The sequence below is a fragment of the Brevibacillus sp. NRRL NRS-603 genome (assembly GCF_003013445.1).
GTDB classification, from domain to species: Bacteria; Bacillota; Bacilli; order Brevibacillales; family Brevibacillaceae; genus Brevibacillus; species Brevibacillus formosus.
The window spans coordinates 288,358-403,700 of sequence record NZ_PXZN01000012.1 but is presented as its reverse complement, the minus strand read 5'-3'; the positions used below and the strand labels follow the sequence as shown (position 1 = coordinate 403,700).

48 protein-coding genes (1 of these 48 running past the window's edge) are annotated in these 115,343 nt (G+C 47.3%); 4 read left to right on the top strand and 44 right to left on the bottom strand.

Translation table 11 applies throughout. The features are described 5' to 3' along the window. The 9 genes in view from C7R94_RS09030 to C7R94_RS08990 are tightly spaced (at most 32 nt apart) and all read right to left on the bottom strand, a layout consistent with a single transcriptional unit that may run on beyond the window. Positions 1-349, bottom strand: partial view of a 2-keto-4-pentenoate hydratase gene (locus tag C7R94_RS09030; protein ID WP_106780196.1) — the 5' end (the start) only. Its footprint begins 440 nt before the window's first position; only the first 349 of its 789 coding nucleotides appear in the window; the start codon lies at positions 347-349; its stop codon lies off the left edge, out of view. Between the two features lie 13 nt (positions 350-362). Next, a complete protein-coding gene (gene dmpG / locus C7R94_RS09025) occupies positions 363-1,385 on the bottom strand; it encodes a 4-hydroxy-2-oxovalerate aldolase (RefSeq protein WP_106780193.1) in 1,023 nt (340 codons plus the stop codon). Between the two features lie 24 nt (positions 1,386-1,409). Next, entirely contained in the window at positions 1,410-2,297 is an 888-nt protein-coding gene (locus C7R94_RS09020) for an acetaldehyde dehydrogenase (acetylating) (protein ID WP_106780191.1), read from the bottom strand. A 13-nt stretch (positions 2,298-2,310) separates the two neighbouring features. Then, complete coding sequence (locus C7R94_RS09015) at positions 2,311-3,105, bottom strand: 2-keto-4-pentenoate hydratase (protein WP_106780189.1); 795 nt, start codon at positions 3,103-3,105, stop codon at positions 2,311-2,313. Positions 3,106-3,137: 32 nt separating this feature from the next. Then, positions 3,138-4,604 carry an aldehyde dehydrogenase gene (locus tag C7R94_RS09010; RefSeq protein WP_106780187.1) on the bottom strand — a complete coding sequence of 489 codons (1,467 nt, stop codon included), beginning with the start codon at positions 4,602-4,604 and terminating at the stop codon, positions 3,138-3,140. 10 nt (positions 4,605-4,614) lie between these two features. Then, positions 4,615-5,076, bottom strand: coding sequence for a RidA family protein (locus C7R94_RS09005; protein WP_106780185.1), 462 nt, complete (start codon positions 5,074-5,076; stop codon positions 4,615-4,617). Further along, a complete protein-coding gene (locus C7R94_RS09000) occupies positions 5,073-6,077 on the bottom strand; it encodes an amidohydrolase family protein (protein WP_106781248.1) in 1,005 nt (334 codons plus the stop codon). Before C7R94_RS09000 ends, C7R94_RS09005 begins: the two co-directional genes overlap by 4 nt. After that, positions 6,068-6,604 carry a 3-hydroxyanthranilate 3,4-dioxygenase gene (locus tag C7R94_RS08995; protein ID WP_047069429.1) on the bottom strand — a complete coding sequence of 179 codons (537 nt, stop codon included), beginning with the start codon at positions 6,602-6,604 and terminating at the stop codon, positions 6,068-6,070. The genes C7R94_RS09000 and C7R94_RS08995 overlap by 10 nt, the downstream gene beginning before the upstream one ends. A 28-nt stretch (positions 6,605-6,632) precedes the next feature. Then, a complete protein-coding gene (locus C7R94_RS08990; RefSeq protein WP_106780182.1) occupies positions 6,633-8,120 on the bottom strand; it encodes a 4-hydroxyphenylacetate 3-hydroxylase family protein in 1,488 nt (495 codons plus the stop codon). A 337-nt stretch (positions 8,121-8,457) separates the two neighbouring features. Between C7R94_RS08990 and C7R94_RS08985 the strand changes: the two genes are divergently transcribed. Further along, positions 8,458-9,105 carry a Crp/Fnr family transcriptional regulator gene (locus C7R94_RS08985; RefSeq protein WP_106781246.1) on the top strand — a complete coding sequence of 216 codons (648 nt, stop codon included), beginning with the start codon at positions 8,458-8,460 and terminating at the stop codon, positions 9,103-9,105. A gap of 26 nt (positions 9,106-9,131) precedes the next feature. Continuing rightward, a complete protein-coding gene (locus C7R94_RS08980; RefSeq protein ID WP_106780180.1) occupies positions 9,132-9,764 on the top strand; it encodes a Crp/Fnr family transcriptional regulator in 633 nt (210 codons plus the stop codon). A gap of 77 nt (positions 9,765-9,841) precedes the next feature. Here the strand turns inward: C7R94_RS08980 and C7R94_RS08975 are convergent, their stop codons facing one another. From C7R94_RS08975 to lgrA, 20 genes are all read right to left on the bottom strand, one after another. Continuing rightward, positions 9,842-11,797, bottom strand: coding sequence for a GTP-binding protein (locus C7R94_RS08975; protein WP_106780177.1), 1,956 nt, complete (start codon positions 11,795-11,797; stop codon positions 9,842-9,844). A gap of 555 nt (positions 11,798-12,352) precedes the next feature. Beyond that, entirely contained in the window at positions 12,353-12,826 is a 474-nt protein-coding gene (locus C7R94_RS08970; RefSeq protein ID WP_047069425.1) for a DUF4358 domain-containing protein, read from the bottom strand. 5 nt (positions 12,827-12,831) lie between these two features. Further along, on the bottom strand, positions 12,832-13,971 hold the full coding sequence (locus tag C7R94_RS08965) for a DHHW family protein (RefSeq protein WP_106780174.1): 1,140 nt from the start codon (positions 13,969-13,971) through the stop codon (positions 12,832-12,834). 15 nt (positions 13,972-13,986) lie between these two features. Beyond that, entirely contained in the window at positions 13,987-15,393 is a 1,407-nt protein-coding gene (locus tag C7R94_RS08960) for an MBOAT family O-acyltransferase (RefSeq protein ID WP_106780171.1), read from the bottom strand. Between the two features lie 21 nt (positions 15,394-15,414). Continuing rightward, positions 15,415-16,101, bottom strand: a complete 687-nt coding sequence (locus C7R94_RS08955; RefSeq protein ID WP_106780168.1) for a GDSL-type esterase/lipase family protein — start codon at positions 16,099-16,101, stop codon at positions 15,415-15,417. Positions 16,102-16,221: 120 nt separating this feature from the next. Next, complete coding sequence (locus C7R94_RS08950; protein WP_106780166.1) at positions 16,222-18,042, bottom strand: sensor histidine kinase; 1,821 nt, start codon at positions 18,040-18,042, stop codon at positions 16,222-16,224. Further along, on the bottom strand, positions 18,039-18,713 hold the full coding sequence (locus C7R94_RS08945) for a response regulator transcription factor (RefSeq protein ID WP_106780163.1): 675 nt from the start codon (positions 18,711-18,713) through the stop codon (positions 18,039-18,041). Before C7R94_RS08945 ends, C7R94_RS08950 begins: the two co-directional genes overlap by 4 nt. A gap of 129 nt (positions 18,714-18,842) precedes the next feature. After that, entirely contained in the window at positions 18,843-19,304 is a 462-nt protein-coding gene (locus tag C7R94_RS08940; RefSeq protein WP_106780161.1) for an SMI1/KNR4 family protein, read from the bottom strand. Positions 19,305-19,578: 274 nt separating this feature from the next. Then, complete coding sequence (locus tag C7R94_RS08935; RefSeq protein ID WP_106780159.1) at positions 19,579-20,517, bottom strand: hypothetical protein; 939 nt, start codon at positions 20,515-20,517, stop codon at positions 19,579-19,581. A gap of 353 nt (positions 20,518-20,870) precedes the next feature. Continuing rightward, positions 20,871-22,442 carry an LA2681 family HEPN domain-containing protein gene (locus C7R94_RS08930; protein ID WP_106780157.1) on the bottom strand — a complete coding sequence of 524 codons (1,572 nt, stop codon included), beginning with the start codon at positions 22,440-22,442 and terminating at the stop codon, positions 20,871-20,873. A gap of 1,308 nt (positions 22,443-23,750) precedes the next feature. After that, entirely contained in the window at positions 23,751-23,975 is a 225-nt protein-coding gene (locus C7R94_RS08925) for a hypothetical protein (RefSeq protein WP_047069419.1), read from the bottom strand. A gap of 3 nt (positions 23,976-23,978) precedes the next feature. Beyond that, positions 23,979-24,296 (bottom strand): heavy metal-binding domain-containing protein, encoded by a 318-nt coding sequence (locus C7R94_RS08920; protein ID WP_015891250.1) that lies wholly within the window; start codon positions 24,294-24,296, stop codon positions 23,979-23,981. 9 nt (positions 24,297-24,305) lie between these two features. Continuing rightward, positions 24,306-25,067 carry a CPBP family glutamic-type intramembrane protease gene (locus tag C7R94_RS08915; protein ID WP_106780154.1) on the bottom strand — a complete coding sequence of 254 codons (762 nt, stop codon included), beginning with the start codon at positions 25,065-25,067 and terminating at the stop codon, positions 24,306-24,308. 15 nt (positions 25,068-25,082) lie between these two features. Then, positions 25,083-25,868, bottom strand: a complete 786-nt coding sequence (locus C7R94_RS08910) for an ABC transporter permease (protein WP_047069418.1) — start codon at positions 25,866-25,868, stop codon at positions 25,083-25,085. After that, on the bottom strand, positions 25,868-26,785 hold the full coding sequence (locus C7R94_RS08905) for an ABC transporter ATP-binding protein (RefSeq protein WP_106780152.1): 918 nt from the start codon (positions 26,783-26,785) through the stop codon (positions 25,868-25,870). Before C7R94_RS08905 ends, C7R94_RS08910 begins: the two co-directional genes overlap by 1 nt. Before the next feature lie 32 nt (positions 26,786-26,817). Beyond that, complete coding sequence (locus C7R94_RS08900; RefSeq protein WP_007729128.1) at positions 26,818-27,012, bottom strand: PLD nuclease N-terminal domain-containing protein; 195 nt, start codon at positions 27,010-27,012, stop codon at positions 26,818-26,820. A 105-nt stretch (positions 27,013-27,117) separates the two neighbouring features. After that, the gene (lgrD, locus tag C7R94_RS30810) at positions 27,118-42,372 is read right to left on the bottom strand and encodes a linear gramicidin non-ribosomal peptide synthetase LgrD (RefSeq protein WP_106781244.1); all 15,255 of its coding nucleotides are present in this window, start codon (positions 42,370-42,372) and stop codon (positions 27,118-27,120) included. A gap of 74 nt (positions 42,373-42,446) precedes the next feature. Next, positions 42,447-65,660: a linear gramicidin non-ribosomal peptide synthetase LgrC gene (gene lgrC, locus C7R94_RS30805; protein ID WP_106780150.1), complete on the bottom strand. Its 23,214-nt coding sequence runs from the start codon at positions 65,658-65,660 to the stop codon at positions 42,447-42,449. A gap of 4 nt (positions 65,661-65,664) precedes the next feature. After that, positions 65,665-88,899: a non-ribosomal peptide synthetase gene (locus C7R94_RS08885; RefSeq protein WP_106780147.1), complete on the bottom strand. Its 23,235-nt coding sequence runs from the start codon at positions 88,897-88,899 to the stop codon at positions 65,665-65,667. Positions 88,900-88,903: 4 nt separating this feature from the next. After that, the gene (gene lgrA / locus C7R94_RS08880) at positions 88,904-95,734 is read right to left on the bottom strand and encodes a linear gramicidin non-ribosomal peptide synthetase LgrA (RefSeq protein WP_106780144.1); all 6,831 of its coding nucleotides are present in this window, start codon (positions 95,732-95,734) and stop codon (positions 88,904-88,906) included. A 496-nt stretch (positions 95,735-96,230) separates the two neighbouring features. Between lgrA and C7R94_RS08875 the strand changes: the two genes are divergently transcribed. Then, positions 96,231-97,166: an ABC transporter ATP-binding protein gene (locus C7R94_RS08875; protein WP_106780142.1), complete on the top strand. Its 936-nt coding sequence runs from the start codon at positions 96,231-96,233 to the stop codon at positions 97,164-97,166. Between the two features lies 1 nt (position 97,167). Next, a complete protein-coding gene (locus C7R94_RS08870) occupies positions 97,168-97,932 on the top strand; it encodes an ABC transporter permease (protein WP_106780139.1) in 765 nt (254 codons plus the stop codon). A gap of 84 nt (positions 97,933-98,016) precedes the next feature. Here C7R94_RS08870 and C7R94_RS08865 read toward each other — a convergent pair whose 3' ends face one another. From C7R94_RS08865 to C7R94_RS08795, 15 genes are all read right to left on the bottom strand, one after another. Continuing rightward, on the bottom strand, positions 98,017-99,561 hold the full coding sequence (locus tag C7R94_RS08865) for an aldo/keto reductase (protein ID WP_106780136.1): 1,545 nt from the start codon (positions 99,559-99,561) through the stop codon (positions 98,017-98,019). Then, on the bottom strand, positions 99,558-100,340 hold the full coding sequence (gene lgrE / locus C7R94_RS08860) for a linear gramicidin aldoreductase LgrE (RefSeq protein ID WP_106780134.1): 783 nt from the start codon (positions 100,338-100,340) through the stop codon (positions 99,558-99,560). Before lgrE ends, C7R94_RS08865 begins: the two co-directional genes overlap by 4 nt. 21 nt (positions 100,341-100,361) lie before the next feature. Then, on the bottom strand, positions 100,362-101,696 hold the full coding sequence (locus C7R94_RS08855) for an efflux RND transporter periplasmic adaptor subunit (protein ID WP_106780131.1): 1,335 nt from the start codon (positions 101,694-101,696) through the stop codon (positions 100,362-100,364). Between the two features lie 24 nt (positions 101,697-101,720). Next, complete coding sequence (locus tag C7R94_RS08850) at positions 101,721-104,840, bottom strand: efflux RND transporter permease subunit (protein WP_106780128.1); 3,120 nt, start codon at positions 104,838-104,840, stop codon at positions 101,721-101,723. A gap of 236 nt (positions 104,841-105,076) precedes the next feature. Beyond that, positions 105,077-105,832 (bottom strand): CPBP family intramembrane glutamic endopeptidase, encoded by a 756-nt coding sequence (locus C7R94_RS08845; RefSeq protein WP_106780126.1) that lies wholly within the window; start codon positions 105,830-105,832, stop codon positions 105,077-105,079. Position 105,833: 1 nt separating this feature from the next. Then, positions 105,834-106,457, bottom strand: coding sequence for an SdpI family protein (locus C7R94_RS08840; RefSeq protein ID WP_106780123.1), 624 nt, complete (start codon positions 106,455-106,457; stop codon positions 105,834-105,836). A 16-nt stretch (positions 106,458-106,473) separates the two neighbouring features. Further along, the gene (locus tag C7R94_RS08835; protein WP_007729097.1) at positions 106,474-106,731 is read right to left on the bottom strand and encodes an autorepressor SdpR family transcription factor; all 258 of its coding nucleotides are present in this window, start codon (positions 106,729-106,731) and stop codon (positions 106,474-106,476) included. A gap of 332 nt (positions 106,732-107,063) precedes the next feature. Further along, entirely contained in the window at positions 107,064-107,534 is a 471-nt protein-coding gene (locus C7R94_RS08830; protein ID WP_106780120.1) for a hypothetical protein, read from the bottom strand. A 169-nt stretch (positions 107,535-107,703) separates the two neighbouring features. Continuing rightward, positions 107,704-108,306, bottom strand: coding sequence for a DUF4304 domain-containing protein (locus C7R94_RS08825; RefSeq protein ID WP_106780119.1), 603 nt, complete (start codon positions 108,304-108,306; stop codon positions 107,704-107,706). A gap of 31 nt (positions 108,307-108,337) precedes the next feature. Then, a complete protein-coding gene (locus tag C7R94_RS08820) occupies positions 108,338-108,751 on the bottom strand; it encodes a ribosomal maturation YjgA family protein (RefSeq protein ID WP_106780117.1) in 414 nt (137 codons plus the stop codon). 89 nt (positions 108,752-108,840) lie between these two features. After that, entirely contained in the window at positions 108,841-110,277 is a 1,437-nt protein-coding gene (locus tag C7R94_RS08815) for a sensor histidine kinase (RefSeq protein WP_106780114.1), read from the bottom strand. Beyond that, positions 110,278-110,931, bottom strand: coding sequence for a response regulator transcription factor (locus tag C7R94_RS08810; RefSeq protein WP_106780112.1), 654 nt, complete (start codon positions 110,929-110,931; stop codon positions 110,278-110,280). It abuts the gene before it with no gap. A 98-nt stretch (positions 110,932-111,029) separates the two neighbouring features. Next, positions 111,030-111,806 carry a hypothetical protein gene (locus tag C7R94_RS08805; RefSeq protein WP_106780110.1) on the bottom strand — a complete coding sequence of 259 codons (777 nt, stop codon included), beginning with the start codon at positions 111,804-111,806 and terminating at the stop codon, positions 111,030-111,032. Positions 111,807-112,082: 276 nt separating this feature from the next. Next, the gene (gene katG / locus C7R94_RS08800) at positions 112,083-114,272 is read right to left on the bottom strand and encodes a catalase/peroxidase HPI (protein WP_106780107.1); all 2,190 of its coding nucleotides are present in this window, start codon (positions 114,270-114,272) and stop codon (positions 112,083-112,085) included. Positions 114,273-114,627: 355 nt separating this feature from the next. Then, on the bottom strand, positions 114,628-115,224 hold the full coding sequence (locus tag C7R94_RS08795) for a class I SAM-dependent methyltransferase (RefSeq protein ID WP_106780104.1): 597 nt from the start codon (positions 115,222-115,224) through the stop codon (positions 114,628-114,630). Positions 115,225-115,343: the final 119 nt, after the last annotated feature.

The window sequence follows — 115,343 nt, the reverse complement described above, 5'->3', positions numbered from 1 at the left end:
CCAAATCCTCATGCAAAACAAAGGCGATTTCCGCTTCCACCTTGGGATGAATCAATTCATTAATCGGCAGAATGCCGTCCTCGATATTCATATAGTCAAAAATGTAGCCCCGAATCGGTTCGTGAACATTCATCTGCTTCATTTTTGCCTGACTGGTCAAACCCATTTTAGAGGCAAAAATTCGATGTCCCTGCTCAAGCTTGAGGGAGACCAGCTCATTTTGAATACGATATCCATCTTCCACGGTCAGCTCGGGGTATTCAGCCGTTAGTTTCACGACCACCTCTCTATTCAACTCCGCATCCACCAGCTTCTGCGCCAACCGTTTGTACAATAGTTCCGATTGCACGCTAGTCACCCCCCTATCTAATTTTGGTAGTGCTGTTTAGTTGGGCGATTTCCGCTGCGACATCCACGATCATGTCTTCTTGTCCCCCCACGGCCTTTCGTCTTCCCAGCTCGATTAAAATATCCCGGGAGTCGATGCCGAATTTCCTGGCTGCACGCTCGGCATGAAGCCGGAAGCTCGAATAGACACCCGCGTATCCGAGAACCAGAGCGTCTCTGGTAATTTCCTGTGGTACTTGAAGAATCGGCGACACGATTTCCTCTGCCAGGTCCATCATTTTGTACAGATCGACGCCTGTCTGAATGCCCATACGATCCAGTACAGCAAGGAGAACCTCGGTTTGTGTATTGCCCGCACCTGCACCCAAGCACCGAACACTGCCGTCAATCCAGGTGGCCCCCTCTTGAATGGCGACGAGCGTATTGGCCATGGCTAAAGACAAATTGTTGTGTGCATGGAAGCCAATGGGAATATTCAGACATTGCTTCAACGCCCGGACTCGTTCTCCTGCTTGATCAGGTAGCAGAGCGCCAGCAGAATCAACGATATACACGACATCGGCCCCATAGCTTTGCATAAGTCCAGCTTGCTCCGCCAATTTTTCCGGAGTAGCCATATGCGACATCATCAAAAAGCCAACTGTTGTCAAGCCAAGCTCTTTCGCCTGATAAATATGCTGAGCGGAGACGTCCGCTTCGGTCGCATGTGTGGCGATTCGAGCCATGCCTACCCCCAACGCTGCAGCCGTCTTCATATCTTTGATCGTGCCAATTCCCGGTAGCAAAAGCACGCCCACTTTCGCTCGTTTACAAACAGAAACGGCAGCCTCGATCAGCTCCAGTTCAGGGGTCTTGGACAGCCCATACTGCAGGGACGATCCTGCCAAACCATCTCCATGGGAGACTTCGATATACGGTACGTTTGCTTCATCTAATGCGCGCGCCACTTCGACTACTTGCTCCACGGTAAACTGGTGATTGATCGCATGGCTCCCATCTCGAAGCGCTACCTCGGTGATCACAATATCACGAGTCATTTGCGGTTCCTCCTTTCATCGTTGCTATATACCCGTGCCGATGCCGACAGCATGCTTGGCATATTCCTCTGCTACCTTCACCGCTGTCGCCGTCATGATATCCAAATTGCCTGAATAAGTAGGGAGGTAGTCGCCCGCGCCTTCCACTTCTAAAAAAACGGTGATCTTGTTTTCATCAAAGATTGGTGCTGAGCGCAGGCGGTACCCAGGCACGTACGATTGAATATAAGCTACGGTCTGGTGAATAGCCTCCACGATCGCCTGTCGGTCAGCACCTTCCTCCACAACTACATAGATTGTATCTCTCATCAGGATCGGCGGCTCTGCCGGATTCAGGATGATGATCGCCTTGCCTTTCTTCGCTCCACCGATCGCTTCAATTCCATGTGCCGTCGTCTCCGTAAATTCGTCGATGTTGGAACGTGTGCCAGGTCCCGCGCTTTTACTAGAAATAGTGGCCACGATCTCTGCGTAGCTGACCGGACTCACACTCCCTATCGCATGAACGATTGGAATAGTAACCTGGCCGCCGCATGTGATCAGATTGATGTTCTTTTCATTCAAATGTGCACCGAGATTCACAGATGGTACTACATAGGGCCCCACAGCAGCAGGTGTGAGATCGATGGTGAACTTTCCTGCCTCCCGGAGCGCCTTGGCATGACGAATATGTGCTTTGGCTGAAGTAGCGTCAAAGACGATATCCGCAAGATCCGCACCGCTTTCTAAAAACGGTAGTAATCCGCCCTCGAATGCGTAGTGTCCAGCTGCCTTTGCTCTACGCAGACCATCCGAATCAGGATCGATACCAACCATGGACGTCAGTTCAAGAACTGGCGACCTTCCTAGCTTGATCATCAGGTCTGTCCCGATGTTACCCGACCCCAGTATGGCTACTTTTACTTTCTTCATACATGCACTCCTTTCATGTTTTTTTCTCGCCGAACCTGACTCCTACGGAACCAAGTCCAGCAAGCCGTGTGTGAAATACATCGCCAGGCTTAGCTTCAACCGCTGCCGATAACGCACCGGACAAGATGATTTCTCCTGCTTTGAGTGTCATTCCTAATTCGTACAGCTTGTTCGCTAACCACGCCACACAGGATGCGGGATTGCCCAATGCCGCGGCACCAACACCGGTATTGACCAGCTCCTGATTTTTATAAAGCGCCATTCCTACCAGAGGAAGATCCAAATCTTGCGGTTTCATGGGATGTCCACCCAGCACATAGAAGCCCGAGGATGCATTGTCGGCAACTGTGTCTTCTAGTTTGATTTGCCAGTTGGCGATACGGCTGTCCACGATTTCCAAAGCAGGCATTACATATTCCGTTGCCATCAAGACTTCATAGGTGGTTACATGTGGCCCTTCCAGATCGCGCTTCAGCAGGAAGGCAATTTCTGCTTCTACCTTTGGTTGAAGGACATGCTCAAAAGGCAGCTCTCCGTTGTTTTCCACAATCATGTCGTCCAATAGATGTCCATAGTCAGGCTGTTCCACGCCAAGCAGTGTCTGCATGGCCCGAGAGGTCAGGCCGATTTTCTTCCCTGTAATCCTCGCACCTTCTTTCACTTTTCGTTCAATCGTCTTCAATTGAACCTGGTATGCCTCTATCTCGCTGAATTGCGGGTCCAGTAAGGTGAGTGGCGTTACTCCCACCCCTTCACGACTCGCCGCCGCTAAATGATCGGCGAATCGCGTGATTTTTTCTATGTCCACACGACTCCCTCCCTGATTTGCTGTCCTTCTCGCTATAATTTCATGGTGACTGTCTTGACCTCGGTGTAGAATTCGAAGCTGTGACGCCCGCCTTCGCGGCCAATCCCGCTGTCCTTGGCACCGCCAAACGGAGTTCGCAAGTCACGCACATACCAGCAATTGATCCATAAAAGACCTGACTGTACTCGATCCGCCACGCGATGTCCGCGCCGCAGGTCGTTGGTCCAAACCACTCCTGCCAGGCCGTAAGCTGAATCATTGGCGATCCGAATAGCGTCCTCTTCTGTACGAAATGGAATGATCACGATGACCGGACCGAAAATCTCTTCCTGCGCCACCCTCATTTTGTTGTCTACATCATAAAGAACGGTTGGCTTCAGGAAATTGCCGTCACCAAGCCCGCTGATCCGTTTTCCCCCGTAACCGAGCTTGGCTCCTTCCTCCAATCCAATCTGTATGTAGTGTTCCACCGTCTCCAAGTGACTGCGAGACACCAACGCTCCCATATCTGTCTCTGATTCCAGAGGATTTCCCACCTTGATCTTTTGGACAGCCGCTACAAATTTGTCCAGAAAAAGATCGTATACGCTTTCTTGCACCAACAAACGCGATCCTGCCAGACAAATCTCACCCTGGTTGCGGAATATCGCCTCGATTGATCCTTTTACCGCTTCATCAAGATCAGCATCTTCAAACACGATATTGGCTGATTTGCCTCCCAATTCGAGCGATACCGGAATCAGATGCGAAGCGGCATTCTGCATGACCGTCCTGCCGGTGTTCGATTCTCCTACAAAAGATATCCGGCGCACATGGGGATGCGTCGTCATTGCCGTCCCGACAGTCCCGCCCGGACCAGTGATAATGTTGAGCACGCCAGGAGGCAGACCTGCTTCATTGGCAATCTCTCCGAGCATCACCGCCGAGAGAGGCGTGTACGAGGCTGGTTTTACAACAACGGTATTTCCCGCCGCTAAAGCAGCCGATGCTTTCCATGTCATCTGCATGAAGGGCAAATTCCATGGAATGATCAGACTTGTCACACCTGCTGGAGCATATTTGACGTAGGACATAAAATGGCGCATTTCATAATGCTCATGGACCATGTATTTAGCCATTTCGGCAAAGAAGCGCAAATTGGCTGCCGCTCTCGGAATGTCGAAGCCCCGGCTTTCTTTGATCGGTTTGCCGACATCGAGCGTTTCCACCAAAGCGAGTTCATCCACACGCTCCATCACCAGATCAGCCATTTTGCATAGAATCTTGGCACGCTCATCTACAGACATCTCACTCCAAACGCCTGACTCAAATGTACGCTGGGCCACGTCGATCGCCCTTTTTACATCCTGCTCACTTGCATTGGCCACAGACGCCAGCTTGAGATTTGTCGCTGGGTTGATCGTATCGAAGGTTTCACCAGAAACAGCGTCCACGTAAGCGCCGTCTATGAATAGCTTGGCGTCTTTTCGAACATGGTTTTCCTTGGCAGTCTGACTCATGGGAATCCTCCTAATTCTCGATTTCCAAGATCATCTCTATCTCTACGGCGTTGTTTAGCGAGAGCTGGGCCATCCCTACAGCGGATCGCCCATGCCTGCCTTTCTCGCCGAATAGCTCCACCAACAAGTCGGATGCCCCATTCATGACTGTAGGCTGATCGATGAAAGCTGGATCGCTGTTAACGAATCCGAGTATTTTGACTACTCGTTTGACTCTCCCCAGTTCCCCTAGCTCATGTTTGGCAACAGCCAGCAGATTGAGCATACACTGTCTGGCTGCGAGGTAGCCTTCCTCTATCGTGACATCCTGTCCCAGCTTCCCTCGATATTCGTTTGTCCCTTGGCCTGCCAGAAAGAGGAGATTGCCCGATTGGACACAACCGACATAATTACCGGCTGGCTGTCTACGTTCGGGCAGATTTAGGCCCATAGCCTGTAGACGTTGTTCCGGTGTTTCAGTCTGATGTCTCACAGTACTTTCATCTCCTTTATGTTCAGGAAGCGAAGCGCGTTTTCACCCAGCAACGCCCGCTTCTGCCCGTCAGTCAGTTCCAACGTATGATCGATGACTTCCCCGGGAGGTTTTTCACGAAGCAGAAAGGGATAATCCGAGCCCATCATGATTTTATCTTCGCCAAATCGCTTCATCATGTATGGGATGTTCAGTGAGTCGTACGTCAAGGAATCAAAGTAGAATTGTTTCGCGTACACACTAGGCGGTTGATCGATCAGACGCAGATGCGGCCATACCTTCCAGCCTTGATCCAGCCTGGGTAGAATATAAGGAAAAGAGCCGCCGCCATGGGCAAAGCAGATGTTCAGCCGCGGAAATTTCTCGATCACGCCACCCAAGATAAGACTTGCTGCGGCAAGCGCTGTCTCGCTTGGCATCCCGACGGTGTACATCAGGTTGTGCCGCGGCATCCGTTCTCTGCCCAATGTCTCCCATGGATGGACGAAGAGCGGCACATCCCATGCCTGACACATTTCAAAAAAAGGAATCAGTCCCGGGTCGTCCAGATTGTTGCCATTTACGTTGGTGCCGATTTCGATCCCTCTCAGGCCGAGCTCGTGCATGCAGCGATCCATTTCCCGAATAGCCGCCTCCGTGTCTTGCAAGGGAACGGTACCCAATCCAAGGAAATGATTCGGATGTTGGTTGACCGTCTCTGCGATAAAATCGTTTTGAATCCGCGCCATCACTTCCGCTTCGGCTGTCGGGGCCCAGTAGGAAAACGTGACCGGAATAGGTGATAATACCTGCATATCCACGCCTTCTAGCTGCATGTCATGGATCCGTTTTTGGGGATCCCACACTTGATTCGTCACTTCGCGAAAGACCTTTCCCCCGACCATGATAGTTGCCCCGCATGTGCAAGTGCGATGCAGAACTGGCCAACGCTCTCCATGAAATCGTTCAGCCAGGTTGGGAATATCCTCTGGAATAATGTGGGTATGGAAGTCTACTCGCATTTCCACTCACTCGCTTCCGGAGGCATGACGTGCCCGCATTTTTGGCATGTACGCAGCTCTAGATTGCTGTTGAAGCCTTCGATCGCCTCTTTTACCTGCACCTCTATGTTGGTCAGTTGAATCCGTACGCGATGCATTTCGTGGTCGCAGTTTTCACAGAACCAAGCAAAGTCCTCTAGTTCTCCCTCATTTCTGTTGCGCTCAATCACGATCCCGATGGTATCTGCGATCCGGTGTGGGGAATGTGGGACATTCGCAGGAAGACGGAACATTTCGCCTTCTTTTACCGTGATGATCTCACGCCTGCCATCCTCATTCATGATCTCTACGAAGCAATCACCCTTGAGCTGGTAAAAGACTTCCTCGGATGGATCTATGTGAAAATCTCGCCGCTTATTTGGCCCTCCCACTACCATGACCATCAGTTCTGCATCTTTCCAAATTACCTTGTTATTCACCGGTGGCTTGAGCTGATCGATGTGATCCTCGATAAACTTCCACAAATGGATAGGTGACAATGTCCGCATGCTCTATTCCCTCCCTGTTTTACCTTGTTTAAAGAACCTGCTCCGTCTGTGATGCCGATTTGGCAGAATAAACGCTGAGCGCATCATCCACCATCGTGCAGGCATGAGACTTCTTATAGTTGTTGTAAAAAATCGCTAATTTGCGCACCGGATCACCGGTATAGTATCGTTCGTATTGCAGCAAACGCTGTCCGAAAGCTTCCCCGCACAGGTCCCAAGCGAGCTTAAACAGGCGAACCCGATCTGTACCGGAGATACCCTTCCGCCCGGCATAAAACTTTTCCATATCCTCCACCAAATCGGGATGCTCCATATCACTGTCTGTCGGGGACATGAGCAATCCGCCTGCTCCAATAATTTGCATGACTTCGATCGCTCGCGGGTACAGCTTCGGAAGCAGTCCGCGAATGGTTTCGAGCTGTATGTAACCCGGCATGAGCTCGCCCGAAGGCAAGGTCTCGTATTCCAGCTCAGCTGTCTTCAGCAGCGCTCTAACCGATTCCAGCGATTGTGCTAGCTCCCCGAGATTGTTTTGGACATTCGGATAGATGTCTACCCCGATGGAGTCTGCCAGCCGCATGGCAACTTCTGTGGCAAATTGGAGCTTCACCAGACCTCTCACCCCTGACTGGTGCGCAGGCTGCTGTCCGATGCCTGTCTTTGGATAAAGCAGGTTGGCTGCTTCTACATTGTTGTACAGGAATAGGCGCTCCCAAGGCACGAGTACGTCATGAAAGACAAGAACAGCATCCATTTCTTCGAAGCGCGATGCCAACGGATGGTCATAAACGGAACGAATTCCATCCTGCATGGGCTCTCTACAAATGATGCGCAAGCCCGGCGTGTTAATCGGAATGGCGAATGCCAAGGCGTAACGCTCATCTCCTGGCTGGAACCCAGGGAACGAGTAAATGATGACTTCATCCGTGATCGGCGCCAGTGTCGCGAGCATTTTCGCACCTTTGACAATCAGCCCTTCTGGCGTCTTCTCTACTGTTCCCAAATGAGTGTACACATCGTTTTGTTCATGCGAGGACTTGCTGCGGTCATTTTGCGGATTGATAATCGCATGCGTTAAAAACAAGTCTTGGTCGCGCACATGCTTGTAATAAGTTTTCACGTTTTCCGCCCATTGCGGATTGTACCTTTCCAAAAAAGACGCATTGCTGTATAGCGACGTCAAGACGACATTGAGAAAATCCGGCGTTCTTCCCATCAAGCCAAAAGTGGCTTCCGCATAAGCTTCGTACACGGCTCGTTTCGCCCGCAATTCCTCAGGGGTCTTTGCAACGAGAAAGGCGTTGTTCACACGCTCACCGGTTTCCTGACAAATATGGGTAATCTTGTCCTGGTACTTCTCGTCATACTGCATGTCATACAGTTTGGCTATTTCCTGAATCGGCTGCCGAAAAACAGCTTCCTCACATACATTTGTCACCTTTCTTCCTTGCAGCCAAATCTCCGGTTGCCGTGATCTCAAGCCCTGAATGTATTGGTCACCTGTGCGGATTCCCACTACAATTCCTCCCTGTGGATTTTTGTTGGTTGAGCCGTTTTTGTTCTTAAACCGCATTATAATGTCTGTCTTTTCAGAGAAATGTAACCCACTTAACATCACGGCTGAAAAATAAAAAAATGCCGCTCACCTAATTGATAAGCAGCTGAGTTTTATGTAAACGATTTAACATCATTTCTGTTTTTCTTTCGAATGCACGTCATTTTCACGTTGAAATATTGGTAAGGAGCTTTTTATTTTCATATAATCAAGAGTATCGAGTTCAGAAAATTAAGACTTAATTTTCGTTGGGTGATTGGAAGAGGCAAGATCACGGATGAGGAAAGGAGCGGTGATGATGGTATCCCCTTTTGAAACTGATTTGAAATGGGAAACCCTTTTAGAATACGGCACCCGCCAATTTGTGAAAGGAAAAACAGCAATCTATAAGCAAAAGACGATGGGAGAAGGTTTTTATTATCTTCATAAGGGATTGGTGAAGATTGTGACCTCTACCTTCAAGGGGAAAGATCGCTTGGTGAACATCGTAGTCCCTGGTCAAATCATGGGACTGCAAACGATGGATCAACAACCTCATTTCACCACGGCAATTGCTGTAAAGAATGCAGTCGTCTACCATTTCTCCTGTTTGCAATTCCTCGAAATGCTGAAGGCACGCCCTGAACTCTTGTCTCTTTTCACCCAAACAATCAATCAAAAAATGCGGATTCTTCTAACCGCCATCAACATGAAGGCACTGACTTCAGAAGAGCAAATCGCTCGTCTCCTCCTCAACATTTGCGAAGACTTTAAAAACCACGAGGTTCCCCTCACTCAACAAGAGCTAGCTGAATGTGCTGGCCTCACCCGCATCACAGTCTACAAGATCCTGAAGGCTTGGAAGGAACAGGGCATCATTGAAATCAAAAACCGATCCTTTATCGTCAAACGCCCAGATATGCTGAAGCCTCCACAACTCACGGCACAGACTGCTCGCACAGTGTAAGCCTATCAATGTGAAAGGTGGTTACAATGGCCTGTCTCCGCTATCAGTGGACTCCGTACCTCCTATATGGCAAGAAGATCGAAATGGGAAAACATACAATGATCTACCATCAAGGCGAGGTGGGAACAGGATTTTATTATTTAGACAAAGGGAGTGTAAAGATCACTCTCTTATCGGAGAACGGGCATGAGCGGTCTATCGATTACATTCCCACAGGTGGATTGTTTGGGGAGCACGGCGCCTACAACGGCACATACCTCACATCAGCCATAACGACTTCGCCTTCCGTCATTCATTATTTCTCCGACGAGGTCCTATCCCGCATATGCCAAGATCACCCGCAGTCGGCAGTGATCTTCACCAATTCACAAATCTATAAGCTCCGTCTCCTGGCTGAAATCATCGCGTTCACTGACAGTCCAGTTGAGCTTGCGATGGCTAATTATCTGCTCAAACTAATAACTGTGCACGGGAGTAATCATATCCCTATCGATCAGTTGTCTCTAGCTCGCTATATTGATACGTCTCGCATGACGGTGAATAAAACTTTGCAGAAATGGCGACAGCAAGGCTTGATTGAGTTATCTGAGCGTAGTGCCATTCGAGTTGTGGATGTAGAGGGATTGCGTGGAATTTATTCTCGCTTCCAATGTAAATAGGGCGAAGCCTAATCAGCTCGCCCCTTTGTATTGAAAATAACCTTTGAAACTATTGATACAGCCCTGTGTGGTTCTGATTAGAGCAGATGCATCTTGGCTTCTGCCTCATCCCACGGCACTGAGTAGCCTGCCCCTTTGGCGCAAAAGATCGAGGAGGAGGTATAAACCGGATCTGCATCCTTTTCATAGCTTTTCCTTTTCATTACTTCCTCTGCGTTATGACAGCGATCGTATCCGCCAAAAACACAGCGGATGCTGCCTCGTCCATGGGTGAAAGAAGCGAATTCGGTGCTGTAATTCATGAATGTTGCTACGGGCACCCTTCCCGTAATGACCGCATGCGTATCCGACATTTGCGGTGGCTCGAATGAACCTGAGGCGCGCTGAATATCCGAAAGTACCCTCCCCATCTCGTTCATTCCCACCTTTATTTTGAAGTCATAATATGGTTCTAACAGCATATTCTCCGCTTTCTCCAGCCCTTGCCGCAAGGCGCGGAAGGTGGCCTCACGAAAGTCGCCCCCATGCGTATGTTCGTTATGCGCACGACCTCTTAGGAGTGTAATTTTCATGTCGGTGACCGGCATTCCTGTCAATAGCCCATGATGCTCCCGTTCGTAGAGATGAGACTGAACCAGATTCTGGTAGTTAAAACTCAACTCATCAGGATGACATACGCTAGTGAAGTGGATTCCGCTGCCTCGCTCTCCCGGTTCAAGCAGGAGGTGCACTTCCGCGTAATGCCTGAGCGGCTCGAAGTGTCCATACCCCGTCACAGCAGACTGTATCGTTTCTTTATACAAGATTTCCGGTTGGCCGAAAGAGACAACGAAACCGAAGCGTTCCTTCACCACCTGCTCCAGCACTTCTAATTGGATCATTCCCATGACGCGAATGTGAATCTCTTGCAAACTCTCTTCCCAAACCACATTGAGAGACGGGTCCTCCGCATTCAGAATGCGAAACGCACCGAGCACTTGCTGCACATGAAGTGATTCCTCAAACTGTACTTTGGACTGTAGTGTCGGCTCCGTCTCATAAGCGAACTTGTCTGAGTAGAGCCCCACCCCTTGTCCAGCTTCGGCCTCGGACAAGCCCACGACCGCGAACAAATCGCCAGCTTCTACTTGTTCCACTGAGTATGATTTCCTACCAGTAAACAATAAGATTTGGGTAATCTTCTCTTCGTATCGAAGTCCACCGCTCTCATAGCCAAGCAGCTCCCGTACCTTCAGCTTGCCGCTCAACGCTTTGACGAATGTTAGTCTCAACCCGTTTGCTGCGTGTTGAATTTTATAAATGCGCCCCCCGAACGGAGCCGTCTCGTCATAAGATGCAGTTGTCAACAAGGACAGTTGATTCAGGAACTCTACCACGCCATCATCCTGTAGTGCCGAGCCGTAGGTACAAGGGAAAAGACGACCTTCTCGTATCATCTCCTGCAAGGCACCTAGCCAGAATTCTTGATCGTCCCTTTCCTCTAAAAATGCTTCCAGCAGTGAGTCGTTCCGCTCTGTCATCATTTCTCGGAGCCCTTCACTGACCATACCGTTGGCGAAGTTGTCTTTGATGCAACAGACATCCCCAGTCAACTGACTGCGTATCTCCTCTTCCGTCCTGCTGGCATCCGCACCGATCCGATCTATTTTATTGATGAAGAAAAATGTCGGTATCCGATGTTTGCGCAACAACTGCCAGACTGTCTCGGTATGACCCTGAACACCTTCTACCGCACTGACAATCACGATCGCGTAATCCATGACCCCGATCGCCCGCTCCATCTCGGAAGAAAAATCGACGTGTCCAGGCGTGTCGATCAAATAATAAACGTCGCCCTTATGGTGCATAACCGCCTGATCGGCGAACACGGTAATGCCTCTTTTCTTCTCGATATCGTGGCTGTCCAAAAAGGCATCTTGATGATCCACCCGGCCCCGCGACCGGATGCTGTTCGTATGGTATAGCAACTGTTCGGCGAAAGTAGTCTTGCCCGCATCCACATGGGCAAACAAGCCGATCGTTAGACGCTTCATGTAATCCCTCTTCCATAGCTACTCGACTTCTTTTTCCATTAAAACATAAGAAGTGAGAAGAAGAATAGGCTTGCCAGGTTGAAACATGCGCCTGCAGTTTTTAACGTCCATTTTTTTACAAATCCAAGCACTCGTCCAATCAGGAGGTGAATTTTGTTAATAAGTTATCTTAGATCGTTATAAAGGAGGAAGTACCTCATGAAAAAGAAGAAATCTAAATCAAAGAAATTCAAGAAAGTAAAAGGTCAATTGGTGCGATATCAACCATATGAATCCCATGGGCAATATCAATCACGTGCTAGACGCTGTTTCCCTTGTTGCTGGGATGATGGCTGCGGTTATTGTTGCCCTAGCCACCCCCCAATAATGTGACCATCCTCTAAATAGAACGATCATTGTCTTCAAACAAATTGCGTAAGTATAGTCCCAACATCAATCTTGGACTTCATAGACACTCCTAAATTATTCGAGGAGTGTCTTTTTATTTTCCTATTTATCAAAACGTATTTCTGGGGCTCCTTCATACACAATTTCAGGACAGGTCCTTTCATGTTTTTACTTCAGAGCTCCATCAAACACAGATTCTATTTGATCAACCTCTTTCGACACCGCGAATAAAACAAACTGCCCTTTCGTTTTCAATACATGCTTTTCGATGAGAAAATACTCCTCTGGGCGATAGTCTTTAAATTTGATTGTTTGTGCCTCGATCCGTTGTTGTATTTTCTCTGTTATATTTTCAGTGTCGTTTGTATTTTTGACTTTGATAACAGCCAGTTCATCCGCTTTCACATTCGATGAGGCCGTGTACAGGATGAAATCTTCCACTTCTTCTGCCTCGATGTGATACAACTTTTGCAGTTTCTCCAGATCCCCTTGTTTCATATCCTGAAAACTTATTGTTTGTTGAATTTTTTCTCCCACTTTTGCAGCCGATAGTTCTTCGGTAGTCCCGCCGTCACTGGAGCATCCGGCCAACATTCCCATTCCGATAGCAAACATAAGCAGGACAGACAAAAATCGCTTCATTACATTCACTCCATGATGTTCAGTATAGAGGTGTCTTCAAAAAACGTTTTAACGTTGTAAAGGAATAGCATCTCATGAAACTGCCGATCTTGTATGAGCTTTGTTACAGATTCCTCATAATAGCGAAGGTCAACGACATCAATCTCTGCGAAGTGTTCGGCCAAAAAAGGAATCAGGCTATTGGCGTACGAATCTTTCACGACAAGCAGCTTCTTCCCGTCCGGATGGCCCGTTGTGATTCGGACCAGTGCATGGTTGCCATCCAGGAATACCGCATACTTATCCTTTTTGGACAGATTGGCCATCTGGTACAAGGAATCCGTGGTACGGCCTTCGTCCACGTACTCCACCTTCTTTTTGCTTTCCTCTTTCGGCAGATATAGATCGATACGATCTGGCTGCAGATGGCGAAAGCCGCTTTTCGAATAGAGTGATCCGTAGAATGCATCCGTTACCTGCCGAATGTTGAACGCAGCTTCGTCTTTTGGAACAATCCCCATCTGCTTGCACAACACCCGATATGCATCAAAAGCGCCTTTGCTCGTCCAATGGTGATCCGTTTTATAAAAAATGGCTTCTTCGCGTCCAGCATACAGCGCGGGATAGACATCAACGAAGCGAATGCCAGACGGAAGCAATTGACGAACTCGGTTCAGCGCAGCATATTCGTCGCCCATTGGTGCGTAGGCGGGCAGTTTATCCCGAAGCAACGCGGCGGCGGTCGGTACCAGCATGATATACTTGCGAAGGTCGGGCGTTGTCTGGTGAATCGACTGGATGGCCTGAACTCTGTCATTCACTTCCCTGTCCAACGGCGTTGAGAAAAGTTGAATTAGGTACCCATCCTTGCCCAGATAAACACCGTTGCTTTCACTTTTGCCCATAACACGATCGGCATCCGTTTTTAGCCCGATCCAAACGTCCCGGAAAGCAAATTGATCGGTGATATAAGTCTCGTAATCAGAAGTGAACTTCCCCGCCAGCAGTGATCGCAGCGAAAATGACGGCCTCTTTTCGAGCACCCTGTTTTCCGATTCCGAGAATGCCTGATCAGGGGTCAGCATGTTCAAAACGGCCACGATGAGGATAAACAGCATGAACAACAAGCCCGTCACGGCTTGTGTCCGTTTGTCATATCTGGTCAAGTCCGCTCTCTCCCCTCAAAACCGAAAATATAAGAATGGATTGTAATCCTCAAAGACCAAATAAGCTGATGACAAAACCAAACTGATGATAGAAAGCACCAAAGCAACGATCATGCCTACCGAATTCCATCGCACTTTTATCTGCTCCAATACTTTCCGAGGGAGCGGTGTCGCGCACAAGGCCAACAGAACGAGCAATCCCCCATACGTCGTCAGGTCGTAGAGCGCCTGGCCATCCACCCAATCGTGCTCACCGAAACCAAACATCGCACGGATGAACATCCACGCGGAAGGTAAATGTTCGAATTCAAAAAGAACCCACCCGACAACGACAATCAGCAGCGTGTAGAGATGACCTGCCCATTTCGGCCAGCGATTCAGCCGCTTCAGCAAAAATAGCTTCTCAACTGCAACGAAACAACCGAAATACAAGCCCCAGACGATAAAATTCCAGCTCGCGCCATGCCACAGACCAGTTAAGAACCATACGATCAAGAGGTTACGGAACTGCTTGCCCAAGCCCATCCGATTACCGCCGAGCGGAATATAGACATACTCCCGGAACCAGGAACCGAGGGAAATATGCCATCTGCGCCAAAATTCTGTAACGCTTCGTGAAGTATACGGATACTTGAAATTTTCTGAAAATTCGAAACCGAACATTTTGCCGAGTCCGCGCGCCATATCCGAATACCCGCTGAAATCGAAGTAAATTTGTAACGTAAACGCCAGAATGCCGAGCCACGCGGAAAGTACAGTCAACTCCTCCATCGGCGTCGATTTCACATTCGTCCATAAGAGTCCAATATTGTTGGCTAGCAGTACTTTTTTGGCCAATCCCCGGATGAACCATTCCGCTCCTTCTCCGAACCGCTCCAGCGTCACTTTACGAATGACCAGTTGCTCCGCGATATCCCCATATTTGACGATCGGACCTGCGACCAGTTGGGGAAACATCGTGACATAAGTGCCGAAAGCGACGAAATTTCGTTGTGCCGGCACCCTACGAAGGTAAACATCCACTACATAGGACATCGTTTGGAACGTATAAAAGGAAATACCGACGGGTAGTGGCAGATCAGCCACCTGGATTTGCAGACCGAATAGATCATTCACATTCGAGACGACAAACCCGGCATATTTGAAGAAACCGAGAATCGCCAAACTGCCGCAGATGGAGCCGAACAATACTGCTCTGGCGATCGGCTTGCGGTGACTGTACTTGTCAATCACGAGTCCGTTGAAATAATCAAAGACGGTTGTAAAAATCATGATGATGATATATACCGGTTCGCCCCATGCATAAAAGATGAGACTAGCTGCGAACAGAACAGCATTTCTCAGCTTTTTGGGCGACATATAATAAACGAGCAGCACGGCGGGCAAGAATTGAAACAGGAAAATCAGACTGCTGAATACCAACGTTCGTTTCCTCCCGTGCCGCTATTTTGCGGTCTTCTTACGACCCAGCTCATCTTTTATGTAATCGAGCAGGACCGGATAAAACTGGGCTTGGAAATGAATGCCGTCCGCATCGTACATTTCAGGATGATCGGCCACAATTGACGACACATCGATGTATCCGACTTGTACCTTGCTTGCCAGCTCCTTCAGTCCTTTATTGTAGTCACCGATATTTTGATAGCGGGGCTCCGCTTTTTCTGCCTTATCCGTAACCGGGGTAACGGAAAGAATCGTGATGGACGCCTCTGGAAGTCTTTCTTTGATGCGATTGATCAATTTGGCGTAGTACGACAACGAATATTCCTTAGGATGGTCGGTCGGCCATAAAATGTCGTCCGAGCCTAGCTGGATAAAAATATGCTCGGGCTTTCGCTTGACTAATTCGTCCACATCCTCCAGTGCGAATTCTGCTGTCTTCCCTGCACCTGCAAGCACATTCTTCTCTTTCAGCACATCATGGTAAGACAATCCCTCCGTAATCGAATCTCCGAGAAAAACGCTTGTTTGATACAGCGATGCATATGAGGTTTGCTCCGGAGCGGAGATGTCCCCGGCCTGTCTGGTAATCTCGGAAGCGGGTGGTTGTCCATTGGTGCCACATGCCGCAGCCGATAAGGCGACCATGGCGAGCAGTGTAATACCCATTATTTTCTTTTGCACTTTCATCTTTCATCTTTCCCCTTTCGTCTTGAACAAGGTAAAGAGTAACCGTCAAAGATCAAGATCAGATGCAGATCGTGTGCAGATTGGGTAGAAACGCAATAAAAAAAGTGCAGAACCGAAGTTCTACACTTTTGTTTTCTTCAATTCAAAATAGAACAGGACGCCTTCCTCCGTATTCGTTGCCCCATAGACCGCTCCATGCAGTTCTAGTATCTGCTTGGAGATCGCGAGACCCAATCCGGTTCCTCCGGTCGAACGGTTGCGGGAATGCTCGACGCGGTAGAAACGATCCCATATCTTCTCCAACTGCTCGGCCGGAATATGGACGCCTTTGTTTTCGATGCAAATCTTGACGGTATCCTCCCCTTCAACCGTCGAGATGACAATATCCTCTTGTTCCGGCGTGTAGCGTATGGCGTTTGTCAGGAAATTCACGATCACCTGCTCGATTCGATGCTGATTGGCGATGACTTCGACTGGGGCTAAACGGTAGTGCAACTGCAACTGCTTGCCCGCGAGGTCCGGTGCCAGCTTTACGCAGATTTGCTCTAGCAGCACATCAATCCGGAACGCATCCATCTGCATTCTATACGTACCAGATTCATATTTTGCCAATTCCAGCATATCCGTAACCAGCAGGTTCATCTTCCTCACTTCATCTTCCATCGCAGCAAAATAATAGTCCCGCTTCGGGCTGTCCGCCTTATCCTTCAGAATGTACAGGCAGCTTTCCATGATGCTGAGCGGAGTTCTCAGCTCATGCGATACGCCAGCGATAAATTCTTTACGCGTTTGCTCCAGCCGCTTTTCTTTCTCAATATCCTGCTCCAGCTGGACAATATGGGCATGCAGCATATCCGAAAGCCGATTAATATTCCGTGACAGGCTGCCGATCTCATCCTCTGTCTTGATCGGAATTTTTTCAGAGAAGTCCAGCTTGGCCATTTTTTGTGTCATGTCGTCCATGCGGAGCAAAGGAGCTGCTATTCTGCGGGAATAATAGAAGGAGGCGAGCAGAACGAGCAGCAAGGTACCCGCAATGATGTAGCCGTAATAACTTTTCATGACCTCCGCCGCTTCGTTTACGGGCTGCAGGGATGTCATGGCGAACAGATAGGCGGGTTTCCCTGTTTGATCGGTCACGCGCTCTACGAATATTTTGTACTCCATATCGTTCTCTTTGAAGTCCGTTATGGTGCTTGTTTGCTCCACAACATCTCCGTATAGAAGATCCGCTTGAAAAGCTTTCACCCGTTCAAGAAATAAGCGGTTCGTATAGCGGGATACATCTGCGCCTTGCGGTGTCCGGACCTGTGTGATGGTTCCGCGCACCAAAACACTGGGATAGCGCTCATGGTATTCGGTGCCACTCTTGAATCTCGGGACGACCTCATACTCTTTTTTGACGAGTTGCTGATTCTCCAGCTGATCTTCCTCTCTGAGATTGGAGACACTCCTCCCGATCCGCTGCGCAAACCATTGATTATCGATCATGATCCCTTCCATGGCTATCTGTTGTCCCACTTTCACATAAGTCTCGAGGAAGGGGTTATCGGCGGTTACATCCTCCACATCCATGACCGTGTACAGCGGAACGATAATCGATTTGCCAGAAAGAGCAGGGGTGTCTTCCGAGTACTCCAGACGGACCTCCATCTCGAAATCGTCCGAGTATTTCAAATGGCCTCTATCATCCAATCGAGCAAGCCAGGCATTCGTCTTTTGATAAAACTCCTGTTCCTTCCTGACTTCATCCTGGGAAGCCCCGGCATGAGTCATCTCGTTTTGCCGATAGGATTGAAGGGCTTCCTTCACCTTTTCTACCTTTTGATGCACATAATACTGCTCGAAAAATACGGTTTGTCCGATAAAAATGCTTGCGATCACAAACAAGCATAATCCCGTCGTGAGCAGAAACAGCTTGAGTACAATGCTTGTTCTCATGGCCGGTCCTCGAATTTATAACCGGAACGAACAACGGTGACAATATGCTTCGCATGCTCTCCCAGCTTGGAACGCAAATTCCGAATATGGCTGCTGAGCGTGCGATCCTCGCCGACAAAGTCGTAACCCCAGATTTTTGTAATGAGCTGTTCTCTGGTGAGGATAATGCCTTTGTTTTTCATCAAGTAAGCCAAAATTTCGAATTCCGTGTGCGTCAGGCTATAGTTTTTTCCCTCAATCGAAACAGTTCGGGACGGCAAGTGGATCGTAATCCCGCCGCCGGACAGCATATCCCCAGGTTCGTGCATTTGCCGGTTTTCCAGCAAACGTTTGGCGCGTGCCAGCAGGATGGGAGGAGTGCACGGTTTCACCACATAATCGTCCGCCCCGAGCTCGAATCCAAGCAACGTGTCATCTTCATCCGAACGAGCTGTCAACATTAGAATGGGGACGTTAGAAACTTTGCGAATGCGTCTGCATACTGACCACCCGTCCAATTCCGGCAGCATAACGTCCAGAATGATCAAATGAACTTCATGCTCTTGAAATAACGTCAGCCCCTGACTCCCGTCTCCCGCTTCCAGCACTTCGTATCCTTCGTCCATCAAGTATTCCTTCATAATCTCTCGCAAAACCTGCTGGTCTTCCACAATCAGTATCGTTTTCCTCATGCTAATGCCCTCTCGTCCTCTATCTCTCCAAGATATTTTTTAGAATGTTATCATGACTTTGGGATCGTCACAATATGGGCAGTATAGCCAAAGGTCGTAGAGGACGCCATTTTCTAATCAGGCATGTTTTCAGACCGTGTACAATCTCATCTGGCTATAAAAATTTTCCTCGATCAGCATCTCGGATGAATCCGCTAATAACTTGATCTCCCCGGTATCTTTATAACAGATGAAAACCTTTCCTACCGGATTGATGATAATCGGGTCGCCGGACCCATTCATCGTAATGACATAACTGGTTTGTAAAACCTCTGCAAAGGGAAGTTCCTTGAATTGCTCCCGAAATCTCAGTGTCAGATCAACAACCGTTTCATTTCCAAGACTAGAGCCATTAGAGAATGCATATACCGCAAGACCTACATATGCGCCCCAAAATGTCCAGATAAAATGCACATAATCCTCATGAAAGTTTACATTCAGCCGCTTCTGTGCCTTAGCAATTTCCTCTTGGCTCGCCGGAAAGCCTACTAGTTTGCTATTAACCTCCCGATGAAGGAAAATCTTTAATCTCTCCATCAACTCATCTTTCATAGGTTTGACCTTCTCCCTTGAGTGTTTTTATTTTAACAGGTTTGTATGTTGACTTGATGTAAACTGAACGAAGTCTAAATCACTGCTCCTTACTCCCAAATGATTCCAAAGCACTGAAAACTCAACCATCAATTCAATTTTCTGCTTAATCACTATTTGTGATATATTTCACCGTGGCGGAGGCTTCGGCAACGAAAAAAGCCGTACCTCTGCGATACGGCCTACATTATCTTTTTATGATTGGGAGCTTACGGTTTCCTCTAGAGCTTTATCATTATTTATACTTCTTGACAGGACCAAACAGTCTTTTCCACCAACTTTCTTGCTTTTTTTGTTCATGCTCTTGTTCAAGCTCTTTTATATTTCGTTTTGCACATTCTAGTTGAGTAAGTAAGTAGTTTTTGTCTTTTTCAATACTAGTTATTCTTTCAGTTAGTTTTCTGCATTTACTTTGAAGTAAACTGTTCTCTTCATTATATATCGATATTTTTTGTTTAATATCTGTAATCTCATTTAAAAGCATTTTATTTTGTTTTTTAAGCCTATAATATTCAGATTCAGGATCAGACAATAACTTCCCATATATTTTGTTTTCATACATCCTTTTAATATCACCTAACTTTTTATCTAGAAGTCTCTCGTTTTCATAAATCCCCGATAAATCAAAAGAGTCGGGGATCTTAACTTCAATAACTGGAATTCCATGCTTCTCAAGTGCGAGGCTTTTCTCTTCTCCTGTCTTGTGGGTATCATAAATTTCGATTGCAAGTACACCCAGCCACTTGTCTAAATAATCAATTGGATAAGATTTTTCAAATTCAACAAAAATGTCTACTTGAAATGTTCCATTATTAGTATCAAATCTATATTCTAATTTTGACTCTGTCGCATGAATTACTATTGGCTTATTATTTATCATAAAATTTAAAACTTTTAAATCCCCAATTATTTCTTTTACGTACTGATGTGTAATTCCCTCACCCCCATCATGATCTTCAGTAGCATTCTTATATTGAAAAAACGGATTTTGTTTATTGCCCCGACCATTAACATGTATCATTTCTCTAATGTCTTCTTGGTTATAGTGAGTACTGTAATATGTTCTACCCTTATATTCCTTTGGGTTCTTTTTCTTCAAGTTGTATATCTCCCATGCCGATACTAAGTCTGCACGATTTCTATTCTCTCTTTTGGTATAAGCTTTTACTTTCATAAAATCTCCTGTTTAACAATTTATATAGTATTTCGAATAATAAACTATTCGCAAATGCATCTGTTTTAACCCTGTATCCAATGTGATGACCTATTCATCATCATACCACATTTTAGGAGACGACGGTTGATCAGAAGCGCAAAAAACCCCGAAACTCAAGGTCTCGGAGGTTCTGGAATTCCTTTATATCGCCACTCACTAACATTCCCTGCCATGCCCGACATTCAATGTTTCGCCATGACTTATGGTACTACATTTCTCAACGAATACTCGAATTTAATAACGATTCCCATCCTCAAAGGTGTTACCGCCAATTGATCTCCCCACTAATTACCTCTTAATGAAAAGTTTATTCAAAAAAGTTGCTTCCAATTATCGTCGTATCGATCCATATGCAATGACATGTAAGAGTCTTCTTTTTTTCTCTTTTTCTGTTCTTCCAAATACACAGCCATAGTTAATAAGATAATCCCTTCTCTCACATAAGTAATGAGTTTCATTGCTGCATTTTTAAACTCATCAACTGTTATAGAAAAAGCTAACGGATCCTCTCTTTTGGGAAAAGAGTCATTGTTTATTGGATACAAAAGGCTATCATGAACCTTTAAGTATCGATGCTCTAAATGATGACGAATTTTGGAAATTTGTTCAATTGCTGGTTCTATATAATGGTGTTTTACCTTTTCTTTCCCAATATCTTTGCATAACCAATAAAGACCTACTAACGGAAGATTAAATGTCTCCCCATCTGTCATTTTGGATTTTAAATTCACTCTTAAGTTATACGAGTTTTTCCCTTTATTAATCGAGCCGAGCCATATAGAACGGTAAGATACATCTCTTTCTTTAATGCCTATTTCAAAATATTCATTTATGAAAAATGCAATGCGATCAAACAGAGAATATAAACTTCTATACGCATATTTCATTTTTTCTATCGAAATGCCGTAGGTAGGATAATCCAATGTATTGACAAGATGAACATCTTTATCTGAGAAATGTGCTCCTTCAAAAGATAAAGCATCATACACCATGAATCTAGCAGATACATATTCTTGCTTTATTTGGTTGAACAATCCATGATATTTAGACCCTTCATCAATTTTAGTAATGATGTCCGGTAAATGTAAGATATCATTTGCTGAAATGGAATGAGTAAAAGCATCATTTAACGTATTTAGGAACAAAATATTTTCAGCACACCATTTTCGGTAATTGATTTCTTCCTCAGAATCCCCAAATGAATACTCTTTAAGTGCATTACGTTCCTCTAGAAATTCAACTGGATACCATTGTTCTAATCTGTTTTTTAAGTACGTATAGTGCTCAGTAGCATACTCATCTAATTCTTCTAATTCCAGCACTTCTTTTAGAAGATGATAAGATTCATTTGCAAAAATGGCTTGATGACCAATATCATAATCATGTAAAGCATAATCCATTAAGAATCCTGCAAAGTTTCCTATTGCCATTGAAAAATTTCTTTTAACACCAATTTTCGAATATGAAAGAGCCTTAATAATCCTGCCACATGTATTCAGCAAGTTTGCATAGTTGGTATACGCCATTAATAAATAGTTAGTAACATAACGAAATTCTTCTGACTCTTCCTTTATATCCTCATTTGCTAGATAATAAGTTAAGTTTTCAATTGACAACCGAAACAACAATAAACACATCTCAAAATCTTGTTCGTTATTTATGTTCTCAGAATAACTCAAAGTTCCTTTGTATTTTATATAAATATAATTGCTATAGGAAGTAGCCCCATGATAAGCAAGGATACCTTTTTCAAGAAGGCTGTACTCTCCAGACTCGACCCAATTTAGACAATCCTCAGATATTTTATGAAGCGTGTCCATATCTCTTTCATCAAAAGCCTTATCTGCAAATATTCCAACAGTATGTACATCTTCTTTAATCATGATTTTCCTCCTTGAAATCTTACTTAAGAGCCGAAAAAAATGAACCCGAGAGGCATGAAAGCTGTTGTGTCCTCAGTAGGTGACTTAAGATGAGTGAAATATCAGAAGTATTACATATTTCGCACGCTTGAAGTTAATTAACTTTGCAAGCCATCAAAATTATTTTCTCAATTTCATCAGATAAAACGTATTGCACCGAAACAGTATACTGGTTATCACTTTTAATACCAATGGTTGCGTCGTAGAAATAAATGATATATGAAATACTATCGCAGATTTCTTCACGCCCGTATCCTTCTATTTTATGTTTGTTAATATACTATACGAGCGGACTATTTAAATAAAGTTTTGCATCTGCATAGGCAAGAAGTACTGTTCTATTGATTTAATAGTTTGGTTATTAAACAATTACTTAAAAGGAAGATCGTTATGTAACTTATTCTATTATAATTATTTTTCTAAACACCTTTAATATTTTATATTGGTAACATTCCCTAACAAACCCAATATTATATATTTTAGTTATGACTCTTTCGTGAAGCTGAAGTTAGCCCCACTTCTATCTATTTGTTGTCAAATTGTCGTTGTAAGATTAGCTTAGCTTAGCTCTTGGAAACTCTATGCTGCAATCGTAATTATTGGTTTGATAGCAGCTCTTGTTTACTATAAAGGATCTTGTCTATGGAGTTACTTTTGCTGATAGTCAGCTTTTCAAGCCAGTATTATTCCAGAAGGTTGATGACATTTCTGTCCCGAAAACCGTTGCCGCTACTTGTGATAATGTTCTCTGCGCTTAATCTTAAAGTAATTTGCCCGTTAGTTGAAAAGGTAGCCTCTAGTCTACAACTTTATTTTTATAGAACAAATCACTGTAATCCCTTCCACTCTTTATTCAACGCTATTGCTTCTTTAATTCGCATTAGTATAACGTAAATTACTCTAAATATGTAAGGAAGGCCCCCCGACCTTAATTAACCGATATCATAAAGCTGTTGTATTGATAATTCCATTTTAATGCGAATAATTCAATTCACTTTATTGTAGTAGCGAGGCTGCTGTTTGGCACGATGTATCTTTTCTCTCCTTTTAGAAACTCTTCTGCTTTTTACAGAGTGAAAGGGACATTTGGATATTCCTTTTTACTCGAGCAACACTGATAAAATGCATACATTGCAATCAACTGGAAAGGTTGGTGCAGCCAACTCCTGTTCAGAACTACACCTTAGAGCTATCGACCATGCTGGGCGTACAACAAAAGCCAAATCTTGTCATCTAACAAGATTTGGCTCGTTTCTACTCTTATATCACTTATTTTTCAACTTTGTAATAGCGATCTCCGGTCTTCGGATTGAAGTATACACGACGCTTTTCCTGACTTACCGGATCGATCGTCACTTCATTCGTCGGCTCAAATCCGGGCGGGACGACTTCTCCGTGGTCTTGGTGCAGTCGCTTGTCCTTGAATTTCGAAATGATGAGCAAGGCGATGAAAAGCAATATCTGAAAAACAATGTAGTAAATGAGATAAATCATTCATTACACCTTTTCAATGACAACTGCTGTACCGTATGCAACAACCTCACCCATATTTCCCATATTTCCAGAGTCGTAACGACACATGACCACAGCGTTAGCTCCCATGGCAGTTGCGTTTTTTATCATGCGGTCGAGCGCCTGCTTGCGCGCGTCCTCCAGAAGCACCGTGTATTCCTTGATTTCTCCGCCTACTACTGAGCGAAGGCCTGCCATGATGTCTCCGCCAATTCCGCGTGCTCGAACGATTAAGCCGAATGTCGTTCCTTTCACTTCAACGACACGATATCCTGGAATGTTTTCTGTTGTTACAACGATCATTTGCTTCTCCTACTTTCTACTTTTATTTTTGAAGATCACATGCAGCACGATGTCAGCGCTAAAATGACTAATGATCGCAGCTTCTAAACCGTATCGCCAATATAGGAAGCCAAACAAGATGCCCAAGATACCATTTAGTAACAACGTCCATACAGTGACCACGTAACCTTTTCCGTATGTCATGTAATTGGTTGGGAGATGGGAAATCGCGAAAACAATGGCGGCGACACAGATGCCCAGCCAATAGGAAATTCCCATCCCTCCCATCTTCTGTGCCAAAAATACGACAACAGTCATAACCCCAAGACGCATGAGTACTTCTTCGCAAACTCCTCCGTAAAAAGACGAGAGAAAGCCGAAGAACCGTGATGAAATCGGTTCATTACCCATTCTTTTGGTCATGTGTTGTTGAAAGAAAGAACCGTCCATCCATTTTACCAAGAGGCCTACCGTGATACCTGAACCAATCGATACGGCCCAAAACGACCAGATGGAAAAAGGCAGCTCCGTTCTAGACACCCAGTGATCGAGTACCCAGAGCCGAAGACCAGTGGAAGGCATGAGCCATAAGCCTATAGCTGTCGCCAGAGCCAGAAAGACACAGCTCTGAATGATCATAATCGTAACCATGACGGAAATAGGCGGGACTTTTTTAGTAGGATAGATAGCGGATTGCAGCTGTACATGTTGGCGAATCGTGTTGGATTGAATAGGTATAGCGCATAGAGCGCACAGTACACTAACCAACCAGATCAGCCAAAAATGTTCCATTTCTACGCCTCCTCCTTAGATTTCTGATCGTTCTAAAAAGTACCAGCCCATAAAGAAAAACACGATGTTGAGTGTAAAAACACCTGCAAGACCCGGCAAACCTGTGATGAATGCTTGCGACAGTGTTGAGTTTTCTTGAATCATCATCATTGCCGCATTTGACAATCCACCTGGAGATACCATATCCAAAAATTTACCGAGAAATTGTGGAACCGTGAAGATCAGGATATTGAATACCAGCGAGGCTCCACCCGCACCAACAGCATTGTTAAAATAGCTGGAGGCGCAAAGCGTTGTTGTGACCACAAGGAATAGATTCGGTATGTACATCAACGTACCGATCCATACATGGGTCCAATCTAGTTTTCCGAAAAGGATCTCTGTATAGTAGGCAGTTATCCCCATCCCAATTAGCATGCTTGCAATTGTTAACGTGTAGTAGGTAATGGCTTTGGCGAGATAGTATTTTGCTCGACTGATGGGCTTGACGAATACCATGGAAGCTACCCCAGAAGCTTTCTCTCCGGCAATGGACCCCATGACGATAAGGATTAGCACAAACGTGCCGAGTGAGCTAAATTTGCTAATCGCCGTCGAGAGTACTTCTGGAGCAGACGGGGTTGGAATTTTGATGACTGCCCCTTCTGGCAGTCCAGTGGAATTGGCCAAAATATCAGGGAGCATTTTCATCGTAATCGGCTGTGTAATCATTAAAGCAATAAACACAATCGGAATAATGAGAATCTTGTAGGTTCTGACCAATTCATTAAATTCTTTTCTGATCATTGGGTGGGAAGTCATCAGTTATTCACAACCTTTAGGAAAATATCTTCAAGGGTCGATGCGGACAAGCGATAATACGCCAGTGTCCCGCCAGTTTCCAAAAGAATGTGCGGCAGGAGTGCCTTGGCTTTTTCCATGTCATTGATAAGAACTTTGTAAATACCGCCGTCTTGGTTCCATTCTTTGATCCAGGTTAGCCCATTCAATACATCGGTTAAATCGATGTCCTGTTGATCAAGCTTGAACTCAATCAATGGCTCCACATGGTTTGCTCGCAGCTGATCCAAACTCGACGACAGCACCACCGTACCGTCCTTGATGATGACGATGTGGTCAGCGATCCTTTCGATGTCATCCAAAATGTGAGTCGACATGAAGACAGTCATATGTTGCTTCAACTTTTCTATTAGCAATAAAACGTCATATCTGCCCATGGGGTCGAGCGCGGAAACGGGCTCGTCCAAAACGAGTAGCTTTGGGTTGTGGATGAGCGCCTGGGCAATACCCAGACGCTGTTTCATCCCTCCGCTGTAACCGCTTATTGGGCGGTTCCTCGCTTCATTGATGCCGCATAACTCCAAGAGTTCATCTGTCCGCTGTGCTATTGTGCGCTTGTCCAATCCATAAAGTCTACCCACCCAATGCATCCACTCTGTCGCTGTCATGTAGTTATAAAAGGCTGGGATTTGTGGACAATACCCGACTTCACTTGTGACTTTATTGCGGTCAGTCACGACGTCGTAGCCTACTACTCTCACTTTTCCTCCGGTCGGTGCAGCCAACCCGGTAAGGATGCGGATGGTCGTCGTTTTCCCGGCACCATTCCCCCCAAGAAAACCGACACAACCGATGCCATCGACGGAAAAGGTTACGTTCTTTAACGCTTTATGGTCTTTATATTCCTTTGTGAGGCCTTCACATTCAATAACTCGCAAAGAATGTCAACCCTTTCCTCGGTTCTCTTGAGCTAGTCTTTTCTGCCTACAAAGAAATACACGATCGGACCCAAGGTGTTGATAAAGATAATGCCAAGAGCCCACGGCCATTTTTTTCCACCTGCAACTCGATACGCTTCACGTCTAGCCAAGTCAATTAAAGCAATAACTGCCAGGATCAATTGAATAGCAATGATAGGTGCAAGTAGCTGAATGTCAAATGGCATGGATAAAACCTCCAATTTTTATAGTTATTTTAAAGTTTATCACTATTTTGGATATTTTCCCACCCGCCACCATGATAATGAGGTGACGGATGGGTATTTATTTTTTTATTGCAGGGCTTGTTCCGGTAATTTTAGTTGGCCGCTTCTGATAAAGTAATCAAGGACTTTACCGAAAACTTCCTCGTCGATATCCGGGCAATCAATGTCGTTTTGACGCAGCAAACGAGTCGTTTTATTGCCTACATAGACGACACTTCCTCTGCTTGTGTGGCCGTCTGTGAACAGATTGCCAAGCGGAGCGGCTGAGTTGGCCTCAGTGCCTTTTTCTTTCGTATCCTCTTGCACCGCCTCAATCCACTCATCCATGGTGACTCGTTCCAATACAAATCCTCTGTTTTCAATCGCTGAAATCAGGTCTTCGTAATCGGTTGCGTTCGGGTTGAGCAAGTGGAAGTTTTCGCTCAAGCTCTGCTCAGTCATGGAGAGATGAACGATTCCCTTACTTGCAAAATCAACTGGCATCATGTCCAGATCGCCACTCATGTCAGGAGCTTTGCCCAAATCTATAATCCCTGCTGCAATTCTCCACATCAGGTCATCCTTCTGGCATGCTCCTGTTTCGCTGTCCCCAGTCATCCGTCCGCAACGGTATATCGCCGCTGGAATGCCTCGTTCGCGTGCGAGATTGACGAGATGCTCGGCTACCCACTTGCTCTGTGTATAACCGGAAGTGAGGACGCGACTGTTCTCTGGCATGTCCTCTTCGCGGAAGGCCATAGATTCTTCTGTTTCTTCGGACGCAAACGTGAAAATCGTGGAGACGAAATGCACAGGCTTGGTCTTTTTGGCTACAGCAAGGCGGAGAATTTCCTCCGTACCTTTTACGTTTGCTTTCTTCAAGGCTGCGTACGGATACACAAAGTTAACGAGAGCACCGTTGTGGTAGAGCACATCGACCTTTTCGGCCAGCTCGGAGAACTGATCTTCGGACAGATTCAGTCGTGGCTTTGCCAAATCACCGATTACAGGGATGATCCGATGCGCCTGCTCTTCATTCCATAACTCATATAGCTCTAATGTTTGGCGTAGTCGCGCCATTCCTTCCTCTTCGTCAGCAGCTCGAACGAGGCAGTAAATGTCAGCGTCTGTCATCTGTAACAGGTCACGCAACAAGAAAGCACCAAGGAAACCAGTGGCTCCTGTCAATAATGCCGCTTGGAACTGACTTGGATCACCCACGTACGGATGTTCAGCCTGAATCGCAGGATCGAGTACGACTTCATCCTTGAGATCCTTTGCGTCGATGTCATGGGAAACAGCAGAAAGACCGTGTTTGAGAATTTCCTCGATGGTCTTGGCCATACCCGCAATGGTCGGGGTCTCGAACAGGATTCGCAGCGGTACCTCAAGCTGTAGCTCTTCGCGAATTTTGAAGATAAGCTGGGTAGCGAGCAATGAGTGACCGCCAATCTCGAAGAAGTTGTCGTGCACTCCGATTTTGTCCATTTCCAGTACGGCGGCCCAGTGCGTATGCAACATGATCTCGACTGGCGTTTGCGGCGCTTGGTATTCGACGCCTGACTCCGAGCGGTCGTATTCCGGCTTCGGTAGCGCTTTGCGATCCAGTTTACCATTTGGTGTTTTCGGTAAGCTCTCCATGATCATAAAGTGTTGCGGGATCATGTAGGCTGGAAGCTTGTCGGTCAGGAAGTGGTTCAGGTCATTAGACGTACTTGTGTGATTCTCTTCAAACACGATGTACGCGACTAGACGTTTGTCCCCTTCTCTGTCTTCACGAGCGACTAGCACGACTTCCTTGACTTCAGGGTGGCGTCTTAAAACAGATTCGATTTCGCCCAACTCGATGCGGTAGCCACGGATTTTGACCTGGTAATCAACACGTCCCATAAACTGAAGATTCCCATCTGGCAAGTAGCGTACGAGATCTCCAGTCCGGTACATCCTCTCTCCTGGCCCACGGAAAGGATTTTGCACAAAGCGTTCCATGGTCAGATCGGGGCGGTGGAGATAGCCACGTGCTAAGCCTGAACCACTGAGGTACAATTCTCCCGGCACCCCTACTGGAACTGGTTTGCGATGATTGTCTAATACAAATACTTGCGTATTGAACTGCGGTCGTCCGATCAGTGGTTCGCTGATGGCTCCTTTTTTCACGATGGAGTGCGTAGAGTAAACCGTGTCCTCTGTCGGTCCGTAGAGATTAAAGACTTTATCTACGTGTTCAAAGGTGTACAATTCCTGTGCCAGCTTGTTAGAAAGTGGCTCACCGCAAAGGTTAATAACACGAACCGACGCTGGAATACCTTTCATGCGCACCAGCTCCATCGCTGCTGAAGGTACGGTATTGATCAGTGTCACCTGATTGGCTGCTGGCAAGGCTGGCAATTGTAATGCATTTTCCGCCATGATAACTTTGCCACCCATGGTCAGTGTCGCGAACATTTCGTAGACAGACAAGTCAAAGCAGATTGACGTAGAGAACAGTACGCCGCTCATCTCCTCTGGAGTGAATGTGTCGTGTGCCCACGATAGGAAGTAGCTTACACTGCGATGTTCGAGTGCTACACCCTTTGGATTGCCTGTAGAACCTGACGTGTAGATGACATAGATCAAATTGTCGGAAGTACCAAGCTTGGTCGGGTTCACCGCGCTTTCGTCGGCAACTGCTCCCCAATCACTGTCTAGGCAGATCACTTTGGCCTGGTGCTCAGGCAGAGTTGGCAGCAGATTTTCTTGCGTTAAAAGGACTGGAACCTGTGAGTGTTCGATGATGTAGGCGATGCGGTCGGCTGGATAGCTTGGGTCGATTGGCACATAGGCTCCGCCGGCTTTCATAATGGCCAAAAGTCCAATCATCATCTCGGTTGTCCGCTGTGCGCAAACACCGACTAGCACTTCGGGTCCTACTCCTTGCTTGCGTAAATAATGAGCCAGCTTGTTCGCTTGAGTGTTCAACTCTCTGTAGGTAGTCGTTTGAGCTCCTACGATGAGAGCGATGTTGTCCGGTGCTTTCGCAACCATGTCCTCAATCATTTCATAAACGCATTTTTCTTTCGGGTATGGCGCTTCTGTACGGTTCCATTCAGTAATGAGTCGTTGTTCCTCTTCCTCACGCATGAGCGGTAGCAAGGTGATTGACTGATCCGGGTTGGCAACGATTTCTTCCAGAAGCTTGTGGAAATGATCAACCATTCGAACGATCGTACTGTGATCAAACAACGCCTTGTTGTACTCCAAGGTAGCAATGAGACCGTCTGATGTCTCCAGCATGGTCACCGTCAAATCAAACTTCGAGGTGACGGCCTCAGCACCGACATCAAAGCTGCTTATCTGAATATCATCCACAGGATCTACCTGCATCGGGATATTTTGCAGAATAAACATCACCTGGAATAGTGGCGAGTAGCTCATGCTACGCTCCAGCTGCAGCTCATCTAATAATTTTTCAAACGGAACATCTTGGTTTGCATATGCCCCCAGAGCTGTTTCACGAACGCGTGCAAGCAATTCGCGGAAGCTTGGTTGACCTGACATATCAGTGCGTAAAACGAGTGTATTGATGAAGTAACCGATCAACTGCTCCGTCTCTTGTTTGTTACGTCCCGCAATCGGCGTTCCGACGAGAATATCTTCTTGATTCGTATAGCGGTACAACAGCGTTTGGAAGGCGGCAACCAATGTCATGAAGAGTGTGGTCGTTTCTTTTCCGCTCAGATTACGCAATTCTTCCAGGAGGTCGGCTCCAAACTGAACGGAGAGCTTTTCTCCTTCGTATGTCTGTACTGGTGGGCGCGGTCGATCCGTTGGCAGTTGCAGTAATGGTTCGCTGCCCTTGAGTTTTTCTCTCCAGTACTCGAGCTGTCCATCAAGAACCTCTCCACTTAACCATTCACGCTGCCAGACGGCAAAATCTGCGTATTGGATCGGCAATTCCATAAATGGCGATGCCTCTCCTTGACTAAATGCTTTGTAATTGGTCATTAATTCGCTCATCAAAATTCCCATCGACCAACCGTCTGCTGCAATGTGGTGCATCACGAACAGGAACACAAAGTCTTTTTCGTCGAGCTGAACCAGATTGGCACGGAGCAACGGACCTTTCGTCAGGTCAAATGGCTCGAGTGTGGCCACTTCAGCAAGGCGTTTGATTTCTGCTTCCCGTTTCGCAGAATCCAAATCCCGCAGATCGGTTTGGTTCATGACCCAATCGTCCTCTGGGTGAATCACTTGAACAGGTCGTCCGTCACGAACCTCAAAGCCAGTACGCAAGCTCTCATGACGCTGTATGATGGCTTTCAAGCTTTCTTCCCAAGCGGATATGCTGAGGTCTCCCTGAATCCGTAGGAAGGATGGAATATTGTTGACTGAGCTTCCTTGCGTGAACTGCTCCAGGAACCACAAACGCTGCTGGGTAAATGACAATGGGAGCGGTTCTTTACGCGATACTTTGACAATCGGCGGAGCCATCTTAATGGATGTTTGCTTGGTGAGCATAACCAGCTGTTCACTAAGCCCTTCGACTGTTGGGTATTCAAACAACGTACGAATTTGCAACTCTACCCCAAAGATTTCCCGGAGGCGAGAAACGGTCTGCGTCGCGAGCAGGGAGTGTCCGCCTAATTCGAAAAAGTTGTCATGTACGCCCACCTTCTCTAAGGAGAGGATTTCACTAAAGACGTTGGCGACCATTTCTTCCACCGGGGTACGCGGAGCGACATATACGGCTGTTAGCTGGCCCCAATCTGGCGTAGGTAATGCTTTGCGGTCAATTTTTCCGTTGACTGTAAGTCGAATTTCCGGAAGCCACATGAAATGTGACGGAATCATGTACTCGGGAAGCTTCTCTTTGAGCCAGAGCTTGATTTCGTCTATGGACGTCTCCTGCTCCAAAGCATTGGTTAGATAGGCTACCAATCGTTTGTCACCAGGTCTAGCTTCTCGCGCAATAACGACTGCTTCTTTTATGGCGTCATGTTGTCTCAAGGCCTCTGCTATTTCCTCTAACTCGATACGGAACCCACGGATTTTTACCTGATCGTCGACACGACCGATGTAATCTATGTTGCCATCTGGCATATAACGAACGAGGTCGCCTGTTCGATAGAGTCGTTCTCCCGATTGACCGAATGGATTCGGAATAAAACGCTCTGCTGTAAGCTCTGGACGATTCCAATAACCACGCGAAAGACTCTCGCCACCAATGTACAGCTCTCCCGGAACACCGATAGGAACTGGCTGAAGATTTCGATCTAACACGTACAGCTTGGTATTCGGGAATGGACGACCAATCGTTGGGGCATTGTCAGCATCCGTTAATCGAGCGATGACCGTACCAACTGTTGCTTCCGTCGGTCCGTAGCAGTTATAAAAATTTCGTCCTTTTGCATAGTGGGCAACCAGTTCACGGCTGCATGCGTCTCCTCCGACCTCAAGGCAGATCAGATCCGGGTACTCTTCAACAGGTAGTGACGCGAGTACCGAAGATGCCATCGATACCTTGGTAATGCGACGTTCACGAAGGGTGCGAACGAGGTCTGGGCCTGGTAACAGAGACTCACGATCTTCGATGACTAACGTTCCTCCAGAGAGCAGCGCCTGTAAAATCTCAGAAACGGAAACGTCGAAGCCAAATGACGTAAATTGCAGGACACGGCTGGATTCGTTTATTTCGAAGTAATTCATGTAGGCCTGCACCATATTCATCACACTGCGATGCTCAACAGCTACCCCTTTCGGCAATCCCGTGGTACCGGATGTGTAGATGACATAGGCGAGATTGGTTGATACTACAGCGCTTTGTGCGTTTTCTGCGGACATCTGCTCGTAGAAAAGTTCTTCATCCAGGCAGATGACGTTCGCTTCCGTTTTTGTGAACGGCTCTGCGAGTCTCGTTTGTGTCAGTACGACAGCTGCTTGTGAATCTTCCAGAATGAAGGTCATTCTTTCTTCGGGATGAGCTGGATCAACCGGTACATAGGCTGCTCCCGCTTTTAACACACCAAGAATGCCAATGATCATTTCCATGGAGCGCTCTACGCAGATCGCAACAGTCGTATCAGGCTGCACGCCTTGAGCGAGAAGAACATGCGCTAATTGGTTGGCTTTTTGGTTCAACTCCGCATAAGTCATGGCTTGTTGTTTATACTCAAGTGCAATATTTTCAGGAGTTTTCGCGACTTGTTGTTCGAATGCCTGATGGATGCAAAGATCGCGTGGATACTCCTTCTCCGTACGATTCCATTCGATGAGAACCTGCTCGCGTTCGACATCGTCTATCAATGTCACGTCACTCAGCTGCATCTCCGGAGACTTGATCATAGTGAGCATGAGTTGGGTAATTTGGTTCAAGACCCGATCGATCATCACGTCATCAAAACGGTTATGTTCGTACTTGAGTTTGATGGCCACTTGCTTGCCTGGTGCTGCCACCAAGGTAAGTGGATAATTAGTTTGTTCGACAGCTGCTACGTCGTGAATTTCTAAAGAAACACTGGACGAAGCTGAATTGGATTCGTCTGTTTCTTGGCCTCCTGCTTGTACAGCCGGATAGTTCTCAAATACAAGTATTGATTCAAACAGGGCAGATCCACGCGGCAGTTCGCTCCATCCTTGGATGTCGAACAGCGGAGTGTATTCATATTGGCGTATCTCTAACTGCCTGTGCTGCAAGTCTCTCAGCCACTCTAGTACGGTCGCGTTCGTCTGCAAGGAAATCCGGACAGGTAAGGTGTTGATGAAGGAGCCTACGATCGTCTCAACATGGGAGAGGTCTGCAGGACGACCTGAACCTGTCGCACCAAATATGACTTCCTCTTCCCCGCTATAGCTTCCCAGAATCCAGCCCCAAGCCGCTTGTACCAAAGTATTGAGTGTTAACTGGTGTTCGCGTACGAACTTTTGCAAGTGCTCGCTCGTTTCTTCTGCCATGAGGATGCTCTTCTCTTTGTATTGCTTCGGTCCCGCAGTGACTACTGCTTTGCTCATTCCCAAGCTGGTTGGTTCGTGGAAGCCTTTTAGCTGGTTTACCCAGAAGAGCTTGGCCTCCTGCATATCCTGACGTTTCAACCAAGCAATGTACTGGGAAAACGGTTGCGGATGTCCAAGCTTAACTTCTTGTCCTTCGCTGATCGAGGCATAATAGGCAAACAGTTCATTCAGTACCAAAGGAACACTCCAACCATCAAGGAGAACGTGATGGAAGCTCCACACGAAGCGATAGCTTTCTTCTCCTGTTCGGAAGACAACCCAGCGTGACAAAGGTGCATGTGTAATATCGAAGCTTCGTCTGCGGTCTTCCTCCAGAAAAGCCGTAAACATCTCATCCTGTACATCCGTATGCAAATGGCGCCAATCTTCCTGGCGGAGGGATACGTTTACCTCTTTGCGGACAATTTGGTGTGCTTGATCCAAACCTTCCCAGACGAAGTACGTTCTTAGAATGGAATGGCGGTCCATCACTTTTTGCCATGCTTGCTCGAATACCGGTACATTCAGGTTCTTGAAATGTATGGCAAATTGGACGACGTAATCCCCGCTGTCGCTTGCATATAGGGAGTGGAACAGCATCCCCTGTTGGAGCGGAGAAAGTGTATAGATATCCTCGATATTTCGGTCAGAACCAATGTGTTTGTCGATGCTCTTCTGATCCAATACAGCCAGAGGAAAATCGGATGGTGAGTAACCGCCAGCTTCCTCTGTCGCACAATGGGCAATAATCTCACGAAGCGCATCCATAAAGTCCTTCGCGACTGCTGTAATCGTGCTCTCTAGATGAATCTTCTCACTGTATCGCCATGTCACATGCAGTTGATCCCCTGCGACGACACTGTTTACGTCTATCAAGTGGTGTCGCCCCGCGACCGGGCTAAGGTTGGAACCGCTGGACTCAGGTGCCCAGCCAAATAAGGAATCGCCATCGACAATCTGATCGATTTTGCCCATGTAGTTGAACAGCACTTGTGCTTGAATCCGGGAAATTTCATCGACAATATTCTGATCCGCATGGAGGTAACGAAGAACGCCATAACCAAGCCCTTTGTTCGGGATCGCACGCAGTTCTTCTTTGGTCGTCAAAAGTGCTTTTCCTACTGAGAATGTTTCGTCCCATTGAAGGTGCACCGGATACATGCTAGTGAACCAGCCGATGGTACGGGACAAATCGATTCTCTCTGACAATTCTTCACGGCCATGCCCTTCTACGTTTACGAATACAGATCGATTACCCGTCCATCGAGTAAGTGACTTCGCCAAAGCGGTTAGCAGGACGTCATTGATCTGGGTGCGGTAAGCCTGCGGGACGTTTTGCAGTAGTGCTTTGGTTTCTTCGCTAGTCAATGCAGCGCTGACGGACTTTGTCGTTGCTTCTGTATTTTCCCCAGCATCTGTTACGTCCACTGGTAGTTTTGCTGAATCGACAGAGGATTTGGTCAACCAGTATCTTTTTTCGTTTTCCAAAGCATCTGAATTCGCATAGCGCTCCAGTTCATCCGCCCATTCTTTGTAGGATGTCGTTTTCGCTGGTAGCTTCACCTCTTGTCCTGCGACAATTTGTTGGTAGGCGTTTTGTAAGTCCTCAAGAATGATGCGCCATGATACCCCGTCTATGACTAAGTGATGGGCGACGATCAACAGACGATTCGGTTGATTTTGACCCAAATCAAAATAAATGAACTGAACTACATGCCCTTCAAACAAATTCAGACTTGCCTGCGTCTCATCTGCAATCTTTTCGATGGCCTTGAATTGTTCATCTGGTGTAAAGTGTGACAAAACTTCAATCCGGAATGGAATCGTATCACTTGGCGCATCCATCTCTTGCTTCCAGCCGACCTCTGTCTGTGTATAGCGCATGCGTAAAGCATCGTGCTGATCGAGTAAATGCCCTACCGCTTGTTTCAGTACTTCCTGATCAATGCCTGCCTGGATGGAGAGCAGCACGGATTGATTCCAGTGATGTCTATTCTTCAACGGTAGCTGGAAGAACCACTTCTGAATCGGCAAGAGTGGCAATTCGCCGATAATAGGCCCCTGTTCAGCAAGGATCGCTTCTTTTTCCTCTACAACCTCTGCTAATTCAGCGATGGTTTGATACTCGAATAATTGCTTCGGTGTGAGCCTTAGACCTGATTGATTGGCACGTGACACAATCTGGATACTGAGAATCGAATCTCCGCCCAGCTCGAAGAAATTATCGTGTATGCCAATTTGGTCAATACCGAGAACCTCTTTCCATATCGCGGCAAGGTGTTGCTCTTTCTCCGTTGTTGGTGAGACAAATTTCCCCTCCAACTCAGGACGATTGAAATCAGGTGCAGGCAAATTTTTGCGATCTACCTTTCCGTTAGGTGTGAGCGGCAGATATGCTAACGGGATGAAAAACGCAGGAACCATGTAATCAGGCAGCACTTCCTTTAGCGCTTTGCGGATGTCACTTGTGGCAAGCTCCGTGTCCTCTTCTAAAACCAGGTAGGAAGCAAGACGCTTCGTTCCTTGATGATCCGTGCAGACAGTGACCACCGCTTCTTTTACCGCAGGGTGAGCGAGAATGGCTGTTTCTACTTCCCCCAGTTCGACGCGGAATCCGCGAATACTGGTCTGATCATCTGCGCGACCGATGAACTCAATATTGCTGTCCGCGTGGTAGCGCACCAAGTCCCCTGTACGGTAGAGACGCGCTCCTTCTATTTCGCTAAAAGGATGAGGGACAAAACGCTCTTGTGTCAGTTCGGGACGGTTCAGGTAGCCACGCGCCAAGGAACTTCCACCAATGTATAGCTCACCTGTGACTCCTACGGGAACAGGCTGCATATGTGCATCGAGAACATAGACTTGCACGTTGTCAATCGGACGTCCAATGGATGGTGCAAAGCTTTGTCCCGTCCCTATCGGAACGATCCCAGCTGTTGCAACGACTGCGTTTTCTGTTGGACCGTATTGGTTCACCAAGGTAAACGGCAGATTCGCACTTGGATAGTGATGGAGCTTGTCTCCTCCTGTCAGCATGTAACGAAGCTTGGTATGGCTTGGCCAATCCAGAGCCAGCATGCTCTCTGTTAAAGGCGTCGGCAAAAAGCTGATGGTGATCTCAGAATGGATGAGCCAATCACGAAGTTTTTCCGGTACGAGACGGATTTCCTCTTCTGGCAAATAAAGTGTGGCTCCTTTTGTTAAATAAGGCCAAATTTCCCATACAGATGCATCAAATGCCGTCCCGGAGATCTGTGATGCGCGATCTTCGGACGTGACATGATATACGCGTTGATGCCAAGAAATTAAATTGAGAAGAGCCGCGTGCTCGATCTCAACCCCTTTTGGCGTACCTGTCGAACCAGATGTGTAGATGACGTAAGCAAGTTGGTTTGTCGTAGTCAAGTTTATTGGAGTCGTCGTACTTTCTTGAGAGATCGACTCCCAGTCTGCGTCCAGGCAAATCAATTGGCTCGTGCCCGCAGGGAGTTTTTCTGTGAGTCTGGCTTGTGTAAGTACAATCGACATACCTGCATCCTGCATCATGAAGGCGAGACGATCCTTGGGATACGCTGGGTCCATTGGTACATAGGCACCGCCGGCTTTCATGATAGCCAGTTGACCGATTAGCATCTCGATAGAGCGCTCGACGCAGATACCTACCAAATTTTCCTGGCCGATTCCCTGTTTCTGCAGATAATGCGCCAGTTGATTCGCTTTGGCATTCAATTCCGCATAGGTAATGGATTCGTTGCCTGTGAGAACAGCCGGCTGGTTGGGCATTTCACGAGCGACCTGATCGACCAGTTCATGTACGCAATGATCATTGGAATAGGTAACTACGGTGTTGTTCCATTCAGATACGACCTGCTGCTGCTCCGCTTCTCCCATCAGTTGGAGAGCGGTAATGGCTTGATTTGCGTTGGCAGCAACGGCTTTTAGCAGCTGAGTAAAGTGTTCGATCATTCGTTCTACTGTATCTTGGTTAAAGAGAGAGGTGTTGTACTCGAATGTAGCGGAGAGACCGTCTGCCGTCTCTGCCATCGTCAAGGTAAGATCAAACTTGGTTGTCTCTACCTGTTGACTACCTTTTGGCGGCAAAATGCGAATCCCTTCAAGTGCTTCTACCTGAACCGGAATATTTTGCAGAACGAACATCACTTGGAACAATGGCGAGTAACTGAGACTGCGTTCTAATTGCAGCTCGTCTACTAGCTTTTCAAAGGGTAGATCTTGATGGGAATAAGCTCCCAAGGCTGTTTCCCGTACACGGCTAAGTACCTCCCTGAAGCTCGGATCACCTGACAAATCTGTTCGCATCGCCAATGTGTTGATGAAAAATCCAATTAATCCTTCTGTCTCTTGGTGACTGCGTCCTGCTACAGGAGTACCGACGAGAATGTCGTCTTGTCCTGTATATCGATAAAGAAATACTTGGAATGCGGCGAGCAACGTCATAAACAATGTCGTACCTTCGCGCTTGCTCAAGGAAAGCAGATTCGTCATCAATTCTTTGTCATACATCAGTGTGATGCTGCTTCCTTCATAGGACTGAACAGCAGGACGGGGACGATCTGTCGGCAAGGCGAGAAGCGGTTCTGCTCCACCCAGCTTTGCCCGCCAGTATGAAAGTTGTTTTTCCAATACATCTCCTGTAAGCCATTCGCGCTGCCATGCTGCATAATCGGCATATTGTATAGGCAGGTTGGTAAGTTGCGGTACTTCTGATTTGCTAAATGCCTGATAGCAGGTAAATAATTCGCTGAGTAAAACGCCCGCTGACCAGCCATCGGCGATGATATGGTGCACGTTCAGCAGGAAGATGAAATCCTGCTCTCCTGTTTGAATAATCGTCGCACGCATGAGCGGTCCTGTGACAAGGTCAAACGGCTTGTTCGCATCTTCTTTAGTCAAACGTTGTCCTTCGTCATCACGTCTATCATCTGGCAGAGACCGAATATCCATTTTGCGTAGTTTCCAATCAATCTCTGGATGAATCACCTGAACGGCTTCCCCGTTAATGTCGGAGAACGTTGTACGCAAGCTCTCATGACGGCAGATAATCGTTTGCAAACTCTGCTCGAGCGCTTCGATGTTTAGCTCCCCTTGCAAGCGAACGGCAGTTGGAATGTTGTAGAGCGAACTGTTTGGCATCAAGCGGTCAAAGAACCATAAGCGCTGCTGTGCAAACGAAAGCGGCAAATGTCGATCACGTGAAACAGGTACGAGCGGAATGCTGGAGAGTCCAGATTCGTCCTCGTTCATGGATACAATCAATTCGCTGAGTCGGTTGACTGTCGAATATTCAAATAGAGCACGGAGCGGTAAATCAACGCTAAACGCTTCTTTTATGCGGGAGATGGTTTGCGTAGCCAAAAGAGAATGGCCTCCAAGCTCAAAGAAATCGTCGTAGCTGCCAACTCGTTCTACCGAGAGAACCTGCGACCAGATGTTGGCTACCAGCTCCTCTGTTGGAGTACGAGGGGCAACATAATTACGCTGCGTGGAAAGTTGTCCCCAATCTGGTACTGGCAGTGCCCGTCGGTCTACTTTTCCATTAACCGTGAGCGGTATCGTCTCTAGCCAGACAAAGCCTGCTGGTATCATGTATTCAGGCAACGATTCTTTCAGGAAAAGAGCGAGCTCCTCCGTGGTTGGCGTGTCTCCCGTTGCTACCAGATAAGCGGCCAAGCGTTTGCCTCCCGCCTTTTCTTCACGAACGATGACCACAGCTTCATGGACGGCAGGATGCTGTCTGAGCGAATTCTCAATCTCACCCAATTCAATGCGGTACCCGCGAATCTTGACTTGATCATCCATGCGTCCAAGGAATTCGAGATTGCCGTCTTCCAGATAGCGAACCAAGTCGCCCGTCCGATAGAGTAGCTCTCCTTCTTTGCCAAACGGATGCGTGATAAAGCGCTCTTCTGTTTGTTCCGGACGATTCCAGTAGCCGCGAGCCAAGCCTTTTCCTCCGATATACAGTTCACCTGGTACGCCGATAGGCACAGGCTGCCTATTTGCATCCAAAACGAACATCGTAGCGTTAGCAATTGGCCGACCGATAGGCGGATTGCTTATTCCAGCTTCGCAACGCATCATAGTGGAGCAGACCGTTGCTTCCGTTGGACCGTAGCAGTTGAAGAACTGGCGGTTCGCTGCATAGCGTGCCACAAGTTCACGGCTCGGAGCTTCTCCGCCTACAATCAAGGTTCTTAGATCAGGCAGGTCAGCTTCAGGCAGTGCTGCCAGTACGGAAGAAACCATGGATACGGTGGTAATGCGTTGTTCTTGCAAAACGTGGATCAGCTCAGGGCCTGGCAAAAGGGATTCTCGATCCTCGATGACTAGGGTCGCACCAGCGAGTAAGGCCATCACAATCTCGGACACCGATACGTCAAAGCTAAACGAGGTAAATTGCAGGACACGACTGGTTGGCTGAATATCAAAAGCATCGATCAAGGCATGAGCCATGTTTATCACACTGTGGTGCTCTACCATTACCCCTTTTGGCTGTCCTGTTGAACCAGAAGTATAGATGACGTAGGCAAGATTATGCTCAGTGACCTTGCAAGCAACGTTGGCGATAGGTTCATTCGTGAAAGGATTGCTGTCTAGACAAATGACATTCGCCTGTGTTGCTGGCAAGATGTCCATGAGAGACTGCTGGGTCAGCAACACATTTGTTTGTGAATCCTCGATCATATAGGCGATGCGTTCTTGCGGGTAAGCCGGGTCAATCGGTACGTAGGCAGCTCCCGATTTTAAAACGCCGAGTATGCCGATGATCATCTCAGGGGAACGATGTAAGCATATGCCGACAAGTGTATCCGGTTTTACCCCTTTGCTTACGAGCTGATGGGCCAGTTGGTTTGCTCGCTCGTTTAGTTCCTTGTAGGATAGCTCCACGTTTTTATAGGTAACGGCAATCGCATCTGGTGATTTTTCCACTTGCTGTTCAAACGCCTGATGAACGCACAGGCCGCTCGGAAATTCCTTCGCCGTCTGGTTCCACTGGACGAGAACCTGTTCACGTTCGTTTTCGCTGATCATCGAAAGGTCGGCAATCCGTTGCTTGGCGTTTTTGGCGATAGAGATCAGGAGGGAATGAAGCTGGTCCAGAACCCGCTCAATAGATGAAAGCTCAAACTGACTCTCATCAAATTTGACTTTGATGTCTATTGTTTTGCCTGACGCCGCAACCAAAGTAAATGGATAATTGGTTTGCTCCTCGGAATGTACATCCACGATCGAAAGCTCACTCTCTCCACCGCCGCCGCTAGCATTTCCGACAGGAGTATTTTCAAAGACGAGAATGCTCTCAAACAGGGATTGTCCACGCGGCAAGTCGCTCCAGCCTTGGATTTCCACGAGTGGGGTATATTCGTACTGGCGGAAGTCGGCTTGCTGTTGTTGCAGAGATTTGAGCCAATTGATTACGCTCTCCTCCGCTTTTACCTGCACGCGGACAGGGAGTGTATTAATAAACAGACCAATCATCGTCTCGACCCCAGGCAAATCGGCAGGACGTCCGGATACAGTGGCGCCGAAAATAATGTCGTCCTGTCCACTGTAGCGATTCAACAGCAGTGCCCATGCGCCTTGCACAATCGTGTTGACCGTCAGGCGATGTTGACGAGCCAATGTCTGTAATGATTTGGAAATCGTCTCAGAAACGGTCAGATCTAGCTCCCGATAATTTTTCTGATCAAGGTACGGATTTTTATAAGCTCGACCGAATGAAAGTGGCGTGGTTTCCGTAAATCCTTGTAGATACGTGCGCCAAAACGCCTCCGCTTGCTTCAAGTCCTGCTTTTTCAGCCAGACGATGTAGTCGCGGTAAGATTTAACCGGAGGAAGTTGTACAGGCTGCCCTTTGCATAGCATGTTGTACGCCGCAAACACTTCCCCGAAGACTAGCGGCATACTCCATCCGTCTATCAGCACGTGGTGAAGAGTCCACGAAAAATGAAAGGTATTACTACTCAAACGGAACAGATTTAATCTCATCAACGGCGCTTCTTCGATATTGAAACCACGTTTGCGATCATCTTTGGCAAAGGTATGAAGAAACGACTCTTGCTCGGAGGAGGAAAGATGAATAATGTCATGTTCCACCAGGGAAACCTTCAGCTCTTTCAAGACAACCTGGACGTATTCTTTTACTTTACCGCCAACAAATCTGGTGCGAAAAATAGCGTGTCTGTCTACGAGGCATTGCCATGCCTGTTCGAATAACGGAATGTTCAAGGGACCTTGCAGCTTCAACCCCATCTGTACGATATAGGCTCCGGACTCTGGTTCCAACAAGCTGTGGAAAATGAGACCTTGCTGCAAAGGAGTAACGGGATAATACGTTTCAATGTTATTCATCTTCTCCTGCCCACTCCCATAAAAAATTTGCCATAGAGGCGCCATGTTTGACGCCTCTATGCAGTTGGTATTCATTACTTGTCTTGGATGAGATCAAGTAAGTCGGCAATCTCTTCATCATCCCAACCGAATTCGGACAGATCACTAGTTGTTTGTGATGCGGTCGTCTCCGTCTGACCTAGCTCGATCAATTGTCGTAGCGCGTTGACATAGTAATCCGCCAAATCTTTGATGGTTTCTTTGCGATAAATCTCTTCACTGAAGGCGATCGTTACAATCAATTGTCCCCCAACGACAGAGCTGCCGAAATCCAGCAGGTGCTGACGTTCTGAGTTGCGATTGAAGTTGTCGCCTCTTGCTTCATTTGCAAAGCCAAACAAGGATTCTGCATCATCGACTGCCTGATCAAGCTGACCGAGGTAGTTGAAGCTAATCTCTGCTTTTGGCAAAGACTTGAACTTATCAGTCATTTCCTCGTTCAGGTAACGGAGAATTCCATAGCCGATCCCCTTGTTCGGAATGCTACGAAGCTGATCTTTGGTCGTTTGTAGCGCTTCTTTGAGTGAGGTAGTTCCCCTCGTATCCAAGAGGATGGTATACATGCTCGTGAACCACCCTAAGGTTCGGGAGAGATCGACATCTTCAAAGAGCTCTTCACGTCCGTGCCCTTCCAAATGGACGAGGGAGGTTTGATTTCCAGTCCAGACGAAGATGGCTTCTGCCAATGCAGTTAGCAAAACGTCGTTGATCTGAGTTTGGTAGATCGAAGGCAATTCCTGTAAGAGCACTTTGGTTTCTTCCTGCGTAAGTGCAACAGAAACCATCTTGGCAGTAAGCTCTCGGTTCTTTCCGTTCTCATAATCTTTTGGCAGAGCGTTTACTTCTGTATCGAGGCTGCTTAACCAATAATCCGCTTCCTCTCGCAGGCTGTCCGATTGAGCGTGCTCCGTCAATTTTTCAGCCCAGTACTTGTAGGAGCTGGTCTTTGGCGGCAGTTGCACCTGCTTGCCTTGTAGCAGTTGGGCGCTGGCCTTATTCAAGTCTTCCGTGATGATGCGCCAAGACACACCATCAACTGCCAAGTGGTGAATGACGATTAGCAAGCGGCCTTCCTGGTCACTGCCCAAATCGAAGTAGACGGCACGGAGCAACGGACCTTCCGAGAGATGCAAGCTAGCCTGAGCTTCCTCAGAAATTTCCCCGATTCGTTTTACTTGCTCTTCATACGGCAAATGCCCCAATTCCTCTACGGTAAATGGAATGATATCTGTCCAATCCTCGTTGATTTGCTTCCATTCTCCATCCTGATGGTAGAAGCGAAGGCGGAGCGCGTCATGATGTCCGAGCAAGTGATAGAAAGCTTGTCTTAAAATTTCTGGATCGATCGGTTTGACCGTTAAAAGTACAGATTGGTTCCAGTGGTTGCGATCTGCCAATTTTTGCTCGAAGAACCAGCGCTGAATCGGCAGGAGTGGCACTTCCCCTGTGACGATACCTTGCTCGGCGAAAATGTTTACCGACTCCCCGATCGCATGTGTCAGCTCGGCAATCGACTGATTTTCGAACAAGAGCTTCGGTGACAAGCGAATTCCAGATTGGGCTGCGCGGGCCACGATCTGAATGCTTAGAATCGAATCACCACCGAGTTCGAAGAAGTTATCGTGAATGCCGACTTGCTCTACTCCCAGAACCTTTTTCCATATTTCGGCCAATACTCTCTCGACAAACGTCTCTGGAGCAACGAATTCTCCATTACTCACCTTGTACTCCGGTACAGGTAGTGCACGACGGTCTACTTTGCCATTTGGAGTAAGTGGCAGAGCATCCATGATGACGAATGCGGCTGGTACCATGTACTCCGGCAATATTTCTTTGAGGTAGCTGTCGAAATTGCCAGCTTGGTCCTCTCCCCCTTCTTCAAGCACGACATACGCGGCCAGTCGTTTCACACCTGGCATATCTTCGCGGGCAAGAACGATCGTTTCTTTGACAGAAGGGTGATTGTACAGGGCGGTTTCAATCTCGCCCAACTCGACACGGAAACCACGGATACTCACCTGATCGTCGGCACGACCGATAAACTCGATGTTGCCATCCTCCAGGTAGCGGACAAGGTCTCCTGTGCGGTACATTTTTGCTCCTCGAATGTGCGCGAACGGATTTTCGACGAAGCGTTCTTGTGTCAGATCAGGACGTTTTAGATACCCGCGACCCAAGCTGTTCCCTGCGATGTACAGTTCGCCTGCAACACCGATCGGTACAGGTTGCAGCTTTGCATCAAGAACGTATACTTGCACATTGTCGATTGGGCGTCCGATTGTTGGTGCAGCGATCTGACCAGCCTGTACAGGGACGATGCCTGCTGTTGCTACGACGGCATTTTCCGTTGGTCCATACTGATTTACCAATGTAAACGGCAGATGAGCCGATGGATAGTGATGCAGTTTGTCACCGCCTGTCAGCATGTAGCGCAAATCTGAATCGGACGGCCATTCAATAGACATCAAGCTCTCTGCTAACGGGGTTGGCAGGAAGCTGATCGTGATACCTGAGTCGACGAGCCAATCACGCAGTTTTTCCGGTACGAGACGAATTTCTTCTTGTGGCAGATACAGGGTGGCTCCAGCCGTCAGATAAGGCCAGATTTCCCAGACAGCGGCGTCAAAGGCCGTTCCAGCAATTTGTGATGCTTTATCTTCTGGCATAACGTTGTAAGCTTGCTGGTGCCAATAGATGAGATTCAATAGAGCTCGTTGCTCGATTTCCACACCTTTTGGTGTTCCGGTAGAACCAGAGGTGTAAATGACATAGGCGAGATTGTTTGTTGTCGTCGTGATTTCGGGTGATTCCGTGCTCTCAGTGGCAATCAAATCCCAATCGATATCGAGACAAATAAACGTTGCATCACCCGTTGGCAATGCTTCAAGTAAACGTTCTTGGGTCAATACGATCGGCATGTTCGTGTCATCCATCATGAAAGCAAGGCGCTCCTTTGGATAAGATGGGTCCATAGGAACAAACGCGCCACCCGCTTTGAGAATCCCTAATTGGCCGATCAGCATCTCGAGGGAGCGTTCGACGCAAATACCAACGAGAGTCTCTGTCGTAACCCCCTGTTGTTGCAAGTAGTTCGCCAGTTGATTCGCTTTCGAATCCAGCTCTGCGTAAGTGAGCGAGCCTTCCTTGGAGACAACTGCCAGTTGGTTCGGCATTTTCCCTGTCATTTCGGCGACTAGCTCGTGTACTGTCTTCTCATACGTGTAATTGGCAGCTGTGTTGTTCCACGTGAGTATAAGCTGTTCACGTTCATCCGGACGAAGCAATGGGAACGCCATGATTGATCGATCAGGTTGGGCGACGATTCCCTCCAGTAAATGATGGAAATGATTCACCATTCGCTCCATCGTTGTTTGGTCGAACAAATCCGTATTGTAATCAAACGTAGCGATCAGGCCGTTTGGTATTTCTGCCATCGTCAAGCTGATGTCGTATTTAGACATCACTTCTTGGCTCTTGCTTTCAAACGGAGCAATCCGAATGCCCTCAAGCTCATGAGTCTGCATTTCGAAGTTTTGCAGAGCGAACATGACTTGGTAGAGCGGCGAATAACTTAGACTACGTTCCAACTCCAGCTCATCTATCAACTTTTCAAAGGGCAGGTCTTGATGGGTATATGCTTCCAGTGCTGACTCGCGCACTCTTGCAAGCAGTTCACGGAAGGATGGAGCGCCAGACATATCGGTTCTCATCGCCAGCGTGTTGATGAAGAAGCCAATTAATGACTCCGTTTCTTGTCTATTGCGGCCGGCAACCGGACTACCGACGATAATGTCGTCTTGACCGCTGTAGCGATGAAGCAGGATTTGGAATGCAGCGAGCAAGGTCATAAAGAGCGTGGCGCCTTCTTGTCGGCTGAGCGCGTGTAATTTTTCCACAAGCTCAGTCGGGAAACTCGTCGTGTATAAGGCTCCATTATATGTCTGTACAGGCGGACGAGGACGATCTGTCGGTAAGGCCAAAAGCGGCTCGCTGCCACTCAGTTTTGCTTTCCAGTATGCAAGCTGTTGCTCCAGCGCCTCTCCTTGTAGCCATTCACGCTGCCAAGCTGCAAAGTCTGCATATTGGAGTGGCATGTCGGTGAGTTGCGGCGTTTCTTCCTTGCAAAGCGCTTCATAAATCACAACCAGCTCTCGTATGAAAATGTTCATCGACCAGCCGTCAGATACGATATGGTGCATATTTAGCAGGAAGACGAAATTCTCTTCGCCGATTTGGATGATCGTGGCCCGCAGTAACGGTCCTGTACTTAGGTCAAATGGTTTGGTTGCCTCTTCTCTCTCCAGGCGGTGTACCTCGGTGTCACGCTCTTCTTCTGGTAGATCACGCAAATCAATCTTGCCCAGGCTCCACGCGATTTCTGGGTGAATGACCTGTATCGCTTCCCCGTTGATGTCAGTGAAGGTTGTTCGCAAGCTCTCGTGCCGCTCGATGATCATCTGCAGACTGCGTTCCCATGCATGTATGTTGAGGTGTCCTTGCATCCGCATGGCAGACGGGATGTTGTACAGGGCGCTGTTCGGCATTAAGCGATCCAAGAACCACAAGCGTTGCTGTGCAAAGGAGAGCGGTAGATGCTGGTCGCGAGCAACGGGTGCGAGTGGAATGCTGGCCACTTTCGATTGGGCTGCCAGTAGACCGGTTACCTTTTCGCTCATTTGTGCCACGCTAGGATTTTCGAACAAGGCACGGAGTGGTATTTCCACACCAAATGTTTCTTTCAGGCGGGAAACGGTTTGGGTAGCCAAGAGCGAATGTCCACCCAGCTGAAAGAAGTCATCGTGGATTCCAATTCCCTCAACCGAAAGAACCTGCGACCAAATATGGGCAATGATTTCCTCTGTTGGTGTACGCGGTGCCACATATTCCTTCTCTGACTCCCCTTGTCCCCAATCCGGTGCTGGAAGGGCGCGGCGATTTACTTTCCCGTTGACCGTGAGTGGAATCTCTGCCATCCATACATAACCTGTAGGAACCATGTATTCCGGTAGGGTCTCTTTCAGGTAGTGGATAAGCTCAGCATCACCCGGTTGTTGTTCGTTTGCTGCAACGAGATAAGCTGCCAAACGCTTGTCTCCTTCTCGATCCTCACGCGCGATAACGACCACATTCTGAACGGCTGGATGCTGTCTGAGTCTATTCTCGATTTCGCCCAGCTCGATTCGATAACCGCGAATTTTGACTTGGTCGTCGATTCGTCCGAGGAATTCGAGCTGCCCGTCTTCCGTATAGCGAACCAGGTCGCCAGTTCGGTAGAGGCGTTCTCCTTCCTTGCCGAACGGATGATTGATAAAGCGTTCTTTCGTAAGCTCAGGATGATTCCAGTACCCTCTGGCTATTCCTTTTCCGCCGATGTACAGCTCACCTGGCACGCCTATTGCGACAGGTTGCCGGTATGCATCCAGTACATACACTTCCACATTGGCGATGGGTCGGCCGATTGATGGGTTTTGGCCGTTATTCTCACAACGTGTGAGAGTTGCGGTGACAGTTGTTTCTGTTGGTCCGTAGCAGTTAAAGAACTGGCGATCCTTGGCATGACGGGCGACAAGCTCACGACTTAACGCTTCCCCGCCGACAATCAGGGTCTTCAGGTCTGGCAATTCCGCTTGTGGCAAGGCCGATACTACGGAGGCAGCCATTGTCACGATCGTGATGTGTTGTTCCTGCAGGACTTGGATCAACTCCGGACCAGGTAAAAGCAATTCGCGATCCTCTATGACAAGCGTAGCACCAGCGAGCAGGGTCATAGCGATCTCGGAGACAGACACATCAAAGCTAAAGGATGTGAATTGCAAGACCCGGCTCGTCGCATCGATTTGGAACGAATGGATCAGGGCATGTGTCAAATTGATAACGGAGTGGTGCTCGACCATGACCCCTTTTGGCAATCCGGTTGATCCAGAAGTATAGATGACGTAGGCGAGATTATGCTCATTGACGCTACTATCCACGTTTGTGGTTGGTTCATCTGCCAGTTCATCGCTATCGAGGCAAATGACCTGTTTAGCAGGAACTGGTAGCATGTCTTTCAGCGATACTTGCGTCAGCAAAATGTCCGCTTGCGAATCTTCGATCATGTAGGCAATGCGATCTTGCGGATGCGCCGGATCAATCGGCACATAAGCTGCCCCTGCTTTCATCACACCGAGGAAAGCGATGATCATCTCGAAAGAGCGCTCGACGCAAATGCCAACTAGCTTATCCGGTTGCACACCCAATGCAATCAGCCTGTGTGCCAGCTGGTTTGCACGTTTGTTTAGCTCGGCATAGGTCAACTCCGTCTTCTTGTAGACGAGTGCAATCGCATCAGGTGTCTTTTCCACTTGTTTCTCAAATGCCTGATGTATGCAAAGCTGGGTCGGATAATCCATGCTCGTGTCATTCCATTCGACTAAAACCTGATGGAGCTCGCTTTCACTGATCATCGACACCTCTGCGAGGCACTGTTCAGGTTTTGCCATCATGGATTCGAGCAAGTAAGACATCTGGTGCAGTACACGTTCGATATTTTCGGACGAGAATCGGCTCTGGTCGTATTTGATCTTAAGGATGAACTCTTTACCCGGACCGCAGACGACGGTGATTGGATAATTCGTTTGTTCCATCGTCTCCACGTCAGATAATTGCAATTCATAATGTTCATCTTTTACCGATTCACCAATCGGGTAGTTCTCAAAAATGAAGATGCTCTCGAACAGGGCAGCATTACGCGCCATTTCACTCCAGCCTTGGATATCAACCAACGGCGTGTACTCAAACTGGCGAAGCTCCACTTGATGTTCTTGAATCTCGCGAAGCCATTCCCGCACCGATTTGTTCGCATCTATCCAAACACGAACCGGCAGGGTGTTGATGAAGAGACCTACCATTCCTTCTACGGTAGGCAGATCAGCCGGACGACCGGAAACTGTTGCACCGAAGACGACATCATCCGTTGCGCCGTATCGGCTCAGGATGAGAGCCCATGCTCCTTGGACAAGCGTATTCAACGTCAACTGATGTGTACGGACAAAGGCTTGCAAACGTGAAGTCATTTCCGCCGATAAGCGAATTTCTTTCTCTTCATACACTTTCGGCATATTTTCCCGGCCGCCTGATTGGTTACTCATCGCCAAAGGTGTCGACTCGTGGAAGCCTTTTAGCTGTTCGCGCCAAAAATGTTCGGCAGCACGCAAGTCTTGGCGCTGTACCCAATCGATGTACGCAGAGAATGGTTGGACAAAGCTGTACGAAACCTCTCGATCTTCTGCTATGGCCACATAAGCACTAAACAAGTCTTTTAGTACAATCGGGACGCTCCAACCATCTAGCAATACATGATGGAAGCTCCACGTGAAGCGATAAACTCCCTCACGTAGGTGGAACAAGGTCCAGCGCACGAGTGGTGGAGAAGCAATCTCGAAATTCCGTCTGCGGTCAGCTTCTAGATAGTGAGCCAGTTCCGTCTTTTGCTGTTCCGACGTCAAATGACGAAGATCGATTTTTTCTACAGATGCTTTTACTTGTTTGCGTACAATCTGGTGAGCCTCTGAACCTTCCCAAACAAAGTAGGTACGTAGAATCGGATGGCGATCCACTACCTTTTGCCACGCCTGTTCAAACGCATCGACGCGCAAGCCCTCCAACGTCATGGCAAAGTGAACAATATAGTCTCCTCCCTCCTGCTCGTACAGGGAGTGGAACAGCATGCCACCTTGCAATGGACTGAGTGGATAGACATTCTCGATCAGACGATCCTGTCCCAGATGCTTGTCGATAGCCCGTTGATCCATTCGCGCTAGTGGGAAGTCAGATGGGGTATAGCCCCCTGCTTCTTCGGACTGGCAGTGTGCAATGATCTCGCGCAAAGCTTCCAGATAGTTGCAAGCAAGCTCTTGAATCGTGCTTTCCTCGTGAATGTTTTCGCTATATATCCATGTGACATGGAGTTGTTCTCCGGTAATGACACTGTTTACATCAATCAGATGCTGGCGTATTGTGTCTTTCCCCAGATTGGAGCCTCTTGATTCTTGCGCCATACCAAATCTCGATTCGGCTTGAACGATCTGATCAAACTGTCCAAGGTAGTTGAAGCTGATTTCTGGCTTCGGCTTTTCTCTCAGGCGTTTTTTCAATTCCTCATCCTGACTGAGGTATTGGAGGATGCCGTAGCCGACACCTTTCTTAGGAATGCTATGAAGCTGTTCCTTGACCGCTTTCAAAGCGTCATTCCACGGCTTCGACGGGTCAATCGAGAGCTGTACCGGGTACATGCTCGTAAACCAGCCAACCGTACGGGATAAGTCTGCTCCTTCAATAATTTCCTCGCGTCCGTGCCCTTCCAGATGAACGGCTACTATTTTTTCACCTGTCCAACGATTCATTGCTTTGGTGAAAGCGGTAAGCAATACATCATTGATTTGCAATCGGTAAGGCGACAGCGTATCCTGCAACAACGCGCGAGTTTCTTCAATAGTAAGCGCAAGACTGACTTGCTTGGAGGTTGCATCTGTGTTTTGGCTTGGCTCGAAGGCACGGTCAATGGGAAGTGGACTCACTTCATCACTTTGACCCAGCCAGAACGCTTTTTCCGGCTCGATCGCTTCGGAATTCGCATAGGATTGCAATTGCTCTGCCCATGTTTTGAATGAAGTCGTTTTCGCTGGGAATTGTACCGGTTGATCGTTTACCAGTTGCTCGTAAGCAGTTTGCAGATCCTCTAGCAAAATGCGCCAGGACACACCGTCTATCACCAAATGGTGGGCAACAATCAGCAGACGACCAGGTTGGTCTGCTCCAAGATGGAAGTAAACGGCTTGGAAAACGGGTCCCTCACTTACATGTAGACTGGATTGCACCTCGTTTGCGATTTGCTCAAGTCGATCGGCTTGTTCTTCTTCTGGGACAGCGGACAGGTCCACACTGCGGAATGGAATAGTCTCAGGACGTCCCTCCATATGTTGGGTCCAGCCTCGCTCCGTATGGTCATAACGCATACGTAACGCGTCGTGATGCGTGAGCAGATTCTCGATGACATTCTCTAGAATAGTCAGGTCAACGGGTTGTTTAACCGTCAAAAGCAAGGATTGGTTCCAATGATGGATCGACGGTTGTTCAGTCGTGAAGAACCACGATTGAATTGGCGTGAGCGGCACCTCTCCCGTCAAGATGCCTTGTTCTGCTTGGATTTTTACTACTTGTATGTCGCAAGTCTCTGTCACGACACTTGCCAGTTCCGCGATGGTTTGATTTCTCAAGAGCTGTTTCGGTGTTAAACGAATTCCAGCCTGATTAGCTCGAGAAACAATTTGGATACTCAAGATGGAGTCTCCACCCATCTCGAAAAAGTTGTCATAAATACCAACGTTGTCAATACCTAGGACTTTTTTCCAAATATCTGCAAGCGTCGCCTCAATAGCAGTTGTCGGAGTAGCAAAACTGCCTTCTGTTTCATTGCGTAATAAATCAGGTACAGGTAATGCTTGTCGGTCTACCTTACCGTTTGGAGTCAGCGGCAGGTTATCCATGATGACGAATGCAGCTGGCACCATGTACTCAGGCAGCTTTTCCTTCAGATAGCTACGGAAGTCACTTGCTTGAATCTCTTGTTTTTCTCCAAGGACGACGTAGGCAGCGAGTCGTTTAACGCCCGGAATATCCTCACGTACGAGGACGATGGTTTCTTTTACCGCCGGATGAGTGTACAGAGCCGTTTCAATTTCACCCAGTTCGACCCGGAATCCTCGAATGCTCACCTGATCGTCAGCGCGGCCAATGAAATCGATGTTTCCATCTGGCAGGTAACGAACGAGGTCACCAGTTCGGTACATGCGCGCTCCCGGTTTTTGTGAATATGGATTGGCTACAAACCGCTCTTTGGTAAGATCAGGGCGCTTCAGATAGCCCCGTGCCAAGCTGTCTCCTGCGATATAGAGCTCTCCAGCTACACCAATCGGCACAGGTTTTCGCTTTTCATCAAGGACGTATACCTGCACATTGTCTATTGGACGTCCGATTGATGGTGCGAAAACATGAGTAGCTACTGTCGGAACGACACCTGCTGTGGCGACAACCGCGTTTTCGGTTGGTCCGTATTGGTTCACAAGAGTAAACGGCATGGTTGCTGGTGGGTAATCGTGTAGCTTGTCGCCCCCTGTGAGCATATAGCGCAGCCGCGTGTCGGTAGGCCATTCCAAGGTAAGCAGCCTTTCCGCCAATGGCGTTGGCAAAAAGCTAATCGTGATACCCGATGCAACGAGCCAATCTCTGAGCTCCTCTGGTACCAGACGAATTTCTTCAGATGGGAGATAAAGCGTTGCTCCCTTTGTCAGGTACGGCCAGATTTCCCAGACAGATGCATCAAAGGCTGTCCCTGCGATTTGTGAAGCTCGATCATTTGAATCTACACTGTACGACCGTTGGTGCCAGAAAATGAGATTTAGCAAGGCGGCGTGCTCGATCTCTACCCCTTTTGGCGTTCCAGTAGAGCCAGACGTATAGATGACATACGCCAGATTCTCTGTTGTCATTGCCATGTTCGGTGTCTCGCTGCTCTCTTCTGAAATGATTGTCCAATCACGATCCAAGCAGATGAATGATGCCGTTCCTTCCGGCAATCGCTCTAACAGTCGTTCTTGGGTTAATACGACTGGCATGTTGGCATCTTTCATCATGAAAGCAAGACGTTCTTGCGGATACGCTGTGTCCATAGGGACATAAGCACCGCCAGCTTTGAGTATTCCCAGTTGACCGATGAGCATATCGATGGAACGTTCTACGCAAATGCCGACAAGTGTTTCGGAGGATACTCCCTGTTTTTGCAGGTAGTTCGCTACCTGATTTGCTTTGGCGTCCAGTTCTGCATAGGTGATCTGCCCTTCTTCGGAAACAACTGCTAATTGGTCTGGCAGATCTTGTGCAATCTGTGCAACCCTTTCATGCACGCATGTTTCGCGTTCAAAAGGTACATTTGTATCATTCCACTGATGGAGAAGCTGCTCCTTTTCCGTATCGCTCAGGAGAGGTATGGCTGTGACCGGCTGCATCGGATTGACTGAAATCGCCTCTAGCAGGTTGGAGAAATGGTTCCCCATGCGCTCGATCGTTGCTGGATCAAAAAGATCGGTGTTGTATTCGAATGTTGCGATAAGTCCATCAGGTGCTTCTACGGTGGTCAAGGTGATGTCAAACTTGGCGCTTACGCCTTCCTGACCTCTGTGGAAAGGCTCGATGCGAATCTGGGACAATTCTTGTACGTCCATCGGGATGTTTTGCAGTACGAACATCACTTGGAACAACGGTGAGTAGCTCAGGCTTCGTTCCAGCTCCAGCTCATCTACCAGTTTTTCAAACGGCAGGTCTTGATGCGCGTACGCTTCCAAGGCGGTCTCTCGCACTTTTGCTAGCAAGTCTCGGAAGGTTGGTTCCCCAGACATGTCCGTACGCATTACCAAGGTGTTAATGAAGAAACCGATAAGTGACTCCATTTCCTGTCTATTTCGTCCTGCGACCGGACTTCCGACGAGGATGTCTTTTTGACTACTGTAGCGATAGAGCAGGGTCTGAAAGGCAGCTAGCAAGGTCATGAATAAGGTTGATCCCTCTTCACGACTGAGCGTTTTTAGATCGGCAAGCAGTTTTTCTGGGAGCCTAATCGTATGCATCGCCCCATTATGGCTCTGAACGGCAGGGCGTGGACGGTCTGTCGGCAATCTCAGAAGTGGTTCTGCATCGCCTAATTGTTTTTTCCAGTACGCCAATTGTTGCTCCAATACCTCACCTTGTAGCCAATTGCGTTGCCATGTGGCATAGTCTGCGTATTGCAGAGGCATTTCGGCAAGCTGCGGTGTTTCCCCAGCAGATAACGCTTCGTAGATGGAGACTAACTCACCCATGAATACACTCATGGACCAGCCATCCGCAATAATGTGGTGTAAATTGAGCAAAAATACGTGCGCTTGTTCATCCATGCAAATCAGTTTTGCGCGTAACAACGGCCCTTGATTCAGATGAAACGGTTGTTCTGCATCTTCTATAGCGAGACGCAATGCTTCCGTTTCTTGCTCCTCTTCGTTCCAGTCTCGTAAGTCGATTCGTTCCAGATTCCACTCGATCTTCGGGTGAATGACTTGAACGGCTTCTCCATTGATATCGGAGAAAGTTGTGCGCAAGCTCTCATGACGTTGGATGATCAGCTTTAGACTGTGTTCCCACGCCTCGACGTCTAGCTCACCCATCAGACGAACAGCAGTTGGGATATTGTAGACGGAGCTGTCTGGCAGCAGCTTGTCCAAGAACCACAAACGTTGCTGTGCAAATGAGAGCGGCAAGTGTTCGTCACGCGACACGGGCACGAGCGGGATGTCAGTGAGACCGGCTTCCCCTTGTAACAACGCCGTAATTTTTTCGCTGATCGCTGCCGTTGTCGGATAATCAAACAGCGTACGAAGCGGCATGTCTATGCCAAAAGCTTGACGCATACGGGAAATCGCTTGGGTAGCTAGGAGAGAATGTCCTCCTCGTTCAAAGAAATCGTCGTGAATCCCGACTTGCTCAACGGAAAGAACCTGTGTCCAAATGTTCGCCACTATTTCTTCAGTTGGTGTGCGTGGTGCGACATACTCCTGTTGTGTGGTCAAAAGTCCCCAATCCGGTGTAGGCAGTGCCCGGTGGTCTACTTTTCCGTTGACCGTAAGCGGAATCGCCTCCATCCAGACGATGCCTGCTGGGATCATGTAATCTGGCAATATCTCTTTCAGATAGAGAGCGAGCTCCTCTGTAGCTGGCTTCTCTTCACCCATCGCAATCAGATAAGCAGCCAGACGATTGTCGCGTACGGTAATGACAGCTTCCCGAATCGCAGAATGCTTTCTCAATGCGTTTTCGATTTCGCCTAATTCGATGCGGAAGCCGCGAATTTTCACCTGATTATCGATACGTCCGAGGAATTCGAGATTACCGTCTTGCAGGTAGCGCACCTGATCGCCTGTGCGGTAAAGACGTTCGCCTTCCGCTCCAAACGGATGAGTGATAAAGCGTTCCGCTGTAAGCTCTGGACGATTCCAGTAACCGCGTGCCAAGCCTTTTCCACCAATGTACAGCTCACCCGGTACGCCTATAGGGACAGGCTTGAGATTGGCATCTAATACGTAGATGGTCGCATTGGCAATTGGGCGGCCAATTGGTGTGTTCGTCAAATTCGTATCCATAAGCATCAGCGTGGTGCAAACGGTTGCCTCCGTTGGTCCGTAGCAATTGAAAAACTGACGGTGATTTGCATAGCGAGCGATGAGATCATAGCTTGGTGCTTCGCCACCGATCACTAATGTTTTCAGATCAGGTAGATCGGCGTCAGGTAATGCCGCAAGTACAGCGGGCACCGTCATCACCGTTGTGATTTGTTTTTCCTGCAAGACAGTGATGAGTTCAGGGCCTGGCATGAGCATTTCCCGATCCTCAATGACTAAGGTCGCACCCGAAATCAAAGCCATGACGATCTCTGCGACAGAAACGTCGAAGCTGAACGAACATAACTGCAAGACGCGGCTAGACGGCTGGACTTGGAATAACTCGATCAGGTAATTCGCCATATTCATCGCACTATGGTGTTCAACCATTACGCCCTTGGGCAAGCCAGTGGAACCAGATGTGTAAATGACATAGGCAAGATTTTGTTCTGTAACCCCGCCCATCACATCGTGAACCGGTTCATTCTCCAGCGCATTACTATCAAGGCAAATGACCTGTGCCTTCGTTGTAAGCAATTGAGCTGCCAAAGATTGCTGGGTCAACACAATGTTTGCCTGCGAATCCTCGATCATGTAGGCAATACGCTCTAGCGGATGTGCCGGGTCGATTGGTACATAGGCGGCACCTGCTTTCATCACACCGAGAATCCCGATGATCATCTCAGGAGAACGCTCAATGCAAATCCCGACAAGTGTATCTGGTTTCACGCCTTGGGCAAGGAGATGATGCGCCAATTGGTTCGCTCGCTGGTTCAGATCGGCATACGTTATCTCCATCTCTTTGTACATGAGTCCGATCGCATCTGGCGTCTTTTTCACTTGGTGTTCAAATGCTTGATGAATGCAAAGCCCCGTCGGATAATCCACCTTTGTTTCGTTCCACTCGACCAAAACCTGCTCTTGTTCGCTTTCGCTGATCATGCACACATCAGCCAGAGGTTGATCCGGATTGGCTGTCATCGATTGGAGCAGAAGAGTCATTTGCTCTAGGACACGTTCGATACGTATAGGATCGAATCGGTTTTGATCAAAAACGATTTTGAGAACAAATTCTTTGCCAGGGCCACATACTACGGTAAGTGGATAGTTCGTTTGCTCCGCAGAGTCTACATCAGAAATCTGAATACTGTTGTCCACTTCTTTTACAGATTCGTCAATCGGGTAGTTCTCAAAGATAAAAATACTTTCGAACAAAGAGGTATTACGCTCGAATTCGCTCCAACTCTGAATGTCAACCAGCGGCGTGTACTCATATTGGCGAATCTCCAATTGCATTTCTTGCAATTCACGCAGCCATACCCGAACGGTTTTAGTTGGATCTAGCGTGATTCGAACCGGAAGCGTATTGATGAACAGACCAACCATATTTTCTACGCCATGCAAATCGGCTGGACGTCCTGAACCAGTTGCCCCGAATACGACATCTGCTTCACCACTGTAGGCTCCGAGGATCATGCCCCACGCACTTTGTATGAAGGTGTTCAGCGTTACCTGATGCTGACGGGCAAAGGATTGCAGATGTTCTGTAAACTCGGCCGAGAATCGGATAAAGCGCTCGTCATAGGTTTTTGGTTCTCCAATGAATTGGAGAGCTTGTCCGAAATTAATTGGTGTCGGCCCGTATATCCCTTTCAAATGGTTGCGCCAGAAGCGTTCCGCAGCTTCCAAGTCTTGTCGCTGGATCCACGCAACATACTGGGAAAAAGGCTGTACAGCCCCAAGCTGAATGTCTCTTCCCTCTGCCAGCGCTTGATAGGCGGAAAACCAGTCTTTCAGGACAAGCGGCAAGCTCCAGCCATCCAGTAAAACGTGGTGGAAGCTCCAGATAAAGCGATACGCTTCGTTGCTAATTCTGAACAAAGTCAAACGCATGAGAGGTGGTTCTGTAATTGAGAAGTTCCGCTTGCGATCCTCTTCCAAAAATGCGTCTAAAGCTCCCTTCTGCCTATCAGTCGGTAAATGTCGCAGATCTCTTTCATCAACTGTCACCCGTACGTGCTTGCGCACAATTTGATGCGGATTGACTACTCCATCCCAGATAAAGGAGGTACGCAGAATAGAATGACGATCGATGACTTTTTGCCAAGCTTGTTGGAGTGCATCGACTTGCAAATGATGGATCGTCATGGAGAATTGAACCACATAGTCTCCGCCCTCTTGTTCGTACAGGGAATGGAAAAGCATGCCTTCCTGCAACGGCGTCAGTGGATAGATGTTCTCGATGGAGTGATCTCTACCCACATATGTGTCGATTGCGCGCTGATCCAGACGAGATAACGGGAAGTCAGAAGGAGTATAGCCCCCGGCTTCTTCGGAGCGGCAATGTGCCATAATCTCACGCAAGGCGTCCATATAATCACAAGCAACTGCTTCCACCGTACTTTTCTCGTGGATGTTTTCGTTGTAAAACCAAGTGACATGCAGTTGTTCTCCGGAAATGACGCTGTTTACATCGATTAAATGCGTGCGAATGGAATCAGGTGCAAGATTCGAGCCTCTCGATTCCGAAGCCATGCCAAACTTAGAGTGAGATGAAACTACCTGATCAAACTGGCCGAGGTAGTTGAAGCTGATCTCTGGCTTCATTCGTGACTTCAACTGCTCTTTCAGCTCGTCATCCTGACTCAAGTAGTGCAGGATACCATAGCCAACTCCATTTTGCGGAATGGCTCGAAGCTCCTCTTTGACCGCTTTCAGCAGTTCACTCCACGGTTTGGTCTGGTCAAGCGTAAGCTGTACAGGATACATGCTCGTGAACCAGCCAACCGTGCGGGATAAATCTGCTCCTTCCAAAATATCCTCTCGTCCATGCCCCTCGAGATGGAAAGATAACGTCTGCTCCCCTGTCCAACGGTGCATCGCTTTCGTTAAGGCAGCGAGTAATACATCGTTTATTTTCAACCGGTAAGGAGAAAGTGTTTCCTGCAACAGGGCACGGGTTTCTCCTGCATCTAAAGAGAACGTTACTTGTTTGGTTGTCGCTTCCTTGTTCTGACTCGGTTCATATAAGTGATCAATCGGGAGCGGGCTTGCCTCATGATCTTGTTTGAGCCAGTACTCTTTTTCTTGCTGGATGGCGTCTGAATTGGCATACGCGACTAATTGCTCAGCCCACATCTTGAACGAGGTCGTCTTTGCTGGCATTTGTACGTCTTGACCGTCCTCGATTTGATCATAGGTATTTTGCAAATCCTCCAGCAAAATACGCCACGAGACACCGTCAACAACTAGGTGGTGAATGACGAGCAACAGTCGGCCAGCTTGCTCTCCGCCCATGTTGAAGTACACAGCCTGTACGACGGGACCTTCCGTGATATTTAGGCTCGCTTGTACTTCTTGTGAGATTTCCTCCAGCCTGGACTCCTGTTCCTGTTTAGGGAGTTTAGAAAGGTCCACGCTACGGAATGGAACATTCTCTTCCAGACCATTCATCATTTGTGTCCACATGCTGTCATGATGTGAAAAGCGCATACGCAACGCATCATGATGGGCCAATAGGCTCTCGATGGTTTGCTCCAGTACAACAAGGTCTACTGGTTGCTGAACAGTCAGAAGTACCGACTGATTCCAGTGGTGCAGCGACGGTTGATTGGAGTCAAAGAACCATTTTTGGATAGGAGTAAGCGGCACATTTCCAGTAACAGTGCCCTGTTCATTTTTCCATTTTGTATCTGTTGCTTGGCTAAAATCAGTAACAACCCGCAGCAATTCTGCAATGGTTTGATTTTCAAAAAGTTGCTTTGGTGTGAAGCGAATTCCGGAATGATTGGCTCTTGCGACGATCTGGATACTGAGAATGGAGTCGCCGCCCAATTCGAAAAAGTTGTCGTAGATGCCGATGTTTGCAACACCCAGCACACTTTTCCAGATTTCCGCCAATTTTATTTCCATTTCTGTTGCAGGTGCTATATAACCGCTATCCGCCTCATTTCGAGAATAGTCAGGGATTGGTAGTGCCCGGCGATCCACTTTTCCGTTTGGTGTCAGCGGGAAGCTGTCCAACATCATAAAGGCGGAAGGGATCATGTACTCAGGCAGCTTATCCTTGAGATAAGATCGCATCTCGATATGAGTAACCTCTTTTTCTTCTGCAAAAACGAGGTAGGCGGCTAGGCGCTTGTCCCCAGGAGTATCCTCTCTTACCATGAGTACTGTTTCTTTTACAGCCGGGTGGCTCTGCAATACCGTCTCGATTTCGCCTAGTTCAATGCGGAAGCCGCGGATTTTTACCTGATTGTCGATACGCCCGATAAACGCAATCGTGCCATCAGGCAAATAACGAACCAAGTCACCAGTACGGTACAGGCGAGAATCTTCTTGTGGATCAAACGGATTGTCTACAAAACGCTCTGCGGTTAACTCTGGATTGTTCAAATAACCTAGAGCGAGACCATCTCCGCCTATATATAATTCGCCTGCTGCACCCAGAGGGACAGGCTGTTGATGTTTGTCCAATACGTACACGGTGGTATTGCTGATCGGTCTGCCGATCGGGAAGGAGTTGACGCCTTCCGGAAGCTCCGTGACGGGATTGCAGCAAGTAAACGTCGTGTTTTCCGTCGGACCATAACCGTTTATCACCGTGATACCGCCAAGCGAAAGCACCCTGCGTACATGGGATGCAGAGACAACATCCCCACCGACAAGTAGTTGGCGCACGCCACGCAAGTACTCCACCTTGTGGTCAACCATGACCGTGAACAGACCAGCCGTCAGCCAAAGTGTCGTCACCTTGTGATTCTGAATTGTCTCTCCCAGTTCATCGAGTGAAGGCTGATGTGGAGGCATCAACACCAGCTTCGCTCCGTTTAGCAACGCCCCCCAAATCTCAAAGGTAGCAGCATCAAACGATACGGTAGAGGCTTGCAGGTACACGTCCTCTTCCGTAATGGTCACGTAGTTCGTGTTTTTGATCAGGCGAACAATCCCGCGATGAACGACCAGCACTCCTTTTGGTGTACCTGTTGAACCTGATGTGTAAATGACGTAGGCGAGACTGTCCGCGCTCATATCTACTTGAGGAGCAACTGTGCTTTCTTCTGTCCACTTTTCCTCAGCAAGATCGAGATTGAGAATGGAAAGCTTTTGTCCTTGCCACCTGTCAGACAAATGCTCCTGTGTTAATAAAATCGAAATCTTAGCATCTGCCAGCATGAAAGCCAGACGTTCTTGGGGATACGCCGGATCGAGTGGCACATACGCTCCACCTGCTTTGAGAATTCCCAGCATACCAACGAGCATATCTGACGAGCGTTCTACGGATAGTCCGACAAAAGTACCTGTTTCTACTCCTTGCTTTTGCAAGTAGTTGGCAAGCTGATTGGCTTTTGCCTCCAGCTCGGCGTAGGTCAACTGTTCTTCCCCCGCAACGACGGCGATACGATCTGGGTATTGGGCCGCTGTTTCAGCAAACAGTTGTGGAACGGTTTTGTCCCGAGGGTAGTCGCTAGCTGTGTTGTTAAGCTCTATTACCTGTTTATTTCGTTCGCTCTCCCTTAGAAGATCCAGTTTTTCAATCGACTGCTCTGGTTGGGCGATGATAGCCTCAAGCAGATTTTGCAAATGTCCAGTCATTCGCTCGATCGTCGATCTGTCGAACAAATCTGTGCTGTATTCAAAGGAAGCCACAAGTCCATCTGCCTGCTCTCTCATTGTCAAAGTGAGGTCAAACTTGGCCGTCGTCAAATGTCGCTCAGAATTCAAAGGTGTGAGCTGAATGCCGGACGTTGTTGCTTCCTCCAGCGGGAAGTTCTGCAGGACAAACATGACCTGGAACAATTGCGAGTAGCTGAGGCTACGCTCCAGCTGTAGCTCATCGACCAATTTTTCAAAAGGTAAATCTTGATGTGCATAGGCCTCCAGCGCTGTTTCGCGAACGCGTGCCAGTAATTCTGTAAATGTGACATCTCCTGTTACGTTCGTTCGGAGCGCCAAAGTGTTGACGAAGAATCCAATCAAATTCTCGGTTTCTTGCCGATTGCGCCCAGCTACCGGACTTCCCACAACGATATCTTCTTGACCACTATAGCGGTATAGAAGGGTTTGGAATGCAGCCAGTAACGTCATAAACAAGGTAGAATTGGACTCCTGGCTAAGGACTTTCAATTTGGCGAGCAAGTCCGCAGAAAAGGTCTTGGTGTAAATGGCTCCTTTATAGGATTGCACCGCAGGGCGCGATCGGTCTGTCGGCAGTGCTAGAAGCGGTTCTGCTCCACTCAGTTTTTCTTTCCAATAAGCAACCTGCTGCTCCAAGATTTCGCCGTCCAGCCACTCGCGCTGCCATGTGGCAAAATCCGCATATTGAATCGGCAGGTCTGCTAACTCTGGTGTTTCTTGTTTACTGAACGCTTCATAGTTGGCAAGCAACTCGCGATAGAAGATGCCCATCGACCAACCATCTGAGATGATGTGGTGCATGTTGATCAAGAAGACATATGATTGATCATCTGTTTGGATCATCGTCGCGCGTATCAGCGGTCCTTGTCTGAGGGAAAATGCTCTGGCAGCTTCGGCTTCAGCCAATTGCTCTATCTTTTGTTCTTTCATTTCAGCTGATAGGTCGCGCAAGTCCAGAATGTCCATTTTCCAGTCGAGATGCGGATGAATCACTTGCATGGATTGTCCATCTATTTCGTGGAACGTGGTACGCAAGCTTTCGTGACGCAAAATGATCGCTTGTAAACTATTCTCCCATGCCACTATGTCGAGTTCGCCTTGCAAGCGAAGAGCAGATGGGATGTTGTACATCGGACTTTCTGGCATGAATTGATCAAAGAACCACAATCGCTGTTGGGCAAAAGATAATGGCAGATTGCGCTGTCTCGATACAGGCTGGATCGATCCACCAATCGCTTCTTTCTCTCCCAAATGAAGTGCTGCTCCTTGTTCACTCCATGCTGCAATGGTCGGATGTTCAAAAATGGAGCGCACCGTCTGCTCTATTCCAAACGCCTCTCTCAGGCGTGAAATGACTCGTGTCGCCAAAAGGGAATGTCCGCCAAGCTCGAAAAAGTTATCGTGAATCCCCACTTTTTCGACTCCGAGCACCTGCGACCATATGTTAGCAATCAGCTCTTCTACCTGATTGCGCGGCTCCATGTAGCCTTTATCGGAAGCAGGATTTGTCCATTCCGGCTCCGGCAATTGTTTGCGGTCGATTTTACCATTTGCCGTCAAAGGCATCGCATCAAGGAAAATATAAAATGATGGCCTCATGAATTCTGGCAGCTTCGTTTTTGTCCATGCACGCATATCAGAAGTTTCGAGCGTGTTCTCTCCTGAAACAGTAAGATACGCCGTTATATGCTTCTCGCCCGGATTAATCTCACGGACCATGACCACAACTTCGTTCACAGACGGATGCAAGCTGAGTGCTGCTTCCACCTCACCTAATTCGATGCGGAAGCCTCGGATTTTTACCTGATTGTCGATACGCCCGATAAACGCAATCGTGCCATCAGGCAAATAACGAACCAAGTCACCAGTACGGTACAGGCGAGAACCTTCTTGGGGATCAAACGGATTCTCCACAAAACGCTCTGCGGTTAACTCTGGATTGTTCAAATAACCTAGAGCGAGGCCATCTCCGCCTATATATAATTCGCCTGCTGCACCCATAGGGACAGGTTGTTGATGTTTGTCCAATACGTATACGGTGGTATTGCTGATCGGTCTGCCGATCGGGAAGGAGTTGACGCCTTCCGGAAGCTCCGTGACGGGATTGCAGCAAGTAAACGTCGTGTTTTCCGTCGGACCATAGCCGTTTATCACCGTGATACCGCCAAGCGAAAGCACCCTGCGTACATGAGATGCGGAGACGACATCCCCACCGACAAGTAGTTGGCGCACGCCGCACAAGTACTCCACCTTGTGGTCAACCATGACCGTGAACAGACCAGCCGTCAGCCATAGTGTCGTTACCTTTTGATTCTGAATCGTCTCTCCCAGTTCATCGAGTGAAGGCTGATGTGGCGGCATCAACACTAGCTTCGCTCCGTTTAGCAACGCACCCCAAATTTCAAAGGTAGCAGCATCAAACGATACGGTAGAGGCTTGCAGGAACACGTCCTCTTCCGTAATGGTCACGTAGTTCGTGTTTTTGATCAGGCGAACAATCCCGCGATGGACGACCAGCACCCCTTTTGGTGTACCTGTAGAACCTGATGTGTAAATGACGTAGGCGAGACTGTCCGCGCTTATATCTACTTGAGGAGCAACTGTGCTTTCTTCTGTCCACTTTTCCTCAGCAAGATCGAGATTGAGAATGGTAAGCTCTTGTCCTTGCCACCTGTCAGACAAATGCTCCTGTGTCAATAAAATCGAAATCTTAGCATCTGCCAGCATGAAAGCCAGACGTTCTTGGGGATACGCCGGATCGAGTGGCACATACGCTCCACCTGCTTTGAGAATCCCCAGCATACCAACGAGCATATCTGATGAGCGCTCTACGGATAGTCCGACAAAAGTGCCTGTTTCTACTCCCTGCTTTTGCAAGTAGTTGGCAAGCTGATTGGCTTTTGCCTCCAGCTCGGCGTATGTCACCTGTTCTTCCCCCGCAACGACGGCGATACGATCTGGGTATTGGGCCGCTGTTTCGGCAAACAGTTGTGGAACGGTTTTATCCCGAGGGTAGTCGCTCGCGGTATCGTTTAGCCCGACAAGTAGATGCTGTCTTTCTTCTTGACTGAGAAAAGAAATAGAGGACAGGCGTTGCTTCGGATTCTCCACGATGGCCATTAGAATGGATGCCATTTGATCAAGTGTCCGTTCAATTGCCGCTTGCTCAAAGCGGTCTGTCCTGTAAATCATTTTGATGCGAAGCTGTTCCCCCGGAATCCCGACAATCGTGAGTGGATTATCTACTTCTTGGAAGTGCTGCACATGAGAGATGGAAAAACCGAATTCCCTCTCTTCCCCTTCTCCCAGCGGATAGTTCTCAAACACGAAAATACTTTCAAACAGTGGTAGTCCACGTGGTACATCCGTCCAGCCCTGGATATCCACTAATGGCGAGTATTCATATTGTCGGACTCTAGATTGCTGATCCTGTAACTCTTTGAACCACTGATCCAACGTTTGCTCAGGCTCGACTTTCGTTTTCATCGGCAACGTGTTGATAAACATTCCAACCATCTGCTCTACACCTGGCAGATCGCTCGGGCGCCCGGAACCGGTTACGCCGTATACCACGCTTTCTTCCCCGCTCAAACGGCTGAGGAGAATGGCCCATGCCCCTTGTACGATGGTGTTGATCGTAACCTTATACGTTCGAGCTAATTTTAGGAGAGCTCTCGAGACTTCATCAGTCAAGGCACGAGTCAATTCATGAATCCCTTTTTCCTGTTCTGAATCTCTCAAGGGATAAGATTCAAAAGGAAGAGGTGTGGGACTCTCAACGGACGCTAGGAACTCGCGCCAGAACTTTTCAGACTCCGTCTTGTCCTGACGGCGAAGCCAGGAGATATAATCCTTGAATGGCTTTGGCTGTGGAAGTCTCAAGTCCTTGCCTTGGCAGTACGCCTCATAGAAATCGAGGACTTCCTGAAAAAGAATGGGGCTGCTCCATCCATCCAAGAGCAAATGGTGAAAGGTCCAGATGAACTGGTGCACATCTTTGGCCTTTTTGATGACCGTCACCCGCATGAGTGGGGCTTCGCTCAAGTCGAAGCCCACCTCTTTTTCTTTTTGCAAGAACGATGTCAGCATGGTTTTTTGCTCTTCATCGGTGTGATGTGACCAGTCTTCCTGGTGTATGGAAAAAGGAACACTTTCGAAGACCACCTGAAGTGGCTTCTCCACTTCTTCCCAAAGGAATCCAGTACGCAAAATGGAATGTCTTTGAACCACTTTGTTCCAGGCTTTTTCAAAGTTGACGATGTCAAGCTCGCCTGTAAGAATGGCAATGTTCTGTACCATATAGGCTGAACCCTCAGAGTACAGCGAATGGAACAACATCCCTTCTTGCAGCGGGGATAAGGTGTATAGATCAGTAAAATCCCCCATTGGATTAATTCCCCTTTCTTTTCTTCAGCTTGGAGAGAACCTTGTTTAACGCCGCCTGACTCAAGTCTGCATCCTCGAAGTCTTCGGCTCGATAGCTTTGTTTCTCCGCTTGTATCAGTGAACGCAGGATTTCCGTGAAATGACGAGCGAAAGTCTCAATGCTCGCTTCGCTATGCAATGTCTCGCTGTAAAGGAAGCTGAGGTTCAGCTTGCCACCTGTGACAGCCCCTACCACATCAATCAGATGAGCCCTTCTGTTATCCGGACTGATGTTGGAGCCTCTTTCTCCTTCCGCAAATCCAAACAGGGAATCTCCTTCTCCCGCCTGGTTGAATTGTCCCAGATAGTTAAAGCTAATCGGTGGTTGCGGAATCGCCGCTAGCTTTTCGGACACCTCGGTATCTTTCGTCAGGTAGCGCAGAATGCCGTATCCAAGGCCTTTGTTCGGAATTTGTTGAAGCTTCTCTTTGACTCTTACCAGCGCATTTTCCTGAGACATGTTCTGATCCAGTCGAATCAGGAGTGGATACATGGACGTAAACCAGCCGACCGTGCGGGAGAGATCTACCTCCGAGAACAATTCTTCACGACCGTGACCTTCCAGGTTGACTAACAGGGCTTGTTCTCCCGTCCATTTGGCGTGTGCCAATGCTAGCGCGGTCAATAGAACATCATTGATTTGCACGCGGTAACGGGACGGTACTTTCTGCAGCAAGGTTTCTGTCTCTTCTTCCTCCATTGCAATCGTAATCGTCCGGCAGTTTCCTTCTGTGTTCAACTCAGCGTCATGGATTGGCGGTGTAGTTGACACCATCTCGTCTGCTGCAGCTATCCAGTACTCCTTTTCAGCGGCAATGCGTTCAGAAGATGCGTACTCATTCATTTTTACTGCCCATGCCTTGTAGGAGGTTGTTTTTGCTGGCAATTGAATCTCTGTTCCCTCGGCAGCCTGCCTATATGCCGTTTGCAAGTCTTCGATCAGAACTCGCCATGAAACGCCGTCTACTGCCAAATGGTGGATGACAATCAGCAAACGGCCCGGTCGATCATACCCGAGATCGAAATAGACGATCTTCATGATCGGTCCGTTTTCCAAATCTAGGCTCGCTTGTGCTTGGTGTGAAAGTTTTTCGATCCTTCTCATGTGCTGAGCTGGCGAGGTCATGCTAAGATCCTCCACGATGAGCAAAGCTTCCGATTCGACTTCTGCGTGTGTCTGCCTCCACTCTCCATCTGTGTAGGTATAACGCAGGCGGAGCGCGTCGTGGTGAGCGAGCAGATGGGTAATGGCTTGCTCCAGATGCTCTTCGTCCAATTGTTCGTTGACTTGCAGGAGCATCGATTGGTTCCAGTGATGTGGTGTTGGTTGCTCTTGCTCGAAGAACCATTTTTGGATCGGCAATAGTGGAGCTTCGCCTGTTATCATTCCTTGCTCTGCTTCCATTTTCGTGCTGTGGCCCGCAACCTTTGCTAACTCTGCAATCGTTTGATGGTCAAAAAGATTCTTCGGAGTTAGATGGATGCCAGCTTTGTTTGCACGCGCAACGATTTGAATGCTGAGGATGGAGTCGCCCCCAAGCTCAAAGAAGTTATCGTGAATGCCGATGCGATCCATTCGCAGAACGCCGCACCAGATTTCCGCCAGTTTTTGTTCGATGAGGTTGGTAGCCTCTGTAAACAAATCAACATCTTGGCTGCGATCATAGACAGGGACTGGAAGTGCTTTTCTGTCCACTTTCCCGTTTGGCGTTAGCGGCAATTCATCCAGCATGACGAAAGCGGAAGGCACCATATAATCCGGAACATGTGCTTTGAAGTGTTGGCGAAGCTCGGCAGTGTCAACATCTTGCTCGGCTTGCTTGACCGCATAAGCGACGAGCTGTTTCTTGCCCGGTTCATCTTCGCGGACAATGACAACCGATGCGGCAAGAGCAGGATGCTTGGCTAAAACTGCCTCTACTTCACTCAGCTCGATGCGGAATCCGCGGATTTTTACCTGATTGTCGATTCGGCCGATGAATTCGATAAGACCATCTGGCAGGTAACGAACCAGGTCACCCGTCCGATAAAGTCGTGCCTGCGGATCGGTTGAGAACGGGTTTGGTACAAAGCGTTCTTCCGTCAAATCAGGACGATGCAAATATCCTTGCGCCAGACCATCTCCGCCGATGTACAGTTCACCTGTTACGCCAATCGGGACGGGCTGCATGTTGCTATCTAGTACGTACACAGTTGTATTCTTGATAGGACGGCCAATCGGGAAAGAACTGATCGTCTCTGGCAACTCCGTGACCGGATAGCAGCAGGTGAATGTCGTGTTCTCCGTTGGACCGTACCCGTTGATAACCGTGAGTCCTTCGATTTCTAACGCTTTTCTTACGTGAGGAACCGAGACGACATCTCCGCCAACGAGCAGTTGTCGAACTCCCGTCAGGTGCTCTTTGTGATGATCCACCATCAGGGTGAACAGTCCTGCCGTCAGCCAAAGGGTCGTAACCTTGTGCGTCTGAATGGCTTGTCCCAGTTCTTCCAGTGAAGGCAGATCAGGCGGCATCAGCACCAGCTGTGCCCCATTCAGCAAGCTGCCCCAAATCTCAAAGGTCGCCGCGTCGAATGATACGGTTGATGCTTGCAGGAAAACGTCCTGCTCTGTAATCGTCACGTAGTCGGTTTCTTTCACGAGACGGACAATGCCTCGATGGATGACAAGCGTTCCTTTTGGCAACCCAGTAGACCCAGAGGTGTAGATCACGTAAGCGAGACTTTCCGCTGTGGTGTCAATGTCAGGTGCCTGTTCACTTTCTTCGGCAATCATCGCCCAGTCGCGATCCAGACAAATCACGGTATGCTCTCCAGAAGGGAGTGACGGTAGAAGCTGCTCCTGCGTAAGCAAAACAGTGACGTGAGCGTCATCCATCATGTATGCCAGACGTTCTTTCGGATAATCCGAATCGAGCGGTACATAAGCCCCACCAGCTTTGAGAATCCCGAGCACTCCGATCAGCATTTCGAGCGAACGCTTCACGCAGATACCGACGAGTGAACCGGCGCGAACGCCCTGTTTTTGCAGGTAGTTGGCTACTTGGTTGGCTCGTGTCTCTAATTGGGAGTAGGTAAGCCTCTGGCCTCCTGCTACCACTGCAATACGATCCGGGTAACGCATCGCAGTCTGCTGGAACAATTGATCCACGCGTTGATCCCGTGGGTAAGCAGTCGTGGTGTCGTTCCATTCCACCAGCAGCTGCTCCCGTTCTGCCTGAGGCAAAAACGGCAATTGGCTAATGGTCTGCTCCGGCATTTGAACGATGGCTTCGAGTAAGTGATGGAAGTGCTGTGACATTCTCACAATTGTCGTTTCATCGAACAGTGCTGTATTGTACTCAAATGTTGCGATCAATCCGTTTGGTTTTTCTGCCATCGTCAATGTCAGGTCGTATTTGGCGGTGACGAGGTGCTTGTCCATGTCGAATTCCGATACGCGAATACCAGCCTGTTCGTCTAAATCTAGCTGGAAGTTTTGGAGGACAAACATCACTTGGAACAGCGGCGAGTAGCTGAGACTACGCTCCAACGCCAGTTCATCGACCAATTTTTCAAACGGAAGGTCCTGATGAGCATAAGCTTCTAGTGCCGTCTTCTTCACTCTTGCCAGCAAGTCACGGAATGTCGGTTCCCCTGACAAATCCGTACGGAGCACCAATGTATTAATGAAGAATCCAATCAATTGTTCCGTTTCTTGTCTATTGCGTCCTGCGACAGGGCTTCCGACGAGGATGTCTTCCTGTCCACTGTAACGGTAGAGCAAAGTTTGGAAGCCAGCCAGCAAGGTCATGAACAGCGTCGATTCTTCTTTACGGCTAAGTGTTTGTAATTTGTCGAGAAGATCACCTGCGAGCGTCGTTGAATAAATCGCTCCCTCGTACGTTTGTACAGCAGGACGTGAACGGTCTGTCGGCAAGGCGAGAAGCGGTTCCGCACCACTTAATTTTTCACTCCAGTACGAAAGCTGTTCGTCTAATACCGAACCCTGGAGCCACTCGCGTTGCCAAGCCGCGTAGTCCGCATACTGTACAGGCAAATCAACCAATGCTGGTAGGTCGTTTTGGCTAATCGTTTCGTAGGAGGTGAACCATTCGCGAATGAACACTCCCATCGACCAGCCGTCAGAGATGATGTGATGCATGTTCAAAAGGAAGACCGTTTCTTGTTCGTTTATGCGAATCAAGGTGGTACGGAACAACGGACCTGCGCTCAGGTTGAATGGCGTAGCTGCCTCTATTCCTGCCAAACGCTGTGTTTCTGCTTCGCACTCGTCCGCTGGTAGGTCCCGCAAGTCGATTACACGCATGGACTGCTCTTGATAAGGATGAATGATTTGTACTGCTTGTCCGTCCACGTGGTCAAAGGTTGTCCGCAAGCTTTCGTGGCGCTGGATCAGAACCTGCAAGCTCTTGTTCCACGCCTCGATATCCAGATCCCCGTGCAAGCGCATCGCGGACGGGATGTTGTACAAAGCGCTGTCTGGCATCAGACGATCCAGGAACCACAGGCGCTGCTGCGCAAACGACAATGGCAGATGACCTTCCCGCGAAACAGGTAGGATCGAAGCTCCTGTTGTGTCTTGCAAAAAGCTTCCGATTGCTTCGGACAGTTCTGCAACGGTTGGGTTTTCGAAAAGAGTCCGGATCGGTACTTCTCCTGCAAAAGTGTCACGAAGACGGGAAATGACCCGTGTCGCTAAGAGAGAATGCCCGCCCAGCTCGAAGAAGTTATCATGAACTCCAACTTTTTCAATGCCTAGGACTTGCGACCAGATTGTGGCGACCAGCTCCTCTGTTTGGTTGCGTGGCGCTACATACTCCTGGGTAGAAGCTATCTGCCCCCACTCCGGTTCTGGCAGCTGCTTCCGGTCGATCTTTCCGTTCGGCGTGAGCGGCATAGCGTCCAGCCAGACAAAGACAGATGGAACCATAAATTCCGGCAGTTTTGCTTTTGCCCAGACCGCTAAGTGAGTGGTATCTTCGCTATGTTCTTCTTTTGTCGTCACATACGCCGCCAGACGTTTATCACCAAGCTGGTCTTCTCTTGCCATCACCACGGCTTCCTTCACAGTCGGATGGGTGCGAAGGACAGCCTCCAACTCTCCCAACTCGATCCGGTAGCCGCGAATCTTCACCTGATGGTCAATCCGACCCAAATACTCGATTTGTCCATCCGGGAGATAACGGACCAAGTCGCCGGTGCTGTACATCCGTGCATGCGGGTCAGCGTGGAATGGAATGGACAAGAATCGTTCTGCTGTCAGCTCGGGGCGATTCAGATACCCGCGCGCCAATCCTTCACCGCCAAGATACAGTTCCCCAGGTAAGCCCAACGGTACAGGCTGCAGGTTGGCATCGAGAATATACGCTTGCGTGTTGGACAATGGACGGCCAATCGTCGGTTCTGACGTGGCGCCTTTGCTGACCTGTACATACGTGGAGTACGTCGTATCTTCAGACGGACCATAGAGATTGAAGACTTTTTCCACATGCTCCAATGCGTATAGACTTTGTGCCAAGGTGTTTGGCAGTGGCTCTCCAGCCAGGTTGACCACTCGTACCGTCGACGGGATCGCGTTCATCCGCACCAGTTCTTTGGCCGCAGATGGAACGGTATTAATCAATGTCACTTCATTGACTGCTGGCAAGCTCGGCAAATGCAAGGCGTTGTCCGCCAAGATGACTTTCCCGCCGTAGGATAAAGTCACGAATATTTCATAGACAGACAAATCGAAGCAGATAGAAGTGGAGGCGAGCACCCCACTCATTTCTTCAGCGGAAAAGACGGTTTTCGCCCACGCGATGAAGGCAATGACACTGCTGTGCTGAATCGCTACCCCTTTGGGCAGACCTGTTGAGCCCGAGGTGTATATGACATAGGAAAGATTCGTTGGCTCCACCAGATTAAGCAGGTTCTCTTCACTTTGCTCCGCGATAGCCTCCCAGTCACGATCCAGGCAGATGACTTGTGCGGTATGCTCAGGCAGCATGGATAACAGGCTACCTTGGGTCAACAGGATCGCCGCTTGCGAATCCTCCAACGTATAGCCGATTCTCTCCTGTGGATACGCGGGATCAATCGGGACATACGCGCCGCCAGCTTTGAGAATTCCCATCATCGCTACGATCATCTCAGTCGTACGTTCCATGAGAACAGCGACCAAGACCTCTGGGCCGATCCCTTGCGCCCGCAGATAGTGCGCCACCTGGTTTGCTCGGCGGTTCAGCTCCGCGTACGTCAGTCTTTCTTCTCCGACAATTAAAGCCTCAGCATCCGGTGTGGCGACTACTTGCGCTTCAAATAGCTGGTGCATTACCGCGTCACGAGCATATTCCGTTTGCGTTGCGTTCCATTCCACTAACAGCTTGTGGCGTTCCTCGTCTGTGATGAATGAAAGAGTAGTCAACGGCTGATCCGCTTGAGCCGTTAAGGCATGTAGAACCTGGGACATCTGTTCCAATACTTTCACAATCACTTCTGTATCAAAACGTCCTTGCTCATAGATCAATTTGAGAGCAAGTTCATCTCCGGGAGCCGCCACCAATGTCAATGGGTAATTGGTTTGCTCCACTGCTTGGACTTCACTCAGCACCACTCCGGAATCTGATTCCTCACTTGTGCTATTCAAGTAGTTCTCAAAAACGAGAATACTATCGAACAACGATTGGCCATGTGGAACCTCGCTCCAGCCTTGGACGTCTACAAGTGGTGTGTATTCGTACTGACGGATGTCTAATTGTGTGTTTTGCAAGTGTTGTAACCATTCCTGAATCGTTTGGCTTGGGTCAAACATGACGCGGACAGGTAGCGTATTAATAAAGAGTCCTACCATGTTTTCCACTCCTGGCAGCTCAGCTGGACGACCAGAAACTGTCGTTCCAAAGACAACATCGTCTAATCCGCTGTAACCGCTGAGGATGAGTGCCCATGCCCCTTGCACCAGCGTATTTAACGTCAACTGCTGCTTGCGCGCAAAAGCTTGCAAGTGGGCCGTTACCTCCTTGGATAAGGAAACGGTTCGATCTCTGTAGGCTTTAGGCTGTACGGCATGACTGCCTGCTTTTCCCATAGCAAGAGGCGTTGATTCGTAGAAGCCTTTTAACTGCTCGCGCCAATAGCGCTCCGCAACTTGTTTATCTTGCTTATGGAGCCATGCGATATAGCGACTGAATGGTTGGCCTGCTTCTAATTTTTCTTCTTCACCTTTATAGATGGCTTGATAACTTGCCTGCCAATCATGCAAGACAAGTGGCATACTCCAGCCATCTAGCAAGATATGATGGAAGCTCCATAAGAAGCGATACGTATTATCGTTCGTGCAAAATAGTGTCCAACGCATTAATGGCGTCTGATTAAACTGGAAGTTTCGCACCCGGTCTTTTTCCATGTACGATTGGATTTCAGCTTCCTGCTTATCGGCATCCACATGGCGTAGGTCGATCTTTTCCACGCTTACTTTTACTTGTTTTCGGACGATTTGATGCGGTTGTTCCAAGCCTTCCCAGATAAAGGAGGTACGAAGAATCGAATGACGGTCGACTGTTTTCTGCCATGCTTGCTCGAATGCTTCCAAGCTAATATCTCGCACTGTCATGAGGAACTGTACAACATAATCTCCGCCCTCTTGTTCATACAGAGAGTGAAACAGCATCCCCTCTTGCAGTGGGGTCAGCGAGTATACACTTTCGATCAGACGATCCGAAGCGATGTATTTGTCGATAGACTGCTGATCTAGATTAGCCAGCGGGAAGTCTGACGGTGTGTAGCCTATTTCTTCTGCCGATTGCGTGTAAGACATAATCTCCCGCAGTGCTTCCATGTAATCATCAGCAACCGCCGCAATCGTCTGTTCATCATGGATGTTTTCGTTGTACAACCAGGTGACGTGTAGCTGATCTCCTGAAACCGCACTAATGATATCGAGCAAGTTCTCTCGTATCGAATCAGGGGCAAGATTGGCTCCACTGCATTCAGACGCTATGCCAAACGTAGAGGAAAGCGCCACCGTCTGATCAAATTGCCCGAGGTAGTTGAAGCTGATCTGCGGTTTCGGTTGGGCGCTCAGTTGGTGTTGTAGTTCGAGATCATCACTTAGATAGCGCAAAATTCCATAGCCAACACCCTTATTTGGAATCTGGCGGAGCTGTTCCTTGACTGCCTTCAGCGTATGCCCCCAATGTTTTTCTTGCTCGATAGAAATCTGTATCGGGTACATACTTGTGAACCAGCCAACCGTATGGGATAAATCTGCTCCCTCGATTATCTCCTCGCGTCCATGTCCTTCCAGAGTGACAACCATCTTCGCTTTTCCTGTCCATCGATTCAACGCTTTTGCCAAGGAAGCAAGCAATACGTCATTGATTTGCAGACGATAGGAAGGGAGCGTTTCGTGAAGCAAGTTGCGCGTCTCTTCGGCGGTCAGGGTAAGTGTAATCTGTTTCGTCGATGCCTCGGTGTTTTGAGCTGGATCATACGTACGGTCGACAGGAAGTAGATCCACTTCATACGCTTGATTTGCCCAAAAGGCTTTTTCCTTTTCAAGTGAATCAGACTTGGCGTAAGCATGTAATTGTTCAGCCCATGCTTTAAACGAGGTCGTTTTTGACGGGAGGTGCACTTCCTGAGCATTTAGAGCTTGCTTATAGGCCAACTGCAAGTCTTCCAGCAAAATGCGCCAGGATACCCCGTCCACTACCAAGTGATGAATAACGAGCAGGAGTCGTCCCGCGCGTTCGTTTCCAAGGTGGAAGTACACAGCTCGCAACATCGGGCCTTCTGTGATGTTCAGACTCGCCTGCTTCTCGTCTGCAATTTCTTCCAATCGCGCGAATTGTTCCTCTGGTGAGATGCCAGACAAATCAACCAAATGGAAAGGTACAGGTTCGCCCAAGCCCTCGATGTGTTGTGACCATATACCGTCGTTATTGGTATAACGCATGCGCAAAGCATCGTGATGTGTAAGCAACTCGGTAATGGCACGCTCCAATGCGCTCGTATCAACCGGTTCTTCGACTGTCAACAAGAAGGATTGATTCCAGTGATGGATAGACGGTTGATTTGCGGCAAAGAACCACTTCTGGATTGGCGTAAGCAACACATTTCCGGTCACGAGCCCTTGGTCCGCCAGTTGAATAGCACTTTCCTCGTTTCCAGTCGTTGAAACGAGAGCTGCCAGTTCAGAGATTGTTTGGTTTTCAAAGATCTGTTTAGGTGTAAGACGAATCCCTGCTTGGTTCGCCCGAGAGACGATCTGGATACTCAGAATCGAGTCTCCTCCGAGTTCGAAGAAGTTGGAGTTGATACTAATTTCTTCGATTCTGAGAACGTCTTGCCAAATCTCCGACAATTTGCGCTCGATCAAGGTATGTGGTGCAACGTAGTGCTCATCACTTTTGCTCGCATAGTCAGGTTTTGGCAGGGCCCGACGGTCTACTTTCCCGTTTGGCGTTAGCGGCAAATCATCCAGCATGACAAAAGCAGTTGGCACCATATAATCTGGCACATGTGCTTTAAAGTGTTGGCGAAGTTCGGCTATGTCAACATCTTGCTCGGCTTTCTTGACCGCATAAGCGACGAGCTGTTTCTTGCCCGGTTCATCTTCGCGGACAATGACGACGGATGCGACAAGAGCAGGATGCTTGGCTAAAACTGCCTCTACTTCACTTAGCTCGATGCGGAATCCGCGAATTTTCACCTGATTGTCGATTCGTCCGATGAATTCGATAAGACCATCTGGCAGGTAACGAACCAGGTCACCCGTCCGATAAAGTCGTGCCTGCGGATTGGTTGAGAACGGGTTTGGTACAAAGCGTTCTTCCGTCAAATCAGGACGATTCAAATATCCTTGCGCTAGACCATCTCCGCCGATGTACAGTTCACCTGTTACGCCAATCGGGACGGGCTGCATTTTACGATCCAGTACGTACACAGTCGTATTCTTGATCGGACGGCCAATCGGAAAAGAAATGATCGTCTCTGGCAACTCCGTAACCGGATAGCAGCAGGTGAATGTCGTGTTCTCCGTTGGACCGTACCCGTTGATAATCGTGAGTCCTTCGATTTCCAACGCTTTTCTTACGTGAGGAACCGAGACGACATCTCCGCCAACGAGCAGTTGCCGAACCCCCGTCAGGTACTCTTTGTGATGATCCACCATCAGAGTGAACAGTCCTGCCGTCAGCCAAAGCGTCGTAACCTTGTGCGTCTGAATGGTTTGTCCCAGTTCTTCCAAGGAAGGCAGATCAGGCGGCATCAGCACCAGCTGTGCCCCATTCAGCAAGCTGCCCCAAATCTCAAAGGTCGCCGCATCGAACGATACTGTCGATGCTTGTAGGAAAACGTCCTGCTCGGTGATCGTCACGTAGTCGGTTTCTTTGACGAGACGGACAATGCCGCGATGGATGACAAGCGTTCCCTTTGGCAACCCGGTAGAACCAGAGGTGTAGATCACGTAAGCGAGACTTTCCGCTGTGGTGTCAATGTCAGGTGCCTGCTCACTTTCTTCGGCAATCATCGCCCAGTCGCGATCCAGACAAAGTACGGTATGCTCTCCAGAAGGGAGTGATGATAGAAGCTGCTCCTGCGTGAGCAAAACAGTGACGTGAGCGTCGTTCATCATGTATGCCAGACGTTCTTTCGGATAATCCGAATCGAGCGGTACATAAGCCCCACCAGCTTTGAGAATCCCGAGCACCCCGATCAGCATTTCGAGCGAACGCTTCACGCAGATACCGACGAGTGAACCGGCGCGAACGCCCTGTTTTTGCAGGTAGTTGGCTACTTGGTTGGCTCGTGTCTCTAACTGGGAGTAAGTGAGACTTTGGTCTCCCGCTACCACTGCAATGCGATTTGGGTAAAGCATCGCGGTCTGCTGGAACAATTGATCCACGCGTTGATCCCGTGGGTAAGCCGTCGTGGTGTCGTTCCATTCCACCAGCAGCTGCTCGCGTTCTGCCTGAGGCAAAAACGGCAATTGGCTAATGGTCTGCTCCGGCATTTGAATGATGGCTTCGAGTAAGTGATGGAAGTGCTGTGACATGCGCACAATCGTCGTCTCATCAAACAGTGCTGTGTTGTACTCAAACGTTGCGATTAATCCGTTTTGTTTTTCTGCCATGGTCAACGTCAGGTCGAACTTGGCGGTGACGAGGTGCTTGTCCATATCGAATTCCGAAACTCGAATACCAGCCTGTTCGTCTAAATCTAGCTGGAAGTTTTGGAGGACAAACATCACTTGGAACAGCGGCGAGTAGCTGAGACTACGCTCTAGCGCTAGTTCATCGACCAATTTTTCAAACGGAAGGTCCTGATGGGCATAGGCTTCCAGTGCCGTCTCCTTCACTTTTGCCAGCAAGTCACGGAATGTCGGTTCCCCTGACATGTCCGTACGGAGCACCAATGTATTAACGAAGAAACCAATGAGCGACTCGGTCTCCTCCCGATTTCGTCCTGCAACCGGGCTTCCGACGAGGATGTCTTCCTGTCCGCTGTAGCGGTAGAGCAAAGTTTGGAAGCCAGCCAGCAAGGTCATAAACAGCGTCGAACCTTCTTCACGGCTGAGCTTACTCAATTTTGCTAACAGTTCAGCTGGAAGCGTAAAGGTATACATCGCGCCAGCATGGCTTTGAACGGATGGACGCGGACGATCTGTCGGCAAAGCCAATAGTGGTTCCGCATCGACTAGCTTTTCTTTCCAGTACGCTAGCTGTTGCGTAAGCACATCTTCTTCCATCCACTTCCGTTGCCATACAGCGTAATCGGCGTACTGTAATTTCAAATCGTCCAATACAGGTTCTTTGCCGTGAACAAATGCTTCGTACAGTGCTCTCATTTCTTTGATGAAAATACCAATAGACCAGCCATCGAAAATGATATGGTGCATGTTAAATAAGAAGACGGCCTCTTGTTCGCTTATGCGAATCAAGGTGGTACGGAACAGCGGACCTTCGCTCAGGTTGAATGGCGTAGCTGCCTCTATTCCTGCCAGACGCTGTGTTTCTGCTTCACTCTCGTCCGCTGGTAGGTCCCGCAAGTCGATTACACGCACGGACTGCTCTTGATAAGGATGAATGATTTGTACTGCTTGTCCGTCCACGTGGTCAAAGGTTGTCCGTAAGCTTTCGTGGCGCTGGATCAGAACCTGCAAGCTCTTGTTCCAAGCCTCTATATCCAGATCCCCATGCAAGCACATCGCGGACGGGATATTGTACAAGGCGCTGTCTGGCATCAGACGATCCAGGAACCACAGGCGCTGCTGCGCAAACGACAATGGCAGATGACCTTCCCGTGAAACAGGTACGATCGAAGCTCCTGATGTTTCTTGCAAAAAGCTTCCGAGTGCTTCGGACAGTTTTGCAATGGTAGGGTTTTCGAAAAGAGTCCGGATCGGTACTTCTCCTGCAAAGGTGTCACGAAGACGGGAAATGACCCGTGTCGCTAAGAGAGAATGCCCGCCCAGCTCGAAGAAGTTATCATGAACTCCAACTTTTTCAATGCCTAGCACTTGCGACCAGATTGTGGCGACCAGCTCCTCTGTTTGGTTGCGTGGCGCTACATACTCTTGGGTAGAAGCTATCTGCCCCCACTCCGGTTCTGGCAGCTGCTTCCGGTCGATCTTGCCATTCGGTGTGAGCGGCATAGCGTCCAGCCAGACAAAGACAGATGGAACCATAAATTCCGGCAGTTTTGCTTTTGCCCAGACCGCTATGTCAGTGCCCTCTTCATTACTTTCCTCTTTTGTCGTCATATACGCCGCCAGACGTTTGTCGCCTAGCTTGTCTTCTCTTGCCATCACCACGGCTTCCTTGACAGCCGGATGGGTGCGAAGGACAGCCTCCAACTCTCCTAACTCGATCCGGTAGCCGCGAATCTTCACCTGATGGTCAATCCGTCCCAAATACTCGATTTGTCCATCTGGGAGATAACGAACCAAGTCGCCGGTGCTATACATCCGTGCATGCGGGTCAGCGTGGAATGGATTGGACAAGAATCGTTCTGCTGTCAGCTCGGGGCGATTTAGGTACCCACGCGCCAATCCTTCCCCGCCAAGATACAGTTCCCCAGGTAAGCCCAACGGTACAGGCTGCAGGTTGGCATCGAGGATATACGCTTGCGTGTTGGACAATGGACGGCCAATCGTCGGTTCTGACGTGGCGCCTTTGGTGACCTGTACATATGTGGAGTACGTCGTATCTTCAGAAGGACCATAGAGATTGAAGACTTTTTCCACATGCTCTAGTGCGTATAGACTTTGCGCCAAGGTGTTTGGCAGTGGCTCTCCAGCAAGGTTGACCACTCGTACCGTCGGCGGGATCGCGTTCATCCGCACCAGTTCTTTGGCAGCAGATGGAACGGTATTAATCAATGTCACTTCATTGACTGCTGGCAGGCTCGGCAAATGCAAGGCGTTGTCCGCCAAGATGACTTTCCCGCCGTAGGCTAAAGTCACGAATATTTCATAGACAGACAGATCGAAGCAGATAGAAGTGGAGGCGAGTACCCCACTCATTTCTTCAGCGGAAAAGACCGTTTTCGCCCACGCGATGAAGGCAATGACACTGCTGTGCTGAATCGCTACCCCTTTGGGTAGACCTGTCGAGCCCGAGGTGTAAATGACATAGGAAAGGTTCGTTGGTAGCGCCAAATTTGGCAGGTTCTCTTCGCTATGCTCTGCGATAGCCTCCCAGTCTCGATCCAGGCAGATCACTTGTGCGGTATGCTCAGGCAGCATGGACATCAGGCTTTCCTGGGTCAACAGAATCGCCGCTTGCGAATCCTCCAACGTATAGCCGATTCTCTCCTGTGGATACGCGGGATCAATCGGGACATACGCGCCGCCAGCTTTGAGAATTCCCATCATCGCTACGATCATCTCAGTCGTACGTTCCATGAGAACAGCCACCAAGACCTCAGGGCCGATCCCTTGCGCCCGCAGATAGTGCGCTACCTGGTTTGCTCGTCGGTTCAGCTCTGCGTACGTCAGTCTTTCTTCTCCGACGATTAGAGCCTCTGCATCCGGTGTTGCGACTACTTGTGCTTCAAATAGCTGATGCATTACCGCGTCACGAGCATATTCCGTTTCCGTTGCGTTCCATTCCATTAACAGCTTATGGCGTTCCTCGTCGGTGATGAATGAAATGGCAGAGAGATGGTCCGTAGGCTGAGCCATCATTGATTCTAATACTTTGATCAATTGAGCCAATACCTTATCCATGGTGGTACGCTCGAATCGATTTGTTTCATAAATCAGCTTGAGCGATAGCTCTTCTCCAGGCGCCGCGACCAATGTCAATGGATAGTTCGTCTGCTCAACTGCTTTGATTGCGTTTAGCGACATGTCTGTATTAGTCTGTGTTTTCGTACCAGACATGTAGTTCTCGAAAACGAGTATACTGTCAAACAACGCCTGTCCGAGCGGCACTTCGCTCCAGCTTTGAATGTCAACAAGCGGTGTAAACTCGTACTGACGAATCTCACTCTGTTCCTGTTGGATGTTCTGTAGCCAGTCGATCACCGTCAATTGTTCCGAGAAAAGCACGCGAACAGGCAGCGTGTTGATAAACAGCCCCACCATAGAGTCCACTCCACGCAAATCTGTTGGACGTCCCAGGTTGGTTGTCCCAAATACCACTTCCGACTCACCTGCGTAACGGCTTAAAATCAACGCCCACGCACCTTGGACTAGCGTATTCATCGTCAGTTGATGTCTACGGGCAAAAGCTTGCAGACTCGCAGTTGTTTCCTTAGACAAAAGAATCATTTGATCTGCGTATTCTTTTTGTTGAACAACCGTTCCACCCGGTTTCCCCATGCTAAGAGGAGTTGGTATGCGGAAGCCCCGCAGATGATTTCGCCAATACTGCTCTGATGCCTCAAGACTCTGCTGCTTTAACCAAGCAATATAAGAGGAAAACGGAGGGACGACTGGCAGTTTTGCTTCAATACCATCAACGGATGCCCGATAGAATGCCAGCCAATCATTTAACACGATCGGTGTACTCCAACCATCCAACAACATATGGTGAAAGCTCCAAACGAGCTGACTGGTTTTCGAATCTAGTCGAATCAACGACCAACGCATCAGTGGCGGTTGAGCGAGATCAAAGCCTAGCTTGCGATCTTGTTCGAGATAGGTTTGTAAGTGAGCTTCTTGCTTTTCTTTCGGTAAGTGACTCCAGTCCAGTTGTTCGATATGTGCTTTTACTTTTGTATGAACAACCTGATGCGGTTTCTCTAATCCGCTCCATAAGAAGGAGGTTCGGAGGATTGCATGTCGCTCGACAACTTTTTGCCATGCTTCTGAAAACAGCGACACATTCAAATGATCCAAATTCACAACCAGTTGAACGACGTAATCCCCGCCTGCTTGCTCATAAAGGGAGTGGAACAGCATCCCCTCTTGTAACGGGGTGAGCGTGTAAATGCTCTCGATCAGACGATTGTTCCCAATGAACTTGTCGAGGCTTTGTTGATCCAACTCCGACAACGGGAAATCGGAAGGTGTGTAGCCACCTGCCTCTTCAGAGCGACAATGGGCAATGATTGCTTGCAATGATTGCACATAGTCACGAGCAAGCTCTTCAATCGTTCGTTGTTCGTACATATCGCCGCTGTACGTCCAGGTCATTTCTAACTGATCTCCCGCCACCATGCTCTGGAAATCAAGCTTATGGAGCCGGGCTTCATCCTTGCTGAGATTGGATGCTGACCAGTTCGGAATGATTTGGAATAAGGAAGCATCAGCCGTTTGATCCTGATCAAATTGTCCTAAATAATTGAAGCTAATATCAGGTTGCGGATAAGCTTTTAGAGTATTTATCGTTTGTTCATCTTTGCTTAAATAACGATGAATGCCGTAGCCAATCCCTTTGTCAGGAATCGAGCGCAATTGTTCTTTAACTGATTTTATCAGGGAACCCCAAGGCGTCTTTGGCTCCATTTCCAGCAAGACCGGGTACATGCTTGTGAACCAGCCTACTGTACGAGAAATGTCCACGCCGTCGATGATCTCTTCACGCCCGTGTCCCTCAACTGATACATAGAGTGTTTTTTGCCCCGTCCAGTTGTTATAGGCTCGGATCAAAGCACCGAGTAACACATCGTTAATTTGAGTGCGGTAAGCGGCTGGTACCTCCTGCAACAAGGCACGAGTCTCGTCCACGCCCAGCTTTACCTTTAGTTGTACGGCGAGACTTTCTGTGTTCTTTCCCTCCGGATGGTCAACAGGCACTTTGAGTACACGACTTGTATCCAGTTTCGTCCAGTATTCGTCGACTACGCTTTGCTGAGCGTACTGTGTCAACTGTTCCGACCATCGCTTGAAAGAAGTCGTCTTCTGAGGCAAATGCAACTGTTGCAACTCTGTCAATTGTTGATAGGCCGTTTGCAAGTCTTCCAGAATAATTCGCCAAGAGACACCATCGACAGCCAGATGATGAATCGCGATGAACAGACGCTGTTTGTTCCCGCATTGGAAGTATGCAGCACGAAGCAATGGTCCTTTTTCGATATCCATACTTTCCTGCAGCTCGTCCGCAATGGCTTGCATTTGCTCCTCGATGTCCGCTTCAAGTACAGCCGTCGTCAAATCGACTACCTGAAATACGTCCTCATCCGATACGCCATCATGATATTGCTCCCATTTTCCGTTAACGTTCCGAAAACGCAGGCGCAAGGCATCATGGTGAGCAAGAATCGTCGCAAAAGCTTTTGCCAACAGACTCGCATCCATTTCTTCACGCACAGCAAGCATGACTGATTGATTCCAGTAGTTGACCTGGCAAATGTCCTGTTCAAAGAACCACGTCTGAATAGGTGTCAGAGGCAATTCGCCTGTCACAATCCCCTGCTCCATATGCACTTGTGGTGCATCCTCAAGAACAACGACACTTGCAGCCAATTCTGCCAATGTTTGAGAGTCAAACAAGTGCTTTGGTGTAAATCGGATACCCGCCTGATTGGCACGCGCCACGATCTGAATGGTTAGAATCGAGTCGCCGCCCAGTTCGAAAAAGTTATCGTGTATCCCGATTGAATCCACACCCAGAACTCCTTGCCAGATTTCGGCCAGCTTGTGTTCTATTTCCGTTTGTGGGGCAACAAATGAATCTTCCCATTGAGCTCGCAGGGCATCGGGTACCGGTAAAGCACGTCGATCTACTTTTCCATTTGGAGTGAGAGGCAGGGCAGCCATCAGTATGATGGCAGATGGCACCATGTAGTCTGGAAGTCTATCTTTCAAAGACTGACGCAATTCATTCGTCTGTACCTCTTCTCCCTCGTGAAGCACGGCATAAGCCACCAGTCGTTTCACTCCAGGGGTCAGATCTTCCCTGACGATCACCACCGCTTCCGAGACTGCCGCATGCGCATACAAAGCCGACTCTATTTCACCCAGTTCAACCCTGAATCCGCGAATGCTCACTTGATCATCTGCGCGTCCAATAAATTCTAAATTTCCATCTGCCAAATATCGAACCAAGTCGCCAGTGCGATACATCCTTGCCCCTTCATTTGTAGAGAACGGATTAGGAACAAAGCTGGCTTCCGTCAGGTCAGGACGGTTCAGATAGCCGCGCGCCAAGCTTTTTCCCGCGATGTAAAGCTCCCCGACAACTCCTACAGGCACAGGATTTCTTCTTGCGTCGAGTACATAGACAGATACATTGTCGATGGGACGTCCAATGGAAGGAGCCGCTTCTCGTTCTCCCTGCACGGGTACGATGCCTGCGGTAGCAACTACGGTATTTTCTGTTGGGCCATATTGGTTTACCAGCGTAAACGGCACATTCGCAGACGGGTACTGGTGCAAAGTATCACCACCCGTCAACATATAGCGCAATGCTGATTCGGCTGGCCAATTCAACGTAAGCAGACTCTCTGCCAAGGGTGTTGGTAAAAAGCTTACTGTGATGCCTGATTCGACTATCCAGTCACGCAGTTTTTCCGGTACGAGACGAATCTCTTCCGGCGGCAGGCAAATCGCAGCACCCGCCGTCAAATACGGCCAAATCTCCCACACGGAAGCATCAAAAGCTGTACCTGCTATTTGCGATGCACGATCCCCAGCGATTACGTTGTAAGCTCGTTGATGCCAATTGACTAGATTCAAGAGTGATCCGTGCTCAATCTCCACACCCTTTGGCGTTCCTGTAGAACCTGATGTATAGATGACATAGGCGAGTTGTTCTGCTTTGGTCGTAACCGCTGGCGCAACTGAACTCATCTTCGCCATTTCATGCCAGTCTCGATCCAAGCAAAGGAGAGTTGCAGCGCCTTCTGGTAATGCACCTACCAACCGCTCTTGGGTTAAGACCAAAGACATCTGTGAGTTCTTGATCATATAAGCGAGTCGTTCTTGCGGGTATGCAGGGTCCATCGGCACATAAGCGGCACCTGCTTTGAGAATCGCGAGTTGACCGATCAACATCTCGATGGAACGCTCTACGCAGATTCCTACCAAGTCTTCCGAGCCAATCCCTTGTTCTAGCAAGACATGAGCGAGCTGATTAGCCTTCGCATCCAGGTCTGCATAGGTTATTGTGCCTTGCTCACCCGAAGCTGCAATCTGATCAGGCAACTCTTGTGCGATCTGGGCTACTAGTTCGTGCACACAAAGATCGCGGGAATAATCAACCTCAGTCTCATTCCAACCGACGAGTAGCTGATCTCGCTCCCCATCGCCTAACAATTCAACTTCCGTTATTTTCTGCGCTGGATTGGTCGCAACAGCTTGCAAAAGATTGCGGAAATGCTCTGCCATGCGCTCAATCGTCGTACGATCAAATAAATCTGTACTATATTCAAACACACCCTTGAGTCCGTAATCCTCGTCCTCAATCATGGTGAGAGTCAAATCAAATTTGGTCATCTTATTGAGATTGACCTCTTTAGGTGTAATCGATATCGTCTCGCCTTTACGTACCCCCGTTGACATTCCCTGTACGGAGAAAAGTACCTGGAATAGCGGCGAGTAGCTGAGGCTGCGCTCAATTTGTAATTCATCGACCAATTTTTCAAAAGGAATATCCTGATTGGCAAAAGCATCAAATGCCGTCTCACGAACACGTCGCAACAGCTCAACAAATGTAGGATCGTTTGAGAGGTCCATTCGAAGAACCAGCATGTTGACAAAGAATCCGATCAGGTTTTCAATTTCCTGACGATTGCGTCCCGCAACAGGTGTGCCGATCAGAATATCTGTGGTATGCGTATAACGGTATATGAAGTGCTTGAATGCCGCTAAGAGCGTCATGAACAGTGTCGCGCCTTCTTGTCGTCCGAGCTCGCGTAGCTTTTGCCCAACTTCACTCGGCACGTAGAAAGAATAATTGTCACCGCGATAGCTTTGCACGACTGACCGTGGACGATCGGTCGGAAGTGGCAAAAGTGGCTCACTCTGGCCTAGCTTCTTTTTCCAATAGCTGAGCTGCTGCTCCCATGCATTGTCTTGCCCTTTTTCTCGTTGCCAGATGGCGTAATCTCGATATTGAATCGGTAAATCAGCAAGCGGTACTTCTGCCTCTTTGACAAATGCTTCATAGATTGTGCTTAGCTCGTTCACCAATACATCCATGGACCAACCGTCTGAGATGATGTGATGCATATTTATCCAGAGAACGGACTCTTGTTCCTCCAGTCGAATCAACGCTGCTCGCATCAACGGCCATTGATCCAGTTGAAATGGCGTCGAGCCATCTTCTTCCACCATATTCTTCCATACGGCGTCTTTTTCCGCTGCCGGCATGTCGCACAGGTCGATAACAGGAAGTGACAAATGTACATTTGTATGAATGACTTGAATCGCTCGTCCTTCTATGTCTTTAACCGTTGTTCGAAGTGATTCATGCCGTTTGATGATTTCATTCAAAGCACGTTCCATTACATTCGTATCAACCGCACCACGCAGATGGAATCCAACTGGAATGTTGTACATGGCGCTATTCGGGATCAGTCGATCAAGGAACCATAGACGTTGTTGCGCGTAAGACAGTGGTAACTCTTGAGAACTGTCCAATGAAAGCGGTTTGATCGGGCTTTGCTTTATCGGCTCAGCACCTTGACGAATGAATTGAATACGTTCAGCCAATTCTGCTACCGTCTGATAGGTAAAAATCTCACGCATCTGAAGCTGGGTCTGAAATACTTTGGATGTACGGGACAGTAATTGTGTTGCTAAAAGCGAATGCCCGCCCAATTCGAAAAAGTTATCGTGGATCCCGACTTTTGATACGCCAAGAACCTCCTCCCAAATCCGGGCGAGCAATTCCTCAATCGGATTGCGTGGCGCACTGTACGCGTTGCCTGTTTGCACATTGCCATCTGGGAGCGGCAAAGCCCTGCGATCAATTTTGCCGCTCGAGGTCAGCGGGAACTCTTCCATTTGAATAAAATGAGACGGAACCATGTAATCTGGCAGCGATTGCCGAAGCAGTGTGCGTAATGAGGCAACAGTCCACATCTGATCAGCGATAATATAGGCGCATAGATACGCTTGTTGGTTATGATCTGTTTGGGCCACTACGACTGCATCACGAATTGATTCTTCTTCGATCAACCGGCTACGAATTTCGTTCAACTCAATCCGGAAGCCACGAATTTTCACTTGATGGTCGATGCGTCCGAGGTATTCAATGTTTCCATCCTTGCGATAACGAGCCAGGTCGCCTGTACGGTACATGCGTTTGCCTGCTTCAAACGGATGGGGAACAAACTTTTCGTTCGTCAATTCTTCATTATTTAAATATCCCCTCGCCAATCCAGCTCCGGCAATGCATAGTTCGCCAGGAACCCCAATTGGCTGTAATTGACCATGCTGATTGACGATATGCATTTGATAGTTGGCCAATGGCTTTCCAATGGGCACAGGATTTTCTTTCATGTCTACCGTGAGTGAGTAGCAGGAAGCATAAATGGTAGCTTCTGTCGGACCATAGATGTTCTCCACTTTCACTTCTGGCAATACTTGATATACTTTTGGTGCCAGATCATTCGGCATTGCTTCCCCGGCAGCCATGATGTATCGCAGGCAGTTTCTCTCTTTTCGCCCCTCGAGATACTCGACAAATGGAATGAGCATAGATGGAACAAAATTGACATGAGTTACGTCATAATTTACGATGGTTTCCCAAATTTTGTCAGGTTCTTTCTCCGCGCCTGGTTCGAGAATCACCAGTCTGCCGTTGCCAAGAATCCAGCCGAAGATTTCTGCGACAGATACGTCAAAGGTATAGGTCGTTTTTAACAAAAACGCATCTTCTTCTTGTAGCGGATATTTCTCTTGCAGTGCAAAGATTTGATTCAATAGACTCGCATGCTCGATCATGACGCCTTTCGGTTTGCCTGTCGAACCCGATGTGTAGATGACGTATGCAAGGTTACTCGTTTGGGCTACATTCACAAGATTGCCTGGTGCTCCTTGATAAAGCTCTTCGGCTTCTAAATCAAAGATCCGATCAGCAAAATCAATGGTCTCTAAAAAGCGTTTTTGGGTTAGAAGCAGCACACTGCCACTATCCTGTAAAATGTATTCGATACGTTCCTTCGGATGAGCCGGGTCGATTGGTAAATATGCTCCACCTGCTTTAAAAATCGCAAGAATGGCAATGATCATTTCCGCTGAGCGTTCTGTTAGCAATCCGACAATTCTTTCTGGTCCGACCCCTTTTGCACGTAAAAATGTAGCAAGTTGATTTACCTTTTCGTTTACCTCACGATAAGTAAGCTTTTGCTCTCCCATGACTAGGGCAATGAGGTGTGGTTGTTTCTCTGCACGCTCTTCAAAAATCTGGTGAATCAAATAATCAACAGGATAATTGCGATATGTATCATTAAAAATATGGAGCTGAAGGTGCTTCTCTTCGGAATTGACCACTTCTATATTTTTCAAAAGGATATCCGGTGTTTTTGTCACTTGCATCATGATAGTAGTGAGTTGCTGATTGAGGTGTTGGAGCTGATCTTCCGTAAAAACGGATGCATTGTATAAATACGTAACAGTGAGGGTATCGTCTGAGGTGACCATTATGTTTAGGTCGTAGTTGGTTTGTTCAAAGGCATGCAGATCAGTGAGAGTGAATTCTTGGTTATATTGGTTCAGACGGGTCAAAAGCTCTGCGCCCATCGGATAGTTTTGGAACAGAATAATATGATCGATTAGTTGTTGATTTTTCTGGATGTCCGCGAGGGAAAGATAATGATATTTTTCCAGCGAGCTCGACTCTTCTTGTATTTGTTTCACCAGATCAGTAAATGTTTGATTATCTCTCATCTGAACACGGATAGGTACGGTATTGATGAAAAGTCCAACCATCTGCTCGACGTTCGGGATTTCGATTGGACGGCCAGAGACAACCGATCCGAATACAACGTCATCGCTATTGTTTTGGCGCTGCAGCATGAGACCCCAGATTGTACGAAAGAGATTGTTTACAGTTACTTGCAATTGTCTTGCGATATGATTCAAGTCGCTCGTCAACGACTGACCAATTGTAAAGACCAGCTCAGCTTGATTGTATTTGATTCCGGTACCCTGCTTTTGAATAAATGTGCTGGGTTCATAGCCGCTTAAATACCGTGACCAGTTGACTTTTGCCTCTTCTGCATCCTGTTCCCCTAACCAGCTAATGTACTTGCTGTACGGATAAACTTGGCCAAGATTTACTGGTCGCTCGTCTTTTAATTGTTGATAGATTTGGAAAAAGTCATGTAACACAATTGGAATGCACCAGCCGTCGAGCAAAATGTGATGGTGATTCCAGATTAGTGTATACGTGTCAGAAGAGGTTTGGACAAGAGTGAGGCGAATGAGCACATCTTTTGCCAAATCAAAGTTTCTCTGACGTTCTCTTTTCGCAAAGTCCTCCAAAAAGACAGCTTTCTCATCTTCATGGAGGTGTGTGATATCTATCACCTGAACGTTTGTCTTTCTTTCCTTGAGTACAATTTGTCGCGGCTTCTGAACCTTCTCAAGGATAAAGACGGTTCGGAGAATATCGTGTCGCTCGATCAGCGCGTTTAAGCTTTGTTCGAGAATAGCTGGATCGATGAATCCTCTAATGGTAAAGCGCAGTTGTTCAAAATAGGACTCTGTTCCTTCGTCCAGGAGGGAATGAAATAACATTCCCTCTTGCATGGGAGATAACGGATATATATTGGCGATCTTTTTACTTGACACGTCTACTCTCCTCCTGAGGTACATTTACTTACAAATCGCCTATCAAGTCCATAATGTCATCGAGTTCTTCCAGAGAGAGCTTCTTGTCCACGAAATCACTCGGTGTTAACTCAGAATCTTTCTTTTGCATACAATGTACAATAATAGCGTTCAAATGAAATTGATAGAGTCCCATGAGCTTGTCTATCGTCGTTTTGTGATACTCATGGCGATTGTAATTCAAATAGATAACCAGCTCGCCACCGATAATCTTGGCATAGATATCTAGCGGGTGCATGCGTTCGGCATGAGGGCCTAGTACTCTGCCCCCTGGTAGATCCGATAGCGTGAACAGATCATTGTCCAGATCGGCATCGTACTGCCCCAAGTAATTAAACACAACTTCGGGTTGGCGTGTGAAATGGATGTCTCGTTTGTGGTCGGTATTTGTGAGATGCTTTAAGATGGAATACCCGATTCCTTTATTCGGAATAGCACGCATCATTTCTTTGACCAGCTTGATCTGCTCCGCCAATTGGCCCGATTTGGCAGCCGGCAGGACGACTGGGAAAAGGGAAGTGAACCAACCTACCGTACGGGAGACATTCAAGCCTTTGACAATCTCTTCACGTCCATGTCCTTCTAAAAAGACCCTAACATCGTTTGCCCCTGTCCATTCCTGCATCGCCATTCCCAAGGCAGTCAACAAGATCTCTTGCGTTTCTGTTTGGTAGGCGTGATTGGTATGGCGCAGTATTTTTTCAGTTTCCATTTTGGAAAAACGAACCGACGTTGTTATCGTCTCCAATTCGGTCTGGTAAATGGTCTCCTGGTCCTTTGGCAATGGACGGGTCGGAATGGATTCGACTTTTTTCCAATAAGCTAGTTCGTTTACAAGCTTCTTGCTGTTGGCTACGTTTTTTAGCTCTTTCGCCCATTTTTGATAAGAATGTGTTTTTTCCGGTAAAGCAATTGGATTACCTGAGGCTACTTGTTGATAGGCGATTCGGAAGTCTTCCAGAATGATGCGCCAGGAAACACCGTCAACAACCAGATGGTGAATCGCAAAAAGGAGATGGTCACCTAGTCTTGTTTTGAAGAGCGCTACTTGAACGAGCGGCCCCTCCTGTAAATTCATATTGCCTTGCAATCGGTTTGCTTCTTCTTCCACTTTGGTTCGAGCGTCCAGCTCTTCTCTAAAATCAAACACATGGAATCCGAACAGATTGGTTTCGTCGCCCCGATTAAACTGGACAAATCCCTCATCCGATTCGGCAAAGCTCATGCGCAGTGCATCATGATGAAGCACAAGTGCCTTTAGAGACTCCATGAGTAGTTCGCTTTGGAAGCCCTCTCGGCTGAAAATCGTCATGGCTTGATTCCAATGATGTCTGCTTGATGTAATCCGTTCAAAGAAGTAGTGCTGGATTGGTGTAAGAAAGACAGGCCCTGTTACCAGTCCCTGATCGATCGTGATACTCTCGGAAATGACAAACGGTGCCATTCGTTCAATCGTCGGGTATTTAAACAAATGATTGACTGCCATCATGAGATTCATCCGTTGCAGACGAGACGCGATCTGCAAACCCTTGATTGAATCTCCGCCAAGCTCGAAAAAGCTGTCTTGAATCCCTACCCGCTCGATGCCAAGTACTTCTCCCCAAATTTCGGCAAGAATCTTTTCCATTTCAGAGCGCGGTGCTACATATTCCGCTTCACTTCTCACACTTCCATCCGGTTCGGGCAGAGCCTTGCGATCTAGCTTACCATTGGATGTAAGTGGAAATTCCTTCATGAGAACAAAGTGGGCAGGTATCATATATTCTGGCAATTCACGGCGAAGCAGGTCGCGCAATTGACTAACTGTCCATTCCTTCGCGGAAAGCAGATAGGCGCATAAGTATGCCTGGTTGTTCTGGTCAGCTCGGGCCATAACCACCGCATCATCAATGGACTCTTCCTGAATCAGTTTGCTGCGAATTTCATCCAGCTCGATGCGGTATCCACGAATTTTTACTTGATGGTCCATCCGTCCGAGATACTCGATATTGCCATCCTCGCGATAGCGTGCCAGGTCGCCTGTGCGATAGATACGCTTACCAGCCTCTAATGGATGGGCAACAAATTTTTCCGCTGTCAGCTCTTCGTTATTCAGATATCCTCTCGCTAAGCTTATTCCAGCGATGCATAGTTCGCCCGGAACACCTATTGGCTGCAATTGTCCGTACTGATTGACGATGTACATTCGATAGTTCGGCAATGGCTTTCCGATGGGAACAGGATTCTCCAGTGAGTCTTTTGCGAGCGAATAGCGGGACGTATATATTGTCGCTTCTGTTGGCCCGTAGATGTTTTCCAACTTCACCTCCGGCAGTACTTCATATACTTTTGGCACGAGATCATCCGGCATCGCTTCCCCGCAAGCAAGGATGTACCGCAATCGGTTGACGTCGTTTCGCCCCTCCAGATATTCAACGAAAGGATTCAACATCGATGGCACAAAATTAATGTGGGTGATCCCCTCTTGGACTACCGCTTGCCATATTTCTTTGGGATTCTTTTCCGCCTCTGGCTCGAGAATCACCAACTTGCCATTCCCAGGAATCCACCCGAAAATTTCCGCTACAGAGATATCAAAAATGTAGGTCGTCTTCAGCAGGAATGCATCATCACACATAAGCGGATATTCATCTTGCATGGCATGGAGTACATTGAGCAGCCCCTCGTGTTCAATCATCACGCCTTTTGGCTTCCCGGTTGAGCCCGATGTGTACATGACATACACGAGGTCATCCAGCTTGTTAACTAGTGGTAGATTGCTTGTATCTGGGGAAAAGCTGCTCTCGTTGTTCAGATCAATAACATCCACTGTAAAGCTTGCTTTTTCAACAAATCGGGACTGTGCTACCACCAACTTGGCCCCGCTATCTGTGAAAATGTAAGAGATTCGGTCAGACGGACTGTTCGGATCGATCGGCAGATAGGCTCCACCTGCTTTCAACACGGCGAAAATGGCCACGATCATCTCGAAGGATCGTTCCGATATAAGCATCACCAGATCGTCTGGTTTCACCCCTTTAGTACGGAGGGTATGTGCCAGTTGATTTGCTCGGTCGTTCAGTTCTCGATACGTCATGTACTGTTCGCGGAGTACCAAAGCGATCTTGTCAGGTGTAGCACTAGCCCATTCTTCTAACAGCTGCATGATCAATTTGCTGGGGTATGTTTTAGATGTATCGTTTACCCCTAGAACCAAATCGAGGCGTTGCGCTTGAGGCATTAGTTCAAACGCTTTAACTTGCTCCTCTAAACCGTGTACGGCTTGCAAAAGGAGATGTTCGAACTGCGCAATCATACGGTGGATCATGCTTTCATCAAACAAATGGGTGTTGTATTCAAAAACAATGTGCAGCTCGTTCTCCCGCTCTACCGTTTCTAGTGTCAGGTCGAACTTGCTAATCCTGTTGTTGATATGACGCATTCGGTTTTCCAACCCTGTCTCCGATGAGCTTTGCATCATGAACATCACATCAAACAAGGGATGACGATTCCCGTCGCGTTTTGCGCCAGAGCCTTCGAGAATTTTATCAAAGGGAACGTACTGGTTTTGCAAAGCAGACAAGAGCTCCTGCTTTACCTGGTGCAGGTTATGTAAAAAGCTTTCTTCATGGTCAATCGAGAGTAGAAGTGGCAAGGTATTAACGAACATCCCAAGTATCTCTCGCGAATCTGGATGCTGTCTTCCATCTGTTACGGTACCGAGTATGACTTGCTTGCTGTCGTTATTCATTTTGGATAGCCAGACAGATACGATGGTGAGCATCAGCATATAGAGGGTTACATCGTGTTTTGTTGCTGTGGTCTTGAGCTTTCTAGTGAGTTCTTTGTTTGCGCGATACGTGATAGTAGCTCCATCAAATGTCAGTTGCGGCGGACGTTTTCGTGTAGGAAGTTGGACAACTGGAAGCTCACCCTCAAGGAGGTTTTCCCAGTAAGCAGCTTGCTGTTTGTATTCCACGCTTGAATGCCAGTCATTTTGCCATCGCGCAAACGACTTATAGGTATTTTTTACAGGGAGAAGCTGCTGTCGTTCGAGTAAAGTCTGTAATTCTTGTAACAAAATCGACTTGGATAAGCCATCCATGACAATGTGATGGGAGTCGATCCAGAGAACCTGTTTGTCAGGAGTTTCAATGATTCCAGCCCGGAGCAATGGTGCTTTTGCCAAATCGAATGGCTTGATGTGCTCTGCAAGTAGGCTGTGTACTACCTCTTCTTCACCTGTTTGTCGAACAAATGATAGATCGGACCATGTGACAATTCGTTTTACTATTTCGTCATAATGCATGTGATACGTACTTCGTAATCCTTCGTGACGTATGACTAGCTGCTGCAAGGCCATCTGGATACGCTCCACATCTACGGTTTTGGGAAAGTCAACCGTGAATGTGACATTGTATGCGATCGACTCGACATCCTGCTGCTGGATGATGTACATTCGTTTCTCCACCGCGGATGTTTCGTATTCCTGTTGAGCGACCAGTTCTTGCAATGGTTGGATGTTCGTCTGCTCTTGTTCTGTGAACAAACGTTTCAATTGGCGAATGGTTGGGTGCTTAAAAAGCTGGTCATATCTCAAATCAAAACCGATATTCTTGAACTGGGAAATGAGCTGCATGGCCTTAATCGAGTCCCCACCGCATTCAAGAAAATGGTCGTCGATTCCCACCTGCAAAATTCCTAGCACGCTGCTCCACACGTGAGCCAATTGTTGTTCAAGCTCATCAGTGGGCCCGACATAATATTCCCTCAGCAGCTCCTCATCTCCCTGTACATCTGGCAATACCCGCTTATCTACCTTTCCATTCGTGGTGAGTGGTAGAGTCTCCATGTGAACAAAGTGCGTCGGGATCATGTAATCAGGAAGATCATGTTCGAGCCATTCCCTCAGCTCGTAAAAAGGGATTTCATCAGGAGCAACATAATAGCTAACCAAGTATTTGCGGCCATCCTCACGTTCTTTGGCGATAACTGTTGCCATTTCGACCATTGGATGTTTCATGAGGAAAGGTTCAATTTCTCCTGGCTCGATCCGATATCCGCGAATTTTGACCAAGTTGTCGAGGCGGCCCAAAAACTCGATGTTTCCGTCAGGCAACCAGCGTGCTCTGTCTCCCGTGCGGTACATGCGCTCGCCCGTCTGCGGATGAATGATGTATTTCTCAGCGGTCAAATCTGGTCGGTTCACATAACCTCGTCCCAACCCATCACCAAGGATAAATACCTCGCCTGCTACCCCAATCGGTTGCAATGCCAGCTTTTCGTCCAAAATGAAGATGTAGCTGTGTGCGATAGGCTTGCCAATCGGAATGCTCTGGTATTGCTTGTCCACTTCAAAAACAGTAGCAAGGATCGTACACTCTGTCGGTCCATACAAGTTGTACAGCTTGTAAGCACCGCGCCGATCAACCTTTTTGAGCACATCCCCGCCTGTGAGCATCGCTCGAAAAGAACGATTGTCCATTTGCATGAACTGTTCAGCTGCTCCCGTCGGAAAAAAGCTGATCGTAATGCCTTCTTGGTTGCAATAATCATTCAAGGCCACCAGATCATACTTCAGTGCAGTTGGCACAATGTGTAACGAAGCGCCCGTGAGTAGAAAAGGGAACATTTCCAATACAGACCCATCAAACGAAAAACTGGAATAGACAAGTGCTTTGTCTTCAGGGCTCACTTCAAAGTACTGGCAATGCCATTCGCAAAAATTTACCAAGTTGCCATGCTCGATCATCACACCCTTGGCCAAACCTGTTGATCCCGATGTATACATGACATAGACGAGATCAGTTGATCGATTGACGTGCGGCAGATTCTCTTTTCTGTCGCTGAAGCTACCAGAGTCACACACGTCGATCACTTCAACTTCTTCGCAGATATTTTTCGCCTTTTCTATAAGGGGAGTCTGTGTCAATAAAACGAGTGCGTTACTGTCATTTAACATATAAGCAATCCGTTCATCCGGATAATCCAGATCGATAGGGAGATATGCTGCTCCTGCCTTTAGAACGGCGAGAATGCTCACTAGCATATCCAGTGATCTGTCCATCATGATCGCTACAAGATTGTCAGGCTTAACTCCTTTGACACGAAGGTTATGGGCTAACTGATTGGCTCGCTCATTAAGCTGTTTGTATGTCAGTGACTGGTCTGGACATACAGCTGCTAGACTGTCTGGTAACACTTCGACTTGTCGTTCAAACAACTGATGGTAGGTGCTATCGATCTTCTTCTCTACTTGTGCTCGTTCTCCACAAAAACGCTTTAATGCCAGTAGCTCTTTTACGGTGGTCATATTCAGGTTTTTGTAGAAATCTCGGTCTTTTTTGTAGTGAATCGACCCTCCAGCTGGTTGTGGAAATGGTGTGATCCGCCCACTTACAATATTCTCCCACTCTCGGATGAACAGGTCTTCAATCACCTGATTCGCTTTGTTGTAACAATCGATCAGTGTATCTTCGTCATCAAAAGAAATCTCTTCCTGAACAAGGATATTGCCGGTATCTATGTTCTCGTCTATGAGGTGTAGCGTAACCCCTTTTGGTGTCTCATCCCAAATGCTCCAGAAAACAGGGTCTCTCCCCTTGTTCCAGGGCAAAAGGGATGTATGTAGATTGATAATGCGCCCTTTGAAACAGGAAACGATTTCCTTACTCAGAATATAGCCGTACGCGTAACTGACCACATAGTCAATTTCTTCAAAATATTCGGTACCTTGCTCCCATTTTTTTGTGCACACGATGACTTCGTGGTTTCTTGATTCCAAGTACTGCACAATCCTGTTTTCTTTGCTCATGAATGTCGTTAGGAAAAGTATTCTCAAAAAACATCACCAGCATTTCTCATAATTTCGTTGACAAAAAGTTGACTTCGATTGAAAATCATCCTAGATGGAATTTGTGCCACTTTTTTACTTTTTCTTGCATGTTTTTACATATAACTCAAAATAATGGTTTTCTGCAAGTAGTTGTATGTAAATTTTTTTATTTTTTTGTACCCAACAATTAGAGGAAGAATGCCAAAAGGCACTACCCTGCTAGTTTTGAGGGGATGAAAGGAGGGAAGTTTACCACTGGTAAAAAATGACAAGCTTTGACAATTCTCATTTTCAATGCTGCACTTCGTTCAACATGACATTTCACTCTGATGGAATTTGCCTCTACCCCTGTACCTCAATCTCCAGTCGTTTCTACCCATTTTTGTAGTAAACTCATTACTTTTACAGATTTTTAATATTCCAAATTGGATAAAAAGGTTACGATATGGGGGCTGCATAAGCAATCGGAGTCACAGAAAAATCTAGGAAAGGGGATTTTTTTATGGAACCTGCAATCGTCATTAAGGATCTCAAAAAATCGTTTGGAGACAAAAAAGTTCTCGATGGCATTTCTCTCTCCATTCCCAAAGGTAAAATTTTTGGTCTACTCGGACCTAATGGAGCCGGAAAAACAACCACCCTTCGAATCCTGTCCTGCCTCATTGAGCCTACGTCAGGAGAAGTCAGCATCCTCGGCCATCAAATCAGCAAGAAAAAAGAAGAGATACGCAAAAAAATTGGTTGTGTAACCGAATCGCCCGGGGTGTATGACAAGCTTTCTCTGTTGGACAACCTGGAATTCTTCGCCTCCTGCTACCAGATTCCCAAAGCCAAACGTGCTTCACGCATCGAGTATTTGCTACGCCAGTTCGATTTATGGGACAGGAGAAACGATCCTGCCGGCAGATTGTCAAAAGGAATGAAACAAAAGCTTTCGATTGTTTGCGCGATTTTACACGATCCAGAGGTCCTTTTCTTAGACGAGGTCACAGCCAATCTCGATCCTGTCAGCACTCGGAAGTTGAAAGATCTGATTCGCGAGTGGGCTGCGTCTGGAAAAACGATCATTTTTTGTTCACATATTCTCGCGGAAATTGATGAGTTGTGTCATGAATTCGCCATCATTAAGGGTGAGGTGATTCGTTTAACGACGCCACAGAAGTTCCGCGAAGAGTGGACCACCTACAATGTGCTTCTTGATGTAGGCGCGGATTCTCAAAAGTCGGAACAGATTATAAAAGCCGCCGCGGAAGTTGAGACGTATAAGCGCACCGAGGATCAGTTCCACCTGAGGGTAGCCAATCCGAAGATCTCGAACCCACAGCTGATCAAAAAGCTGGTCGAAGCGGATATTACCGTCAATTACATAGCCCCCATTTCAGTGTCACTGGAGGACTCCTATCTCAGCTTGTTGAATCAAGAAAAGGAGGCGATCTAGGATGCCGGGATTTGTTATTATCCGGGAATGGAAAGAGCTTTTCGCTGCCCGCTCCGTATTGATTACGAACCTTGCGGCACCATTCGTGATATTGGTTGTCGCTCTGATCACCACTGTATTTGCCCAAAACGGTAAGATGGAGTTCATCCTTAACCTGATGAAATTGACCAATCCCCTCCTTAACATGGCAGGTGAAGATGGTCATATTGCCATTGCCCGCTTCTATTTCCTCTTGTTCCTGATCGTACCGGCAATGATCCCTTTAACATTTGCCACGACGAGCATCATCATGGAAAAAATGACAGGAACATTGGAAAGCGTACTGGTCACCCCGATTTCAACCAAGGAGTTTTTGCTTGGTAAGGTCCTAGCTTACTCCTTGCCTTCCATCGCTCTGACCTGGGTGGTCCAGCTAATCTTTCTAGGGTTCATCTTTGCAACCTTTGACAATGCTGGCGAGTATTTTTCCATCGTATTTATTCTCGCGATGCTCCTGCTGGTCCCATTTATTTCGATCATCAGCGTATCCATGAGTGTTATTGTTTCCTCCAAAGTCGACAACGTCGCAGCAGCCCAACAATTTGGTGCCATACTGGTTCTTCCGATCATCGGACTTGCTGTCAGCCAGGTCATCTTCCTTTCCATGATGAGCAATCCGGTAATCTATCTGGGAATGGTCACACTTTGTGCCGTGGTTGCCCTGATCTTGTTCCAGATAAGTATTAAGGTGTTTGATCGCGAGCATATCATTAGCAAGTGGAAATAACTGGGGATACGAAAAATAACCACCTTTTGAAATCGTTGTTGCCGAACGATTCCATAAGGTGGTTTTCCTATTTGAAAAGGGCTTTTAGCCAATAACCGCTTTAAGGGTTTGGGTCATTGTGTGCCAGTCTTCTTCTTGCATGATCGTATCCAAAGGTCTCTTCAATTCCACTAGTACATCCTCTACATAATGCTCACGTCTCATCCCCACGAGAACGCTGTGTACCTCTGGAGTGGCACGCATCGTTCTAATCGCGGATTGACTGAGGTTATCTGTTGTCATTAAATGCGGTTTCACCCTCGTCAGCTCTTTCGTGATATCCAGTGAACGCTGGTAGTCTTTGGGGGCGTAGTAGCTCTCCAAAGCTTCAGCTGTCTCCATAAGAGCTGCCTTGTAAGTATCCAGCCATTGCTGCGTCTGGTCGTCCAAGCCCTCATGTTTTTTTATCGTATTGCGAATATCCTCGATGATCGGCTCAAACAAGAAGCTTCTCACATTTTTCACATTTGTGGCGGAGTATAGCTTTTTCCAGTATTTGCGGAGTGTAGCCCCAGATGATATTTTTTTCTTCAGCTCTTTCACATCTTCTTTCTCCATTTTTAGTAATGGCAAGACGCGATAGACGATCTGATCCTCTACATCATCTACACGATTCAGACAATCCTTGATTCGACGAATGGCTTCTTTTTCGTCAACGACCGCGCTCTGATCTAGTTGGATGTTCGTCAGGCGGAAGATTTTTTCCTTTGCTGTCACATCTAGCGTCCGGTTGGTCATGACACCAAGTCCTTTTTCCTTGGCAAATAACAAGGCACTCTTGCCTTGCGCATGACTTTTTTCCAGTATGGCACCGGATTCGTACATGTTCATTGGAAACTGGATGACGCGAAAATGGTGATTCGGCGTAATCTTTTCTGCAATCTCCCAGAGGGTATCTAGTGCAACAAAATCAAATTCCTTGGCATTACTGACAAACGAATTGGCACTGACACCATAGCATTGAATACGACCTGATTCTACTTCTTTCTCCAGATGTCGAAAAGCCTTCTCAATCCGCTCTAATAATTCATCATACGCTTCCTGTTGCTTGATCTTTTTCATCTTGGCCCATAGCAAATACCACTCTGGATTGTGCAGCATGTAGCAATCAATCGTGTCCACCTGCAGGCGCTGCAGGCTGCGTGTCAGCTGGTCTTGAAGATATTCTGGGTGGATACAAATCGACATTCCTTCATGTACCGTCGTGAAGTCTTGATACGGTTTTCCTTCCGCTGTCCTCTTCGTCGTCTCCTCAGAATCCTCGCCTTGGACAATACCGGCCTTGGACACGATTACAAGCTCTTCCCGCTTTATTTTTTCTTCACTTATTAACTGCTTCAGCACATGACCGATGACTTTCTCAGCGCTGCCATTTGTATACATACTACTCGTGTCAATCAGGTTAATTCCTTCGAGCAGCGCTTTACGGAGTGCCTGCTGGTACTGCTCATCCTGTTCATCAATCCGGTACGTTCCGAATCCCACCTGGCTGATCCACACATCGAAGCTGCCAAATTGCTGATAGAAAAGATGGGGATTGGCCTGTGCTAGGCGCTGTGTCCCCTCTCGTGTTGCTTTTCCTGTCATCATCCTATCCCCCTGTACCCAGCAAGATAATTTTGAAGAGTTGACCCGACAATAGTAAGGACTTGGTCCTGGTGCGAATGGATGAAAAAATGGTCCCCTTCCAGTATGTACGTTTGAAAAGCAGCGTTCGTGTGATCTGCCCAGGCTTCAAGATGGGTTACGGAAAAATCCGGGTCCTGCCAACCGCCAATGGCCGTCAGTCCGAACTCCAGCGGTTCCTCCTCTTGATAGCGATACGTCTCGCAAATCGTGAAATCGGCCCGAAGCGTAGGGAGAAGCATATCCAGAATCTCCTTGTCCTCAAAAATTTCCTTTGGCATGCCATTCAGCGTTCGTACGCCCTCCAGAAATTCTTGATCGGGGAGATGATGGATGGCTTCACCCGGATCTGGCAGATGCGGGGCATGGTACCCGGATGCAAACAGGTGTTGCGGCTTGAGGTTGTAATGTTTGCGTAAATATCTGGCCAGCTCAAAGCTGACCAGCGTTCCCATGCTATGTCCAAAAAAGGCAAACGGTCGATTTAGATAGGGAAGAAGCGCTTCTGCCAAATCACGAATCATTGCAGACAAATCCGTGTAGCAAGGCTCTAAAAAGCGATTACTTCTGCCTGGAAGCTGCACAGGACAAACGCCAATCTGAACGGGCAGCTTTTTTTGCCAATCCCGATAAATACCAGCGTGACCACCAGCATAGTGAAAGCAAAATAATAGCACTTCTGCCTCCGCCGTCATTTTTGCAGAGAGTAGCCATCGGTTCTGGGAAACGTGCATCTTTTGCATAGGTATCCTCCTCGCTATTACTTAGGGAACAATGCGAATTTTTGCATGATCTTTTAATTGTGACTGCCCCTTGATAACTACCTTGTCTCCCGGCTTCACGCCGGAGCTGATAAGCGTTTTCTCCGTTCCTTTCGAAGCAATCGAGATTTCCTTCTCAGTTACTCTTTCTCCATTCACGACGAAGGCTACCGATTTCCCATTTCTCTCCAGGATGGCATCTGTCGGTATGAGAATCCCTGCTTGTCCATTGATTGAAGAAACTTCTGCCTTCATTCCGGGAAGTAGCGTACCTTTTGGATTTGGCACTTCGATTTCCACGGGGAAAAGCTTAGATTGGTCAGAAGCCTTTAGTCCCACGTAGGTAATGCTGCCCTTGACCTTGATATTTTGAGAGGGAACCTGCAAATTTAGCTGTGTTCCTTTTTGAAAGCTTGCCAACGCTTTTTCAGACACATTCACCTTCACAATCATCGGATCAAGGTTAATTACCGTTGCAATAGGCTTTTGCGGGTTGATCGTATCGCCTTCTTGGACTTGGATATCGGTGACAATGCCGTCAATTGTTGATTTAATCAGCGTGTTTTCCAACGCATTCCTAGAAATATCCACTTCAACCTGTCCTTGTTGCACATTTGCTTGCGTGACTCGTCCATTTTTATCAGCTGTATTCACTTGCGAGCGAGCATTAATCAAAGCGGTTTGCGCCTGATCCAGCTGGCTTTGATACTGGTTTTTTGCTTGCAGAAATGCGTTTTCTGCATTCTCGAGCTCACCTTTGGACAAAGCTTTCTCTTCAAACAGCTTTTTAGAGCGGTTGTAATTTGCTTGCGCCAGCGTCAATCCTTGTTCCATTGTACGCTTGACACTCGCATAGGTTTGCTCCGCCTGCTTCAGTTGACTGTTTGCCAATTCGCCAGACGTCCCCATTTTGTTGGAGTGCTCGAGATTTGCGTTGGCGACTGCTAATGCCGCCTCAGCTTGGCGCAGTTTCAGTTGCGCTTCGGTTTGATCCAGCTTTCCGATGACTTGCCCTTTTTTTACTGTGTCCCCTTTTTTCACCAAGATTTGTGAGACAGTTCCGGTAGTTTTCCCGTAAATACTCACATCCGTGTTGGCGAATACCTCCGCCAGTAACCTGTCGGAGTCTTTGAGTTCCCCTTCTATGACTTCCTCTACTTGAACATCAACGGAATTCTCCACCTTAATCGTTTCAACCTCCGTACTGGACTGGCTTTCGATTGGTGTTCTTCCTTCTGTTGAATTGGTCTTGTCTACGGATTGTGAATTGCATCCCGAGATGATCGTCAAGCCTAAAAGACATGCCACGCCTGAGCTGATTAGCTTCGTCTTCTTCATTTTTAGTAAACTCCTCCCTCTGCCTTACCCAGACTTTTTCATATCGCGTAAACTTCTCAGCACGGAAATAAACATATCCTCACTTGGCTCGATCTCCGATTCTTTGGTATCAGGGGCAAAAAAGTCTTTTTTGATCCGATACAGTAATTCATACCCAATAGGAACCACGAATAAGGTCAGGATCGTTGATGTAACGAGTCCGCCAATGACCACAATCGCCAAGCTTTTGGTCATCAACGCTCCTTCAGAAAAGCCGAGGTAAAGTGGCAAGAGCGCGCTGACTGTCGCAACAGCCGTCATAATGATGGGGCGTACGCGGGTAACGCCAGCTTCGACAACTGCCTCACGCATAGAAGTCCCTTCCAGTCTTCGTTGCTGAATATTGTCCACATACACGATTGCATTGGTAACAACAATTCCGACCAGCATCAAAAAGCCAATAAGTGCCGTTATATCGAGAACGGTATCCGAAATGAATAGGCCAAATAATCCGCCGATCACAGCAAGTGGCAGGGACAGTAGAATCGCAAGTGGAGCCGTAGCATTGCCAAAAGTGATAAGCATGACGATGTAGACGATAAATATTGCTGCACCAATAGCTAAGAGCATATCTTTGAAGCTTTTTTCCATGTCGCTTGAGACGCCTTCAGATGACAATGTAACTCCGGCAGGCAATTTTTCCGCTTGCAACATCGCAAACAGGAAATTACTCGCTCCTCCTTTATTGTCGCTCGTGATATCTGCCGTAATTTGTACGAATTGTTTTTCGTCCTTGCGCATGATTTGTGATTGAACCTTTTCTTGGTCAATCTCGGCAAAGTCCACCAAACGAACTTGTTGCTTGCTTGGCGTTTGAATGTAGATATTGTTCAGTTCCTCTAGCGATTGCGCATGGTTTTCACCGAGTCCAAAGAAGAGACTATAGTCTTTGTCGTCGACTTTGATCTTGCCAATTTGGGTATCCGAAACCAGGAGGTTGATCTCTTGAGCCACCTGTACAGGGGAAACTCCCAGTTCCGAGGCTTTGTCTCGATCGACTTTGATGACAACTTCATTTTTGAAATCGTTCAAATTGTCCTTCACATTGGTCAACAGAGGACTTACTTTCAAGTTTGATTTGACTATTTCGCTTGCCTCTTTCAAACGATCCAGATCTGGGCCATACAGGATCACCTTGAACTTGTTGGTATCGCTGCTACCAGGTTTAGTCAAGGCCATTTCAGATCCTAGTGGAATCATAGGTTTGACGATTCCCTCAAATTTCTTGATCGTTTGGTCGAGATTCACATCTTGTCCTATTTTGATTAGTAAGAGAGCCTGATTCGATTGGCGTATTTCCGCTTCATTTTCCGAGCCAAGATTGATTTCTATGTACTCTACTTCGGGCTGCTCCATCAATTTACTTTCGACCTGGGCAACCGTTTGATCGAGTCCATCTAGTTGTGTACCTTTTGGCATCGTTACTTGCGCGAATATGTACTTCGCTTCCGGATCAGGAAACAATCCGTATTTCATATACGGGAGAAGCGCTAAACTTGCGACAAATAGAACGAGAGACAGAAATCCGACAGCAGGCTTGCGGTTGAGTGACCATTGAAGTAACTTCCTGTACGTGTCAGACCCTTTCCCATGTTCATATTCCTTGATATTGTGGTCTTTTAAGATCATCAGCTTGGCTAACAGTGGAACAATCGTCACGGCTACTAATAGTGAGGCAAACAGCGAGCAGACAACGGTTAGTGCAAATGGGCGGAATACTTCTCCGATCATCCCTCCAACAAAGACAATGGGTAAAAATACGGCGGTTGTTGTAAAAGTCGATGAGGTAATGGCATGTAGCATTTCGTGGGTGGCAATTTGAATCAAGCTTTCCTTGCGTTCTTTGTTCAATTGCAGGTGGCGGAAAATATTCTCGATAACGACGATACTGTCATCCACAACTCGTCCTACAGCCACTGCCATCCCGAACAGGGTGATCATATTGAGAGTAATGCCCATCCAGGACATGAAGATCAGACTAACTAGGATGGATGTTGGGATAGAGACTAGGACGATGAGGGTTGCTTTTACATGACGCAAAAACAGCAAGATGACTACAGAAGCCATAATAGCTCCAAGCAAGCCTTCCTTGAGCATGCCGTTAATCGAATTCTTGATATCGACAGAAGTGTCATAAATCGTGGTAAAGGTTAAGTCCGGGTACTCCTCTTTCAAAAGGGATAATTTTGCATTAATGGCATCACCGGTTTCTACCGCATTGGCGTCACGTGTTTTGTAAATATTGATGTTAATTCCATTCTTGCCGTTATAGCGGCTGATCGAATTAACGACTTCATCAAAATTGACTTCAGCAATATCGCCAAGCCTAACGTAGGTAAGCCCATTTTTAGGGTCACTCGGGAGGAATATCTTGGTGTTACGAATATCTTCTACATTGCGGTAACGGCTCACTACGCGAATGATGCGCTCTTCCCCATCCTCGGTGATCGAACCGATAGGCAGCGCTACGTGATTGTCAAGTAAAAGCTGTTTCAACTGCAATGGAGAGATTCCGTAGTAGTTTAGTGTATCTACCTTTGGCAGGATTTTCATTTCTTTGAATTGCCCGCCTATTGTTGATACTTTATCAACACTTTCAATACCTTCTAACTCTTTGAGCACCGTTTCTTTTACATCGTTGTCAAAATGATCGAGTCCACTCTCATTATCCTGTCCTGTCACAAACAGATAATAGACGGGTTGATTGCTGAAGCCCTGAACCATCACTTGCGGTTTGTTTACTTTGCTAGGAAGCGCGATACTGGAGATTTTTCTTTCCAGCTCGTCCCTGACAGCTTGTACATCTGAACCAGTCTCCAAGTAGACCTGTAGCGTGGAACTATTGTTGCTTGAGTACGACTCCACTGCCTTAACACCTGTGACATGCCCAACTTCACGTTCCAATGGCTTAGTTACATCATCGAGAACATCTTCTGGTGATGCATCCGGATAAGTAGTATTGACTAGAAGCACAGGGAAAGTGATATCCGGCATGTTCTCTACCTTGAGAGACATGGCGGCAATGATTCCACTAACTACGACAAGCAGGGTCATAATAATAATAGCGGTTGAGTTTCTGAGAGAAAAATTCGTTAGAAAACGCAAGGCATGCCCCCCTCATTCCTAATAAATTCCATCCTCTATATTACCCCTCATTTTTTTGGTATTCAATAAATTTCCATAAAAATTAAAAATTGTTTTTCATTCCGCTTTTTGACCAAACAGAAAGAAGACCAAAAACCACCTTACGACGGAGTTTTTGATCTATGTACGCGAATAATCTCGCGAAATGTAAAGAAATTGTATGTTTCTATACAAAAGGAATCTGTGTGGGAAACAGTCTATTTAATGAACCCATGAAGGATGATATCCCCTATCGCGTGAGCAATCATTGCGTACTCCAGTCCACGCTTCCAGTAGAGGTAACCGAATAATATACCTGCCACGCCGTTAAGGGCGATCGTGCGAATGAACAACAGCGGGGTAATCTCACCAAAATAGACATTTGCCGCAGGGAGATGACCAAGCCCAAATATAAGGGCTGCCCCAATGATGCCTGCCCAGTACATCCAGGGCTTAGGGGATGATTTACGTCCGAATAGCTTGCTCAAAATCCACACGATCATTGTCATCATGAACAAACGAACCATGACTTCCTCGTAAACTCCGCCTTGAATGGCTGTCAGGATACCTGCCCAAGTCGACACTTCTACGTCTTGTGCTTTTTCCGCCAAGATTGGCAGTAATGGTTGGAAAACGGCAAATTCCAGTAGGAGGAGCAGACCTGTTGCTGCAAAGCCAAAGATGACTGCTTGAATGATTCCCTTTTTGTTGAAGGACTCTCCACCCGTTTTATATAACCATTTCCGAAGGACAGGGGCATCCAGCCCTAGCTTGGTTGCGAAGGTCAATCCAATCCACGAAAACAGAAATGCCATGATGGTTCCCTGCAAGACGAAAATGGTCATGGCAACCGGTAGCGGGAGAGGTACCAGAGCTAATGCATCCCCGCCAATTGCCAGCAAATACGGAATAGCTGCGATAAAACCGATAGCGCTCACTAACGATAACAGAAATGCTATTTTCAAGTTTTTCATTCTACTTTCCCCTTCCTGCTTTTTTGTAATAGTAGTGGCTGCTTCCGATAGAAATCAGAATTGTCACCAACACAATGATCAACATAAGGATGTAATGTATGGTTGTTGGTAAGAATGAGGTGAGCATGATGAGGATTCCTCCGATGAAGAACACACGCCCACTCAATAGGTGGGTATTTTTCCAGACCTCTTCACAAGCGAGTGACCATGGCGTGCGTATCCCAATCAGATAGTTATGTCGAAAACGAGGCATAAAATTCCCTATCGTTACAAAGAGAATTCCCAAAATAAGGGTTACGAATATCCCAATATTTAACATATACCCATATCCATATGCGATTATCACGCTATGGATGACGAGAAGTACGATCATTAATGTATGCAAGATTGTATCGTGACTGCTTTGGAACCTTTGATAATACTGTTTTTGACTGCGAACAGCCACGAAAAGAAACAGCATCACAACCGGAATAAAGGATACACCCACAAGCTTAGGCGCAAAACCATTCGGTTCGCCATTTGGTCCCCAATGAATGACCATCTGATCTGGCATGGAGGGATAACAAATTGCGCTCAAGACAACACTGATGACAAAAAATAAAAGAGACAAGTTGGATTTATTCATGTGATTCCCTCACTTTCTAATGGAATTGGATAAACCATTTTAATAAGTCTTGAAAAACGGTCGTGTTCAGTGAGTAGTAGATGTTCTGCCCCTTTCGTTCGTCGTATACCATTTGTGCCTGTTTCAACAAACTGAGATGGTGGGAGATGCTGGGCTTAGTCATTTGAAAATGATCGGCTATTTCTCCAGCCGTCATATCTTTCTCCCTCAACAGGTCAAGAATCTTTCTTCTTGTGGGATCAGAGAGTGCCTTAAATGCGTAATTCATTGACATAATCAATCGATCCTACTTTCCTACATCATTTTTAGATATTTAGGAATTTATCTAAATGTTAGGTTGAGAAATACCTTCTGCCAGCTCGTAAGGCACAACTGGATGGAAGTAGTTTTTGAATCGTTCATTTCAATATCAATTCTACCACAAATTCAAAATTTATCCAATCATTCTCATACAGTTTATCTCAGTTCATATAAGTATTTATTTACATACCAATTCCCGAATTAACTACACTGTCGAGTGACATAAGCATTTTCTGCCAAGACGCAGTCAGTATTCTTGGTTATATCACTCGACAAAAATCAAAAGAAGCGAGCATATCTTGTTAATTACGATTGGATTCGTGAATATCTAAAGGTATGCCAAATTTCATTATCATCTTTAATGGTCAGATAGATTTGCCCAGCTCCGTAATCTGCCATGGCCACGTATACTTTTCCAGGAGTATACTCACCTACATAATTCCCATAATAATCGCTATCAAATGTTAATCTTCTTCCCGATATTTCAAAGGTTACCGATGTCTCTGTCGCTGCTATACATTTGACATTAACTTTATCTACTGCTGGAGATTGATAGGTTTGGTCGTTTTGCGTTTGCACTGAGCTTTGCTGTCTAACAACTTCTAGATCCTTTTTTAATGCGCCATTCTTTTTTGTACATGCTGACATTGCTCCTTGTACTTCCGCTAGCTGTCGCTCTAACCTAGCAATGTGTCTCAGTAATTCATAATCGTTGTAGTGTCTGCCTTCTCCCGCTGAAATTGGATAATAACCCTCTTGTGGATACCACCCGTACATAACTTCCCCCCTCCATTAGCTGTCACACACTTTACATTATGGATTTTCCGCCTATCTCGTTCGCCTATTTTCCCAAAAATTGGTTTAGTGCTGGCTCCACTAAATGAGATAGCGGCCACCGAAGACCTGAATACAAAGTCTTAGACTGACCGCTGTGACTTATCGCTTATCAAAATTCCACTCCATATTTATGGAAGATGGCCTTGTATTTATTTTCGAATATGGTCCAACGCTTTTCTGTTCCGTGCTTTTCCTGCAAAGCATTCAAATAATGTTTAGCTGCTACTACATCATTGGATTGTAATAGCAAATGAAAGCTCTCTTCGCCCAGATGTAAAAATGGACCTGAAGTGTAATAATCCACAATGGATCTGGCACTGGTCATCGTATCATAGAAATGAATAACCTCATCTAAGCCATTTAGCAGCGTTACTCTTACATCATCCATATTCGTGTCAGGAGTGATTGAAAATCGATCTGGAACAGACTCAACAATTTCCCTCATTCTTGCTCTGAAGTGACACTCCGCTTCTTGAGGTGCTGTAAGAATCGCTCTCGATTGTATCTGTGCCAACTCTACTGCATAAATACCACAGTTCACATAGAACATTACATGGTCCGCTGCATTGCCAGCAGATTTTTGGAAATGGAACATGTAGATCAGGCTTTCTGTTTTCTTAGTGAAATTCAACCCCTTCTTTGCGAAGCCGCGATTGGAAAGGAATGGCTTTACGTCCTGTTTAATCATATCAGTAAATAGCTGTTGCAACATGATCCCTCCTCGAAGTTTGCGATAGGCCTCATCACGAGCGCTTACGCCAAGCTAGGTCTAGCAAGGTAGCGACGGCAGATCCCGCAGTGTACCGCACAAGGTCCACCGTCAAAAAGCCTTTTCCTAATACCAACGCCCCAAGAGTTGTCTCCCGGAGAGACTTGATCCAGTCGGCCTGATATAATTGGCTGGCCTCGATCGCAAAGCAAAACACGAGGCTGCACCACAATGAGAAAGAAATCTTTTTATGAGCATAACAAGTGCGGAAGCCAAAGTAGATCATGCAGGCCCATAATGCATCGCCAAAATGCTCAGCTACAAAGACTGGCAACACATCGACGAACGCTCTGGACCCTAAGCCCAACGCCATGACAACAAAAACAGCGACGGTATAGGCGACACTGGCTCTCCATCGACTCGAGGAGCACTCCTTACATATGCTCATAGGTATCGTCCGGTTGTACTTTCATTCGGCTTTGTGCATCCTCCATCAATCTTCCTCTTTTATTTACCTTTCCTCGGTAGAAAAGCGTTTTAACAATGAAAAACCAATTGGATAATAGTACCTTCACCGAGCTTACTTTCTAATCTTATTTCAGCGTCATGAATTTTGGCAATCTCCTTACATAATGAAAGCCCGAGGCCAAGCCCTCCTCCATTGGCTCTCGATCTCGATTTGTCGGACATAAAGAATGGCTCAAAAACTTTTGTTATGTCGTCATCAGGAATACCGATCCCTGTATCTTTCACTTCAAGAATAATTTTTGACTCCGTATTTCTGTATGAACGTAGAAGTATTTTATCGTTGTTCTTCGATGCTTTAATCGCATTGTCTATCAGGTTTGCAAGTAAAATTTTCATCAAATCCTTATCCATTAAAACACTCAGATGCTCCGACGATATTTCCAGATCCATATTCTTTATGTTCAGCTTTGGAATAAAGGAATGTTTGATTTCCACAAAAAGTTCGTCAAGCTTTCCCTTTTTTAACTCAAAATCTTCTTTTCGCAAAACAATGAGCTCCATAAGCTTAAATGTCAGTTTCTCTAGCCGCTTTCCTTCATCATAGATAAAGCTTAATGAGTTGATATAAGTCTCTTCATCATATTTATTCGTTCGTAAATAATCCGCATAGCCTATGATCGAAGTTAAAGGAGTCCGAAGTTCATGTACCAGGTTATCGATAAACCTTTGCTTGTCTTCTGAAGATCTTTTAAGCTGGTTTACTTTATCTTCTACATCAACGGCCATCAAATTGAAATTTTCCGCTAACAACCCGATTTCGTCTTTCGATTTGACCATGACTCTTTCGCTGAAATTCCCACCTGCAATTATTCTTGTTGATTGGATCAGTTTATTAATCGGCTTTACGATAAACTTGCTCATGATGATGGTAACGATGACCAAAATTGCTGAAATAAGAGCATTTAGCTTGATTAAAAGGCTTAATAAGTCTTCTCTATTTTCATAAACACTCGAAATATCTTTCACATAAGAAAGCTTATAGTGATTATTTTCCAAATAAATATTCTTAGCGATAAATAAGTACGTCTTTTCCCCTAGATCCCGTATGATGTAATTTACTTTATCTGATGGGATGTTTAATTCTTCGCGATTCGTAAGAGTTATCTTGTTGTTTTTAAAATGGCTAAAAATAACTTTGCTATTTTCATCTATTACATCCAGATACACATCCTGTTCTCCGAGGTTGTCCAAGTACGTACGAATCATGGAATCTATGTTTGGTTTGCCAACTCCTTCTGCATCTGGGGTTGAAGATTTTTGAACTTTAAGTAAATATAGATTTGATTCTAAAGAGTTAGCAAATCGATCCTGTTCACTTATCCCGGAACGGATCTCCATATTGAGATTGAGTTCAAAGCTGCTATGAATAAGGTAAATGGATGCTGGTACAAAAAAGATTTCGAATATAATTAATGTACATAAAAATATCCTCTGCCAAAATTTCATTTATTCTTCCAGCCTATATCCCAATTTAAATACTGTTTTAATTTCATCTTTCCATCCCAGCTTTTTCCTTAGCTTTTGTATATGGTTGTCAATCGTTCGAGTCTCGCCAACGTAGTCATATCCCCAAATTTTTTCTATGATTTTTTCCCTCGTTAATACGATGTTTTTATTTTGCACTAAAAACACCAATAATTCGAACTCCTTCAAAGTAAGCTCAATCATTTCACCGTTCTTTTTCACCTTCATTTCTTGCAAGTATACTTCTGTGTCTTTAAAATTTATGATGTTGCTTTTTTTATTGTAATGCCTTAATACATTTTCAATCCTAGCCAGCAATTCAATTCCTTCAAAGGGCTTCGTAATATAGTCATCTACTCCCGCTTTTAATCCATACACCTTATCTGTGACAGAACTTTTCGCAGTTAAAAAAATGACAGGTATCCCTAAAGGTTTAATTTTTTCAAACAAAGTAAATCCATCCACTTTTGGAAGCATGACATCCAAAAGGATGAGATCAAAACGATCGCTTTCAATTACACTCAGGGCTTCCTCTCCATTAAAAACGATTGAACTCTCATAATTTGCGGTATTTAAATTCAATTTTATTAAATTTGCTACTGCGATATCGTCTTCAACAACTAAAATTTTGATCATTCTGTTTTTACCTCATTCCTTTTGTAGCTGTTAGATGGAGTAAGTACCATTTGGGGCACCTACTCCATGTTTTTCGTCCCTGCAATATCTTAATTTACTTACAGTTCTCTGAAATTCTCACGGTAATCATTTTCTTCAGAAGGTAGAGGGAGTAGTCTGTCATAATTAATCTCATAACTAGATACTGAATAATTCTTCAGACTCATTGTCATTGTTACATCCCTTCCATCTTCCAGATCGCAAAGAACACGTATGGTTCCGGAATTAGCCGTCTTACTAACCTTCATCGTATTTACCTTAACATTTTTCTGTTGTTTATCAAAAAAGTTGATTACCGCAGTTTTAACTTTCGCATCATCGATTGTTGTCTCTGAGCTTCGATTTTCATTCGTGAAAGCAGTTAAAGAAACAATTTCCCCTGTTGCTTCATTTATAACAATGCGATTAGAAGCGGGCATTGGCTGGTTTAAGTCTTCAGCACGAACAAACTGTACCACGATAACATTTGCCGTATCTTTTTTCGCGTTTTCTTTTAATACAGCTGCATCTTCTTTTGAATATAAATCCATGAAGAACTTAAAATCTTCTTGCGCGTTCGTTCTATTCACACGTGCCTCACCAAAAGATTTCGCGTCAAGCCCCATATAGTCTTTTAGAGCTTTGGTTGCCATTTTTACGGCTTCTTCATCACTAATCTTTCCATTTGCTACTTTGGCTACAGTTGTTTGATTTGAGTCATTTCCTGCTTTGCTTGCCACTGTTACGACTTTGTTTTTAGTAGATTGAACTGCGTTTTCGGCTGCAAATACAGCTGCTGTAGCACCGCCTACAATTGTTAGTGCCATAGAAAAAACGAGCATATTTTTTTTGTTCATAGTAATGCCTCCTGAAAATTTTTGTTTTTGGTTTGTGCACAAAACCCTTGTTACAGTTCATAGAATATAGCGTTCATATGTTAAAAGTATCTTTCAGTTGTCTCTAAGTTGTAAATTCTAGGGAAGATTAAAACCACCTGGCGGCTTGCATCAGGTGGTTTTCAAGAGCGGGTCTCGCATTTCTTTAACCGATTCAATTACTAATATTACTATAGAAAAGAAAAGCAAAGAACAGAATTCTACAACAAATCCTGTTCTTTGCTTTACATTTTCAGATTATGCTTCTTTAAGATCGAAACGATCTGCATTCATTACCTTCACCCATGCTGCGATGAAGTCACGCACAAACTTTTCTTTGTTATCGTCTTGTGCATAAACTTCTGCAATGGCACGAAGAACGGAGTTTGAACCGAACACGAGGTCAACAGCAGTCGCTGTACGCAAGACTTCACCGGTTTTGCGATCACGTCCTTCAAATACGCCACCTTCTACAGGCTTCCACTGTACTCCCATGTCTAGCAAGTTAACAAAGAAGTCGTTCGTGAGTGTACCGACGCGATCCGTGAATACGCCGTGTTGTGTGCCACCATGGTTTGTCCCGATAACACGCATACCGCCAACGAGTGCAGTCATTTCTGGAGCAGTAAGGTTTAGTAGCTGTGCTCTGTCTATCAGGAGTTCCGCAGGGCTGACACGATATTGTTTCTTCTGATAGTTCCGGAAACCATCAGCGATTGGCTCGAGTACAGCAAAGCTTTCTTCATCTGTCTGCTCTTGTGTTGCATCGCCACGTCCAGGAGCAAAAGGAACCGTCACATCAAAGCCAGCATCTTGTGCAGCTTTTTCTACTGCGGCACTACCGCCGAGTACAATCAAATCGGCCATGCTGACTTTTTTACCAAAGTCCTCTTGAATGACTCCGAGGATCGTAAGTACTTTTTCAAGCTTTTTCGGCTCATTCACTTCCCACTCCTTCTGTGGAGCAAGACGGATGCGAGCACCATTCGCGCCACCACGCATATCCGAGCCACGGAAGGTACAAGCGGAAGCCCAAGCCGTTGTGACCAGCTCACTGACAGTAAGACCCGAGTCTAATATCCGTGTTTTCAGTTCTGCTATATCTGCATCTGTTAATTCATACTCAGCAGCGGGTACAGGATCTTGCCAGATAAAATCTTCTGCTGGAACTTCTGGGCCTAAATATCTTGAGCGAGGCCCCATGTCGCGGTGTGTGAGCTTGAACCATGCAGTTGCAAATGCATCCGCAAACTCCTCTGGATTCTCATAGTAACGACGAGAAATCTTTTCGTATACTGGATCCATACGCAGGGCCATATCCGCAGTGGTCATCATCGTTGGAACACGAACGGACGCATCTTCTGCATCCGGTGCAAGATGCTCATCAGCAGGATTAACAGCAACCCACTGGTGTGCACCTGCAGGGCTCTTGGTCAGCTCCCATTCATATCCGAACAATAGTTCAAAGAAACCATTATCCCATTGTGTCGGATTTGCAGTCCATGCACCTTCAATACCGCTGCTAATGGCGTCCCGACCTTTACCGGAACCGTGTGTGCTCTGCCATCCTAAGCCCATTGCTTCCAAAGGAGCAGCTTCCGGCTCTGGGCCTACAAGAGCAGCATCTCCTGCGCCGTGGGCCTTCCCAAATGTATGGCCACCTGCCACGAGTGCAACCGTTTCTTCATCGTTCATTCCCATGCGTTTGAAGGTTTCGCGAATGTCGCGAGCACTCGCAAGCGGATCTGGATTCCCGTTCGGACCTTCGGGGTTCACATAAATCAGACCCATTTGAACAGCTGCAAGCGGATTCTCGAGCTCACGATCGCCGGTGTAACGCTCATCGCCTAACCATTCCTTTTCCGCACCCCAATAAATATCTTCTTCTGGATGCCAAACGTCCGCGCGTCCGCCTCCAAAACCGATTGTCTTCCCGCCCATGGATTCAATAGCAGCATTCCCTGCTAGAATTAACAAGTCGGCCCAAGAGATCTTGTTGCCATATTTTTGCTTGATCGGCCATAGAAGTCGACGAGCTTTGTCAAGGTTGGCATTGTCTGGCCAACTGTTAAGCGGAGCGAAACGCTGTGTGCCAGTTCCAGCACCGCCACGGCCGTCTCCTGTACGGTATGTACCAGCGGAGTGCCAAGCCATACGAATAAATAAAGGCCCATAATGTCCGTAGTCGGCAGGCCACCAATCTTGGCTGTTTGTCATTAGATCATAAAGGTCTTGCTTGAGGGCATGGTAGTCCAGCTTTTTGAACTCTTCTGCATAATTAAAGTCTTCGCCCATAGGGTTAGATTTTCTGTCATGCTGATGCAGGATGTTCAAGTTCAACTGGTTGGGCCACCAGTGTTTGTTCGATGTAGCACTAGGGTTGTGATTCGTAGTGCTACCGTGCGAAAACGGGCACTTTCCAGTGTTAGCAGTTGCCATAGAGTCCATTTGTCCCTCTCCCGTCATTTAAATTAAGTATTAAATAATAATACTTCTAATTAAGTTATATAGCAGTTAACAGGGGAAATCAACATCTTTTTGCTTTTTTCATGGTAAGGATTATGGACAGTCGCCAGTGGCATCGTATAAACACGATAAAATATATGAACTCTTTCATTTTCTATTTTATGCTGATTCTAACGTATGCATGGACCGTGTAGATTATGATCTTCTCACCAGCTCGTTAGCCGCTTTCCTGCATGAACTTCCATTCGATCCATTACAAAAAGCCCACTTTTCTCCCGTAACGGAATGTGGGCTTTTTGTGCGAAATCGGTTCAACTTCGCTTACGATGATTCTCTATCATTTTCTTAATACAAGCTGGATAACATGGGCTAATCCAGTGTGTGCCTTTCCTGCCACACGCTCTTGTTCGCCATAGAAGAAATGGATCACCTCATGCCCTTCGCACCAAGCAAGGATTTCTTTGGGGTCATATAGCAGTTCAAGCTCTGAAGGTCCGCCCGTACCATACTGTAGTTGTTTCTCGGAGAATACCTCAAGCATGAGAATTCCTTTGGGCTTTATCGCCTTTTTCATTTTATTAAGAACCGTGGTCTGAGCGTCTTTATGAAAATGTCCATATACCATAATCGCGGCGTCATATTCCTCTTGCGGGACATCTTCCTCCAGCAAGTCAATTTTTTGGGTGTGTACGTGAACGCCATGCTTCTGAGCCAGTTTTTTCGTTTTTTGCAATCCGCTTTCCGCATAGTCAATGGCTGTCACTTCTAGATTCCCTTTTGCTAAAAAAACGGCATTCCGGCCTTCACCTTCTGCAAACGCAATAACTTTTTGAGATGGTTCTAAGCGGAAAGCTTGTTGTTGAATAAATACGTTTGGCTCTTCCCCGTAGTAATATTCGTCAGTATTATAACGCTCATTCCAAATATTCCCCATACTTACCGGCCTCCCTTGATCAAAATAATTCCTGGTGCAAAACATCGCTATATAACAAGCTCTGGCTGCTTTTCGTAACCATTGTAGATTTATTATGTCTATAATATCTTCGTAATGTA

Excerpts from the sequence above, each read along its gene's own strand:
- C7R94_RS08900 (WP_007729128.1), bottom strand. The coding sequence starts at position 27,012 with ATGCCATTTGACATTCAGCTACTTGCACCTATCATTGCTATTCAATTG.
- katG (WP_106780107.1), bottom strand. The coding sequence starts at position 114,272 with ATGGACTCTATGGCAACTGCTAACACTGGAAAGTGCCCGTTTTCGCAC.
- C7R94_RS08940 (WP_106780161.1), bottom strand. The coding sequence starts at position 19,304 with ATGAAAGATGAGTTGATGGAGAGATTAAAGATTTTCCTTCATCGGGAG.
- C7R94_RS09000 (WP_106781248.1), bottom strand. The coding sequence starts at position 6,077 with ATGCGAGTAGACTTCCATACCCACATTATTCCAGAGGATATTCCCAAC.
- C7R94_RS08845 (WP_106780126.1), bottom strand. The coding sequence starts at position 105,832 with ATGAAAAACTTGAAAATAGCATTTCTGTTATCGTTAGTGAGCGCTATC.
- C7R94_RS08980 (WP_106780180.1), top strand. The coding sequence starts at position 9,132 with ATGGCCTGTCTCCGCTATCAGTGGACTCCGTACCTCCTATATGGCAAG.
- C7R94_RS08820 (WP_106780117.1), bottom strand. The coding sequence starts at position 108,751 with ATGAGCATATGTAAGGAGTGCTCCTCGAGTCGATGGAGAGCCAGTGTC.
- C7R94_RS08925 (WP_047069419.1), bottom strand. The coding sequence starts at position 23,975 with ATGATTTATCTCATTTACTACATTGTTTTTCAGATATTGCTTTTCATC.
- C7R94_RS08975 (WP_106780177.1), bottom strand. The coding sequence starts at position 11,797 with ATGAAGCGTCTAACGATCGGCTTGTTTGCCCATGTGGATGCGGGCAAG.
- C7R94_RS08955 (WP_106780168.1), bottom strand. The coding sequence starts at position 16,101 with ATGAAAGTGCAAAAGAAAATAATGGGTATTACACTGCTCGCCATGGTC.
- C7R94_RS08840 (WP_106780123.1), bottom strand. The coding sequence starts at position 106,457 with ATGAATAAATCCAACTTGTCTCTTTTATTTTTTGTCATCAGTGTTGTC.
- lgrC (WP_106780150.1), bottom strand. The coding sequence starts at position 65,660 with ATGGGGGATTTTACTGATCTATACACCTTATCCCCGCTGCAAGAAGGG.
- C7R94_RS08985 (WP_106781246.1), top strand. The coding sequence starts at position 8,458 with ATGGTATCCCCTTTTGAAACTGATTTGAAATGGGAAACCCTTTTAGAA.
- C7R94_RS08945 (WP_106780163.1), bottom strand. The coding sequence starts at position 18,713 with ATGAGGAAAACGATACTGATTGTGGAAGACCAGCAGGTTTTGCGAGAG.
- C7R94_RS08995 (WP_047069429.1), bottom strand. The coding sequence starts at position 6,604 with ATGCGGACATTGTCACCTATCCATTTGTGGAAGTTTATCGAGGATCAC.
- dmpG (WP_106780193.1), bottom strand. The coding sequence starts at position 1,385 with ATGACTCGTGATATTGTGATCACCGAGGTAGCGCTTCGAGATGGGAGC.
- C7R94_RS08875 (WP_106780142.1), top strand. The coding sequence starts at position 96,231 with ATGGAACCTGCAATCGTCATTAAGGATCTCAAAAAATCGTTTGGAGAC.
- C7R94_RS08970 (WP_047069425.1), bottom strand. The coding sequence starts at position 12,826 with ATGAAGCGATTTTTGTCTGTCCTGCTTATGTTTGCTATCGGAATGGGA.
- C7R94_RS08870 (WP_106780139.1), top strand. The coding sequence starts at position 97,168 with ATGCCGGGATTTGTTATTATCCGGGAATGGAAAGAGCTTTTCGCTGCC.
- C7R94_RS08825 (WP_106780119.1), bottom strand. The coding sequence starts at position 108,306 with ATGTTGCAACAGCTATTTACTGATATGATTAAACAGGACGTAAAGCCA.
- C7R94_RS08795 (WP_106780104.1), bottom strand. The coding sequence starts at position 115,224 with ATGGGGAATATTTGGAATGAGCGTTATAATACTGACGAATATTACTAC.
- C7R94_RS08830 (WP_106780120.1), bottom strand. The coding sequence starts at position 107,534 with ATGTACGGGTGGTATCCACAAGAGGGTTATTATCCAATTTCAGCGGGA.
- C7R94_RS08935 (WP_106780159.1), bottom strand. The coding sequence starts at position 20,517 with ATGAAAGTAAAAGCTTATACCAAAAGAGAGAATAGAAATCGTGCAGAC.
- C7R94_RS08910 (WP_047069418.1), bottom strand. The coding sequence starts at position 25,868 with ATGACTTCCCACCCAATGATCAGAAAAGAATTTAATGAATTGGTCAGA.
- C7R94_RS08915 (WP_106780154.1), bottom strand. The coding sequence starts at position 25,067 with ATGGAACATTTTTGGCTGATCTGGTTGGTTAGTGTACTGTGCGCTCTA.
- C7R94_RS08855 (WP_106780131.1), bottom strand. The coding sequence starts at position 101,696 with ATGAAGAAGACGAAGCTAATCAGCTCAGGCGTGGCATGTCTTTTAGGC.
- C7R94_RS08920 (WP_015891250.1), bottom strand. The coding sequence starts at position 24,296 with ATGATCGTTGTAACAACAGAAAACATTCCAGGATATCGTGTCGTTGAA.
- C7R94_RS08805 (WP_106780110.1), bottom strand. The coding sequence starts at position 111,806 with ATGAACAAAAAAAATATGCTCGTTTTTTCTATGGCACTAACAATTGTA.
- C7R94_RS08885 (WP_106780147.1), bottom strand. The coding sequence starts at position 88,899 with ATGTACCTCAGGAGGAGAGTAGACGTGTCAAGTAAAAAGATCGCCAAT.
- C7R94_RS09010 (WP_106780187.1), bottom strand. The coding sequence starts at position 4,604 with ATGAGTCAGACTGCCAAGGAAAACCATGTTCGAAAAGACGCCAAGCTA.
- C7R94_RS08810 (WP_106780112.1), bottom strand. The coding sequence starts at position 110,931 with ATGATCAAAATTTTAGTTGTTGAAGACGATATCGCAGTAGCAAATTTA.
- C7R94_RS09020 (WP_106780191.1), bottom strand. The coding sequence starts at position 2,297 with ATGAAGAAAGTAAAAGTAGCCATACTGGGGTCGGGTAACATCGGGACA.
- lgrD (WP_106781244.1), bottom strand. The coding sequence starts at position 42,372 with ATGAATAACATTGAAACGTATTATCCCGTTACTCCTTTGCAGCAAGGT.
- C7R94_RS08950 (WP_106780166.1), bottom strand. The coding sequence starts at position 18,042 with ATGAGAACAAGCATTGTACTCAAGCTGTTTCTGCTCACGACGGGATTA.
- lgrE (WP_106780134.1), bottom strand. The coding sequence starts at position 100,340 with ATGCAAAAGATGCACGTTTCCCAGAACCGATGGCTACTCTCTGCAAAA.
- C7R94_RS08815 (WP_106780114.1), bottom strand. The coding sequence starts at position 110,277 with ATGAAATTTTGGCAGAGGATATTTTTATGTACATTAATTATATTCGAA.
- C7R94_RS08865 (WP_106780136.1), bottom strand. The coding sequence starts at position 99,561 with ATGATGACAGGAAAAGCAACACGAGAGGGGACACAGCGCCTAGCACAG.
- C7R94_RS08835 (WP_007729097.1), bottom strand. The coding sequence starts at position 106,731 with ATGTCAATGAATTACGCATTTAAGGCACTCTCTGATCCCACAAGAAGA.
- C7R94_RS08930 (WP_106780157.1), bottom strand. The coding sequence starts at position 22,442 with ATGATTAAAGAAGATGTACATACTGTTGGAATATTTGCAGATAAGGCT.